Annotated in this window: 105 protein-coding genes, 2 tRNA genes and 1 pseudogene (1 of these 108 running past the window's edge); 80 read left to right on the forward strand and 28 right to left on the reverse strand. The window is 29.1% G+C overall.

Going from position 1 to position 115,343, the window contains the following annotated elements; all coding sequences use genetic code 11:
• Positions 1–271: 271 nt before the first annotated feature.
• The 3 genes from R3342_RS02855 to R3342_RS02865 all read left to right on the forward strand — a co-directional run bounded on the left by R3342_RS02855 (position 272) and on the right by R3342_RS02865 (position 5,044).
• The gene (locus R3342_RS02855) at positions 272–3,076 is read left to right on the forward strand and encodes a TonB-dependent receptor (protein ID WP_318938163.1); all 2,805 of its coding nucleotides are present in this window, start codon (positions 272–274) and stop codon (positions 3,074–3,076) included.
• A gap of 170 nt (positions 3,077–3,246) precedes the next feature.
• On the forward strand, positions 3,247–4,755 hold the full coding sequence (gene atpD / locus R3342_RS02860; RefSeq protein ID WP_318938164.1) for a F0F1 ATP synthase subunit beta: 1,509 nt from the start codon (positions 3,247–3,249) through the stop codon (positions 4,753–4,755).
• Between the two features lie 10 nt (positions 4,756–4,765).
• Positions 4,766–5,044: a F0F1 ATP synthase subunit epsilon gene (locus R3342_RS02865; RefSeq protein WP_318938165.1), complete on the forward strand. Its 279-nt coding sequence runs from the start codon at positions 4,766–4,768 to the stop codon at positions 5,042–5,044.
• 75 nt (positions 5,045–5,119) lie between these two features.
• Here R3342_RS02865 and rseP read toward each other — a convergent pair whose 3' ends face one another.
• On the reverse strand, positions 5,120–6,433 hold the full coding sequence (rseP, locus tag R3342_RS02870) for an RIP metalloprotease RseP (protein WP_318938166.1): 1,314 nt from the start codon (positions 6,431–6,433) through the stop codon (positions 5,120–5,122).
• 158 nt (positions 6,434–6,591) lie between these two features.
• On the opposite strand from rseP, the gene R3342_RS02875 reads away from it, so the two are divergent.
• The 5 genes from R3342_RS02875 to R3342_RS02895 all read left to right on the forward strand — a co-directional run bounded on the left by R3342_RS02875 (position 6,592) and on the right by R3342_RS02895 (position 10,785).
• A complete protein-coding gene (locus R3342_RS02875; RefSeq protein ID WP_318938167.1) occupies positions 6,592–7,263 on the forward strand; it encodes an SCO family protein in 672 nt (223 codons plus the stop codon).
• 76 nt (positions 7,264–7,339) lie between these two features.
• On the forward strand, positions 7,340–7,567 hold the full coding sequence (locus tag R3342_RS02880) for a FeoA family protein (protein ID WP_318938168.1): 228 nt from the start codon (positions 7,340–7,342) through the stop codon (positions 7,565–7,567).
• Positions 7,568–9,679, forward strand: coding sequence for a ferrous iron transport protein B (gene feoB / locus R3342_RS02885; protein WP_318938169.1), 2,112 nt, complete (start codon positions 7,568–7,570; stop codon positions 9,677–9,679).
• Entirely contained in the window at positions 9,679–9,792 is a 114-nt protein-coding gene (locus R3342_RS02890; RefSeq protein ID WP_318938170.1) for a FeoB-associated Cys-rich membrane protein, read from the forward strand. The genes feoB (R3342_RS02885) and R3342_RS02890 overlap by 1 nt, the downstream gene beginning before the upstream one ends.
• A 63-nt stretch (positions 9,793–9,855) precedes the next feature.
• Entirely contained in the window at positions 9,856–10,785 is a 930-nt protein-coding gene (locus tag R3342_RS02895) for a 2-dehydropantoate 2-reductase (protein WP_318938171.1), read from the forward strand.
• On the opposite strand, the gene R3342_RS02900 is transcribed toward R3342_RS02895, so the two are convergent.
• On the reverse strand, positions 10,777–11,691 hold the full coding sequence (locus R3342_RS02900) for a DMT family transporter (RefSeq protein WP_318938172.1): 915 nt from the start codon (positions 11,689–11,691) through the stop codon (positions 10,777–10,779). The two genes, R3342_RS02895 and R3342_RS02900, sit on opposite strands and share 9 nt — an antisense overlap.
• A gap of 61 nt (positions 11,692–11,752) precedes the next feature.
• On the reverse strand, positions 11,753–12,523 hold the full coding sequence (locus R3342_RS02905; protein WP_318938173.1) for a patatin-like phospholipase family protein: 771 nt from the start codon (positions 12,521–12,523) through the stop codon (positions 11,753–11,755).
• 129 nt (positions 12,524–12,652) lie between these two features.
• On the opposite strand from R3342_RS02905, the gene R3342_RS02910 reads away from it, so the two are divergent.
• From R3342_RS02910 to R3342_RS02920, 3 genes are all read left to right on the forward strand, one after another.
• Entirely contained in the window at positions 12,653–15,607 is a 2,955-nt protein-coding gene (locus R3342_RS02910; RefSeq protein ID WP_318938174.1) for a leucine--tRNA ligase, read from the forward strand.
• Between the two features lie 178 nt (positions 15,608–15,785).
• On the forward strand, positions 15,786–17,240 hold the full coding sequence (locus R3342_RS02915) for a sensor histidine kinase (protein WP_318938175.1): 1,455 nt from the start codon (positions 15,786–15,788) through the stop codon (positions 17,238–17,240).
• Between the two features lie 3 nt (positions 17,241–17,243).
• Complete coding sequence (locus R3342_RS02920) at positions 17,244–18,020, forward strand: enoyl-CoA hydratase/isomerase family protein (RefSeq protein ID WP_318938176.1); 777 nt, start codon at positions 17,244–17,246, stop codon at positions 18,018–18,020.
• 27 nt (positions 18,021–18,047) lie between these two features.
• Here the strand turns inward: R3342_RS02920 and R3342_RS02925 are convergent, their stop codons facing one another.
• Together R3342_RS02925 and R3342_RS02930 are read right to left on the reverse strand one after the other, a co-directional pair.
• Complete coding sequence (locus tag R3342_RS02925; RefSeq protein WP_318938177.1) at positions 18,048–18,701, reverse strand: HD domain-containing protein; 654 nt, start codon at positions 18,699–18,701, stop codon at positions 18,048–18,050.
• Between the two features lie 68 nt (positions 18,702–18,769).
• A complete protein-coding gene (locus tag R3342_RS02930) occupies positions 18,770–19,180 on the reverse strand; it encodes a BrxA/BrxB family bacilliredoxin (protein ID WP_318938178.1) in 411 nt (136 codons plus the stop codon).
• A gap of 146 nt (positions 19,181–19,326) precedes the next feature.
• On the opposite strand from R3342_RS02930, the gene R3342_RS02935 reads away from it, so the two are divergent.
• The 11 genes from R3342_RS02935 to R3342_RS02985 all read left to right on the forward strand — a co-directional run bounded on the left by R3342_RS02935 (position 19,327) and on the right by R3342_RS02985 (position 29,166).
• Positions 19,327–20,067 carry a TerB family tellurite resistance protein gene (locus R3342_RS02935; RefSeq protein WP_318938179.1) on the forward strand — a complete coding sequence of 247 codons (741 nt, stop codon included), beginning with the start codon at positions 19,327–19,329 and terminating at the stop codon, positions 20,065–20,067.
• A gap of 221 nt (positions 20,068–20,288) precedes the next feature.
• Positions 20,289–23,696: an isoleucine--tRNA ligase gene (ileS, locus tag R3342_RS02940; RefSeq protein ID WP_318938180.1), complete on the forward strand. Its 3,408-nt coding sequence runs from the start codon at positions 20,289–20,291 to the stop codon at positions 23,694–23,696.
• A 3-nt stretch (positions 23,697–23,699) separates the two neighbouring features.
• Positions 23,700–24,077: a TraR/DksA family transcriptional regulator gene (locus R3342_RS02945; protein WP_318938181.1), complete on the forward strand. Its 378-nt coding sequence runs from the start codon at positions 23,700–23,702 to the stop codon at positions 24,075–24,077.
• A 42-nt stretch (positions 24,078–24,119) separates the two neighbouring features.
• The gene (locus tag R3342_RS02950; RefSeq protein WP_318938182.1) at positions 24,120–24,710 is read left to right on the forward strand and encodes a lipoprotein signal peptidase; all 591 of its coding nucleotides are present in this window, start codon (positions 24,120–24,122) and stop codon (positions 24,708–24,710) included.
• Between the two features lie 90 nt (positions 24,711–24,800).
• Positions 24,801–25,175 (forward strand): thioredoxin family protein, encoded by a 375-nt coding sequence (locus R3342_RS02955; protein WP_318938183.1) that lies wholly within the window; start codon positions 24,801–24,803, stop codon positions 25,173–25,175.
• Between the two features lie 19 nt (positions 25,176–25,194).
• Positions 25,195–26,229, forward strand: a complete 1,035-nt coding sequence (arsB, locus tag R3342_RS02960) for an ACR3 family arsenite efflux transporter (protein WP_318938184.1) — start codon at positions 25,195–25,197, stop codon at positions 26,227–26,229.
• On the forward strand, positions 26,226–26,645 hold the full coding sequence (locus R3342_RS02965) for an arsenate reductase ArsC (RefSeq protein ID WP_318938185.1): 420 nt from the start codon (positions 26,226–26,228) through the stop codon (positions 26,643–26,645). Before arsB ends, R3342_RS02965 begins: the two co-directional genes overlap by 4 nt.
• A gap of 28 nt (positions 26,646–26,673) precedes the next feature.
• Positions 26,674–27,003 carry a metalloregulator ArsR/SmtB family transcription factor gene (locus R3342_RS02970; RefSeq protein ID WP_318938186.1) on the forward strand — a complete coding sequence of 110 codons (330 nt, stop codon included), beginning with the start codon at positions 26,674–26,676 and terminating at the stop codon, positions 27,001–27,003.
• A gap of 29 nt (positions 27,004–27,032) precedes the next feature.
• Positions 27,033–28,010, forward strand: a complete 978-nt coding sequence (locus R3342_RS02975; RefSeq protein WP_318938187.1) for a permease — start codon at positions 27,033–27,035, stop codon at positions 28,008–28,010.
• Between the two features lie 10 nt (positions 28,011–28,020).
• Positions 28,021–28,455 (forward strand): nitrophenyl compound nitroreductase subunit ArsF family protein, encoded by a 435-nt coding sequence (locus R3342_RS02980; RefSeq protein ID WP_318938188.1) that lies wholly within the window; start codon positions 28,021–28,023, stop codon positions 28,453–28,455.
• A complete protein-coding gene (locus tag R3342_RS02985; RefSeq protein ID WP_318938189.1) occupies positions 28,456–29,166 on the forward strand; it encodes an aromatic aminobenezylarsenical efflux permease ArsG family transporter in 711 nt (236 codons plus the stop codon). It abuts the gene before it with no gap.
• A 4-nt stretch (positions 29,167–29,170) separates the two neighbouring features.
• Here R3342_RS02985 and feoB (R3342_RS02990) read toward each other — a convergent pair.
• The 3 genes and pseudogenes from feoB (R3342_RS02990) to R3342_RS03000 form a co-directional block, all read right to left on the reverse strand.
• A pseudogene (gene feoB / locus R3342_RS02990) lies at positions 29,171–31,363 on the reverse strand (ferrous iron transport protein B).
• Positions 31,363–32,334, reverse strand: coding sequence for an iron dependent repressor, metal binding and dimerization domain protein (locus tag R3342_RS02995; protein WP_318938190.1), 972 nt, complete (start codon positions 32,332–32,334; stop codon positions 31,363–31,365). The pseudogene feoB (R3342_RS02990) and the gene R3342_RS02995 overlap by 1 nt, the downstream one beginning before the upstream one ends.
• Before the next feature lie 53 nt (positions 32,335–32,387).
• On the reverse strand, positions 32,388–33,041 hold the full coding sequence (locus R3342_RS03000; RefSeq protein ID WP_318938191.1) for a metal-dependent transcriptional regulator: 654 nt from the start codon (positions 33,039–33,041) through the stop codon (positions 32,388–32,390).
• 130 nt (positions 33,042–33,171) lie between these two features.
• Between R3342_RS03000 and uvrC the strand changes: the two genes are divergently transcribed.
• Together uvrC and R3342_RS03010 are read left to right on the forward strand one after the other, a co-directional pair.
• Positions 33,172–34,962 carry an excinuclease ABC subunit UvrC gene (uvrC, locus tag R3342_RS03005; RefSeq protein ID WP_318938192.1) on the forward strand — a complete coding sequence of 597 codons (1,791 nt, stop codon included), beginning with the start codon at positions 33,172–33,174 and terminating at the stop codon, positions 34,960–34,962.
• Positions 34,959–37,190: a patatin-like phospholipase family protein gene (locus R3342_RS03010; protein ID WP_318938193.1), complete on the forward strand. Its 2,232-nt coding sequence runs from the start codon at positions 34,959–34,961 to the stop codon at positions 37,188–37,190. Before uvrC ends, R3342_RS03010 begins: the two co-directional genes overlap by 4 nt.
• A gap of 51 nt (positions 37,191–37,241) precedes the next feature.
• Here the strand turns inward: R3342_RS03010 and R3342_RS03015 are convergent, their stop codons facing one another.
• Positions 37,242–38,792 carry a ribonuclease E/G gene (locus R3342_RS03015; protein ID WP_318938194.1) on the reverse strand — a complete coding sequence of 517 codons (1,551 nt, stop codon included), beginning with the start codon at positions 38,790–38,792 and terminating at the stop codon, positions 37,242–37,244.
• A gap of 281 nt (positions 38,793–39,073) precedes the next feature.
• Positions 39,074–39,364 carry an HU family DNA-binding protein gene (locus R3342_RS03020; protein ID WP_318938195.1) on the reverse strand — a complete coding sequence of 97 codons (291 nt, stop codon included), beginning with the start codon at positions 39,362–39,364 and terminating at the stop codon, positions 39,074–39,076.
• Between the two features lie 135 nt (positions 39,365–39,499).
• Here R3342_RS03020 and mutY point away from each other — a divergent pair, with 135 nt between their 5' ends.
• The 5 genes from mutY to R3342_RS03045 are packed head-to-tail and all read left to right on the forward strand — an operon-like array spanning position 39,500 to position 43,994.
• Positions 39,500–40,540, forward strand: a complete 1,041-nt coding sequence (gene mutY, locus R3342_RS03025; protein WP_318938864.1) for an A/G-specific adenine glycosylase — start codon at positions 39,500–39,502, stop codon at positions 40,538–40,540.
• A gap of 39 nt (positions 40,541–40,579) precedes the next feature.
• On the forward strand, positions 40,580–41,029 hold the full coding sequence (locus R3342_RS03030; protein ID WP_318938196.1) for a single-stranded DNA-binding protein: 450 nt from the start codon (positions 40,580–40,582) through the stop codon (positions 41,027–41,029).
• A 22-nt stretch (positions 41,030–41,051) separates the two neighbouring features.
• Positions 41,052–42,368, forward strand: coding sequence for a gliding motility-associated protein GldE (locus tag R3342_RS03035; RefSeq protein ID WP_318938197.1), 1,317 nt, complete (start codon positions 41,052–41,054; stop codon positions 42,366–42,368).
• Between the two features lie 5 nt (positions 42,369–42,373).
• Positions 42,374–42,952 carry a gliding motility lipoprotein GldD gene (gene gldD / locus R3342_RS03040; protein ID WP_318938198.1) on the forward strand — a complete coding sequence of 193 codons (579 nt, stop codon included), beginning with the start codon at positions 42,374–42,376 and terminating at the stop codon, positions 42,950–42,952.
• Positions 42,939–43,994: a COX15/CtaA family protein gene (locus R3342_RS03045; RefSeq protein ID WP_318938199.1), complete on the forward strand. Its 1,056-nt coding sequence runs from the start codon at positions 42,939–42,941 to the stop codon at positions 43,992–43,994. Before gldD ends, R3342_RS03045 begins: the two co-directional genes overlap by 14 nt.
• Before the next feature lie 46 nt (positions 43,995–44,040).
• On the opposite strand, the gene R3342_RS03050 is transcribed toward R3342_RS03045, so the two are convergent.
• Both R3342_RS03050 and R3342_RS03055 read right to left on the reverse strand, forming a co-directional pair.
• Positions 44,041–44,319, reverse strand: a complete 279-nt coding sequence (locus R3342_RS03050) for a hypothetical protein (protein WP_318938200.1) — start codon at positions 44,317–44,319, stop codon at positions 44,041–44,043.
• 74 nt (positions 44,320–44,393) lie between these two features.
• The gene (locus R3342_RS03055) at positions 44,394–44,765 is read right to left on the reverse strand and encodes a heavy metal-associated domain-containing protein (RefSeq protein WP_318938201.1); all 372 of its coding nucleotides are present in this window, start codon (positions 44,763–44,765) and stop codon (positions 44,394–44,396) included.
• A gap of 84 nt (positions 44,766–44,849) precedes the next feature.
• Between R3342_RS03055 and R3342_RS03060 the strand changes: the two genes are divergently transcribed.
• A complete protein-coding gene (locus tag R3342_RS03060; protein ID WP_318938202.1) occupies positions 44,850–45,734 on the forward strand; it encodes a DMT family transporter in 885 nt (294 codons plus the stop codon).
• Positions 45,735–45,792: 58 nt separating this feature from the next.
• Here R3342_RS03060 and R3342_RS03065 read toward each other — a convergent pair whose 3' ends face one another.
• Both R3342_RS03065 and R3342_RS03070 read right to left on the reverse strand, forming a co-directional pair.
• Complete coding sequence (locus tag R3342_RS03065; RefSeq protein WP_318938203.1) at positions 45,793–47,847, reverse strand: pitrilysin family protein; 2,055 nt, start codon at positions 47,845–47,847, stop codon at positions 45,793–45,795.
• Positions 47,848–47,858: 11 nt separating this feature from the next.
• Complete coding sequence (locus R3342_RS03070) at positions 47,859–49,178, reverse strand: pitrilysin family protein (protein ID WP_318938204.1); 1,320 nt, start codon at positions 49,176–49,178, stop codon at positions 47,859–47,861.
• A 325-nt stretch (positions 49,179–49,503) separates the two neighbouring features.
• Here R3342_RS03070 and rplU point away from each other — a divergent pair, with 325 nt between their 5' ends.
• The 15 genes from rplU to R3342_RS03145 all read left to right on the forward strand — a co-directional run bounded on the left by rplU (position 49,504) and on the right by R3342_RS03145 (position 62,232).
• A complete protein-coding gene (gene rplU / locus R3342_RS03075; RefSeq protein ID WP_318938205.1) occupies positions 49,504–49,995 on the forward strand; it encodes a 50S ribosomal protein L21 in 492 nt (163 codons plus the stop codon).
• Positions 49,996–50,019: 24 nt separating this feature from the next.
• Positions 50,020–50,280, forward strand: a complete 261-nt coding sequence (gene rpmA, locus R3342_RS03080; protein ID WP_318938206.1) for a 50S ribosomal protein L27 — start codon at positions 50,020–50,022, stop codon at positions 50,278–50,280.
• 81 nt (positions 50,281–50,361) lie between these two features.
• Positions 50,362–51,612, forward strand: coding sequence for a 3-deoxy-D-manno-octulosonic acid transferase (locus R3342_RS03085; RefSeq protein ID WP_318938207.1), 1,251 nt, complete (start codon positions 50,362–50,364; stop codon positions 51,610–51,612).
• Positions 51,593–52,225, forward strand: coding sequence for a Crp/Fnr family transcriptional regulator (locus R3342_RS03090; protein WP_318938208.1), 633 nt, complete (start codon positions 51,593–51,595; stop codon positions 52,223–52,225). The genes R3342_RS03085 and R3342_RS03090 overlap by 20 nt, the downstream gene beginning before the upstream one ends.
• Before the next feature lie 49 nt (positions 52,226–52,274).
• Entirely contained in the window at positions 52,275–52,832 is a 558-nt protein-coding gene (locus tag R3342_RS03095) for a YeeE/YedE family protein (RefSeq protein ID WP_318938209.1), read from the forward strand.
• 11 nt (positions 52,833–52,843) lie between these two features.
• Positions 52,844–53,257 (forward strand): DUF6691 family protein, encoded by a 414-nt coding sequence (locus R3342_RS03100; protein WP_318938210.1) that lies wholly within the window; start codon positions 52,844–52,846, stop codon positions 53,255–53,257.
• Positions 53,258–53,312: 55 nt separating this feature from the next.
• Positions 53,313–53,954 (forward strand): Crp/Fnr family transcriptional regulator, encoded by a 642-nt coding sequence (locus R3342_RS03105; RefSeq protein WP_318938211.1) that lies wholly within the window; start codon positions 53,313–53,315, stop codon positions 53,952–53,954.
• Between the two features lie 126 nt (positions 53,955–54,080).
• Entirely contained in the window at positions 54,081–55,070 is a 990-nt protein-coding gene (gene moaA, locus R3342_RS03110; RefSeq protein ID WP_318938212.1) for a GTP 3',8-cyclase MoaA, read from the forward strand.
• The gene (locus R3342_RS03115; protein WP_318938213.1) at positions 55,070–55,720 is read left to right on the forward strand and encodes a phosphoribosylanthranilate isomerase; all 651 of its coding nucleotides are present in this window, start codon (positions 55,070–55,072) and stop codon (positions 55,718–55,720) included. The genes moaA and R3342_RS03115 overlap by 1 nt, the downstream gene beginning before the upstream one ends.
• Before the next feature lie 18 nt (positions 55,721–55,738).
• The gene (locus R3342_RS03120; RefSeq protein ID WP_318938214.1) at positions 55,739–56,935 is read left to right on the forward strand and encodes a molybdopterin molybdotransferase MoeA; all 1,197 of its coding nucleotides are present in this window, start codon (positions 55,739–55,741) and stop codon (positions 56,933–56,935) included.
• Positions 56,936–56,970: 35 nt separating this feature from the next.
• A complete protein-coding gene (gene moaC, locus R3342_RS03125; protein WP_318938215.1) occupies positions 56,971–57,450 on the forward strand; it encodes a cyclic pyranopterin monophosphate synthase MoaC in 480 nt (159 codons plus the stop codon).
• The gene (locus R3342_RS03130) at positions 57,443–58,555 is read left to right on the forward strand and encodes an NTP transferase domain-containing protein (RefSeq protein WP_318938216.1); all 1,113 of its coding nucleotides are present in this window, start codon (positions 57,443–57,445) and stop codon (positions 58,553–58,555) included. Before moaC ends, R3342_RS03130 begins: the two co-directional genes overlap by 8 nt.
• Positions 58,548–59,396, forward strand: a complete 849-nt coding sequence (locus R3342_RS03135) for a DUF1835 domain-containing protein (RefSeq protein WP_318938217.1) — start codon at positions 58,548–58,550, stop codon at positions 59,394–59,396. Before R3342_RS03130 ends, R3342_RS03135 begins: the two co-directional genes overlap by 8 nt.
• On the forward strand, positions 59,383–60,462 hold the full coding sequence (locus R3342_RS03140; RefSeq protein ID WP_318938218.1) for a HesA/MoeB/ThiF family protein: 1,080 nt from the start codon (positions 59,383–59,385) through the stop codon (positions 60,460–60,462). The genes R3342_RS03135 and R3342_RS03140 overlap by 14 nt, the downstream gene beginning before the upstream one ends.
• On the forward strand, positions 60,463–62,232 hold the full coding sequence (locus tag R3342_RS03145) for a MutS-related protein (protein ID WP_318938219.1): 1,770 nt from the start codon (positions 60,463–60,465) through the stop codon (positions 62,230–62,232).
• On the opposite strand, the gene R3342_RS03150 is transcribed toward R3342_RS03145, so the two are convergent.
• Entirely contained in the window at positions 62,229–62,651 is a 423-nt protein-coding gene (locus R3342_RS03150; protein WP_318938220.1) for a molybdenum cofactor biosynthesis protein MoaE, read from the reverse strand. The two genes, R3342_RS03145 and R3342_RS03150, sit on opposite strands and share 4 nt — an antisense overlap.
• 28 nt (positions 62,652–62,679) lie before the next feature.
• Positions 62,680–62,922, reverse strand: coding sequence for a MoaD/ThiS family protein (locus tag R3342_RS03155; RefSeq protein WP_318938221.1), 243 nt, complete (start codon positions 62,920–62,922; stop codon positions 62,680–62,682).
• 156 nt (positions 62,923–63,078) lie between these two features.
• Between R3342_RS03155 and nrfD the strand changes: the two genes are divergently transcribed.
• From nrfD to queG, 3 genes are read left to right on the forward strand one after another with little or no spacing between them, the layout of a single operon-like run.
• Positions 63,079–64,695, forward strand: coding sequence for an NrfD/PsrC family molybdoenzyme membrane anchor subunit (gene nrfD, locus R3342_RS03160; RefSeq protein ID WP_318938222.1), 1,617 nt, complete (start codon positions 63,079–63,081; stop codon positions 64,693–64,695).
• Positions 64,696–64,711: 16 nt separating this feature from the next.
• The gene (locus tag R3342_RS03165; protein WP_318938223.1) at positions 64,712–67,600 is read left to right on the forward strand and encodes a molybdopterin-dependent oxidoreductase; all 2,889 of its coding nucleotides are present in this window, start codon (positions 64,712–64,714) and stop codon (positions 67,598–67,600) included.
• Positions 67,601–67,645: 45 nt separating this feature from the next.
• Positions 67,646–68,575, forward strand: coding sequence for a tRNA epoxyqueuosine(34) reductase QueG (gene queG, locus R3342_RS03170; protein ID WP_318938224.1), 930 nt, complete (start codon positions 67,646–67,648; stop codon positions 68,573–68,575).
• Here the strand turns inward: queG and R3342_RS03175 are convergent.
• Positions 68,572–69,594: a LacI family DNA-binding transcriptional regulator gene (locus tag R3342_RS03175; RefSeq protein ID WP_318938225.1), complete on the reverse strand. Its 1,023-nt coding sequence runs from the start codon at positions 69,592–69,594 to the stop codon at positions 68,572–68,574. The genes queG and R3342_RS03175 overlap by 4 nt on opposite strands.
• A 160-nt stretch (positions 69,595–69,754) precedes the next feature.
• On the opposite strand from R3342_RS03175, the gene R3342_RS03180 reads away from it, so the two are divergent.
• The 15 genes from R3342_RS03180 (at position 69,755) to R3342_RS03250 (ending at position 93,132) form a co-directional block, all read left to right on the forward strand.
• Positions 69,755–72,388: a TonB-dependent receptor gene (locus tag R3342_RS03180; RefSeq protein WP_318938226.1), complete on the forward strand. Its 2,634-nt coding sequence runs from the start codon at positions 69,755–69,757 to the stop codon at positions 72,386–72,388.
• A 115-nt stretch (positions 72,389–72,503) separates the two neighbouring features.
• Positions 72,504–73,934, forward strand: a complete 1,431-nt coding sequence (gene gtfA / locus R3342_RS03185; protein WP_318938227.1) for a sucrose phosphorylase — start codon at positions 72,504–72,506, stop codon at positions 73,932–73,934.
• 20 nt (positions 73,935–73,954) lie between these two features.
• Positions 73,955–75,337: an MFS transporter gene (locus R3342_RS03190; RefSeq protein WP_318938228.1), complete on the forward strand. Its 1,383-nt coding sequence runs from the start codon at positions 73,955–73,957 to the stop codon at positions 75,335–75,337.
• Positions 75,338–75,363: 26 nt separating this feature from the next.
• Positions 75,364–76,224 carry a carbohydrate kinase gene (locus tag R3342_RS03195; RefSeq protein WP_318938229.1) on the forward strand — a complete coding sequence of 287 codons (861 nt, stop codon included), beginning with the start codon at positions 75,364–75,366 and terminating at the stop codon, positions 76,222–76,224.
• A gap of 136 nt (positions 76,225–76,360) precedes the next feature.
• Positions 76,361–78,637 (forward strand): NADP-dependent malic enzyme, encoded by a 2,277-nt coding sequence (locus R3342_RS03200; RefSeq protein WP_318938230.1) that lies wholly within the window; start codon positions 76,361–76,363, stop codon positions 78,635–78,637.
• Positions 78,638–78,675: 38 nt separating this feature from the next.
• Positions 78,676–79,257 (forward strand): Holliday junction branch migration protein RuvA, encoded by a 582-nt coding sequence (gene ruvA / locus R3342_RS03205; protein ID WP_318938231.1) that lies wholly within the window; start codon positions 78,676–78,678, stop codon positions 79,255–79,257.
• Positions 79,258–79,260: 3 nt separating this feature from the next.
• Entirely contained in the window at positions 79,261–86,313 is a 7,053-nt protein-coding gene (gene sprA / locus R3342_RS03210) for a cell surface protein SprA (RefSeq protein WP_318938232.1), read from the forward strand.
• Between the two features lie 21 nt (positions 86,314–86,334).
• Positions 86,335–86,715 (forward strand): glycine cleavage system protein GcvH, encoded by a 381-nt coding sequence (gene gcvH / locus R3342_RS03215; RefSeq protein WP_318938233.1) that lies wholly within the window; start codon positions 86,335–86,337, stop codon positions 86,713–86,715.
• Positions 86,705–87,064 (forward strand): VanZ family protein, encoded by a 360-nt coding sequence (locus R3342_RS03220; protein ID WP_318938234.1) that lies wholly within the window; start codon positions 86,705–86,707, stop codon positions 87,062–87,064. Before gcvH ends, R3342_RS03220 begins: the two co-directional genes overlap by 11 nt.
• 66 nt (positions 87,065–87,130) lie before the next feature.
• Positions 87,131–87,850 (forward strand): energy transducer TonB, encoded by a 720-nt coding sequence (locus R3342_RS03225; RefSeq protein WP_318938235.1) that lies wholly within the window; start codon positions 87,131–87,133, stop codon positions 87,848–87,850.
• A 164-nt stretch (positions 87,851–88,014) separates the two neighbouring features.
• The gene (locus R3342_RS03230) at positions 88,015–88,734 is read left to right on the forward strand and encodes an energy transducer TonB (RefSeq protein WP_318938236.1); all 720 of its coding nucleotides are present in this window, start codon (positions 88,015–88,017) and stop codon (positions 88,732–88,734) included.
• Positions 88,735–88,907: 173 nt separating this feature from the next.
• The gene (locus tag R3342_RS03235) at positions 88,908–89,642 is read left to right on the forward strand and encodes an energy transducer TonB (RefSeq protein ID WP_318938237.1); all 735 of its coding nucleotides are present in this window, start codon (positions 88,908–88,910) and stop codon (positions 89,640–89,642) included.
• Positions 89,643–89,740: 98 nt separating this feature from the next.
• Complete coding sequence (deoC, locus tag R3342_RS03240) at positions 89,741–90,484, forward strand: deoxyribose-phosphate aldolase (protein WP_318938238.1); 744 nt, start codon at positions 89,741–89,743, stop codon at positions 90,482–90,484.
• A 1-nt stretch (position 90,485) separates the two neighbouring features.
• Positions 90,486–91,061, forward strand: coding sequence for an acyltransferase (locus R3342_RS03245; RefSeq protein WP_318938866.1), 576 nt, complete (start codon positions 90,486–90,488; stop codon positions 91,059–91,061).
• 10 nt (positions 91,062–91,071) lie between these two features.
• The gene (locus R3342_RS03250; RefSeq protein ID WP_318938239.1) at positions 91,072–93,132 is read left to right on the forward strand and encodes a gliding motility protein RemB; all 2,061 of its coding nucleotides are present in this window, start codon (positions 91,072–91,074) and stop codon (positions 93,130–93,132) included.
• A gap of 4 nt (positions 93,133–93,136) precedes the next feature.
• Here the strand turns inward: R3342_RS03250 and R3342_RS03255 are convergent, their stop codons facing one another.
• Genes R3342_RS03255 through R3342_RS03265 form a run of 3 tightly spaced genes read right to left on the reverse strand, consistent with a single transcriptional unit; the run spans position 93,137 to position 94,586 of the window.
• A complete protein-coding gene (locus R3342_RS03255) occupies positions 93,137–93,391 on the reverse strand; it encodes a HypC/HybG/HupF family hydrogenase formation chaperone (RefSeq protein WP_318938240.1) in 255 nt (84 codons plus the stop codon).
• 5 nt (positions 93,392–93,396) lie between these two features.
• A complete protein-coding gene (hypB, locus tag R3342_RS03260; protein WP_318938241.1) occupies positions 93,397–94,212 on the reverse strand; it encodes a hydrogenase nickel incorporation protein HypB in 816 nt (271 codons plus the stop codon).
• An 11-nt stretch (positions 94,213–94,223) separates the two neighbouring features.
• The gene (locus R3342_RS03265) at positions 94,224–94,586 is read right to left on the reverse strand and encodes a hydrogenase maturation nickel metallochaperone HypA (RefSeq protein WP_318938242.1); all 363 of its coding nucleotides are present in this window, start codon (positions 94,584–94,586) and stop codon (positions 94,224–94,226) included.
• 222 nt (positions 94,587–94,808) lie between these two features.
• On the opposite strand from R3342_RS03265, the gene R3342_RS03270 reads away from it, so the two are divergent.
• The 7 genes from R3342_RS03270 (at position 94,809) to hypE (ending at position 103,511) form a co-directional block, all read left to right on the forward strand.
• The gene (locus R3342_RS03270) at positions 94,809–95,933 is read left to right on the forward strand and encodes a hydrogenase small subunit (protein ID WP_318938243.1); all 1,125 of its coding nucleotides are present in this window, start codon (positions 94,809–94,811) and stop codon (positions 95,931–95,933) included.
• A 14-nt stretch (positions 95,934–95,947) separates the two neighbouring features.
• On the forward strand, positions 95,948–97,684 hold the full coding sequence (locus tag R3342_RS03275; protein WP_318938244.1) for a nickel-dependent hydrogenase large subunit: 1,737 nt from the start codon (positions 95,948–95,950) through the stop codon (positions 97,682–97,684).
• Between the two features lie 26 nt (positions 97,685–97,710).
• Complete coding sequence (cybH, locus tag R3342_RS03280; protein ID WP_318938245.1) at positions 97,711–98,484, forward strand: Ni/Fe-hydrogenase, b-type cytochrome subunit; 774 nt, start codon at positions 97,711–97,713, stop codon at positions 98,482–98,484.
• 23 nt (positions 98,485–98,507) lie between these two features.
• Positions 98,508–99,044, forward strand: a complete 537-nt coding sequence (locus R3342_RS03285) for a hydrogenase maturation protease (RefSeq protein ID WP_318938246.1) — start codon at positions 98,508–98,510, stop codon at positions 99,042–99,044.
• Positions 99,045–99,130: 86 nt separating this feature from the next.
• Complete coding sequence (gene hypF, locus R3342_RS03290) at positions 99,131–101,386, forward strand: carbamoyltransferase HypF (RefSeq protein ID WP_318938247.1); 2,256 nt, start codon at positions 99,131–99,133, stop codon at positions 101,384–101,386.
• 3 nt (positions 101,387–101,389) lie between these two features.
• The gene (gene hypD / locus R3342_RS03295; RefSeq protein WP_318938248.1) at positions 101,390–102,472 is read left to right on the forward strand and encodes a hydrogenase formation protein HypD; all 1,083 of its coding nucleotides are present in this window, start codon (positions 101,390–101,392) and stop codon (positions 102,470–102,472) included.
• A 10-nt stretch (positions 102,473–102,482) separates the two neighbouring features.
• Positions 102,483–103,511 carry a hydrogenase expression/formation protein HypE gene (hypE, locus tag R3342_RS03300; protein WP_318938249.1) on the forward strand — a complete coding sequence of 343 codons (1,029 nt, stop codon included), beginning with the start codon at positions 102,483–102,485 and terminating at the stop codon, positions 103,509–103,511.
• Here the strand turns inward: hypE and R3342_RS03305 are convergent.
• The 3 genes from R3342_RS03305 to R3342_RS03315 all read right to left on the reverse strand — a co-directional run bounded on the left by R3342_RS03305 (position 103,508) and on the right by R3342_RS03315 (position 104,556).
• Positions 103,508–104,215 carry a sulfite exporter TauE/SafE family protein gene (locus R3342_RS03305; RefSeq protein WP_318938250.1) on the reverse strand — a complete coding sequence of 236 codons (708 nt, stop codon included), beginning with the start codon at positions 104,213–104,215 and terminating at the stop codon, positions 103,508–103,510. The genes hypE and R3342_RS03305 overlap by 4 nt on opposite strands.
• A gap of 160 nt (positions 104,216–104,375) precedes the next feature.
• Positions 104,376–104,461 (reverse strand) — tRNA-Leu (locus R3342_RS03310).
• 23 nt (positions 104,462–104,484) lie between these two features.
• Positions 104,485–104,556, reverse strand: a tRNA-Gly gene (locus R3342_RS03315).
• A 179-nt stretch (positions 104,557–104,735) separates the two neighbouring features.
• Here R3342_RS03315 and cyoE point away from each other — a divergent pair.
• From cyoE to tsaB, 10 genes are all read left to right on the forward strand, one after another.
• Complete coding sequence (gene cyoE, locus R3342_RS03320; protein WP_318938251.1) at positions 104,736–105,641, forward strand: heme o synthase; 906 nt, start codon at positions 104,736–104,738, stop codon at positions 105,639–105,641.
• A gap of 4 nt (positions 105,642–105,645) precedes the next feature.
• On the forward strand, positions 105,646–106,227 hold the full coding sequence (locus tag R3342_RS03325; RefSeq protein WP_318938252.1) for a heme-copper oxidase subunit III: 582 nt from the start codon (positions 105,646–105,648) through the stop codon (positions 106,225–106,227).
• Positions 106,228–106,285: 58 nt separating this feature from the next.
• Positions 106,286–107,266 carry a cytochrome c oxidase subunit 3 gene (locus R3342_RS03330; protein ID WP_318938253.1) on the forward strand — a complete coding sequence of 327 codons (981 nt, stop codon included), beginning with the start codon at positions 106,286–106,288 and terminating at the stop codon, positions 107,264–107,266.
• 13 nt (positions 107,267–107,279) lie between these two features.
• Positions 107,280–107,633, forward strand: a complete 354-nt coding sequence (locus tag R3342_RS03335) for a cytochrome C oxidase subunit IV family protein (RefSeq protein ID WP_318938254.1) — start codon at positions 107,280–107,282, stop codon at positions 107,631–107,633.
• 63 nt (positions 107,634–107,696) lie between these two features.
• Positions 107,697–108,338, forward strand: coding sequence for a hypothetical protein (locus tag R3342_RS03340; protein WP_318938255.1), 642 nt, complete (start codon positions 107,697–107,699; stop codon positions 108,336–108,338).
• Positions 108,338–108,964, forward strand: coding sequence for an SCO family protein (locus R3342_RS03345; protein ID WP_318938256.1), 627 nt, complete (start codon positions 108,338–108,340; stop codon positions 108,962–108,964). The genes R3342_RS03340 and R3342_RS03345 overlap by 1 nt, the downstream gene beginning before the upstream one ends.
• Positions 108,964–109,485: a DUF420 domain-containing protein gene (locus tag R3342_RS03350; protein WP_318938257.1), complete on the forward strand. Its 522-nt coding sequence runs from the start codon at positions 108,964–108,966 to the stop codon at positions 109,483–109,485. Before R3342_RS03345 ends, R3342_RS03350 begins: the two co-directional genes overlap by 1 nt.
• Positions 109,485–109,694: a hypothetical protein gene (locus tag R3342_RS03355; RefSeq protein ID WP_318938258.1), complete on the forward strand. Its 210-nt coding sequence runs from the start codon at positions 109,485–109,487 to the stop codon at positions 109,692–109,694. Before R3342_RS03350 ends, R3342_RS03355 begins: the two co-directional genes overlap by 1 nt.
• 87 nt (positions 109,695–109,781) lie before the next feature.
• Positions 109,782–111,152 carry a TolC family protein gene (locus tag R3342_RS03360; RefSeq protein ID WP_318938259.1) on the forward strand — a complete coding sequence of 457 codons (1,371 nt, stop codon included), beginning with the start codon at positions 109,782–109,784 and terminating at the stop codon, positions 111,150–111,152.
• A gap of 102 nt (positions 111,153–111,254) precedes the next feature.
• The gene (tsaB, locus tag R3342_RS03365) at positions 111,255–111,929 is read left to right on the forward strand and encodes a tRNA (adenosine(37)-N6)-threonylcarbamoyltransferase complex dimerization subunit type 1 TsaB (RefSeq protein ID WP_318938260.1); all 675 of its coding nucleotides are present in this window, start codon (positions 111,255–111,257) and stop codon (positions 111,927–111,929) included.
• A gap of 9 nt (positions 111,930–111,938) precedes the next feature.
• Here the strand turns inward: tsaB and R3342_RS03370 are convergent, their stop codons facing one another.
• The 5 genes from R3342_RS03370 to R3342_RS03390 form a co-directional block, all read right to left on the reverse strand.
• The gene (locus tag R3342_RS03370) at positions 111,939–112,673 is read right to left on the reverse strand and encodes a hypothetical protein (RefSeq protein WP_318938261.1); all 735 of its coding nucleotides are present in this window, start codon (positions 112,671–112,673) and stop codon (positions 111,939–111,941) included.
• 357 nt (positions 112,674–113,030) lie between these two features.
• Positions 113,031–113,726: a hypothetical protein gene (locus tag R3342_RS03375; RefSeq protein ID WP_318938262.1), complete on the reverse strand. Its 696-nt coding sequence runs from the start codon at positions 113,724–113,726 to the stop codon at positions 113,031–113,033.
• 111 nt (positions 113,727–113,837) lie between these two features.
• Positions 113,838–114,644, reverse strand: a complete 807-nt coding sequence (locus R3342_RS03380; RefSeq protein WP_318938263.1) for a mechanosensitive ion channel family protein — start codon at positions 114,642–114,644, stop codon at positions 113,838–113,840.
• Between the two features lie 4 nt (positions 114,645–114,648).
• Entirely contained in the window at positions 114,649–115,011 is a 363-nt protein-coding gene (locus R3342_RS03385) for a DUF1304 domain-containing protein (RefSeq protein WP_318938264.1), read from the reverse strand.
• A 2-nt stretch (positions 115,012–115,013) separates the two neighbouring features.
• A protein-coding gene (locus R3342_RS03390) for a thioredoxin domain-containing protein (protein ID WP_318938265.1) crosses the window boundary here: on the reverse strand, positions 115,014–115,343 show its final stretch. The gene runs 1,722 nt beyond the window's last position; the window shows 330 of its 2,052 coding nt (coding positions 1,723–2,052); the start codon falls outside the window, past its right edge; it ends in the stop codon at positions 115,014–115,016.

Consider the following 115,343-nt stretch of genomic DNA (forward strand, 5'->3'; position numbering starts at 1 on the left):
AGTGATTAGTGCAGACCAATCTGAAAGTACATTTCCTACGCCAACACTAAATCCAACTACTGATTATTATTGGAAAATTGTAGTTAAAGATAACCATGGTGGACAAACTATTGGCCAAATTTGGAATTTTAAAACGGATTAATTAGTCTTTTGAGTAATTGATAATATTTAAGCGAAAAATTTACTTTTTCGCTTTTTTTTACACTTTTATTTGATAATTAGAAAAAAATTGTAATTTGCAAGAATGTTAATCAATACTATTTAAGATATTATGAAAAAATTATTAAGCGTTGTATTTGCACTTTCTATTGGCTCTGTAATGATGGCTCAAACCACTATTACAGGTACGGTAAAAGATGCAAAAGCGGATCAGCCAATTCCAGGGGCTAACATTAAAGTTGTAGGTTTGCCAATTGGTACTACTGCTGATTTTGATGGGAATTTCACGTTAAAAGTGAGTGAAAATCCCCCTTTTGTTTTAGAAGTTACTTTAATGGGATATTCTACTAAAAAAGTTGAGATTACACAATTAAATCAACAAGTAGATGTTAAATTATCAGAGGAAGCAACAGCATTAGATGAGGTTGTTGTATCAGCGTCCAGAACACCAGAACGTGTTTTAGAATCGCCAGTTACTATAGAGCATATGGATGTTAGAGCTATAAGAAATACATCTTCTCCAACTTTTTATGATGGATTAGAGAACTTAAAAGGAGTTGATGTAAATACAAGTAGTTTAACTTTTAAATCTATTAATACGCGTGGTTTTGCAACATTTGCTAATTCAAGATTTATGCAGTTAGTAGATGGAATGGATAATTCTTCACCTGCATTAAATTTCAATTTAGGGAATTTATTAGGTATGTCAGAGTTAGATGTAAATTCTGTAGAATTATTACCAGGAGCTTCTTCTGCATTATACGGTGCAAATGCATTTAATGGTATTTTATTTATGACTAGTAAAAATCCATTTGATTCTCCAGGAGTAAGTACATATGTTAAAACAGGACTAACTTCACAAAAGGCTGCTGGAGATAGAAATTATGTTGATGCAGGAATCAGAATGGCATATAAGTTTAGTGATAAATTTGCAGCAAAAGCTAATTTTTCCTTTTTAAAAGGAACTGAATGGTATGCAACAGATTATAGAGATTATAATAATCCTGGCTTAACTAGAAATGACCCAGCATATGATGGATTAAATATTTATGGTGATGAAGTTTCAACTACTTTAGATTTTGAACAAATAGCTTTAGATAATGGAGTTCCTTCTTCAATTGCATCTATGATGGGATCTTCTACGGTTTCCAGAACAGGTTATAAAGAAGTGGATTTAATGGATTATGTAGCTCAAAGTGTTAAAGCAAGTTTTGCACTACACTACAGACCATTTGATAATAATATTGAATTTATATACAATGCTAAATTTGGTAAAGGAAGTACTATTTATCAAGGAGCAAATAGATATAGTATAAAAAACTTTTTCTTACAACAACATAAATTTGAAGTAAGAGGAGATGATTTTTTTGCTAGAATATATACAACATCTGAAGACGCAGGAAACTCTTATGATAGCCGATTTGCAGCAATAAACTTAAATAGAAGCTGGAAGTCAGATACACAATGGTTTACTGAATATGCAGGGGCTTATGTAAATACATTTGTTGGAACAATTTTAGGTGGAGGTACTCCAGATCCAAGTGCTATTGCTCAACAAGCAAGAGCTTATGCTCAAACAGGAGCTTTAGTTCCTGGAACAGTAGCATTTAAAAATGCTTTCGATGCAGTAATTTCTGATCCAAATTTAAATACTGGAGCTAAGTTTGTAGATAATACTAAAATTTATCACGCAGACGTTAATTATAACTTCCAAAGTTTAATTGATTTTGCTGATATTCAAGTAGGAGGATCTTGGAGAGAATACTCTTTAAATTCACAAGGAACTATTTTTACAGACTATGATGGAGCAATTAATTACAACGAATATGGTGCATATATGCAAGTTCAAAAGAAATTTGTAGACGATAGATTAAAGTTTACAGGATCTATACGTTATGATAAAGCCAAAAATTTTGATGGAAATTATTCTCCAAGAGTATCTCTTTCTTATTCATTAGGAGAAAATAAAACTAGAAACTTAAGAGCATCTTTTCAAACAGGATTTAGAAATCCTACCACTCAAGATCAATATATTGGGTTAGATGCTGGTAGAGCAATTTTAGTTGGTTCAGCGCCAGATAATTTAGACAGATATTTATCTGCTCCTTTTTCAGTAAGTCCTGTAGGTCAATCTTTAGGAGTGCCAAGCACGGTTCAAATATCTGGTAGAGCAGCTTATGATAATTCATTTACTTTAGAATCAGTGTTAGCAGGAGCTCCTGTAAAATCTAATATTGCATTAATAAAACCAGAAAAAATATCAGCTTTTGAAGTTGGATATAGAGCAGGTTTTGGTAGTTTTATGTTAGATGCTAGTGCTTATTATAATGAATATAAAGATTTTATTGGTGTAAAAACGGTAATTGTACCTTATTATGGTCAGGCTAATTTCTCAGATTTTGACCCAAATACAATGCCAGCTCCACCAGCAGCTATTGCTTTAAGTCAAGGAGATTATAAACCATTTCAAGTATATACAAATTCACCAGCAGATATAACTTCTTATGGAGCTACTATTGGAGTTGCATCAAAAGTTTTTGATCATTTTAAATTTGGAATTAATTATACTTTGGCTAAGTTTGATTTCAATCAAAGTAGTGATCCGGATTACGAAGCAAGTTTTAATACTCCTGAACATAAAGTAAAAGTATCTTTTGGTAGTAATGATTTATTTGAAAATCTTGGATTTAAAATAGATTATAGATGGAGTGATAAATATTTATGGGAATCTACTTTTGCTGATGGTATGATTGCGCCTCGTAATGTTGTAGATGCACAAATAAACTATACTGTACCAAGTATTAAATCTGTATTTAAAATTGGCGGAGCTAATATAGCAGGTAAAGAATATGTTAGTGCTCCAGGTGTTGGACAAGTTGGTTCACAATATTATGTATCTTGGACTATTAACCCATAAGATAACGTAAAATATAAATTAATAAAGAAAGACTCTAAATTTTAGAGTCTTTCTTTATTAAAAAATAGAAAGTTTTTTTTTAATAATAGAATCAAAAAACTATATTTGCACGATAAAATACAAGACTACCTAAATAAGGTTAAATATCTAAATAATAAATAGTTAAAGTAATGGCAAAAGTTACAGGTAAAGTTGCACAGATTATCGGTCCAGTTATTGATGTTGAATTTAAGTCAGAATCAGAACTACCTAGAATTTACGATTCATTGGAAATTACAAGAGAAGACGGTTCTATTTTAGTATTAGAAGTTCAACAACATGTTGGAGAAGATACAGTACGTACCATTGCAATGGATTCAACCGATGGACTAAGTAGAGGTTATGAAGTTGTTGCAACAGGAAATGAAATTAAAATGCCAATTGGCAACGAAATTTATGGAAGATTGTTTAATGTAATTGGAGATTCTATTGATGGACTAGGAGACCTTCCTAAAACTGGAGATAACGGATTACCAATTCACAGACAATCCCCAAAATTCGAAGAATTGTCAACTTCAACTGAAGTATTATTTACAGGTATTAAAGTTGTAGATTTAATTGAGCCTTACGCTAAAGGTGGTAAAATTGGTTTATTTGGAGGAGCAGGTGTTGGTAAAACAGTATTAATCCAAGAATTAATTAATAATATCGCAAAAGGTCACGGTGGTTTATCGGTTTTTGCTGGTGTAGGTGAAAGAACTCGCGAAGGAAATGACTTATTAAGAGAAATGCTAGAATCAGGTATTATTAAATATGGTGATGATTTTATGCATTCTATGGAAGAAGGCGGATGGGATTTATCTAAAGTAGATAAAGCTGGAATGAAAGATTCAAAAGCAACTTTTGTTTTTGGACAAATGAACGAACCTCCTGGAGCTCGTGCTCGTGTAGCATTATCTGGGTTAACTATTGCTGAATATTTCCGTGATGGAGCAGGTGAAGGTCAAGGAAAAGATGTATTATTTTTCGTAGATAATATTTTCCGATTTACACAAGCAGGTTCAGAAGTATCAGCTTTATTAGGACGTATGCCTTCAGCGGTTGGTTATCAACCAACTTTAGCAACTGAAATGGGAGCAATGCAAGAACGTATTACTTCTACTAAAAACGGTTCTATTACATCTGTACAAGCGGTATACGTACCTGCGGATGATTTAACAGATCCAGCTCCTGCAACAACATTCTCTCACTTAGATGCAACTACAGTATTGTCTCGTAAAATTGCTGAGTTGGGTATTTATCCAGCGGTAGACCCATTAGATTCTACTTCTAGAATTCTATCTCCTGAAATTTTAGGTGAAGAGCATTATAATTGCGCTACAAGAGTTAAAGAGTTATTACAACGATATAAAGAATTACAAGATATTATTGCTATTTTAGGAATGGAAGAGCTTTCAGAAGAAGATAAATTAGCAGTTCATAGAGCGCGTAGAGTGCAACGATTTTTATCACAACCATTCCATGTTGCAGAACAATTTACAGGTATTCCAGGAGTTTTAGTGGATATTAAAGATACCATTAAAGGTTTTAATATGATTATGGATGGTGAATTAGATAAATATCCTGAAGCAGCATTTAACCTTAGAGGTTCTATTCAAGATGCTATTGATGCAGGTGAAAAAATGTTAGCAGAAGCTTAAAAAAACACATATGATTTTAGAAATAGTTTCACCAGAAGCAACCTTATTAACCTCGGAAGTAGATATTGTATCTGTTCCAGGTATTAATGGAGAATTTCAAATGTTAAATAACCACGCTCCAATTGTTTCTTTATTGGTTGAAGGTAAAGTTAAGTTTAAAGGAGCTAATATTACTTTGGTTAAAGAATTTGAATCTAAATTCACAATTTCTAAAGATGAATATTCTTTACCAATTAATAGTGGTACTATTGAAATGAAAGAAAATAAAGTTATTATTTTAGCCGATTAAGGTTGAATTAATTTTATAAACAAAAAAAATCCTCAGAATTTTCTGAGGATTTTTTTTGTTATACTATCTATTTTATTAAGAGAACAGTTTTACAATATCATTTCCATTTGCTAATAACAATAGCGCAATTAAAATAATAAAACCTGTAATTTGAGCGTATTCTAAAAACTTATCATTTGGTTTACGTCCTGATATCATTTCATATAAAGTAAACATTACATGGCCTCCATCTAAAGCAGGAATAGGAAGTAGATTCATAAAACCTAGCATTATTGATAAAAAGGCTGTTATACTCCAAAACGCTTGCCAACTCCAAGTGGAAGGGAAAATATTACCAATAGCAATAAAACCACCAATACTAGTTGCTCCTTTTTTGGTGAAAACATATTTAAATTGAGTAATATAATCACGTAAAGTCCAAATTGCTAAAGAGTTTCCTTTAGGAATACTTTCTAAAAAAGAATACTTTTTATGTTGAATAGTAAGAACGTCTTTTTTGCTAGGGGCTACACCAATTTTATGCTCTGAATCAGGTTTGATATTAACTTGTTGTTGGGAGCCATTTCGCTCAAAAGTTAAAGATATTTTATCCGTTACGCTTGCTATTTTTTTTGTAAAATCATTCCAAAATTGAATAGGTTCATTGTTAACAGCTATAATTTTATCATTTTTCAAAATTCCTGCTTTTTCAGCTGGAGAATTTGGAATAACAGTATCTATAACTGCCGGAATTCTAACTTCAAAAGGAGTCATTACTCCTTTTTGCCACATTATTTCTCCAATATTTTCAGGAATTTGTATGGTTTCTGTTTTTCCATTTTGATGTAAAACTTCTAAGGAAGTTAAACCTCTTAAAAATAAAAATTTGTTAACGTCAGTAACATCTACGGGTTCTTTACCATTAAATTTTAAAATTTTATCTCCATCTTTAAAACCATAATCTTTAAATACTTGGTTAACTGCAAATCCTTGTTTTACATCTAAAGGTTTTATAAAATTAACGCCCCAAACATAGGTAATCATAATGTAAATTAATATACCTAATATAAAATTCATTATTACACCACCAAGCATAATAATTAAACGTTGCCAAGCTGGTTTTGATCTAAATTCCCACGGTTGTGCCGGTTGCTTCATTTGTTCGGTATCCATACTTTCATCAATCATTCCGGAAATTTTCACATAACCACCTAACGGAATCCATCCAATACCATAAACGGTTTCTCCAACTTTCTTTTTAAACAAAGAGAATTTATAATCAAAAAATAAATAAAATTTTTCTACTCTTGTTTTAAACAGTTTTGCAGGGATAAAATGCCCTAATTCGTGTAAAACAATTAAAAATGATAAACTTAATATAAATTGTGTTGCTTTTATTATTACTTCCATGTATGTTTTTTAAAAACTATAAATCGCACAAATGTACTGTTTTAAATACATTTGTAAAAATAGATAAATTAAGTAATTTGTTTATTTAACAAAGTTTTAAAATAGTTACGTATCATATTTATAATTTCTTTTAAATTTGTGGTTTAATTAAATAAATTATGGATTTAAAATTTTTTAAAAAGTCACTTCCAACATTAGCATTAATGGCGGTTTTATCCGTAGGAATGATTTATGCAATATATGTGATTTTAACACCTAAAAAAAAGTTACCAGTTTATAACCCAGCAGATGTAAATCCAAGATTAGTAGATGAAAGTTTATTGCACGTTCGTCATAATCATAAAATTGCAGATTTTAAACTGATCAATCAAAATGGAGATACGATAACACAAAAAGATTATGAAAATAAAATTTATGTGGCCGATTTCTTTTTTACTCGCTGTCAAACTATTTGTCCAATAATGACAAATAATATGGGGAAATTACAAGATGTATTTTTAAAGGATGATAATGTGAAATTTTTATCGTTATCGGTTACTCCAGTGATAGATAGTGTTTCGGTTTTAAAAGATTATGCAATTGAAAAAGGAGTAATAGATTCAAAATGGAATATTACTACAGGAAGTAAAAAAGAGATTTATAATTTAGCAAGAAAAAGTTATTTTGTTGTAACTGACCAAGGAGATGGTGGATTACAAGATTTTATTCATACCGAAAATTTTGTATTAGTGGATAAAAACAAGCAGATTAGAGGCTTTTATGATGGTACAGATTTAAAAGATATGGATAGATTAATTTCAGATATTAAATTGCTTGAAGGAAATAAATAATTTTACTGACAATTATCATTGTTTAGAATCATTCTAATTTAGTATATTTGCTCATTATTTATAATCATTCTTAATAATGGGCGATACAATTGCAAACTTAAAAATAGGAGAACACGGAATTATTGAAAATTTCTCTTTAGATTTAATTCCTTTAAAATTACTTGAAATGGGTTGTTTACCAGGTCAAGTAGTTAAATTATTGCAGGTAGCACCATTTAAAGACCCGCTTTATATAAAAGTAAATGGCAGTCACTTGGCCATTAGAATTGAAACTGCTAAAAAAATTAATATCATTAAGTTGTAAATGAAAAAAAATAAAGTAGTTAAACTAGCTTTAGTTGGCAATCCAAACACAGGAAAAACTTCTTTATTTAATCAACTAACAGGGTTAAATCAAAAGGTTGGAAATTACCCTGGTATTACAGTAGATAAAAAACAAGGAAAATGTAAAATTTCAGAAGAACTTACTGCTGAAGTAACCGATTTACCAGGAACTTATAGTATTAATCCATCAACTTTAGATGAAACTATTGTTTTAGAAACATTACTAAATGAAAAAAATTCTTCATTTCCAGATTTAGTAATTGTAGTTGCTGAGGTTGAAAACTTAAAACGCAACTTATTACTTTTTTCACAAATTAAAGATTTACAAATTCCTACTCTATTGGTTATAAATATGAAAGACCAAATGGAGCGTAAAGGCATTACTATTGATGTTTTGGCACTAAAAAAGGAGTTAAAATCAGAAGTTATTTTAGTTAGCGCTAGAAAAAAAATAGGAATTGAAGATCTTAAACAAGAAATATTAAATTATAAAAAATGGGATACTAATCCTATTGCAAATATTTCAGATAAAATTGATGCTGATTTTTTTAAAGAAGTAAAAAAAACCTTTACGGATTTTTCTTTATATAAATCTTGGTTACTAATTACACAACAGGAATATTGTGACTTTTTAAGCAATGAAGAACAAAATAAATTAAGAATTTTTACCGAACGTAAAGAACAAATAAAAAAATACCAGCATAAAGAAACTATTTACAGATATCAAAAAATAAATGAAATTTTAAAAAAAACGTATTTAGTAGATAAGTCTAAAGCTACTGATTTACGTAGTAAATTAGATAGAATACTAACACATAAAATATTTGGTTATGTTATTTTTGCTTTAGTTTTATTTCTTATTTTTCAATCTATTTTTGAGTGGGCAACAGTTCCAATGGATCTTATAGACGGTTTTTTTGCAAATTTAAGAGTGTTAGCTAAAAATAACTTACCAACAGGTATGCTTACCAATTTAATTGCAGAAGGAATTATACCTGGTATAGGAGGTGTTTTAATATTTATCCCTCAAATAACCATTTTATTTATTTTTATTTCCATTTTAGAAGAAACAGGTTATATGAGCCGTGTAGTTTTTTTAATGGATAAAATTATGCGAAGATTCGGAATGGGAGGAAAAAGTATTATTCCATTAATTTCAGGAACAGCTTGTGCTATTCCAGCTATAATGGCATCAAGAAATATTAGTAGTTGGAGAGAAAGATTAATTACAATATTAGTAGTTCCATTTACAACCTGTTCAGCTCGTTTACCAGTTTATGCCATATTAATTTCAATAATAATTCCACAAAAAAAGATATTAGGAATATTTAATTTACAAGGATTAACTTTAATGGGATTGTATTTGTTAGGTTTTGGAGCTGCAATTTTATCCGCAGTTTTATTAAACTACATCTTAAAAGTTAAGCATAAAAGTTTGTTTGCAATTGAAATGCCTAATTATAAGTTGCCATCTATTAAAAATATATTTTATACCGTAGTTGAAAAGGTAAAAGCTTTTATAACAGGAGCAGGAAGCATTATTTTAGCAATATCCGTTGTTTTATGGTTTTTAGCTTCAAATGGCGGAAGTAATTTTAAAAATGCTGATGAAATTATTTCAAAACAAACTCAGAATCAAACCATTTCAAAAGAAGAAATACATAAAAAAATAGCTTCTTATAAATTAGAGAATTCTTATATTGGTATAATGGGTAAAACTATTGAACCAGTAATAAAACCAATGGGATACGATTGGAAAATTGGGATTGCACTAATTAGTTCATTTGCGGCTCGTGAAGTTTTTGTTGGCGCTTTAGCTACTATATATAATGTGGAGAGCGATAATGATAACACCTCAACCATTAAACAGCGGATGAGTAGCGAAATTAATCCAGCAACAGGAGAAAAACGATTTAATTTTGCTACAGGAATGTCTTTATTACTATTCTATGCTTTTGCTATGCAATGTATGGGAACGTTAGCAATTGTAAAAAGAGAAACTAAAAGCTGGAAATGGCCAATTTTACAATTAACAGGCATGGGATTGTTAGCTTATATTGTCTCTGTTATAACCTTTACATTTTTAAATTAATGCAAGAAATTTTAACATATATTGTTTTAGTAATTGCTGTGGCTTTTTTAATTCGTAAATTCTTTTTTAAACCTAAGAAAAAAGGAAATTGCGGTCCTGATTGTAATTGTTAGCTCTACAAAAAAATATCTTTTTTAATTAAAATCTATTTCCATATTTTTGATAAAAAGAAGGATATGAATATTGTTGTTATTGGCGCTGGTGGAGTAGGTGGTTATTTTGGTGCTAAATTAGCTAAATCAGGTAATAATGTTACGTTTATTGCTAGAGGAAAACATTTAAAAGCAATACAAAAAAACGGACTTCAAATAAAAAGTATTTATGGTGATTTTACAGTTTTTCCAAATGCTACAGATTCTTTAAAAGAAATAACAATAAAACCAGATTTAGTTGTTTTAGGTGTAAAATCTTGGCAAATTATAGAGGTTGCTCAACAATTAAAATCAATTGTTTCTAAAAATACATTAGTACTTCCATTGCAAAATGGTGCAGATAACGCTGATAAATTATTAACTGTTTTAAATACTGAAAATGTATTAGCTGGTTTATGTAGAATAGTTAGTAAAATTGAAGCTCCTGGAATTATTAATCACTTTGCATTTGAACCAGAAATTATTTTTGGAGAGTTAAACAATGAAAAATCATCACGAATTAAAACTATAAAAAAGCTGTTTGATGCTGCCGATTTTAAAAATAAAATTTCAGAAAATATACAATTGGATATTTGGAAAAAGTTTTTGTTTATAACAACCTATAGTGGAATTGGAGCTTTAACAAGAACTGTGGTGGGATTATTTAAAAAAGACAGTTTTATACAAAATGTGATGTTAAAAACGGCTAATGAAATAGTGCAAATTGCTCAAAAAAAAGGAATATCATTAACTCAAGAAGATGTTAGCAAAACAATGAGTGTTATTAATGCATTAGATTACAATACTACAGCATCCATGCAACGAGACATTATGGAAGGAAAGCCCAGTGAGTTAGAAAATTTTAATGGCTATATTGTTAAACAAGGTGAAATATTAGATATTAAAACACCAATAAATTCATTTATTTATCACACTTTATTGCCACAAGAAAAGATGGCTCGAAATTTAAGCTAATTTTTTTCTAGGTTTTTTGCTTATCATATAAACTCCAACTACAACCATTAAACAGCTTATTATTTTTATTAAATTAATATCTTGTGAATATTCATTGTACCCTAAAACAAAAGCATAAAGACTTACCATTATAAAACTTACTACAGGTTGTAAATAAATATAGCTTCCACTTATAGAAGGCGATACTTTACTAAGTGCATAAATATTAAATAAATATGCTAAAAAAGTAGTTCCAAGCACTACAAAAGCAACTGCTAAATATGTGTTTAAAGTAAAGGCTTCAAAATTTGTAGTTGTAATATCTTGTATGCCAAATGGGAACATAAAAATAAAACCAAATAAGAAAGCCCAGCTAATAATAGTTATTGGATTGTATTTTTTCATTAAAGGTTTTACCAAAACCATATATAATGCATAAGAACAGGCATTTAGTAATACATAGATATTTCCTAAAACTGAACTAGTTCCTTCGGCTTTTTTGCCATACCAAATTAAAAGTATAGCTCCAATAGCTCCAATGGTAATTCCAATAAGTTTATTTGTTGTAATTTTTTCTTTTAAAAGGAAAGCACTAAATATTAAAACCATTACAGGAACCGCAGTAATTATAATAGAAGCATCAATAGGAGAGGTTAAATTAAGCCCGTGGAAAAATAATAGTTGATTTGAAGCTACACCTAATAATCCGCAAAGAATTAACAAAGGAAAATCTTTTTTATCAACTTTTTCTTTAATAAATGATTTTATAATCCAAAATAATAAACTAGCTCCAAGAATTCTTAAAAAAACAAATGCTGAAGGTCCAATTTTATTGGGCATTACTCCTTTTGCTATAATATGATTAGCACCATAAATAACATTAGCTCCAAGTAAAGCCAAGTGTGCTTTATAATTATTTTTACTCAACTGATTTAAGTTTGATTGAATTGCGAAAATACAAATTCTACCTATACAAAAAAGATTTAATTTAATTCATTGAATTTATAATAGTAGCAACTTCTTTTTGAGCATATTCATATCCTATTTTATAGGCTTTTTCAATAGCTTTTGAATCTAAAACACCAACGCTATTAATTTCAGGAGGAGAAAAAACGTACTTACAAAGTTTAAATTTCTTAATATTATTAGCGTCTAAACCAACATGGTAAACACGGTGCAATATTTTTAGTGTTGAATTTATTTCAGATTTTTCTACTGAAGAAACAGGATTTACAAAGCTCCCAAAAATAGTGGAACATTCTTTTTTTAAAGGTTCTATTGGGAAATTATTTAAAACGCCACCATCACAATAAATATTATTATTAATTTCTACGGGAGAAAAAATTAAAGGTAGTGCTGATGAAGCAATTAATGGTTTAATTAGTTGTCCTTTATTAAAATAATCTAATTTTCCTTCTAATAAATTGGTTGCAGTAACGGTTAAAGGGTATTTTAAACTTTCAAAAGAATCTTCTGGGAAAAACTTTTTAAAAAAGGCAACATATTTATCACTATCCATAATTCCAGGTTTATGCCTTGCATATAAAGATAGTTTTAACAGTGGAGTTTCATGAAAAAAAGTTAGCATTTCTTCAAGAGGATACCCAGCAGCATAAAGTGCAGCAACTAATGCTCCTCCACTTGTTCCAGAAACTTGAGTAGGCACTATATTGTTTTCTAATAAAACTTTAATAAAACCAATATGTGCAATTGCTCTAACTCCTCCGCCTGAAAGCACTAATCCAATTTTTTTAGCCATTTTTTTGTAGAATAAAGTTCAGGAATTAATCAAATTTACAAATAAAATTGAATTCTGACTTAAAAAAATATACTTTATAGTTTTATAGAATAAGTGTAACTTTGCGCTTTTAAAAATAGAGCTTAACTAATGGAATATAATTTTAGAAAAATAGAGGCAGATTGGCAAAAGTATTGGGCAGAAAACCAAACTTTTAAAGCAGAAAATAAATCCGATAAACCAAAGTTTTATGTGTTAGATATGTTTCCTTATCCTTCTGGAGCAGGATTGCATGTTGGACATCCATTAGGTTATATAGCATCAGATATTTATGCAAGATATAAAAGACATAAAGGATTTAATGTAATGCATCCTCAAGGGTATGACTCTTTTGGTTTGCCAGCAGAACAATATGCTATCCAAACAGGACAGCATCCTGCTATTACTACCGAAACAAATATTGCTACTTACAGAAAGCAATTAGATAAAATAGGTTTTTCTTTTGATTGGTCTAGAGAGGTTCGAACTTCTGACCCAAATTATTATAAATGGACACAATGGATTTTTATACAATTATTCGAATCGTATTATTGTAAAGATGCAGATCAAGCTCGTCCAATTTCAGAATTGATAGCAATTTTTAATGCAGAAGGAAATACAAAAATAAATGCTGCTTGTGATGATAATATTGAAAGTTTTACAGCAGAAGATTGGAAAAATTATTCTGAAGAGGTAAAGCAACATATTTTATTAAAATACAGATTAACATTTTTATCTGAAACCGAGGTTAATTGGTGTCCTGCTTTAGGAACTGTTTTGGCAAATGATGAAATTGTAAACGGTGTTTCGGAACGTGGAGGACATCAGGTTATACGTAAAAAAATGAAACAATGGAGTATGCGAATTACCGCATATGCACAACGTTTGTTAGATGGTTTAGACAAAATTGATTGGCCACAACCACTTAAAGATTCTCAAACTTATTGGATTGGACGTTCGGAAGGTGCTATGGTAACATTTAATGTTGATGGATTTGAAGAAGATAAAATAGATGTATTTACTACTCGTCCTGATACTATTTTTGGGGTAAGCTTTATGACTTTAGCTCCAGAGCATGAATTAGTTTCAAAAATAACTTCAGCAGAACAGAAAGATAAAGTTGAAGCATATATTAAAGCAACAGCTAAACGTAGTGAATTAGATAGAATGGCAGATGTTAAAACCATTTCTGGAGTTTTTACAGGAGCTTATGCTTTACATCCATTTACAGGCAATAAAATTCCTATTTGGATTGGCGATTATGTATTGGCAAGCTATGGAACAGGTGCAGTAATGGCAGTTCCTTGCGGAGATGAACGCGATTATGCTTTTGCGAAACATTTTGGATTAAAAATTCCAAATATTTTTGAAAATGTGGATATTTCTGAAACTGCATATACAGAAAAAGAAGGTGTTAATATTGCTAATTCAGATTTCTTAAATGGATTATCTTATAAAAAAGCAATGAAACGAATTATTTTTGAAATTGAACAAAAAGGGTTTGGTTTCGGAAAAATTAATTATCGTTTGCGTGATGCAGTTTTTAGCCGTCAACGTTATTGGGGAGAACCTTTTCCAGTGTATTACAAAAATGGATTGCCACAAATGATTGAGGCAAAGTTTTTACCAATTGTTTTACCCGAAGTAGAAAAATATTTACCTACTGAAGATGGAAAACCACCACTAGGAAATGCAACAGTTTGGGCTTGGGATACTAAAACTAATACAGTTGTTGCTAATAAATTAATTAACAATAAAACAGTATTCCCTTTAGAACTTAATACTATGCCAGGTTGGGCGGGAAGTTCGTCATATTTTAATCGATATATGGATGCTAATAACCCTGATGAATTTGTTAGTAAAGAAGCAGTAAATTATTGGCAAGATGTAGATTTATATATTGGAGGAAGCGAACATGCAACAGGCCATTTATTATATTCTCGTTTCTGGCAAAAATTCTTGTTTGATAGAGGTATTTTACCTGTAGATGAATATGCAAAGAAACTAATTAATCAAGGTATGATTACAGGTACAAGTGCATTTGCTTACAGATGGGAATACAATAACCATGAAGATGAAAAAACAAAAAAAATCATTTTTGTGAGTAAACCTAGAATGGATAAAATCATTAAAGAAAGAAGCACCATTGAAAAAGAAGGGAAAAATGTTAAAATTGATCCAACAGATTTATTACGAGAAGCAGAATTAACAAAAGCTTCTGAAAATAATCAATGGTCAAATTTTACACCTATTCATGTAGATGTGTCTTTAGTTAATGCTTCTGATGAATTAGATATTGAAGGATTTAAAAAATGGAGACCAGAATTCAAGGACGCTGAATTTGTTTTAGAAGACGGCAAATATATTGTTGGTCGTGAAGTAGAAAAAATGTCCAAATCTAAATACAATGTAGTAAATCCAGATGCTATTTGTGAAGAGTATGGAGCAGATAGTTTGCGTTTGTTTGAAATGTTTTTAGGTCCATTAGAACAATCAAAACCATGGAAAACTTCAGGGATTTCAGGAGTTTATAGTTTCTTAAAAAAACTTTGGAAATTATATATTGTTAATGGTGAATTTTCTGTGTCAGATGAAAAGCCTACAAAAGAAGAGTTAAAAACATTACATAAAACCATAAAAAAAGTAGAAGAAGATATTGATAACTTTTCATTCAATACATCAGTTTCTACATTTATGATTGCAGTAAATGAATTAACTGCTTTAAAGTGTAATAAAAGAGCAATATTAGAGCCTTTGGCAATTATAATTGAGCCATATGCGCCACACATAGCTGAAGAATTGTGGAAAAATTTAGGACATACTACGTCTATTTCAAAAGTTGATTTTCCAGAATTTAATGCAGCATATTTGGTAGAAAGTAGTAAAGAATATCCAATTTCATTTAATGGTAAAATGCGATTTAAAATAAAATTGCCAATGGATATGAGTAAAGAAGAAATTGAAAAAGCAGTAATGTCGCATGAAAAAACACAAGCTCAATTACAAGGCAGAACTCCTAAAAAAATAATAGTTGTGCCAGGTAAAATTGTAAATATTGTAGGTTAAACTAATATTCAAAATAATTAGAACTAAAAAGCAACTTTAAATAAAAGTTGCTTTTTAGTTTATAAGATATAACTCTTCAAATTAAATTATAAAATACTTAAAGTTTTGTGAGTTTTTTTGGCATGCTTATTGTTTCGTAAACATTTAATAATTACTTATATTTACTTTAAATTTAACCATGAAAATTAAGCAGCTTTCATTACGTATTCGTATTTTTTTATCCATGATATTTTTGGTGTTGTTGGCTTCTGTATTAATTGCAACGGTTACTATTTTTCAATACAAAGAACAAACAGATGAATATAATATTGGCAGGTTAGCGCGTAAAGAAGCGTCTGTAAAATCTGCTATAAATTATTGGTTAAACAGTGGAAATACATTTCCTTTAGAATCGAAATATTTGCAATATATTTTTAAGGATAAAATTTACGAAATAGCAAATATTGAAAATTTAGAAATTAATATTTACGCTTTAGATGGTAAACTTGCCAAAAGTTCACATTCTGGTTTTGTAAAAAGTGATGCTCCCACAATATTGTCCGATACCATTCTAAAAGAAATAGAATCTGCATATAACCATCACCTAGTACAAACTACAGTGGTTAAAAATATTAGTTTACAATCCTCATACACCTATTTAACGGATGCAAAGTTTAAGCCAATAGGTATTTTAAACTTACAATATGCTCAGGATAACTCAGCTCAGGATAAAGATTTAGAAGAGTTTTTAATGCGTTTAGCTTTTGTTTATTTGCTAATGTTTGCTTTAGCAATTTTATTAGCCTATTTTATTTCAAGCTATATAACTAGGAATCTTAAAGCAATTACAATTAAAATGAGGCAAACTAAATTAAATAAGCGTAATGAAAAAATTATACTGAAAAATCCTAGTGGGGAAATTTTTACTTTAGTAAATGCGTATAATTCTATGGTAGATGAATTGGAAGAAAGTGCTGTAAAATTAGCGCAAGGAGAAAGAGAACAAGCTTGGCGAGAAATGGCAAAACAAGTGGCGCACGAAATTAAAAATCCGCTAACCCCAATGCGTCTTACTGTTCAAAGTTTCCAACGAAAATTTAATCCTGAAGATCCTCAAATTCAGAATAAAGTAAATGAATTTAGTAAAACTCTAATTCAACAAATAGATACTATGAGTTCTATTGCTTCGGCTTTTTCTAATTTCGCTAAAATGCCTACACAAAACAGAGAAGAGTTAAATGTGGTAGAAGTAGTAAAACATGCTTTAGATATTTTTACAGAAGATTATATAAATTTCTTTCCTGAAAAAGATTGTGTTAAAGCAAAACTAGATAAAACACAGCTTATTAGGATAGTTACAAATTTGGTAAAAAATGCCACACAAGCTTTAGCGGAAATCGAAGTTAAAAAAATTGAAGTTACAGTTAGTGAGACGGAAAATGAAGTAGTTATAAAAGTTGCAGATAATGGACAAGGAATTTTAGAAGAAGATAAAGCAAAAGTTTTTGAACCTAAATTCACCACAAAATCAAGTGGAATGGGGTTAGGATTACCAATGGTTAAAAATATTGTGGAGACCTACGGAGGGACTATCACTTTAACCTCTAAATTAAATAAAGGAACTGTTTTTGAAATTATATTACCTAAAAAATAACATATGAATTACAATAATGTATTAGTTGAAACTAAAGAAAATTATGCCATTGTTACGGTTAATAGACCAACAAAATTAAATGCACTAAACAAAGAAACTATTAGTGAATTGCATCAAGTATTTTTTAGTTTAGAAAAGGACAAGCAAATAAAAGCAATCATTATTACGGGAAGTGGAGAAAAAGCATTTGTTGCCGGAGCAGATATTTCAGAATTTGCAAATTTTAATGAGTTACAAGGTTCGGAATTGGCTAGAAAAGGGCAAGAATTATTATTCGATTTCATTCAAAATTTAACAACTCCAGTTATTGCAGCAGTTAATGGTTTTGCTTTAGGAGGAGGATTAGAGCTAGCAATGGCTTCACATTTTAGAGTAGCAAGTTTAAATGCAAAAATGGGTTTGCCTGAAGTTAGTTTAGGAGTTATTCCAGGATATGGAGGAACACAAAGATTACCTCAGTTAGTAGGTAAAGGTAAAGCCATGGAAATGATAATGACTGCAGGAATGATTTCTGCTGTTGAAGCTAAAGAATGGGGATTAGTAAATTATGCTGTTGAACTAGATGAGTTATTACCATTATGCGAAAAATTAGTATCTAAAATATTAAGAAATTCTTCAACTGCTATTGCAGGAGCTATAAAATCAGTAAATGCAAATTTTGAAACAAGCGTAAACGGATTTAATGTAGAAATTGAGCAATTTGGAAAAGCATTTGCAACCTATGATTTTAAAGAAGGAACAACTGCATTTTTAGAAAAACGCAAACCTAATTTTGAATAGAACGTGAAATTGGGATTAAGTTGTTTTTTACTTTTTACCATTCCATTCATCATAAAATTGTTGAAGAAAAACTTCCATATATGTATGTCTTTTTTCAGCAATTTTTTTACCCGTTATCGTATTCATTCTATCTTTTAAAAGCAATAATTTTTCATAAAAATGATTAATTGTTGGGGCTTTAGAGTTTTTATATTCCTCTTTAGTTTGATTTAATTTTGGAGGAATTTTGGGATCATATAAAGTTCTGTTTTTAAAACCACCATAATTAAAGCAACGAGCAATTCCAATAGCTCCAATAGCATCTAATCTATCTGCGTCTTGAACAACTTCAAGTTCTGGAGAAGTAAATTTTTGTTTAAAATTTCCACCTTTGAAAGAAATATTGGTGATAATATTTTCAACATGTACAATAATTGAGTTTGCTACATTTTGACTTTCTAAAAATTCTCGAGCAATTTTTGGACCAACAGTTTCATCCCCATTATTAAATTTTGAATCAGCAATGTCATGTAATAATGCGCCTAACTCAACAATAAATATATCTACATTTTCACTTTTGGCTATTAATTTTGCATTATTCCAAACTCTTAAAATATGAAACCAATCATGTCCGCCTTCAGCATTTTTTAAAGTTTGCTGAACAAAAATTTTGGTGTTTAAAATTACAGTTTCTTTATTCATTATTTAAAAATAAAAAAATCCGCATTAATTTAAAGCGGACTTTTATAATTATTTTAGAATATTATTAATTAGCAGAATTCATCGTAAGCAGCTGCTAAATTAGCTGCAATAATTTCAGCTGGTCTTCCTTCAATATGATGACGTTCTAACATATGAACTAATTCTCCATCTTTAAATAAAGCTATTGCAGGTGATGATGGTGGAAAAGGAATCATATTTTCTCGTGCAGTTGCAGTTGCTTCAGCATCTACTCCTGCAAAAACAGTTACCAATTGGTTTGGTTTTTTATCAAATTGTAAAGAGGTAATTGCACCTGGGCGAGCAGAACCTGCTGCACAACCACAAACGGAGTTTACCATTACCAAAGTTGTTCCTTCTTTTTGTAGCGCATTAGTTACTTCTTCAGAAGTGTGTAATGAAATAAAACCAGCATTTTCTAGTTCCTCTTGCATTGGTTTTACTAATTCTGGTGGGTACATATTTTTTATTTTTTTAGTTATACATTATAAAGTGCAAATATAATGGTTTTTAGCTCTAAAAAATTATAAATATTTTAACGCTAAAAATAATAGACAATTTTATGAAGAAAAGTATAAAATGTATATTTGCGCCGTAAAAAATATATATGGGGAATTTTTTAAAGTGGATTGGTGCTGGGTTAGGATTTTCATTAGGAGGGCCAATTGGGAGTATTTTAGGATATGCTGTAGGGAGTTTTATAAGCGGATTTTCTAAAGAAGATATAGAAAATGCAAAACGATTTAGTGCTGGCAGTGTAAATACACAATCAGGCGATTTTGAAATTAGTTTACTTATTTTATCTGCCTTGGTTATCAAAGCAGATGGAAAAGTTAATGAAGCTGAATTGGTATATGTTCGAAACCATTTTAAAAGAATGTATGGTGAAGAACGTGCAAATAATGCGTTTAAATTATTTAAAGGATTTATTAAAAGTAATCAAATTTCTACTCGTCAGGTTTGTATACAAATTAGGCAAAATATAACCCATGCATCTCGTTTGCAATTGATTCATTTTTTATTTGGTATTGCTAAAGCAGATGGTTTTGTAACGGAAGCGGAAGTAGATGTTATTAAAACGATAGCAGGCTATTTAGGAGTTAGTCAATACGATTTTGAATCTATAAAAGCTATGTTTTATAATAGTTCAGATAGCTCTTATAGAATATTAGGAATTGAAAAAACCGCAACAGATATAGAAGTTAAAAAAGCCTATAGAAAAATGGCTAAAAAATACCATCCTGATAAACTACAGCATTTAGGAGATCAGCTTAAAAAAGGAGCTGAAGAAAAATTTAAAGAAGTACAAAAAGCATACGATAACATTCAGAAAGAAAGGGGTTTATAGATTTATTTGTTAATATGAAATTTAATTAAATAATAGTCATTCTACTAGTTTTAGTATTAGCAAAATTATAAATTATATTTCTTCCTTAAACTTTGATTAAAATAGTTCAACATTAAATCAAATTAAATTAAAGATTTAGTTGTTTTATTTCGTTGTTTTATATACGGTTATTTTCAATAAAATATGTAATTTCGCAAACTAATTGAATTATAGTAGCAAAAATGAGTAAAAAATTTAGAGAATATAATGGGTTGAACCTCACTAAAGTAGCAGAAGAAACTTTAGCGTTTTGGGAAGAAGAGCATATTTTCGAAAAAAGTATTAATACCCGCGATGAAAATAAACCATATGTGTTTTTTGAAGGACCTCCTTCGGCAAATGGTTTACCAGGTATTCATCATGTTATGGCTAGAGCTATAAAAGATATTTTTTGCCGCTATAAAACTTTAAAAGGATTTCAGGTTAAACGTAAAGCAGGATGGGATACGCATGGTTTACCTGTGGAATTAGGTGTTGAAAAAGAATTAGGAATTACCAAGGAAGATATTGGTAAAAAAATTACGGTTGAAGAATATAACGAAGCTTGTAAAAAAGCGGTTATGCGTTATACAGATATTTGGGAAGAATTAACACGCCGAATGGGACATTGGGTTGATATGCACGATCCTTATGTAACATACAAACCAAAATATATGGAAACGGTTTGGTGGTTATTGGCTCAGTTATACAAAAAAGGATTAATTTATAAAGGCTATACAATTCAACCATATTCCCCAAAAGCAGGAACTGGATTAAGCTCTCACGAATTAAATCAGCCAGGAACTTATCAAGATGTTACGGATACTACAGTTGTTGCTCAGTTTAAAGCAATAAAAAGCACATTACCAAATATCTTAAAAGAAGTTGAAGGAGATATTTATTTTTTAGCTTGGACAACTACTCCTTGGACATTACCATCAAATACAGCTTTAACGGTTGGTAAAAAAATTGATTATGTTTTAGTAAAATCGTTTAATCAATACACATTTAAACCAATCTGTGTAATTTTAGCTAAAAGTTTAGTTAGTAAACAATTCTCAAAGAAATTCTTTGCTGTTGAAAACGAAAGTGATTTGGCGACATACAAAAATGATGATAAAAAGATTCCATTTTTTGTAGCAAAAGAATTTAAAGGAGCGGATATAGTAGAGTCAAAATATGAACAATTAATGCCTTATGCATTACCATATCAAAACCCTGAAAATGCTTTTAGAGTTATTGCAGGCGATTTTGTAACTACTGAAGATGGTACAGGTATTGTACATACAGCACCTACTTTTGGAGCAGATGATGCTATGGTTGCAAAACAAGCTAAACCAGAAGTTCCACCAATGTTAGTTTTGGATGATAATGAAAACCCTGTTCCGTTGGTTAATTTACAAGGGAAATTTATTAAGCATATGAAAGAATATGCAGGTAAATATGTGAAAAATGAATATTATGTAGATGAACCTGCACCAGAAAGATCTTTAGATGTTGAAATTGCAATTCAGTTAAAAGAAGAAAATAAAGCTTTTAATGTTGAAAAATATAGACATAGTTATCCACATTGTTGGAGAACAGATAAACCGATATTATATTACCCATTAGATTCTTGGTTTATAAAAGTTACCGATAAACGTGATCGCATGTTTGAGTTGAATGAAACAATTAACTGGAAACCTAAATCAACAGGTGAAGGTCGTTTTGGAAATTGGCTAAAAAATGCAAACGATTGGAACTTGTCTCGTTCTCGTTATTGGGGAATTCCTTTACCAATTTGGAGAACCGAAGACGGAACTGAAGAAATTATAATTGGTTCAGTTGAAGAACTTAAAAATGAAATGAAAAAATCTGTAGAAGCTGGTTTTATGAAAACCGATGCTTTTGCTGATTTTGAAGTAGGAAACATGACAGAAGAAAATTATGATAAAATTGATTTACATAAAAATGTAGTGGATGCAATTACTTTAGTTTCTTCTTCTGGAAAACCTATGAAAAGAGAATCAGATCTAATTGATGTTTGGTTTGATTCAGGTTCCATGCCTTATGCTCAGTGGCATTATCCTTTTGAAAACAAGGAATTAATTGACGAGAAAAAATTCTATCCTGCAGATTTTATTGCTGAAGGAGTTGACCAAACTCGTGGTTGGTTTTACACATTACATGCTATTGGAACTATGGTTTTTGACTCTGTTGCCTACAAAAATGTTGTGTCTAACGGATTAGTGCTAGATAAAGTTGGCAAAAAAATGTCAAAACGTTTAGGAAACGCTGTTGATCCTTTTGAAACTATGGATAAATTTGGTCCAGATGCTACACGTTGGTACATGATATCTAATGCAAATCCTTGGGATAATTTAAAATTTGATATAGAAGGAATTGATGAAGTTCGTAGAAAATTCTTTGGAACACTTTATAACACGTATTCATTCTTCTCACTATATGCTAACTTAGATAATTTCACTTATTCTGAAGAAGAAATTGCAATAGAAAAGAGACCTGAAATTGATCGTTGGATTTTATCCGAATTAAATACTTTAGTTAAAAAAGTAGAAAAATTTTATGAAGATTACGAACCAACAAAAGCAACAAGAGCAATTCAAAATTTTGTAACCGAAAATTTAAGTAATTGGTTTGTTCGTTTAAGTAGAAGACGTTTTTGGAAAGGTGAATATGAAACAGATAAAATTTCTGCTTATCAAACTTTATATACTACTATGCTAACGGTGGCAAAACTAGGTTCGCCAGTGGCACCATTTTTTATGGATAACTTATATAAAGATTTAATTAAGGTTACAGGTAAAGAAAAATTTGAATCTGTGCACTTAGCAGATTTTCCAACTTATAATAAAGAATTGGTAGATAGAGATTTAGAACATAAAATGCAACAAGCTCAAAAAATATCTTCTATGGTTTTATCACTTCGAAAAAAGGAAATGATAAAAGTTCGTCAACCGTTACAACGAATTATGATACCCGTGTTAGATGAAAACGATAGAAAGGAAATTTTAGCTGTTGAAAACTTAATAAAATCAGAAGTAAATATCAAAGAAATTGAACTAATTGATGACGCTTCTGGAATATTAGTTAAAACAATAAAGCCTAATTTTAAAGTGCTTGGACCAAAGTTTGGGAAAGACATGAAATTTGTATCTCAAGCAATTCAAAATTTAACACAAGAAGACATAGCTATTGTTGAAAAACAAGGTAACATTTCGTTAAACGTAAATGAAAATGTTGTAAATTTAACACTTAATGAAGTTGAAATTACCTCTCAAGATATAGAAGGGTGGCTAGTAGCTAATCAAGGAGGTTTAACCGTAGCTTTAGATGTTACTATTACTGATGAATTACGTAATGAGGGAAACGCGAGAGAATTAGTTAATAGAGTTCAAAATTTAAGAAAAGAAACAGGTTTAGATGTAACAGACAAAATACAGTTAGTTATTCAAAGAAATGATATATTAGAGCAATCTATTAAAGCAAATGAACAATATATAAAAAATGAAACGTTAACTAGTAAATTAGTGTTTACTGAAACTTTGGAAAAAGGTGTTGAAATCACCTTTGATAATATTAAAACTAAAATTTTAATTGAAAAAGTATAGATTATGAATGAAAATACAAGATATTCCGACAAAGATTTGGCAGAATTTAAAGAAATAATTTTAAATAAAATTAAAAATGCTGAAGAAGACTTAGCTCTTTTGAAAAGCTCATTTAAAAACGATAGTAATAACGGTACAGATGATACTTCACCAACATTTAAAGCTTTTGAAGAAGGATCTGAAACTATGTCAAAAGAAGCAAATGTGCAATTAGCTATTCGTCAAGAAAAGTTTATTAGAGATTTAAAAAATGCATTACTTCGTATTGAAAATAAAACCTATGGTGTTTGCCGTGTAACAGGTAAATTAATTCAAAAAGAACGCTTAAAGTTAGTGCCACATGCAACCTTAAGTATTGAAGCAAAAAACATGCAAAATTAATAACAAAGTTCCCGAAAGGGAACTTTATTTTAGGAGTACCAATTGAAAAAGGCAGTAAGTATTATTCTAATAATTTTACTAATTGATCAAATTAGTAAAATTTATATCAAAACACATTTTTTATACGGAGAAGAAGTAGTTATTTTTAACTGGTTCAGAATTCATTTCATTGAAAATAATGGAATGGCTTGGGGAGCTGAATTTGGAGGCAAAGCAGGAAAACTTTTTTTAACCATTTTCAGGTTGTTTGCTATAGTTGGAATAGGTTATTGGCTTTTTAAATCCATTAAAAATAATGCTCCAAAATTATTAATTATTGCAGTTTCTTTAATTTTTGCAGGAGCTTTAGGTAATATAATTGACTCTGTATTTTATGGACTTATATTTAATACTCCACACCATGCAACAGCAACTTTATTTTCTAATGAACCTTATGGAAAATTGTTTTTTGGAAAAGTTGTAGATATGTTTTATTTCCCAATATGGGAAGGAAATTTACCATCTTGGCTTCCTATTTATGGAGGAAAACCTTTCACCTTTTTTAATGCAATTTTTAATGTAGCCGATACCGCAATTTCTACAGGTGTTGGAATTTTAATTGTATTTAACAAAAAAGTTTTTTCAAAAAAATAAAAAATCATTTTAGATGAAATATTTCTTTATTTAAATATTAATCGTAAATTTGCGATAAACATTTAATAATTTGAAATAATAATAAATAAAATGAAAACAATAAAAATATTAGGAACAGGTTGTCCAAATTGCAAACGAACTGAAGGTATTATAGAAGCTGTTATAACTCAATTAAATTTAGATTTTAAAATAGAAAAAGTGGAAGATATTCAAGAAATCATGAAATATGATGTAATGAGTACACCAGCCATTGTTATTGATGAAACGGTTGTTTTAAAAGGACGAGTACCTAGTTTGTCTGAAGCAAAAGAATTATTGGAAAATGCAAATACTTCTTGTTGTAGTTCAAATAGTGGTAGCTCTTGTTGTGGAGGAGGACATCATGAACATGGAGAAAGCTGCAATTCTGAATCAGAAGGTAAAGAAGAAACATGTTGTGGAGGAACCGAAAGTAACTGCTGTTAAAAATAAATTTAGCTAACTAATGAGGCCCAGATTAAAATTACTTGATCGTTTTTTAACGCTATGGATATTTTTAGCTATGATAATTGGTGTAGGCATTGGTTATTTTTCCCCCAATATAGCTAATTTCAGTAATTCATTATCCGTTGGAACAACAAATATTCCGTTGGCAATTGGTTTAATTTTAATGATGTATCCTCCGTTAGCAAAAGTTGATTACCAATTATTGCCTCAAGCATTTAAAGACACAAAATTGATGTCGCTTTCTTTGCTGTTAAATTGGGTTGTTGGGCCAATTTTTATGTTTCTACTCGCAATTATATTTCTACATAATCATCCTGGTTATATGACTGGACTTATTTTGATAGGACTAGCGCGATGCATAGCTATGGTAATAGTATGGAACGATTTAGCTGGAGGTAACAGAGAATATGGAGCAACACTTGTTGCGTTAAATAGTGTTTTTCAGGTAATAACATATAGCTTTTACGCTTGGTTGTTTATTGGTGTACTTCCAAAGTATTTTGGATTAAAAGGTTATGATGTAAATATTTCAATTTATGAAGTGGCAAAAAGCGTACTTATTTATTTAGGAATTCCTTTTTTAGCAGGGTTTTTAAGCAGAAAATATTTAATAGCTTTCAAAGGTAAAAATTGGTACAATCGTAAATTTATTCCTTTTATTTCACCAATTACGCTTATTGCATTATTAGCTACAATAGTTTTGATGTTTAGCTTAAAGGGTGACCAAATTTTACAATTACCATTCGATGTGCTTTTAATTGCTGTACCGCTAATTATTTATTTTGTTGTGATGTTTTTTACTAGTTTCTTTATTGGAAAATCAATAAAAGTACCTTATGATAAAAACACGTCAGTTGCATTTACAGCTACAGGAAATAATTTTGAACTAGCAATTGCAGTAGCTATAGCCGTTTTCGGATTAAATTCACCACAAGCTTTTACAGGGGTTATTGGTCCACTTATTGAAGTTCCAGCATTAATTTTATTGGTAAATGTATCGCTATTTTTTAAAAAGAAATACTATATAAAATGACAAAAATTCTAATTCTTTGTACTGGAAACTCTTGTCGAAGTCAAATGGCAGAAGGTTTTTTGAAATCGTTTGACAAAAGTTTGATAGTTTATTCTGCTGGTACAGCCCCCGCGTTTGAAGTACATCCTTTAGCTATTGAAGTAATGAAAGAAGTAAATATTGATATTTCTAAAAACCTCCCAAAATCAGTAAATGAATTTCTAAATAGTTCGTTTGATTATGTAATAACTGTATGTGGAGGAGCAAAAGAAAGTTGTCCGGCATTTATAGGAAATGTTAAAAGCAGATTGCATATTGGTTTTGATGATCCTGCCGAAGTTAAAGGTACTCAAGATGAAATTATTGGTGAATTTAGAAGAATACGCGATGAAATTAAAACAGGCTTTTATAATTTTTATTTAAAAAATCTTATTTAATTAATTCGTTTTTAAAAACTCAGAAAGCATGAAAAGAAGTTTAAATGAAATTAACTATATGGATGATACACAAGAATTGGCACGTTTTGCTAAAGCTTTAGGACATCCAACTCGCATAGCAATATTAAAGCGTTTAGAAAGTGAATCGTGTTGTTTTACAGGTGATTTGGTGGACGAATTTCCACTAGCACAATCTACAATCTCTCAACATTTAAAAGAATTAAAAAATGCAGGATTAATACAAGGAGAACTTAATCCTCCAAAAATTAAATATTGTATACATCAACAAAATTGGCAACGAGCTAAATTACTGTTTAATAATTTTTTTAGTAATACAAATGTTCCAACTAAATGTTGATATAAATAATAAATTAAACAAAAAAAGTAATGTTTGATTGGATTCAAAAATTAGCAGATTGGATAGTATTTGATTTACTTCACTTAATAAAAGGAAATCATTTAGCAGAAGCGTTAAATTTTTTCATTTACGATGCTGTAAAAATAGTATTATTACTTTTTGTGGTTATATTTTTTATGGGAATTGTAAACAGCTACTTTCCTATTGAAAAAGTTAGAAATTATCTTTCTCGAAATAAACTTTTTGGGTTAGAGTATTTAATGGCAAGTTTATTTGGTGTTGTAACTCCTTTTTGTTCTTGTTCATCTATACCTCTATTTATAGGCTTTGTTAGAGGAGGAATTCCATTAGGAGTCACCTTTGCTTTTTTAATTACTTCACCACTTGTAAATGAAGTTGCTATCGGTCTTTTTGTTGGGCTTTTTGGATTAAAAATTACCTTAATTTATGTTATTAGTGGAGTTTTACTTGGGGTAATTAGTGGTTTAATACTAAGCAGATTTAAATTAGAACGATTTTTAACTCCTTGGGTAAAAGATGTATTAGCCAATGCAGAAAGAGAAGAAAAAGTATTTGAAGCTGAAAAAACACCATTTAAAAAAAGACTACCAATTATTTGGAACGAAGTTGTCAAAATTTTAAAAGGAATTATAATTTATGTATTAGTTGGTATTGCAATTGGTGGAATTATGCACGGTTATATTCCTGAAGGGTTTTTTGAACAATATATGAGTAAAGATAACTTTTTTGCAGTTCCTTTGGCTACAATTTTAGCGGTACCAATGTATTCTAATGCATCAGGAATTTTACCAGTAGTTCAGGTATTAGTTTCAAAAGGAATTCCTTTAGGAACAGCTATTGCTTTTATGATGGGAGTTGTTGGTTTGTCATTACCAGAAGCTATGTTGCTTAAAAAAGTAATGACTTTTAAATTAATCGGAATATTTTTTGGAGTAGTAACACTTTGTATTATTATTTCAGGCTATTTATTTAATATAATCTTATAAAATTTTAAAAATGAAGTATTTATCAATTATTGCACTAAGCTTAATTTTATTTTCTTGTAACGGAAAAGTAAAAACAAATCAATCAAAAGCTACTTCGCAAAAAGAAGCAAACAAAATAGAAGTTATTGATTTTCATTCTACTCATAGATGTATGACTTGTAAAGCTATCGAAGCAAATACAAAATATACATTAAAAACTTATTTTGCTAATGAAATAAGCAATGGAAAAATCACATTTCAATTAGTAAATGTTGATGATGAAAAAAATTATAAAATGGCAGAACAATTTGAAGCTACAGGAACAGCTTTATTTTTAAATGTAATAATTAATGGCGTTGAAAAACATATTGATTTAACAGATTTTGCCTTTATGAAAGGAATGGAAAAAGAAGCTTTTGCAGAGGAATTAAAATCAAAATTAGAAGCAGAGTTAAAAAATATTTAAATGGAGTATTTACAAGCGTTACTTGAAAATTACAATATTCCAATTTTATCTGCCTTTGTATTAGGATTAATGACGTCTATTAGCCCTTGTCCTTTAGCAACAAATATTACGGCAACTGCTTTTATATCTAAAAATATTTCTAATAAAAAATTAGTTTTTTTAAGTGGGTTGCTATACTCATTAGGAAGAGCTTTTAGCTATACATTTATTGGACTAATCTTGTTTTTTGGCGCAAGTAAATTTCATATTGCACGTTTTTTTAATCAAAATGGGGAAAGATATTTAGGACCTTTATTAATTATAGTTGGTTTAATAATGTTAAATGTGATTAAACTAAATTTTTTAGGAAAATCTAGTTTTATACAAAAATTAGCCGATAAATTTAAAGATAAAGGTTTATTAGGCTCTTTTTTTATAGGTGTTATTTTTGCCTTAGCATTTTGTCCTTATAGCGGAGCATTGTATTTTGGAATGTTAATTCCAATGACAATTTCAAACGCAGAAGGTTTGTACTTACCAATTATTTTTGCTTTTGGTACAGGTTTACCAGTTGTATTATTTACATACTTACTTGCTTTTGCAGCAGGGAGCGTTGGTGTTTTTTATACTAAAATAACCAAAATTGAAAAAGTAATGAGAACTGTAGCAGGGATTGTTTTTATTCTTACAGGTTTATATTATGTGCTTATTTTCACCAAAATAATTCAATAATAATTTAAAATAATATTCTCCAAATTTGTGCAACTAAAAAAGTAACTATAAGACCTAAAATAACAGGGAAAATAGTAGCAACTGTTGTCCATTTTAAACTTTTAGTTTCCTTATAAATTGTGTAAATAGTTGTACTACATGGATTATGTAATAAACTGAATAACATTAAATTAACTGCGGTTAACAATGTCCATCCTCCTGCTTTTAATATACTTGCGGTTGCATTAGCAGAATCTAATTCAAACATAACACCTGCTCCATGTCCGCCGGAAATTCCAGTAACTAAAACTGTTAGCATTAATATAGTAGGTATAACTATTTCATTAGCAGGAATTGCAACAATGTATGCTAATAAAATAACTCCATTTAACCCCAATAAAAAACCAAATCCATCTAATGAATTTATTATCCAAGCTGCAATACTTTCGTTACCTATATATATGTTTGAAATTAACCAAATTACAGCTCCTGCAGGAGCAGCAAAAACTATTGCTCTCCATAATACAATTATAGTTCTGTCAATTAATGAGGTATAGATTGTTTGCCAAAATCTAGGGGGTCTATATGGAGGCAATTCTAAATTAAAGGTAGAAACCTCACCTTTTAAAACTGTTTTTGATAATGCCCAAGATGAAAAAAACATAAAAAATATTCCTAATAAAGCAATTCCAATAACCGCTGCTAAAGAAGCAAATCCAGATAAATAACTTGGTACTACAGCGCCAACAAAAATAGTTGCAATTAATATTTGAGTAGGCCATCTTCCATTACATAAAGAAAAATTATTAGTAATTATAGCTATTAAACGTTCTCTAGGGCTATCAATAATTCTTGTAGCTACAACTCCGGCGGCATTACATCCAAATCCCATACTCATAGTTAAGGCCTGTTTACCATGCGCTCCAGATTTTTTAAATAAATAATCTAAATTAAAAGCAACTCTTGGTAAGTATCCAAAATCTTCTAACAATGTAAAAAGAGGAAAAAATATAGCCATTGGAGGTAACATTACCGAAATAACCCAAGCAACAGATAAATAAACGCCATCAATTAAAAAACCGCTTAACCACCAAGGAGCTCCTAAGCTATTTGCAAGATTTTTTAAAAAAGGATGAAAATTATCTAATAAAACATTTGAAATAAGTGATGATGGATAGTTAGCTCCAGTAATTGTTAACCAAAGTACTACAGCTAAAATTAGAAACATAATTGGGAAACCCCAAGTTTTACTGGTAACAATTTTATCTATTTTAGAAACCAGCCTAAGTTTGGTTTTTGAATTATCTTTTGTAACAGAATTACTAACCAAATCAGCAGCATCAGCATAAATCCCTTCTGCTAAATTATCATGAAAATCATCTCCAATTTCCCAACGAAGTTCTTTTGAAAGATCTAAAATGGTATCTATATTCTTTTTATTCATACTGTTGTTTTATACAAATTCACCTGTTTTAAGAGCATTTATTATTTGTTTATCTCCTTCTAATAATCGAAAAGCTATCCATCTACTATTTGGAATGTTAGGATATTCTTTCTCAATTTTTAAACTTAATTTTTTTACGGCATCGTTAATATTTTTTGGAATATTTTTAATTCGGTGAGGCTTACATTGAATTTTATTGTTTGCAATTTCACTTATAGTTTGAATTAATTCTGGAATTCCTTTATTAAACCTTGCGCTTGTTGGAACTACTGGAATTCCTAAATCTCTAGCCAAGGCTCTAGTATTAATTTCAATATTATTTCGTTTGGCTTCATCCATTAAATTTAAACATAAAACTGCTTTATCTGTTATTTCTAATATTTGTAATACCAAGTTTAAATTTCGTTCTAATCTGCTTGCATCTACCACAATTATAGTTACAGAAGGTTTTCCAAAAAGAATAAAATTACGAGCTACTTCTTCATCTTCTGAAGTAGATAATAGTGAATAGGTTCCAGGTAAATCAACTAATTTAAATTTTTGATTGTTGTATTGAAATCCACCTTCGGCACGAACTACTGTTTTTCCTGGCCAGTTTCCTGTGTGTTGTTTTAAACCTGTTAAAGCGTTAAAAACAGTGCTTTTACCGGTATTTGGATTTCCAGCTAAAGCTATAACATAATCAAAATCATTAGTATTTACTCCTAACTTTTTCAATCCATTAGGATTAAATTGAGGACAAGTTTCGCATACACTTTTTACTTTAGAATCCATTAGTTTGTTTTTTTAATTAAAATGTTAGAGGCTTGGTTATTTCGTAAAGCAATTGTGGTTCCTTTTATTAAGTAGGCAGTAGGTTCTTTTAAAGGATTTAATAAATCTATACTTACTTTTGCGCCTTTTACAAACCCTAAATCTAATAATCTTCGTCTATTTTCTCCTCTGCTTTCTTTTGAAAGACCAATTATGGTAGCCGTTTCATTTTCTTTTAAACTTGTAAGTCGTACTAATTTTTTTTCATCAATATCATGTTTTTCAACTACAGCAATGGTTAAATTTTCGGCAACTTTTGGAGATAATTTAAATTCTTCTCCTTCCGCATAAAAAGTAATTCGAGTGTCATTGTTTTCTAATACTTTAATGTGAGAACCAATATGGATATTTTCTGCTAAAATTTGTTTATAAGCTACTTCAGGTTCATCTTCAATATGGACAATTTTTCCAACGGTGTAAACCGGTAAACTGGAAAGAGGAACCCCATCTAATATAGCCATTTTACCTGTTTGAGAAGGAATTGGATCTCCGTGTGGATCAAATTTAGGTTCTCCTAATTCAGTTGCTAGTAAATCAGCTTCTTCTGAACTTAATTGATGTTCTTTTTGTTCGGCTCTTTCATGCCACTCTAATTTGTTGTAACCTGTTTTTTCTGCTAAAAATTTCTCCCATAATCTATGAACTCTAATAATTCGTAAAGCATATTCTCTTCCATTATCTGTTAGTGATATCTTTTCATTTTCAACTTTAATAAGATTATTTAAAACCATATTTTCAATACTATTTTGAACAGCTACTGTTTTAAATTTTAGTTGAGAAGGAATTTCGCTTATTGTTAATGTATTTCCATCATTTTCAGAATGAAAAAGTAATTTTAAAATATCTTCTATAATTATTTTTTCATTGGAAATGTAATTATTTTTAATAATCCAAAACCAACCTTTTGTGGGCCTAAATAATAGGTATGCCAACAATATAATTGTTGTAAAAATTAATAAAGCGTAAAGAGGATTATAAGTTTGCATTAGTTTTTAAGATATAGGTTTTTAGCTACGTTTTCAGATATAATTAATACTTGGTTATTATAGGATATTTTAAAAGAATTGTCAAAAGGCTCCTTATCAAGTACTTTAATTTTTGTGCCTATTTCTAATTTATTTTTACTTAAATATTTTAGAAATTTATCAGAGGAATCTTTAACATGCATAAAAACTCCTTCCTCGTTAATTGTAAGTTGAGATAACTTAATCATTTTAACGGCTCTAATTTTTCCATTTTTAGTTGGAATTGGATCTCCGTGAGGATCAAGAGCCGGAAAATTTAAAAAAGAATCTAAATTATTAATCAACTTTTCCGATTTAATATGTTCTAATTCTTCGGCTAAATCGTGTACTTCATCCCATTTAAAATTTAGTTTCTCAACTAAAAACACTTCCCATAAACGATGATTTCTAATAATAGAAATGGCAATTTGTTCTCCTTTTTCAGTTAAAGTAACGCCATAATATTTTTTATAATTGATAAGGTTTTTTATTGCTAATTTTTTAAGCATATCCGTAACAGAAGAAGCTTTTGTATTTAAAGCTTTAGCAATTGAATTTGTTGAAGCTCCTTTTTCATGAACCAAGCTAAATTTATAAATTGCTTTTAAATAATTTTCTTCTGTAAATGAATTCATAAACCAAATATTTAGGCAAATCTATATATAATTTTTAGATTAATCTAAAAAAATAAGTTAAACTTGTAGAATGTTATTTGTTTTCAACCAAAAATAAATCTTACTTTTAAACTTTAAATTTACGAGCTAATTGGACCTTAAATTACAAATACAAACTCTTCCTAATCAACCAGGTGTTTATCAATATTATGATAAAAATGAAGTGATTTTATATGTTGGTAAAGCAAAAAATTTAAAAAAAAGAGTTTCTTCCTATTTTACTAAAAACCATGAAAATGGAAAAACCAGAGTTCTAGTAAAAAAAATAGCTAACATAAAACACATTGTAGTTAATTCTGAAACCGATGCGCTTTTACTTGAAAATAATTTAATTAAAAAGTATAAACCTCGTTATAATGTTTTGCTAAAAGATGATAAAACATATCCTTGGATTTGTATAAAAAAAGAAAAATTTCCACGTATATTTTTAACTAGAAATGTTGTTAAAGATGGTTCGGAGTATTTTGGTCCATATACATCTGTTAGAACAGCACGGGCATTATTAGATTTAATAAACGAACTTTATTCTTTACGAACTTGTAATTATTATTTAAGTAAAAAAAACATTGAATCTCGGAAATATAAAGTTTGTTTAGATTATCATATTGGAAACTGTAAAGGGCCATGCGAAGGATTGCAAAAAGAACAAGATTATAAAAATGATATTGATGCGATACGAAATATTATAAAAGGAAATTTTAAACAAGCCATTTTGCTATTTAAGGATTTGATGCATCAATTTGCTGAGAATATGGAATTTGAGGAAGCACAAAAAATAAAGGATAAAATAGATTTACTTGCAAATTATCAGGCAAAATCTACCGTAGTAAATCCGTCCATTACCAATGTGGACGTTTTTTCGCTTATTTCAGACGAGAGTTTTGCATATGCAAACTTTTTTAAAATAGTAAACGGAGCTATTATTCAATCGCATACAACAGAAATTAAAAAGAAATTAAACGAAACAGATAAAAAATTATTAGAGCTTTTTATTATAGAAATACAAACCCGATTTAACTCACAATCAAAAGAAATTTATGTTCCGTTTGAGGTGGATTTAGGAGAGAATATAAAAGTAACTATTCCTAAATTAGGAGATAAAAAAAGAATTGTAGAGTTAAGCATACGAAATGCAAAATATTATAGACAAGAGCGGTTTAAACAAATAAAAATTGTTGATCCAGATAGGCATGTAAATCGTATTATGGCTCAAATGAAAAAAGATTTAAAACTTTCTAGTGAACCTCGCCACATTGAATGTTTTGATAATTCAAACATCCAAGGAACCAATCCGGTTGCTGCTTGTGTAGTTTTTAAAAACGGAAAACCAAGCAAAAAAGATTATCGTCATTTTAATATAAAAACTGTAGTTGGACCTGATGATTTTGCCTCTATGGAAGAAGTGGTTTTTAGACGTTATAAACGTTTAAAAGAAGAAGATCAACCTTTGCCACAGCTTATAGTTATTGATGGAGGTAAAGGACAATTATCTTCTGCTGTAAAAAGCTTAGATGTTTTAGGATTACGTAATAAAATTGCTATAATAGGAATTGCAAAAAGATTAGAAGAAATTTATTATCCAAAAGATCCTATTCCGTTATATTTAGATAAAACTTCTGAAAGTTTAAAAATAATTCAACGACTGAGAGATGAAGCGCATCGGTTTGGAATTACACACCATAGAAATAAACGAAGTAAAGCTGCTTTAACCAATGAATTAGATCAAATTTCTGGTATCGGAAAGCAAACTGTTGTATCTTTAATGAAACATTTTAAATCTGTTAAAAGAATTAAACAAGCGTCATTTACCGAAATCGAAAAAATAGTTGGTAAAAATCGTGCTCAAAAAATAATAGAATATTATCAAAAAAGGAAAACATGAAAAAGCTTATAATTTTTCTTTTACTAATTTCTAGTTTTTCTTTGTTTTCGCAAAATGAACCAAAGAAAGAAAATATAAAAGTAGGCTTAGTTTTAAGTGGAGGTGGGGCAAAAGGGTTTGCTCATGTTGCTGCCATTAAGGTTTTGGAGGAAGCAGGTGTTAGAATTGATTATATTGGAGGAACTAGTATGGGAGCGATTGTTGGTGGTTTGTATGCAGCTGGTTATAATGCAAAACAATTAGATTCCATTTTAAGATCAATAAATTATCAACAAATTCTTTCAGGTGATTTACCTCGTAAATCAAAACCATTTTATGAAAAGGAAAATGGTGAAAAATACGTTTTAATACTGCCGATAAAAAAGAGAAAAGTTGGAATTCCGGCAGCTTTGTCTGGCGGACAAAATTTACTTAATTTACTTACCAAATTAACCCAGCAGGTCAATAATATTAACGATTTTAATAAACTACCAATTCCGTTTTTATGTATAGCTACTAATTTAGAAAATGGAAACGAGGAAATTTTGAGAAAGGGTTTTTTACCTTTAGCAATGAAAGCAAGTGGATCTTTTCCAACTTTGTTATCTCCAGTGGAAATTAATGGAAAGCTTTTAACCGATGGAGGAATTGTAAATAATTTTCCTGCAAAAGAAGTTAAAAGTATGGGAGCAGATGTTTTAATTGGAGTGGACACACAAAATGGTTTAGATAAAAAAGAAAATTTAGATTCTGCCATAAAAATTTTAAATCAAATTGTTGGATTTCAAATTAATAAAAATGATGAAGGAGAGCATAATTATGTTGATGTATTAATAAAACCAAATGTTAAAGATTTTAATGTAGTTTCATTTGATAAAATAGATGAAATTATGAAAAAAGGAGATAGTGCTGCAAGAGGAAAAATGGAAGAATTAAAAGCTATTGCTAAACGGCAAATCCAAAAACCGAAGCCAACACTTAAAAATAATTTTAAACGAAAATTTGTTATTAAAAAAATTGAAGTAACAGGCAATAAAAATTATACAAGAGCATATATGCTTGGAAAATTAAATATAAAAAGGCAAGATTCTACTAACTATGAAAAATTAGAAAGTTGCATTAATAATATTACCGCAACGGGTAATTTTGAATCTATTCAATATAATTTATTAAAAGATGGTGATGGAGAAACAGTACAATTTAAAGTTAAAGAAAACGAAATTGCTAACTATCTTAAATTAGGTATTCATTATGATGATTTATATAAAACAGGCGTTTTAGTAAATATAACATCTAAGCATGTACTTAATAAAAATGATGTGCTATCCACAGATATTATTTTGGGCGATAATTTAAGGTATAACTTAAATTATTTTATTGACAATGGATTTTATTGGAGTTTTGGAGTTAGGTCAAGATATAATAATTTTCAAGCAGATGTAAATTTTAATGAAGCTAATGTGAACAAAATTAGCTTAAATTATGAAGATTTTACAAACCAAATTTATGTGCAAACAGTTTTTAATAGAAAGTTTGCAATTGAAATGGGTGCTGAGCATAAAAATATAAAAGCATATACTGAAACTATTGCTGCGTTAGATACTATTTCCTCAAATGTAAGTAGAGGATATTTTGAAAAATCAGATTATTTAAATTTAATTGCCTCTATTAAAATAGATACTTATGATAAAAAATATTTTCAAAAAAAAGGGTTTTATTTAAATGCTGATTTTAGGTGGCATTTAACTTCATCGGATTATCATAGCGATTTTGAATTAGAACATTTTAAGTTTAAACCTTTTTCTCAGTTAAAAGGGAAAATAGGTTTAGCTCATACTTTTTTCAATAAATTAACCACACATATTATTTCTGAAGCAGGTATCACAATAGGAGAAAATGAGAATAGAGTTTTAGATTATAATTTAGGAGGTTATGGAGAAAATTTTATAAATAAATTTGTTCCATTCTATGGATATGATTTTGCAGAACTTAATGGAAATTCGTTTTTAAAATCAGGTTTAACGCTTAGGTATGAATTTTTACCTAAAAACTATTTAATGACTACCGCAAACTATGCACGAGTTGAAAAAGATATATTTAATGGAGGAAGATTGTTTGAAAACACCAAATCTGGTTATATGATTGGTTATGGGTTAGACACTTTTTTAGGCCCAATAGAAATAAATTACGCTTGGTCTCCAGATCATAAAGAAAAGTATTGGTATTTTAACGTTGGGTACTGGTTTTAAAAAAAGCCCTGCAATTAATTGCAGGACTATTTTTTTTGATATTGTAATGCCTTATTTAAGTATTTTACCTTTATTATCAGTAAAATCAAATCTCAAATATTGGTAAGCATCTCTTGGTAAAATTTTAATCCACTTTTTATATTTGGTAAACCATTTTTGTTGTATTGATGGCAACCCTTTTGTTAAATAAGCAGCAATAAAAGGATGTGTATTTAAAACTATCTTTTTATACTTTTTATTATGAATTAGCTTATCTAATTCTGCTGAAATTGTGTTAATTAACACAATTGGAGCTTCAACTTCTCCATTTCCACTAGGATTTGGTTCAGATGTTTTAATTACCATTTCAGGTCTAACTCGTTGTCTGGTAATTTGTACTAAGCCAAATTTACTTGGCGGTAATATTTTATGTTTTGTTTTATCAAATGCCATTTCTGCTTTTAAATGTTCAAACAATTTTTGTCTGTTTTCCGCAGTTTGCATATCAATAAAATCTACTACAATAATTCCTCCCATATCTCTTAACTGTAATTGGCGAGCAATTTCTGAAGCAGCAATTAAATTAACTTCTAAAGCAGTATCTTCTTGAGATGATGTTTTATTTGAGCGATTTCCGCTATTTACATCAATTACATGAAGTGCTTCTGTATGTTCTATAACTAAATAAGCGCCTTTACTCATGGAAACAGTTTTTCCAAAAGAAGTTTTAATTTGACGTTCAATGCCAAATTTTTCAAAAATAGGAACTTGTGATTTATATAAACTTACAATTCCTTCTTTAGTTGGCGCAATTTCTTGCAAATATTCCTTTATTTCTAAAAATAAAGTTTCATCATTTGCTACTATATTAGTAAAGGAATCATTAAAAACATCTCTTAAAATTGAAGAGGCTCTATTTAATTCACTTAAAACTTTTACAGGAGTTTGATCTGCTTTTATAGATCTAATTTTTTTACACATTACAATCCAACGATCTAAGGAGTTTTGTATGTCTTTATCTAGTTCTGCTACTTTTTTGTTTTCGGCAACAGTTCTAATAATAACTCCAAAACCTTTGGGCTTAATGCTTGTAATTAATCTTTTTAAACGTTCTTTTTCTTCTATGTTTATTATTTTCTGTGATACAGAAACTCTGTTTGAAAAAGGAACTAATACCATAAATCTACCAGCTATAGATATCTCAGAACTTAAACGAGGTCCTTTGGTTGAAATAGGTTCTTTAACAATTTGTACTAATGTTTTTTGACCTGATTTTAGTACATCAGCGATACTTCCATTTTTGTCAATATCGTTTTCTAATTTAAAATTTTTTAAAGTGTAATCTTTAATTTTACCTGTGCTAACACCTTTTATAAATTTATTAAGTGATAGTAATTGTGCACCTAAATCATGATAATGTAAAAACCCATCTTTTGCGTAACCTACGTTAACAAATGAAGCGTTTAAACCTGAAAGTACTTTTCCAATTTTAGCGATAAAAATATCGCCTACTGAAAATTTATTTTCGTTTGATTCTGTATTAAGTGCTGTTAATTTACCGTCTTTTAATAAGGCGAAATCAATATCAGAGGAATTTGATCTAATTATTAATTCTGTTTTCACTCTGTATTGTTTTTGTGTTCAAATTTTTAGTTTGAACTATTTATAAATAATTTTTTAACAGGATTTTTTTAATACCCAACAATAATTACAAATTTAGTATGTAATTATCTATTTCAATGAACTTTTAAAATGAAAGAAAAAGTAAGCATTGCTTACTTTTTCTTTTTGTGCCTATTAGCTCTAGCTCTTTTTTTACGTTTGTGAGTAGAGATTTTAGTTCTCTTTCTTTTTTTACCACTTGGCATAATAAAATGTTATTTTACGTTAATAATATTGTTGTCTTATTGAACTTCAACGTTGCTTTTAACACCTTCAACAAAAACTTTTGCAGGTTTAAAAGCAGGTATATTGTGAGCAGGAATTTTTATAGTAGTATTTTTTGAAATATTTCTACCTGTTTTTTCAGCTCTTGTTTTAATAATAAAACTACCAAAACCTCTTAAATAAACATTGTCTCCCTTTTCTAAAGAACTTTTAACCTCTTCCATAAATGCTTCAACTGTAGCTAAAACATCCGCTTTTTCAATCCCAGATTTGTCTGAAATACTCGATACGATTTCTGCTTTCGTCATTTCTTATATAAATTATATATTGTTATACTAAAATTAAGACGGCAAATATAGGATATATAAATCGAATTTAAAAAGTTAATTCATTAAAATTTAATTGATTAAAACTTGTAATATTGCAAAATACTAATAATAATGATGAATTTTTCTAATTCTTTAATACACTGGTACTTAGCTAACAAAAGAGATTTGCCCTGGCGAAATACTAAAAATCCGTACAATATTTGGTTGTCAGAAATAATTTTGCAACAAACAAAAGTTAACCAAGGATTACCCTATTATTTTAAGTTTATACAAGAATTTCCAACAATTTTTGATTTAGCAAAAGCGCCCGAAGAAAAGGTTTTAAAATTATGGCAAGGTTTAGGATATTATTCCAGAGCTAGAAATTTACATTTTTCTGCACAATATATAGTTAATGAATTAAATGGTGAATTTCCGGTTACTTATAATGAGTTGATAAAACTAAAAGGTGTTGGAGATTATACTGCATCAGCAATAGCATCTATATGTAATAATGAAAAAACAGCTGTAGTAGATGGAAATGTTTATCGTTTATTAGCTCGTTATTTTGGGGTTTTTATAGCAATTAATTCCTCTAAAGGGATTAAAGAATTTAAATTACTTGCTCAAGACCTTATAGATTCTGAAAACCCCGGCACTTTTAACCAAGCAGTTATGGAGTTTGGTGCAACAGTTTGTACACCAAAAAAACCGAAATGTAGTAATTGTATATTAAAGGATAGTTGTTTTGCATTATCAAAAAATGAAGTAGATAAATTACCTGTTAAAGAGAAAAAAATAATAATTAAAACAAGATATTTTAATTATTTAGTTTTTAAGACTTCAACAAATAAAACTATATTAGAGCAACGAACAAATGGAATTTGGAAAAATTTATATCAATTCCCACTAATAGAAACTAAAGAAGAAATTGACGAAAACAAACTAATAAACCATAAGGAATTTTTAAAAATTTGTAATTCAGAAAACCATACAATTAAGTTGTTTAATGATACAGTAAAACCACACAAATTATCGCATCAGCATATTTATGCAAAATTTTGGATTGTAAAAACTAACGACTCTAATAAAATTTCTTATTCGTGGGAAACAATTAAAAAATATCCTGTACCTTTATTAATTGATAATTTTATCAATGAATTTATTAACTTTTAAAAAAATTAGTACTTTTGAGTACTATTTAAAAACTAAAAAATGGCTGGTACAATCAATAAAGTAATTTTAATAGGGCATTTAGGAGATGAAGTAAAAATGCACTATTTTGAAGGAGGAAGTTCTATAGGAAGGTTTCCTTTAGCCACTAATGAAACCTATACTAACAAACAAACAGGAGAGAAAGTTACCACTACCGAATGGCATAATATTGTAGTTAGAAATAAACTTGCTGAAATTTGTGAAAAATACTTAAAAAAAGGAGATAAAGTATATTGTGAAGGACGTATTAAAACACGTCAATGGCAAGCAGAAGATGGTTCGAAAAGATATACTACAGAAATTCATGTAGTTGATATGACATTTTTAACTACTAAAAATGATTTAAATGCTCCAATGTCTGAAACTCAAACAAAAAATACTGAAACTTTAAAGTCTGAACCTCCTGTAAATAATTCTGATTCTAATAATGATGATGATTTACCATTTTAAGTTTAATTAAAGACCTATAAATTTGGATTCTGAACCCGCATTTTTAGATTTTTTTTCCACATTAAATATAAATTATTGGCTTATAGCAAGTATACTAATTCTATTAGTGCTTTTATTGCTATCGGCATTAATTTCAGGAGCTGAAGTTGCTTTTTTTTCCTTGTCACAATCGGATTTAAATAAAGCTTCAGAATCTAAATCATCTGCCGAAAATACTGTCGCAAATTTGTTGCGTAAACCAAAAAAATTACTAGCAACTATTTTAATTTTAAATAATTTTATAAACATTTTAATTGTTTTAATTTTTGCGTACGTTGGTAATATTTTGTTTTCAGGCATTAATTCCGAAATAGTTAAATTTTTAGTTGAAGTAGTTTTAGTAACTTTTTTAATTTTATTGTTTGGGGAGGTTTTGCCTAAAATTTATGCAACAAGAAAATCGCTTAAATTTGCCATATTTATGGCGATTCCGCTTAAAGTTTTAAATTCTATATTAAGCGTAGTAAGCTTGCCTTTAATGGGATTAACATCAATAGTTGAAAATAGATTAGGAAATAAAAAATCAAATTTATCTGTCGAAAATTTATCACAAGCATTAGAAATTACCACTATAGAAAACACTACCAAAAACGATCAAAAAATTTTACAAGGTATTGTAAGTTTTGGAAATACTGAAACTAATCAGATTATGACGCCTCGTATAGATATTTTTGCTTTAAAAAATGATGAAAAGTACGAAGATGTTTTAGATAAAATTGTTAAAAAAGGATTTTCCAGAAATCCAGTTTATGAGGATAGTGTAGATGAAATTATAGGTATTTTATACACAAAAGATTTATTACCACATTTAAATAAGAAAAATTTTAATTGGCAAAGCTTGTTAAGAGAGCCTTATTTTATTCCTGAAAATAAAAAACTAGATGATTTATTAAAAGAATTTCAAGAAAAGAAAAATCATTTGGCAATTGTAGTTGATGAATACGGAGGAACAAGTGGTATAATTACCTTAGAAGATGTAATTGAGGAAATAGTTGGAGACATAAGTGATGAATTTGATGATGAGGATTTATCGTACTCCAAGCTTGATGCAAATAATTATTTATTTGAAGGAAAAACCAATTTAAAAGATTTTTATAAAATTATTGAATTTGAAGATCCATCAAATATTGAAGAAAACAAAGGAGAATCAGAAACAATTGCTGGTTTTATATTAGAAATTCATGGAAAATTTCCTAAAAAAAATGAAATCATAAAATTTAATCAATTTAGTTTCAAAATAGAATCCATGGATAACAAAAGAATTAAACAAGTTAAAGTAACTATTAATAATCCAAATTAATTTTAATGAAGAATTTAATAAGTAAGCTAATTTTATTCTTAATAATAGACTTTTTAGGTTCTTGTAATAACACTACAACATTACCAAAGCCAAAAGCTTATCTAAATTTACAATATCCAGCAGCAACCTATCATAAAATAAAGAATAATTGTCCGTATGAGTTTGAAATTTCGAACAATGTAAAACTTACAGAAAAGGATAATTGCTGGGCAACTATTCAATATCCAAAATTAAAAGCAACACTATATATTACTTATCGTAAAGCGGATAATAATAATTTGAATGATATATTAAATGAAGTTGTAAAATTTACATTTAAACATGCTAAAAAAGCCGATGCAATTAATGATGTAACTTATGAAGATTACAATAATAAAGTGTTTGCTAAATTATATAATGTAGAAGGAAATGTAGCGTCAAACCTTCAGTTTAGCGCAACAGATAGTGTTAAAAACGTATTAGAAGGCGCTTTGTATTTTTATACAAGGCCCAATTATGATTCTATTTTACCTGCTATAAAATATATTGAAAAAGATGTTACCCATTTAATAGAAACTTTAAGGTGGAAAAATGAAAAAAAATAATTATAAATACACAAAAACAATTAGAATTTGGTTAATTATTGGCTTGGTAATGTTAGTAGGTCAAGTTATTTTAGGAGGTATAACTAGATTAACAGGGTCAGGTTTGTCTATAACTAAATGGGATGTTATAACAGGAGTTATTCCGCCTTTAAATCATTCTGAATGGGTTCATGAGTTTGAACTTTATAAACAAACCCCACAATTTCATAAATTAAATTCATCCTTTACTTTGCAGAATTTTAAATTTATTTATTTCTGGGAGTATTTTCATCGTCTTTGGGTGCGTACTTTAGGGTTTATATTTTTAATTCCATTTTTAATTTTTGTATTTAAAAAACAGATAAATTCTTATTTAATAAAACGATTAGCTGTGGTTATTTTACTAACTATTTTAACAGCTTCAGCAGGTTGGATTATGGTACTAAGTGGCTTTGTAAACAGGCCTTGGGTAAATGCTTATAAACTAACTTTACATTTTATATTAGCCATATTTGTTATAACTGCTATGATAAAAACCATTGCAGATGTTTATAATTTTGGACTTGATAAAAAAATAAAGCAACATAAATTTGTTACTATTGTTTTGGGAGTAGCTTTTTTACAAATGATTTTTGCAGGATTAATGTCAGGTATGAAAGCAGGATTATATTATCCTTCTTGGCCAGATATGAATGGTGAGTTTATTCCCGCAGTTTTAAAAAGTTCAGCTAACTGGAATTTTGGAAACATGATTAATTATGATAGCTATTTATTTGCGCCTGCACTAATACAATTTACGCATCGTTTTTTAGCATATTTATTGGTTACGCTAACCATTATACTATTTTTTAAATTAAAAGATGTAGTGAGTAATGATCAAAAAAAATGGATACAATTTCCACTAGTATTGGTGTTAGTTCAACTTACTTTAGGAATATTAACGGTTCTAAATGTAAAAGGTGAAATTCCACTAGTTTTAGGAGTAAGTCATCAACTTGTTGGATTATTGTTTTTTATGAGTTTACTTTTCTTATTCTTTAATACAAGAAAATTTAAAGCATAAAAAAAGCCTCAATTATAATTGAGGCTTTTTATTTTTTTAAAGGGAATTAGTTTTTAACAGCATCTTTTACTGCTTCAACACCTTCTTTAACGTCTTTTTTAACTTCTTCTGAAGTTTCTTTTACTTTGGTAGCAACGCTATCCACTTTTTTTGAAGCGTCATCAACAGCATCTTTTACAGAATTTGAAGTACTATCAACGGCTTCTTTTACTGTTTCAACATTAGTTTTAACAGCATCTTTCACGTCGCTTTTTTTCACGTCTTTACATGATATAGCAATAATACTTACTAAAGCAACTGCTAATAAAAATTTAATTTGTTTCATTTGGATAAATTTGATTGATTTTTATTTATAACAAATTAACAATAAATTTATTGCAGAAAAAATAATTTAGTTAATTATTTTTTTATAATTGATTCTATATCAGTGGTTTTGGTAGCTTTATATAAATCACCACCTGCAATTCCATTTATTTTTTGAACAATGTCGTTTTTACTTAATTTATTAGAATCGTAAGTGAAAATTCCTTTTTTAGCGTCAAAATTTACCTTAGCATAAGTTACGCCATCTACTTTTGATAATTTAGATTGAATTGTACGTGCACAACCAATTTCACAAGTCATACCTTCAATATTTACTTCAATACTTTTTAAATTAGCAGCAACTTGTTCTTTTTTAGTGCTAACTTTTTCCTTGTTTAAGGACTCTTTTTTGTTTCCGCATGAAACAATAAAAAAAGTTAGAAGTAATAATGTGATTATTTTTTTCATGATGTTTTTATATTGATTTTTTTGCGAATGTATAAACTTATACTTTCTATTCCGAATTTTTATCCGAATTTTGCATTTTTTAAGATGAAAATAGTAGAGAATAACTTAAAGTGGGTTTATTTAATTGTACTTTCCTTAATTTGGGGGAGTTCTTTTATTTTAATGAAAAAAGCGTTGTTGGGTTTAACACCTATGCAAGTTGGAGCTTTTAGAATTATTATAACTGCAATTTTTTTAATGGCAATTGGGTTTAAAAGAATATTAAACCTAACAAAAAGGCAATGGTATTATTTACTTTTAAATGCATTATTGGGGACATTTTTCCCTGTTTTTTTATTCGCTTATGGAATTGATAAAATAGATAGTTCTATAGCTTCAATTTTAAATTCATTTACACCGTTAAATACATTAATTTTTGGAGCATTATTTTTTGGCATTGGATTTACTAAGCGCCAAGCTATTGGTGTTTTTACTGGTTTAGCAGGTACAATATTATTAATTTTAAAAGGAGCAGAGTTACATCCAAATCAAAATTATTTTTATGCTATTTTAATATTAATTGCCTCTGTTGGTTATGCATTGAACGTAAATATATTAAAGAAATATTTACAGGATGTAGATGCAATTGCAATTGCTGTAGCAAATTTTGTTTTAATGATTATTCCAGCATTTATTATTTTGTGGAATACTCAGTTTTTTGAAACTTTTCAGCCAACACATACAAATGTAATGGCAATGGTTTATATGGTTATTTTATCGGTTTTAGGCACTGCATTGGCTAAAATTATGTTTAACAAATTAGTACAAATTACTACACCAATATTTTCTTCCTCTGTTACTTATATAATACCAATAGTAGCCATAACTTGGGGAATTTTGGATGGTGAAAAAATATCTTTCATTCAATTTATTGCAGGATTGGTTATTTTATTTGGGGTTTATTTAGTAAATAGAAATAAATCTAAATAAAAAATGCCCCTTAAAAAGAGGCATTTAATAATAATAATAATAATATATATTTTAAATATTATTGAAAGTCAGCATCAGTAACGCCTTCATCAATTTTAGCATTTATTAATTTAAAAGTAACGTTTTGTGGCCCTACTTTTGCAGTTTTAACACCAGCAAATTTAACACCATTAAAGTCTTTATAATCACTAAAATTAGCTGCTTGGGTTTGTGTTCTTCCTCCCATAGTAACTGTTTGAGATTCTCTAACTTTTAGACCAGTTTTTACATCAAAATAGATAGAAGTAGAAACCACATCGCCTTTAGTAGTAATTACGTACGCGTCTTTACCATCAATAGGTTCTATGCCAGTTAATTTAGAATTTTCATTTTGTAATAAACCTAACTCTAAAAAAGTTCCTAAATTACTAGTCATATCTTTTGCCATTGCTTCAGGAAGAGGTTGTTTATTCATAGTTACTCCATCTTTGGTCATAATAATTTTTGCAACAACATTTCCGCCCATACTAGTTTCGTTAGCATATTTATCTGCAGTTCTTTTTTCAGTACTTTGAACTGTGTTTCCCATTGCAGTTGCTTCATAAGTAACTAAGGTAGATTTTATGTTTTTAATTTTATCTACTCCACCAATAGCATTAAAATAATGATCTAATACGGTTTGTTTTGTTACTCCTGCAGGGATAGGTTTTGAAAGATCTGGTTTGCTAGTTTTATTAGCTTCCTTATCAAAATAGTTTATTTTATAAGGTAATTTCTCTAAGTTTGGAAGTACATCTAAAGCTTTTCCAACAACAATTATTCTAGCATGATCTGCACTAAAATATTTTTGTGCAACTCGTTGAATATCATCTACAGTAACTTTATTAATATTTTGTAGATATGATTCATAAAAATTATCAGGTAAATTATTTCTTCTAATATTTAAAGCGTATCTTGCTATAGTAGCTGGTTTTTCAACATTTCTCACAAAGCTTCCTGTATAAGCAGCTTTAGCAATTCTAAGTTCATCATCCGTTACTTTAGTATTTCTAATTTTATTAATTTCTTTTACAAATTCAACTGCGGCACTATCAGAAACCATATTTCTAACTTGTGCAGATGCAGAAAATAAAGCAGAAGTTTTTTCATCACTTGATATGCTTGAATATGCACCATAAGTATAACCTTTGTCTTCACGTAAATTTAAAAATAGACGACCTTCGCCACCACCACCAAGAATGTAGTTTGCTAGTTTTACAGCAAAATAATCTGGACTACTCATTTTTAAGTTTGCAGAGTTAACAACTGCTATATTTGACTGAACAGCATTTGGCATGTTTACAAAATCTATTTCAGTTTTTGGAACATTATTAACTGCTGGTACATTATAAGCTGGAAGTGTTCCTTTTTTCCAATCAGAAAAATATTTTTTTACTAATTTTTTAACGTCTTTAAAATTAACATCCCCAACAATTACTAAATATGCGTTGTTTGGTTTAAAATAAGTATTGTAGAAATTTTTAACATCGTTTAAATTTACATTTTTTACAGATTTTGGTGTTGAAAATTCTCCATAAGGATGATTTTTACCATAAGCTAAAGCGCTTTCTACTCTGTTTGCAATGTTACTTACACTTTTTTCACCACTTTTTAAATTTTCAATTAATTTAGCGGATTCTTTATCAAATTCTTCTTGTGTAAAAATAGGATGTAAAGCTGCATCAGCCATTAATTCTAATACTCGTGGAAAATATTTTGATAAAGATCTCATACTAGCACTTTGGCTAGAAAAATTAATGTTAGCACCTAAATAATCAACTTCTTCATTAAATGCATCTTTATTAATTTTATTGGTTCCAGTTCCTAATAAGCTACCAGTTAAGTTACTAACTCCAGCTTTATCGCCTTCAAAAATTAAATTGTTATTAATAGTTAAAGTAGCAGAAACTCTAGGAAGCACATGGTTTTCTACAATTAATACTTTTAAACCATTTTTTAATTCAAAAGTTTCAGGTTTGCCAATATTTATTTTTGGGGCAGGTCCTGGTTTTGGTTGTATGGTTCTGTCTATTTGAGCAGATACAGAAAATGTTATTAAAAATAAGGTAATAACGGTTACTATTTTGTTTTTCATAATTGGTATTTTTATTCTTTATCTTTTTTTGGTAAATAATCTAATACTAATCGTTGATTAGGATTTAAATATTTTTTAGCAACTTCTCTAATTTCTTCTCTTGTAACAGAGTTGTATATATTAATTTCGGTATTTATTAAATTAGCATCTCCATAAAGTAAATAATATCTAGCCAAAGAGTTTGCAATTCCTTCTACACTTGCGTTAGAGTTTACAAAGTTATTTTCGAATTTGTTTCTTAATTTTTGAAGTTCTTTTTCGGAAATTAAATTGGTTTGTAGTTTTACAATTTCTTTGTTTATGTCGTTTGTTAATTCATCTAAAGAGGTTTTTCCTAATGGAAGAGCTAGTACAATATAAGCACCATAATCTTCTAAAGAATAATTAAATGCAGCAATTTGAAGTGCTTTTTTATCATCATTAACTAATTTTTTATATAATCTTGAACTTTTTCCTCCGCTTAAAATATCTGAAATCATATCTAAAACTCTAGCATCTCTTGTGGTCATTGCAGGAGTTCTATACACGGTAAAAACAGCAGGTATTTGTATGTTTGGATCGTAAAAAGTAGTTTTAATTTCTTTAGTTATAGGTTCTTCTTTAATAGAAGGATGTGTAACTTTTTTACCTGAAGGAATAGGTTCAAAATACTCTTTAATTAGTTTTTTTGTAGAAGCAAGTTCAAAATCACCAGAAACAACTAATACAGCATTATTAGGGATGTAATATTTTTTGTTAAAAGCTCTAAATTCTTCTAAAGTAGCAGCATCTAAATCAGCCATAGCACCAATTGTTGTCCAACGGTAAGGATGTTTTTTAAATAAGTTTTTGAAAACTTGTGAAGTCCATTGTCCATAAGGAGAATTGTCAACTCGTAATCTTTTTTCTTCTTTAACAACTTCATTTTGAGTGTCAACTCCTATTTGGTTGATGATAGGATGCATCATTCGTTCAGATTCCATCCATAATCCTAATTTTAAATTGTTTGATGGAAAAACTTCGTAGTAATACGTTCTGTCTTGTGTAGTGTTTGCATTATTTGTTCCACCATTAGCAGAAACAATTTTAAACCAATCTCCTCTTTTTATATTTTTTGTTCCTTCAAATAAAAGGTGTTCAAAAAAATGTGCAAATCCTGTTCTGCCAACAACTTCGTCTTTAGAACCAACATGGTACATTACAGAGGTAGTTACTACAGGGGCTGTATTGTCTTGATGTAAAATTACATGCAAACCATTACTTAAATTGTATTCTTCAAAATCTACTTTTTGGGCAAAAGCACTCAAGCTTAAAAGTAGACTTAAAATACTTAAAAAAAATGTTTTTCTCATAGTTAATTATGTTAGGTTAAATATTATTGCGTATAAGACGCTTTTATTGATTATGTGTTACAACTTTGAAAATGAAATTACAATATTAATTGGAGCAAAATAGATTTCATAGCAATAAACGTTTCAAATTTATTAAACTTTTAACAAAGAATGTGAGGTTTTATAATATTTAACTAATTATTAGTATATTAAATAGTTAACCTGTTTAAAATAGTATGTTTATAAGTGTAATTTTGTTTTGCTAAACAAAGAAAAAAACTTATATTTGCACCCGCCTTAATTAAAAGGTTAGTAAATTATTAATAAAGCGAATAAAACAAGACTTATGTACGCAATTGTAGAGATAGCAGGGCAGCAGTTTAAAGTAGCAAAAGACCAAAAAGTTTTTGTACATCGTTTACAAGAAGAAGAAGGAGCAAAAGTTTCTTTTGATAAAGTTCTTCTTTTAGATAACGAAGGTGCAGTAACAGTTGGCGCCCCAGCTATAGAAGGAGCCGAAGTAACGGCTAAAATTTTAGGTCACTTAAAAGGTGATAAAGTAATCGTTTTTAAAAAGAAACGAAGAAAAGGATACAGAGTAAAAAATGGTCACAGACAATCTTTTACTGAAATCCAAATTCAAAGTATTGCTGCAAGCGGTGCTAAGAAAAAAGCAACAAAAAAAGAAGAGCCAAAAGCAGAAACTGTTGAAAAAACAAGTTCTGATGATTTAGGATCAAAAACAGTTGCAGAATTAAAAGCTTTAGCAAAAGAAAAAGGTATTTCAGGATACACTTCTTTAAAGAAAAGCGAATTAATTGAAGTGTTAAAAAAATAAAGTACAATTTAAAACCATAATATCATGGCACATAAAAAAGGAGTAGGAAGTTCGAAGAACGGTAGAGAATCAGAATCTAAACGACTTGGAGTTAAAATATTTGGTGGTCAAGCTGCAATTGCAGGTAATATTATTGTACGCCAAAGAGGAACACAACATCATCCAGGAGATAATGTATATATGGGTAAAGACCATACTTTACATGCAAAAGTTGATGGGTTGGTTAAATTCCAAAAAAGAAAAGACGATAAATCATTTGTTTCTATTGAGCCTTTTGATGCTTAATAAATAAATATGATAATTTTTAAACTCCTAAACTTAAATGTTTAGGAGTTTTTTATTGGCTATTTTGTACCTTTGTTCTCCATGTACTTTTTATATAATATAGCAGTTACCATTGTTCAGTTTTTATTGAAAATTATAGCTATTTTCAATAGTAAAATAAGTCTTTTTGTAAATGGAAGAAAAGAAACTCTTTTAAAGCTAAAACAAGCAATTTCTAAAAATGATAATGTTTTTTGGTTTCACTGTGCTTCATTAGGAGAATTTGAACAAGGCAGACCAATTATTGAACGAATTAAAATAGAAAACCCAAAACTAAAAATTGTTGTCACTTTTTTCTCTCCATCAGGTTATGAAGTTAGAAAAAATTATAAAATTGCAGATGTTGTTTGTTACTTGCCTTTAGATACCAAAAAAAACGTTCAATTATTTTTAGATGCAATTCATCCTGAATTTGCATTTTTTGTTAAATATGAATTTTGGCCAAATTATTTAAAAGAACTTAAAAAGCGAAATATAAAAACCTTATTAATTTCAGGAATTTTTAGAAAAAACCAAATGTTTTTTAAATTTTATGGAAGCTGGATGCGAAAATCTTTAAAAGCATTTACACAGTTTTTTGTTCAAGAAGAAAATTCAAAACGATTATTAAATTCAATAAATTTTAATAATGTTAAGGTAAGCGGAGATACTAGATTTGATAGAGTTTTTGAAATCACCAATCAAAATAACGAACTTAAATTTATAAATGAATTTAAAAACGACAGTAAAGTTTTAGTTGCAGGAAGCACTTGGAAAGATGATGAAATAATGTTGGTAAATTACATAAATAAAGAAGCATTAAATAATGAAAAATTTATTATTGCTCCACATAACATACATTCACAAGATATTCAGAAATTAAAAAATGAAATAAAAAAGCCAGTTGTTTTATACTCAGAAATGAAGGGAGAAAACTTACAGAATTTTCAAGTTTTTATTGTAGATACCATAGGTATTTTAACTAAAATTTATAGTTATGCAACTGTTGCATATGTAGGTGGAGGGTTTACAAAAACAGGGGTTCATAATGTTTTAGAACCAGCTACTTTTGGAGTTCCAATAATAATAGGTCCTAATTTTAATAAGTTTAAAGAAGCAGTTGAATTAGTTGAAAGTAAATCTTGTTTTGTAGCAAATAATTCTGAAAAATTATCCTTACATTTAAAAAAAATATTTTTGCAAAATGAAATAAGAGAATTAGCAGGAAATACTGCTAAAAAATATGTAGAAGAAAGAACAGGAGCCACGGCCAAAATATTAAAATATTTAAAAGATGAGGGAAAAGTTAAATAACTATTTTTCGTTTGTATTTGAAGACGAATTAATTGAAGAAATTGTACAGGTAGGAACATACAAAAAACTACGAGAAAACGAATTATTAGTTGATTTAGGTGATAAAATGGTTGGAGTACCATTATTATTAGATGGCGCTATAAAAATTGTCAGAGAAGACAAAAATGGCGACGAGATATTGTTGTATTTTTTAGAAAGAGGAGATACTTGCGCTAGTTCATTTTCTAGTGCACTATCACATAAAAAGTGTGGAATTAGAGCAATAGCCGAGAAAGAATCCGAAATTATATTTTTACCAGTAGCAAAGCTAGATGAATGGTTAGTTAAATATAAATCATGGAGAAATTTTGTTATTGATAGCTACAATGTTAGATTAAATGAAATGATGGAAACTATAGATACGTTGGCATTTATGAAAATGGATGAACGTCTTTATAAGTATCTAATGGATAGAGCTCAAATAATGAGAGATACTTCCTTAACTACAACTCATCAAGACATTGCATACGATTTACATACTTCTAGAGTGGTAATTTCCAGATTGTTAAAACAATTGGAAAATGAAGGAAAAATAAAATTGCATCGAAATAAAATTGAAATATTAGAATTTTAGTTATAAATTACTCCCATATTTTTATAATTTACTAACTAAATAATATCATATGGATTTTATTCTACAACCTTGGGCGTGGTATGTTGCAGGGCCAATTATAGCCTTTGTAATGTTTTTGCTTTTTTATTTTGGTGAACGATTTGGAGTGTCTTCAAATTTAGAAACCTTTTGCGCCATAGGAGGTGCAGGAAAAATTACCGATTATTTTAAAATTGATTGGAAACAGAACAAATGGAATTTAATGTTTGTTGCAGGTGCAATTACAGGAGGTTTTATTGCTTCAAATTGGCTAACAGTAAGTGATGCTGTTGCTATAAATCCACAAACAGTTAAAGACTTAGCAGCTATTGGAATTAAAAATGCAGGATCAACTTACTTACCGGATGAAATTTTTAGTATAGATACGATGCTTACTTTAAAAGGATTTTTAACATTACTTATTGCAGGTTTAATGGTTGGTTTTGGAGCTCGTTGGGCTGGAGGATGTACATCTGGGCATGCAATTGTTGGATTGAGTAATTTAGAAATACCTTCGGTAATTTCAGTAATAGGTTTTTTTATTGGAGGTTTAATTATGACTTGGTTTATTTTACCAATGCTATTTTAAATATATAGAATATGAAATACATTAAATTTTTTTTAGTAGGGATTCTTTTTGGAATAGTAATGAGCAAAGCAGAAATAATTTCATGGTATAGAATTTATGAAATGTTTAAATTTCAATCATTTCATATGTATGGAATAATTGGTTCGGCAGTTGCTATCGGTATAGTAAGTATGTTTTTATTTCGTAAAAAAGTTGTTAAAACTTTTAAAGGCGAGGAAATTCATGTGCGCCCTAAAAAAAGAGGATTATATAGGAATTTATTAGGAGGAACTCTTTTTGGTTTAGGTTGGGCTCTTGCAGGAGCTTGTCCAGGTCCAATGTTTGTTCTTGTTGGTAAAGGCGTGGTTTCTATTTTGGTGGTAATTTTAGGCGCAACCATTGGCGCATTTTTATACGGTTTGCTTAAAGATAGAATTCCGCATTAAATCAAATCTACTTTTGTAATTTTTTTATCAAAAGTTTGTCTAAATTTGTAATAATATGAAGTTAGACAAAATTTTAAATAGTAATTTTTATAATCAATTTGAAAATAAATTGCTGGATGAACTTTCGTCTATTGGAATATTAAAAAAAGCGGAGCCCGATAAAATTTTAGTTGAAATTCGAAGGGAAATTAATTTTATTCCCATAATTATTTCTGGCATTGTAAAAGTTAAACGACGTGATGGAAAAGGGAACGGAATTTTTATACACTTTTTAGGAGAAAATCAAACTAGTGCAATAACTCTAACATATGCTTTAGAAAATAAAATTAGCGAAATTCGATTAGAAGCGATGACTAAAGTTACTTATATTTCTATTCCAGCAAAAGTAGTAAACACATGGTTTCATAAATATGAATCTTGGCGTGCATATTATTTACAATTAAATCATCTGCAAACTTCACGTTTAATAGAAACAATAAACAACCTTGCTTTTACAAGTTTAGATGAAAGAATTGTAAAATATTTAAAACACATTATAGAATATACAAAAATCAAAACAATTAAAATCAAGCATTTTGATATAGCTCGCGATTTAAAAGTTACCAGAGAAGCTATCTCTAGAACTCTTAAAAAATTAGAAACACAAGGAGTTGTTAAGCTTTATAGAAATAAAATAGATTATTTAGGGCAACTGTAAGCCTAGATAATTTTGCTTTTTTTTAATGATTTTTGTTACAAATTAAAACTTGATAAAATTGTATCTTTGCAATTCATTTTTAAATGACCTTTTAGTAGTTTTAAAAAGCGGTAAAATAGTATAATAATGCAGAAATTAACGGATAAGTTTGGAAGAAGAATATCGTATTTACGTTTAGCAATTACAGATAGATGTAATTTACGATGTCAGTATTGTATGCCCGCTAAAGGTATTGATATTGTGGATAGAAAGGAGTTGCTTTCCTATAAAGAAATGTATCGAATTATTCGAGTATTATCTGAATTAGGCGTTAATAAAGTTAGACTAACTGGAGGCGAACCTTTTGTTCGAAAAGATTTTGTAAATTTTTTAGAATCTTTATCCTTTAATGATAAATTAAATGAAATTAATATTACTACTAATGGAGCATTAATTTCAAAATACATACCAAAACTAGAAACGTTTAATATAAACGCTGTTAATTTAAGCATAGATAGTTTGCAGAAAGATAAATTTGCAAAAATTACAAGAAGAGATGTTTTTGATAATGTATACGCAACTTTTTTAGATTTAGAAAAAAGTAAGCTAAAATTAAAACTTAATGTAGTGGTACAATCAGGTTTTAATACAGATGAAATTATTGATTTTATTGAACTTACCAAAGATAAAGATATTGCTGTTAGATTTATCGAAGAAATGCCTTTTAATGGAAAAGGTCAACGAAAAATGGATGAAGACTGGAACTTTAAAAATATTTATAGTTTTATAGAAAACCATTATAAAACAATAAATAAAGTTAGTTCTAAAAAGTCATCTACTTCCATAAATTATCGTATTCCAAATTATAAAGGAACTTTTGGAATAATACCAGCATTTACAAGAACTATTTGTGGCGATTGTAATAGAATTAGAATAACAGCAACTGGATTATTTAAAAACTGTTTGTTTGATGGAGGTGTTTTTAATGTAAGAGATTTTATTAGAAATGGAGCAACAGATGATGAACTGAAAGAATTATTTATTAATACTGTTCATCATAAACCTGAAAACGGATTTGTTGCGGAAGCTGCACGAGACAATAATGTATCCGAAAGTATGTCAACAATTGGAGGATAATGAAAAAAACAAAAATTTGTTGTATAAGTAGCATTAAAGAAGCTGAGTTAGCTATCAAATTTGGTGCTTCAGCAATAGGTTTAGTTGGAGAAATGCCGAGTGGCCCAGGAGTTATTTCAGACGATTTAATTGCCGAAATAGCAAATATAATTCCTAAAAATATAGACACTTTTTTATTAACGAGTAAAACCAAAGTTTCAGAAATTATAAAGCATTATAATAAAGTAAAAACTACTACTATTCAATTAGTGGATGAACTAACAGAAGGTACTCATTATCAATTAAAAAAAGCATTACCTAATGTAAAAGTTGTACAAGTTTTACATGTTATTGATCAACAATCAGTTGTTGAGGCAATAAAATTAGCGCCAAATGTAGATGCTATTTTATTAGATAGTGGCAACCCTAATTTAAAGATAAAAGAATTAGGAGGAACAGGTAGAGTTCATAATTGGGAATTAAGTAAAAAAATTGTTGAAAAAGTAAAAATACCTGTTTTTTTGGCAGGAGGAATTTCAAAAAATAATGTATTAGACGCAATAGAAATGGTAAATCCATATGGATTAGATTTATGTAGTAGCGTTAGAACTAATGGGAATTTAGACGAAATAAAACTAATGGAGTTTTTTGAAGTAATTAAAAATAAATAGAATTAAAAAATATAAATAATGAGCCTAACAACAGTAAAAGATGCTTTAGATATTATTTTAAACAATACACAAGATTTTGGAACCGAAATAATTGATTTTGAAAAATCTTTAGGGCGTGTTTTAAAAGAAAATATAGTTGCAGATAGAGATTTTCCGCCATTTAATCGTGTAAGTATGGACGGAATTGCTATAAATTCTGAGGCATTTAAAAATGGACAAACCTGTTTTAAAATTGAAGGAATTCAAGCTGCAGGAGATGCTCAGAAAACTCTAAAAGATTCTAATAATTGTTTAGAAGCAATGACTGGTGCAGTTTTGCCAAAAAATACAGATGCTGTTGTACAATACGAGTTATTAAAAATTGAAAATGGAATAGCTACGTTACAAACGGATGCTATTAAAGATTTTCAAAACATTCATAAAAAAGGACTAGATAGAAAACAAGGAGATATTTTAATCAAGCAAAACACTAAAATATCTGCAGCTGAAATTGGTGTTTTTGCAACTGTTGGTAAAACTCAGGTTAAAGTAGCTAAACAACCTAAAGTAATGATTATTTCTACTGGAAATGAATTGGTTGAGGTTGCTGAAAAACCAGCAGATTTTCAAATTAGAAGAAGTAATGTTTTTACTTTAGTAGCTCATTTAAACAATTTAAATATAGATGCAAAAACTGCTCATATTCAAGATGATAAAGAAATATTAATCCAAAAAATTGAAACTTATTTAAATGAATTTGATGTGTTGCTTTTTAGTGGAGCGGTGTCTAAAGGTAAACTAGATTTTATTCCTGAGGTTTTAAATAATTTAGGAGTAAAAAAATTATTTCACAGAGTTAAACAGCGTCCAGGAAAACCTTTTTGGTTTGGTAAAAAAGGAACCAAAACTGTGTTTGCATTTCCGGGAAATCCAGTTTCCACTTATGTAAGCTGTTTAAAATATTTTTATCCTTGGCATCAAAAATCGGTTGGTTTAAATTTAGAAAATGAAAATAAAGCTATTTTAGCAGAAGATTTTTATTTTAAACCAGATTTGACCTATTTTTTACAAGTTACTTTAAAGAATATTGAAGGAAAATTAATGGCAATTCCAGTTTCTGGAAAAGGTTCAGGAGATTTGGCTAATTTAGTAGATGCAGATGCTTTTTTGGAATTGCCAGATGATAAAAGTAATTTTACAAAAGGAGAAATTTTTCCGATTATAACGTATAGATAGAATTTCTTTATTGCTTATAAAGAGAAGTTTTTATTATGAAAAAAGAATTTACGCACATAAACGAAGAAAATAACCCAAAAATGGTAAATGTTGGGGATAAAAAAATCACAAAACGAAAAGCAACGGCAAAAGCTACCATGTTTTTAGGAAGTGAAATTATTTCTCATTTTAAAAGTGAAGATATAATTACCAAAAAGGGACCAGTTTTTCAAACAGCTATTATTTCAGGAATTCAGGCAGTTAAAAAAACATCAGAACTTATTCCAATGTGCCACCCTTTATTAATTAATGGAACTGATATTGATATTCAAATTATTGATAGCGAGCATATTGAAATTATTTGTGAAGTTTCTATTGAAGGGAAAACAGGCGTTGAAATGGAAGCCTTGACAGGTGCAAATATTGCTGCTTTAACGGTATACGATATGTGTAAAGCAATATCACAAAAAATGGTAATTAAAGAAGTTAAATTGATGAAAAAATCAGGAGGTAAAAGCGATATAAATAATGAGTAAACATCAAAAACATGCAAAATTAGTTTTGCGTAATAACGATAATTTTGCACCAAACGAAATTGCAATTGTTGGAACAAAATGTAATGAAGTTTCAAAATTAGTAAATGAAATTTCAGAACAATTATCAAAATACAAATTAGCTTATTTTGATGCTTCACACGCAAAAGACGAAAGCAAACAAATAGTTGAAAAATTTACGTTTAGTCCAAATGGAAATGTAGCCATAAATGGCATTGGAAATATTAATAAATTCAATCAAAGAATTCAATTTTCGCAATACGATTTTCTGTTTATCAATGGAAATCATTATCAGGCAGCTAAACAAATTTTAGTTTTAGATAATGAAAAAGAAGCTTCTGTTTTAAAACGAATAGATCAGTTAACCAATGTGCAGTTTGTAGTTAAACTTACGGAAGATGCTAAGTATTTTGATTTCTTATTAGATAAAAATCCGTTAATTAAAAATTTAAAATGTTATGCTATTTCTGAAATAGATAAAATTACCAATCATATAGAAAGTTTAATTCAGGAAAAAATAGCACCTATTCAAGGTCTAGTGCTTGCTGGAGGCAAAAGTACACGAATGGGAACCGACAAAGGAACTCTTAATTTTTATGGTAAAAATCAAAGAGATGTTGCTATTGATTTGCTAGAAAAAAATCATCTTAAAACTTATTTATCTGTTAGAGAAGAACAAGAAATTATCATTGAAAACAAAGTAATTGACAAATTTATAGGATTAGGCCCTTTTGGAGCAATTTGTTCGGCTTTTCAATCCAATCCAAATGTGGCTTGGTTGGTTTTAGCAACAGATTTACCTTTTGTAAATGATGCATTAATACAAAAATTATTAAAACATAGAAATCCATCAAAAGCAGCAACTACAATTAAAGGAAAAGGAAAAGAGTTCCCAGAACCATTAATTACCATTTGGGAGCCAAAAAGTTATACATTATTGCTTAATTATTTAGCTCAAGGATATTCTTGTCCGCGAAAAGCTTTAATAAATGCAGATACGGAAATAATTGAAGTGGATGATGATTTAATTAGAAACATAAATACTCCAGAAGAATTTAAAGCAGCTCATAAGGAAATCAATGAATAAAATTATTCACGTACTTAATGGAGATAGTACGGCTAAAATATTTGATGAGGTTAAATTAACAGGCAAAGTAATTGTATTTAATGAAATGCTTTGTGAAGGATTTTTAAAAGAAGATGTTGGTAGCGATTCTTTTTTTAAAAGCAGATATGAATTTTTTGAAAAAGAATTTCAAACAGATAAACTAACCTATTTTGATAAATCAATCAAACCTTTGGTTCAGCTAGAAGATGGAAGCTCTTATGACGAAGTTGTTTTATGGTTTGAATACGATTTGTTTTGTCAAATAAATATGCTTGCAGTTTGCACGTATTTGCTAAAAAATTATAGAAAAGATAATCGATATTTTTTAGTGTGTGTTGGTAATAAAAAAGGAGAAAAAAGCTTACAGACTTTATCGGATTATTCTTCAGATGAATATTTAGAATTGTATGCTAACAAAGTAAAACTAACCAGAAACGATTTAGTATTTACAAATGAATGTTGGAATGTTTTTGTAAGAAATAATAAAGACGAAATAGCTAAATTTAATTTTAATAAATCTAGTAAATTTCCTTATTTACAAGAAGCTTTAAAACAGCATTTAGAACGCTTTCCTAAAAAAAATGGATTAAATCAAATTGAAAATAAAATAATTGATATTATAAATTCAGGGAATTTTACATCCAATGAAATTCTAAAAAAATTGTTAGATTGGCAACGTAGTAAAACCGTTTATGGATTCGGTGATTTACAGTATTTAAAATATCTTAATAAGTTAAAAAACTATTATATTATTAAAGATGAGAAATACTATTTAAACGAAACAGGTTTTAATAAATTAAACCACAATGAATTTGAATAAAGAAAGTTATTTTCAAAGGCAAACAACTTTATCTGAAATAGGAGAAAAAGGACAAGTACTTTTACAAAAAGCAAAAGTTTTAGTTGTTGGTTGTGGAGGATTAGGAAGTCCAATTGCAATTTATCTTGCAACTAGTGGAATTGGAGAGCTTCATTTAGTGGATTTTGATACGGTTTCGGTTTCAAATTTACATCGACAAGTTTTTTATAAAGTAAAAGATGTTGGGCAACCAAAAGCTGAAATTTTAGCAGAAGCAATAAAAGAAAGAGCCCCTTTCACAAAGGTTACTTATACCAATACATCTGTTGAAAAAGATACTATTTTAAATTTGGTTTCTAAATACGATGTAATTGTTGAAGCAACCGATAATTTACCAATAAAATATTTAATAAATGACGCTTGTGTTTTAACTAAAAAACCTGTGGTTTACGGCTCATTATACAAGTTCGACGGTTATGTAGCTACTTTTAATGTGAAAGATAATCAAGGGAATTATTCATGTAATTTACGAGATGCTTTTCCTAAAATAACTACTGAAATTCCAAATTGTGAAGAAGCTGGCACTTTAAATCCTATTGTTGGTATTATTGCACTTATGCAAGTAAATGAAGTTATAAAATTAATTACTAAAAAGGGTAATTTACTGGTAAATCAATTGCTTATTTATAATGCGCTTGAAAACTCTCAATTCAAATTAAAATTAAAGAAAAATAACACATTAAATATTTCTGAAATCTTTAAGGAATCAGATTATTTAGAAGAGTATTGTGAATCACAAGACGAAAATTTAACCATTTCAGTAGAAGATTTTAAAAGGAAAATGACTAATAATAATATTCAAATTATTAGTATTTTAAATCACACAGATTTTAAATTACCTTTTAAAGTTCATCAAAATATTCCATATAAAAATTTTGATGTAGAAAAATTTATTCCAAATTTTGATAAGGAATATATTATTGTTTGTAAAAAGGGAATTACAAGTTATGATATTGCATTAAGATTAAAAGAAAAATATCCAAAACTATCCGTTTTAAGTTTATCCGGAGGTACAACAAATTATTAAATGCAAAATCCAATAGAGTTTTATACCGCACAAAAATTAGTATTTGAGAAAAAATTAGCTGATTTAAAACAGCAATTAGCAATATCAAGCACACTACGGATAGTTGTTTTTTTAGGCATTATTTATGGTAACTATTTCTTTTTTAGAAATATTCAAATGATGGTTTTAATTTCAATAATAGGAATAGCATTATTCTTTTTTTTAATTTTAAGACACACCAAATTACAGTATAAAAGCAATTTTAATGCTGCTTTACTTGAAATAAATAACACAGAAATTAACGTTTTAAATGGAGATTATTTATCCTTAGATCAAGGAACCGAGTTCACAGATCATTTACATTTTTATAGTTATGATATCGATTTGTTTGGAAAAGGATCATTTTTTCAATATTGTAATAGAACTGCTACTAGCGAAGGGAAAAAGAAGTTAGCCAATTACTTAACAGAAAATAATATTTCTGGTATTAAGAAGAAGCAAGAAGGAATAATTGAATTGAGTAAAAAAGTAAGTTGGAGGCAGCAATTTTCAGCATTAGCCAGTTTAGTTAAAGTTGAATATCCAGTAGAAAACTTGATGGATTGGTTTCGTAATTACAAATTGGTTTTTCCTAAATATGTTGCTGTTTTACCAACTATATTTTCGTTAGTTTCATTCATTCTAATTATACTAACCAGTTTTCAAATTATCCCTTCTAAAATTTTACTGTTATGGTTTTTATTTGGTTTAGGAATTGTGGGATCATTTTATAAAAAGGTAAACATATTGTATAAATACGCCAGCAATGCCAAAGATACTTTTCAACAATATTATAAATTGTTAAATGAAATAGAAACTACTTCATTTTCTTCAGAAATTTTAAAAGAAAAACAACAAGAAATTCAAACTGAAGTAGAAAAAGCATCTAAAATTGTTGCTAAATTTTCAAAATTATTAGATGCATTAGATCAGCGCAATAATTTAATTGTGGGGCCTTTGGTAAATGGATTTTTATTGTGGGATTTACAGCAAAGTTATAAAATTGAAAAATGGATAAATAGCTACCATGAGAAAGTTGATGCTTGGTTTAAAGTAATCACTTTTTTTGATGCACAAAATTCGTTGGCTAATTTTGTTTTTAATCATCCAACATATGTTTTTCCTGAAATTAATTCCAACAAAAAAGGAATTGAGTCTAAAAAATTGGGTCATGTTTTAATTAAAGATACTAGTAGAATATCTAATGATTTTAAAATTGAAAATCATCAATTTTTTGTTATTACAGGTGCAAATATGGCTGGTAAAAGTACTTTTTTAAGAACTGTTTCTATGGCAATTGTTATGGCAAATGTTGGTTTGCCTGTTTGCGCAGACAAATTTAAATATGCTCCAATAAAATTAATTACTAGCATGCGTTCTTTAGATTCTTTGGTAGATAATGAATCTTATTTCTTTTCGGAATTAAAACGATTGAAATTTATTGTGGATAAAATTGAAAACGAAGATTATTTTATTGTGTTAGATGAAATACTGAAGGGCACTAATAGTACGGATAAAGCAATTGGTTCTAAAAAATTTGTACAAAAGTTGGTTGAATCTAAATCTACTGGAATTATTGCTACACATGATTTAAGTTTGTGTGAAATTGAAAATGAATTACCAGAAGTTAAAAATTATTATTTTGATGCTGAGATTATCAATGATGAATTAAATTTTGATTACAAATTAAAAAGAGGTATTTGTAAAAATATGAATGCTTCTTTTTTATTAGCAAAAATGAAAATTGTTTAAGGATGTGAATTTACCCAAACTTCACCATCATCAAAATGTTCTTTTTTCCAAATAGGAACGGTTTCTTTTAAAGTATCAATAGCATATTCACAAGCATCAAAAGCTGCTTTTCTGTGAGCCGATGAAACTGCAATAATTACAGGAATATCGCCAATTTGTAATTCTCCAATTGCATGATGAATAGCAATTTTAAAAACTGAAAATTTTTTCAAAGCCTTTTCTGCAATTTTCTCCATTTCTTTTATTGCCATTGGTTCGTAAGCACTAAAATCTAATAAATTAACAGTTTTGTTTTTTGTTGAATTTCGGACAGTACCAATAAAAGTTACAATTCCGCCACAAGAAGGGTCATCTACAAAATCATAACAATCCTGTAAGTTGAGTTTTTTATTGGTAATTTTTATTGAAATTTTATCCACAAATAATAAATTTAAGATTTAGTAATTTTTATCCACCACTAACTGGAGGAATTATAGCAACTTCATCATTGTTTTGTAAAATTAATTCATCAGTTGCATATTCTTCATTAACTGCAATTGCAAAATCGTTTATATTTTTTAATACTTTATAATCGTTCACTAATTGTTCTTTAAACTTTTGAATACTAATAGGTTTATGAATAGTATAGTCAAAACTATTACTTCCAACTAAATCTGCAGTAATTCCAAAAAATAATAGATGTATTGTCATTAAAAATGTATAAATTTATGCAAAGATAAACCAATTTTCAGAAAATGAGACCGCTATTATTTATATTAATTCTAAATAATATCTAATGTGATTTTAATCACAAAGCTAATAATATCAATAAGTATTTTTGTTCAATTCTAACTTTTAAAATAAACTATGAAGTACGGTTTTATAATTGATAATCGAAAATGTATTGGTTGTCATGCTTGTACTACAGCCTGTAAATCAGAACACGATGTGGCTGTTGGAGTAAACAGAACGTATGTTAAGCAAATAGAGAAAGGAGAATTTCCAGACACAAGACGAATATTTTCAGTAATGCGTTGTAATCATTGTACTGATGCGCCTTGTGTTGAAATTTGCCCTGTAGAAGCTTTATATACTCGTGAAGATGGTATTGTAGATTTTGATAATAACAGGTGTATTGGTTGTAAATCGTGTATGCAAGCTTGCCCTTACGATGCCTTATATATTGATCCAGATAATAATACTGCAGCTAAATGTAATTATTGTTCTCATCGAATTGAAGTTGGTAGAGAACCAGCTTGTGTTACGGTTTGTCCAGAACACGCAATTATTGCAGGAGATATGGAAAACCCAACAACAGAAATCTCTCAATTACTTGCTCGTCAAGCTGTAAAAGTGAGAAAGCCTGAAAAAGGAACAAATCCTAATTTATTTTATATTGATGGAGATGACGCTTCATTGGTTCCTGAAGCTACAGATAAATCAGGGCCAAGTTTATGGAATTCACAAGCACGTGGTGTTGGACATTTTGCAAAGTCAGCTGAAAAAATGATGCATACCAATGGTGATGTAGATTTGTTACAAATGACTATTGATAATGATATTCAAGCAGCATATCAAAAAAAGGAAACAGAAAATCCAAATTATATAGATGTATTAACGGGTAAAGCTCGTAGAGTTTATGATACACCAGATAAAGGTATTTTATGGGGTTGGGAAGTTTCCACATATGTGTTTACTAAAGCTATTGCAGCAGGAGCATTTTTAATTCCATTTTTAGCTATTATGTTAGGTTATGAAGTTTCTACAACTGCAAAATTATGGTCAGCAGGAATTTCTTTAACATTTTTAGCTTTAACAGGATTGTTCTTGGTAATGGATTTGGATAGACCAGATAGATTCTTGAACGTTTTATTACGTCCTCAATGGAATTCTTGGTTAGTAAAAGGTGGTTATACTATCACTGTTTTTGGACTATTAGTAACTGTTTGGGGAGCAATGTCTTTCTTTAATATCAAACAAGGAGAAACTATATTGTTATGGGTAACTGCAATTTTTGCAATATTGCTAGCAATTTATACAGCATTCTTATTTGCACAAGCAAAAGGGCGTGATTTTTGGCAAAGTCCAACTTTACCATTACATATGTTAGTACACAGTGTTATGGCAGGTACAGCAATTTTTGTAATTACATCTTTAATATTTGGTAATGAAAGCTGGATGAGTATTCTAAAAAACACTATGATAATTGCATTGGTAGTTAACTTATTTACATTGGTAACCGAATTAACTATAACACATCCAACAACAGCAGCTAAAACTGTGGTTAAAATGATAACAAAAGGAAGATATAAAAATCTATTTTGGATGATTACGGTATTAATAGGAAACTTAATTCCATTGGCGTTAATGTTTTTTGGTACAGGAGAATTAGTACTAGTTGCCTCAGCAATATGTGTATTAATAGGAATTTTAATTACTGAGAAAATCTGGGTGGAAGCTCCACAAAGAATTCCGCTAGCATAACTTAAAATAAAAAATCATGGGATATAAAAAACCATCGTTTATAGAAAATATGGCAGAAAAATTAGGAATAATTCCTAATTTACATAAAGAAGGATATCAAAAATTTGATGGAGATATGCGTCATTTTACAGACGAAGAGGTAGCTCAATTATATGAGAATTTTCCTCCTCCAGAAAAATGGGATAATTGGGTGGAATATAACCCAAAAGTATGGCCAAAAAAGGAGAAAAAAACCTATCAAATTGTACCTACAACTTGTTTTAACTGCGAAAGTGCTTGTGGTTTAACTGCTTTTATTGATAAAGAAACACAACAGGTTAAAAAGTTTGAAGGAAATCCATATCATCCAGGAAGTAGAGGTAGAAATTGCGCAAAAGGACCAGCAACGATTAATCAAATTACAGATCCTGATAGAATTTTATTCCCACTAAAACGTAAAGGAAAAAGAGGAGAAGGAGAATGGGAACGTATTTCATGGGATGAAGCATTAGATACTATTGCAGCAAGAATAAGAAAAGCAATTAAAGAAGATCGAAGAAATGAAATTGCCTATCATGTTGGTCGTCCAGGACATGAAAAATTTATGAATTGGATTTTGCAAGGTTGGGGAATAGATGGACATAACTCGCATACAAATATATGTTCTTCTGGTGCACGTTTTGGATATAATTTATGGTATGGTTATGATAGGCCGTCGCCTGATCATAGTAACGCAAAATTTATTTTACTGGTTTCAGCTCATTTAGAATCTGGCCATTATTTTAATCCACATGCACAACGTATTATTGAAGGTAAAATGAAAGGTGCTAAATTAGCAACAATGGATCCTCGTTTATCCAATACAGCAAGTATGTCTGATTATTGGTTGCCAAGTTATCCAGGTACAGAAGCAGCGGTTTTATTAGCTATGGCTTTAATTATCTTACAAAAAGGATTATATAACAGAGATTATTTAGAAAACTGGACTAATTGGCAAGAGTATTTAGAAGCCAAGCACAGCGATAAGGAAGTAACTTTTGAGAATTATATAGCAGCCATGATTGAGGAGTATAAAGAATTTACTCCTGAATATGCAGAAAAAGAATCTGGAGTAAAAGCAAAAGATATTATTGAAATTGCACAACTTATTGGTGAAGCAGGTGAACGATTTGCATCTCATAATTGGCGAGCTGCAGGAGCATCCAATTTAGGTGGTTGGGCAGTTGCTCGTTGTTTACACTTTTTATCTGTTTTAACTGGCGCTGTTGGAGCAAAAGGAGGAACTTCACCAAATTCTTGGAATAAATTTAGCCCAACGCAACCTAATGCACCAAAAGCTCAAAAAGTTTGGAATGAATTACATTTTCCTAAAGAATATCCATTAGCATTTTTTGAAATGAGCCAATTGTTACCTCATTTCTTAAAAGAAGGAAGAGGTAAAATGGATGTGTATTTTTCAAGAGTATTTAATCCAGTTTGGACGTATCCTGATGGATTTACTTGGATGGAAATGTTCTTAGATGAATCTAAGTTCGGTTTACATACTGCTTTAACACCAACTTGGAATGAAACAGCTTTTCATGCAGATTTTGTATTGCCAATGGGGTTAGCATCTGAACGCCATGATATAAATAGTTATGCAACACACGGAGGAACTTGGGTTGCGTTTCGTCAGCCAGTATTACGTGAAGCTGCTCGAAGAAACGGAAAGCCTGTTGAATTTACATACCAAGCAAATCCAGGAGAAGTTTGGGAAGAAGATGAATTTTGGATTGAATTAAGTTGGCGTATTGACCCAGACGGAAGTATGGGCATTCGTAAACATTTTGAGTCGCCATATCGTCCAGGAGAAAAAATTACTATTGATGAATATTATCAATATATTTTTGAACGAGTTAAAGGACTGCCTGAAGCAGCTAAAAAGGAAGGAATAACAGAGTTGCAATACATGCAAAAATATGGGGCTTTTGAAATTGAAAAAGGAGAATCCTATAAATTAAATGAAAAACCTTTAACGGAAGAGCAGTTGAAAGGCACTGAAATTAACCCAAAAAACAATGTAATTTCCAAAAACGGAAAAGATATTGGAGTTATGGTTAATGGAAAAGCCGTAGTCGGATTTCCTACACCTTCGCGAAAAAATGAATTTTATTCGCAAACCATGGTGGATTGGAAATGGCCAGAATACTCTACTCCAGCATATATAAAAAGTCATATTCATAATGAAGTATTAGATAAAACTAAAGGAGAGTATGTTTTAGTTCCTACTTTTAGATTACCAACATTAATACATTCTCGTTCAGGAAATGCGAAATGGCTGGTAGAAATTTCCAATCGAAATCCAATTTGGATGCATCCAGATGATGCGGCTAAATGGGGATTTAAAACGGGAGATTTGGTAAAAATGAATACGGATATAGGTTATTTTATAGATAAAGTTTGGGTAACCCAAAGTATGAAACCAGGCGTAGTAGCTTGTTCGCATCATATTGGGCGTTGGAGAAGACCACAAGATAAAATAGGAAACCGTTGGGCAACAAATACGGTTAATATTGAAGGTGATGGTAATGGCGGTTGGAAAATGAACACAATTTCAGGAATTAAACCTTTTGAATCTGAGGATAAAGATTCTAAAAGAATTTTTTGGAAAGATGGAGGAGTACACCAAAACATTACCCATGCAGTTCATCCTGATCCAATTAGTGGAATGCATTGTTGGCATCAAAGAGTTCGTATTGAAAAACCTTCCGAAGGAGAAAATTATGGTGATATTTTTGTAGATACTAATAAATCTCACGAAGTGTATAAAGAATGGTTAAGTTGGACACGTCCAGCTCCAGGACCAAACGGAGAACGAAGGCCTCTTTGGTTTAAACGAGCTTTTAAACCAGATGAATCCACATATTATATCGATAAGAAAAAATAGTAATAATAAAAATCCCGCAATTGCGGGATTTTTTTAGTTTTGTATATGTTGAATAATTTTAAAACATATACCCATTTAATTAAGCAAGAAGCAAAACGATTAGGTTTTGAAAGTTGTGGTATTGCTAAAGCCGATTTTTTAGAAGAAGAAGTAACTAATTTAGAACAATGGCTTAAAAACGGCTACCACGGCAATATGCAATACATGGAAAACTATTTTGATAAGCGTTTAGATCCTCGTTTATTGGTAGATGGCGCAAAATCGGTAATAAGTTTGTCTTTTAACTATTTCCCAGAACAATCTCAAAAAGAAGATACCTTTAAAATTGCTAAATATGCTTATGGTGAAGATTATCATCATGTTTTAAAATCGAAATTAAAAGAACTTATATTTTTTGTTCAAAATACAATTGGAGAAGTAAATGGTAGAGCTTTTGTAGATTCTGCTCCAGTTTTAGAACGCGCTTGGGCTCAAAAAAGTGGTTTAGGATGGAGAGGTAAAAATTCATTATTACTTCAAAAAAATAAAGGTTCTTTTTTCTTTTTAGCGGAATTAATTATTGATACGGAATTAACTTATGATAATCCTTTTGTAACGGATCATTGTGGTAATTGTACAAAGTGTATTGATGCTTGTCCAACAGAAGCCATATTACCAAATAATACAATTGATGGAAGTAAGTGTATTTCGTATTTTACCATTGAGTTAAAAGATGAATTACCAAAATCAGTAAAAGGAAAATTTGAAGATTGGATTTTTGGCTGTGATATTTGTCAAGATGTTTGTCCTTGGAACCGATTTTCAAAACCACATTCCGAAGAAAAATTTAATCCACATCAAGATTTATTAGGAATGACCAAAAAAGATTGGCAGGAAATTACGGAAGACGTTTTTAAAAAGGTTTTTAAAAAATCAGCAGTAAAAAGGACTAAGTTTAACGGATTAGTAAGAAATATTAAGTTTATAAAAAACTAAATTGAAGTTGAATTACGTTGGATAACTTTTGTGGGTAAAACAATTGTTTTATGTTTAATGAGCTTATTTTTTTTGGAGGCTTTAATTTCTTTGAGCAATAATTTTAAGGCAGACTTACCCATTTTATAACCAGGCTGGTCTACTGTGGTAAGTGAAGGTGTAATTACAGAAGCCATAAACCAGTTGCTAAATCCAATAATAGATATTTGTTCAGGAATTTTAACATCAACTTCTTTAAAATAGGTTATAGCTCCAATAGCAACAAGATCGGTAATTGCAAATATCCCATCAACATCTATATTTTCGGTATGAATTTTTTTTGCAAATTTATATCCTTCTTCAAAAGTTACATTTTCACAAGTATAAACTAATGATTTATCAAAAGTTAGGTTATTATCACTCAAAGCTTTTTTATATCCTAAAAAACGATCAATAGAATTCTGAGGGTTTAAAGGGCCTCTAAAATGAGCAATTTTTTTACATCCAGAATTTATTAAATGTGAAACGGCAGAGTAAGCAGCTTCTCTATCATCAATAATTACTTTTGAACAATCAATAAGTTTATTAATTTTATCAAATAGTACTAATGGAGTTTTATGGTCTATAATTTTTTGTAAATAGCTTAAATTCTTGGTGTTATTAGATAAAGAAATTAAAATTCCATCAACTCTTTTTCCTAACAATAAATCTATTTGTTTTTGTTCTAATTCTTCAGATTCGTTTGATTGTAGTGTAATTACTAAATATCCTTCTTTTTCAGCTTTCTCTATAATTCCATTAATAACACTTGAAAAAAAATGATGAACAATTTCAGGGATAATTAATCCAATAATTTTTGATTCTTTAGTTCTAAGATTTACAGCGAAAGAATTTGGTTTAAAATGAAGTTTATCCGCTAATTCAATAACCGCCTTTTTAGTTTTAGGGCTAACATCAGGATAATCTTTTAAGGCTTTTGAAACCGTAGTAATTGAAATTCCTAATGTTGAAGCTATTTGTTTTAGTGTAACTTCTTTCATTTAACAAATGTATAAAAAACTTTAAAATACAAATCGAAAACGTTTTCGTGAAAATCGAAAACGTTTTCGATAGTAATATTATAATTCTGTAATTTAATAATAAATACATTTGAGTAGTAAGTATAAAATCAAAATGTTAAATCAAAACAAGCTAATCATTATGAAAAAAACCTTTTTAATTAAAAGTAAGTATTTATATATACTTTTCTTATTAATAACTAATTTGACGATTGCTCAAGAAGTGAGTATTTCGGGAACGATAAAAGATGCTTTTGGGGAATCTATGCCAGGGGTAAATGTACTTTTAAAAGGAACTGATGTTGGTACAATATCAGATATTGATGGTAAATACACCTTACAAGTTTCTCAAAAAGGAGATTTTAATGTGGAGTTTTCATATGTTGGATTTAAAACAGTTGTAAAAGCTGTTACAATTAATAATGATAATTTAACAGTAGATGCTGTTTTAAAAGAAGACGTATTGTCTTTAGATGATGTTGTTATTACTGGGGTAGTAAATCCTAGATCAAAAATTGAATCTAGTGTGTCAGTAACTACTATGAAACCTAAATTAATTACTGAATCTGCGCCAAGATCTACTGCTGAAATTTTTAGAACTATACCAGGTATTCGATCTGAATCATCAGGAGGTGAAGGAAATGCTAATATAGCAGTTAGAGGAGTTCCAATTTCGTCTGGAGGTTCAAAATATGTGCAATTACAAGAAGATGGTTTACCGGTATTATTGTTTGGAGATATTTCTTTTGCTACAGCCGATATTTTTACTCGTTTTGATGCTAATATAGCAAGAATAGAGGCTATAAAAGGAGGCTCAGCATCAACATTATCCTCTAATTCACCAGGAGCGATTATAAATTTAATTAGTAAAACAGGTAAAACTGAAGGAGGTTCTATAGGTACATCATTTGGATTAGATTATAACTCTTTTAGGACAGATTTTGAATATGGAACACCTATTGGCAAATCTTTGTACTTACATATGGGAGGTTTTTATAGAGCTGGAGAAGGAGTTAGAGAGCCTGGATTTACAGCAAATAATGGAGGCCAATTTAAATTTAACATCACCAAAGAATTCGAAAAAGGCTATGTTAGAGTATATGCAAAATATTTAAATGACAGGGCTGCAGCATATATGCCAATGCCTATAAAAGTTACAGGAACTAACAGTAACCCAAATTGGAGTAATGCTCCAAATTTTGATGCAACATCTGGAGCACTTCAAACACCTTTTTTAACTCAAAACTTAGGGTTAGGTCCTGATGGCCAATTGCGTAGATCATATATTGCAGATGGTATGCATCCTATTTCTACTTCTTTAGGTGTAGAAACATCATTTGAATTATTAGATGGATGGAAAATTAAAAATAATGGAAGATTTTCTTTCAATAAAGGAGGTTTTATATCTCCATTTCCAGCAGAAGTTGCAACAGCATCCACCATATTAACGGAAGGAGCATCAAGCGGTTGGAATTCTTTAGTGTATGCTAATGATGGTTCTCCAGTAGTAGGAAGTGATTTAGTTGCAAGAATTCATATGTTTGATACACAATTAAACAATTTTAATAATTTTATGGATGACCTTAGATTAACTAAATCTTTTGATAATGTTGATATTACTTTAGGCTATTTTAAATCAGTTCAAAATGTATCCATGTCTTGGTTATGGAATTCATATTTACAAGAAGTTAACGATAAAAATGCGCGATTAATAAATGTGATGGATGCTGCAAATAATTCGTTAAGCGAAAATGGTTTGTATGCTTATGGAGTGCCTTATTGGGGAAATTGTTGTACACGAAACTATGATACGCAATACAACGTTTCAGCACCATATGTAGATATATCAATTGATACTTCTGATAAATTTGTTATTGATGGTAGTTTAAGATATGATAAAGGACTTGTAGATGGATCTTTTGCAGGAACCGTTCAAACTTCAGTTGATGTAAATAATGATGGTTCTATATCAGCGCCTGAACAATCTGTATCAGCTATAGATAATGCAAATGCTACACCTGTTAATTATGATTACGATTATGTATCTTATTCTTTAGGGGTTAATTATAAATTAAAAGATAATGAAGCTGTTTTTGCAAGATATAGTAGAGGTGCTTCTGCAAAGGCAGATCGTATTTTATTTGCTGGACTTAATTATTTAGATGGAAGTAAAATAAACGCTTTAGATTTTATAAATCAAGCTGAATTAGGTTATAAAAGCGGGTTTGAGCATGGGTCATTATATGCAACTGCATTTTACGCCAAAACTATAGAGCAAGGAGGTTTTGAAGCTACTTCAAATAGTATTATTAATAACAATTATAAATCATTTGGTGTTGAACTTGAAGGAACATATAATTTTAGTAACTTTAATGTAAGAGGAGGTTTAACCTATACAAATGCAGAAATTAATTCTGGAGATAATAAAGGAAATACACCTAGACGACAACCAGATTTAATGTATAATATCATCCCTACATATAATTTTGGAAGTGAAAAACAAAATGCTATAGGATTAAGTTTTATAGGACAAACTAAAGCATATACTCAAGATTCTAACGAGTTAGTAATGCCAGGTTTTGTAATTGTTAATGGCTTTTTTAATGTAGGAATAACTAAAAATTTAAACGCCAATATTGCTGCTAATAATATTTTTGACACTTTAGGTATTACAGAAGCAGAAGAAGGTAGTATAATTGATAACCAAGTAAATTATGTTAGAGGAAGACCATTACCAGGAAGATCGCTTTCTCTTTCGCTGCTATATAAATTTTAAAATTTGAATTTAATTTAAAAACAATGAAAACGACTTTTTTAATAACTGATTTTGTTAAGAATCCGTTTTCATTGTTTTGTTCGTATTACAAAACTAAACTAGAAAATACTAATACATGAAAAATCAAATTCAATTAATTACTTATATTGATAGATTAGGATGTAAAAATATAGATGAACTAAATAGTCTATTTAAAAATGAATTTAAAGGATTATTTGGAGGGATTCATTTATTGCCTTTCTTTTATCCAATAGATGGAGAAGATGCAGGTTTTGACCCAATAGATCATCAATTAATAGACCCAAGATTTGGGGATTGGAATGATCTAAATAAATTAAGTAAAGAAGTAGATATAATGGCTGATGTTATTGTAAATCATATTTCGGCAAAATCACATCAATTTAAAGATTATATTGATAAAGGGAACAAATCAAAATATGCTTCTATGTTTTTAAGTTTTGATAAAGTTTTCCCCGATGGAGCTTTAGAAAATGATTTGTTAACTATTTCTAGACCAAGATTAGGTTTTCCTTTTACACTATTTAAATTAGGAGATGGAACTCATAAATTAATTTGGACAACCTTTACAAGTAATCAAATTGATATCGATATAACTAGCAAAATAGCAACAAAATATTTAGATGATATTTTAACAACATTTCAAAAAGCAGGTGTAAAAATGGTTCGTTTAGATGCAGCTGGTTATGCTGTTAAGAAAAAAGGAACTTCATGTTTTATGATTGATGAAACCTTTGATTTTATATCACAATTAACTCAAAAAGCTAAGCAAAAAAATATTGAGGTTTTGGTTGAAATACATTCGTATTACAAAACACAAATTGCTATTGCTAAAAAAGTGGATTATGTATATGATTTTGCACTCCCTGTATTAATTTTTGACACGTTATTTAATAAAAAAACAAATAATTTAAAAAAATGGTTGAAAATTAGACCAAGTAATGCAATTACGGTACTCGATACTCATGATGGAATAGGAATTATTGATGTAGCTTCTGAAAACAAAGCGCCTGGCTTGATAGATAATGAAACATTAAATCAAATTATAAATCAAATTCATGTAAATAGTGAAAATAATAGTTTAAAATCTACAGGAACAGCAGCTTCTAACCTCGATTTATATCAAGTAAACTGTACATATTTTGATGCGTTAGGTAAAGATATAAACGCTTATTTAATAGCGAGAGCTATACAATTTTTTATTCCAGGTATACCACAAGTATATTATGTTGGTTTGTTTGCTGGCGGTAACGATATGGAGTTACTAGAAAAAACAAATGTAGGAAGAGATATTAATAGACATTATTTTAGCAAAAATGAAATTAATATACAATTGAAAACGCCGTACTTTAAAAAACTTAAAGAATTAATATTGTTACGAAATAATCATAATGCATTTAATGGAGAATTTCATTTGTTAGAAACAGAAGAAAACATTTTACATATAAAATGGATTACAAATAATGATTGGGCTGAACTAATTATTGATTTGTTAGAAATGAAAATGCAAGTTAAATTTTCAGAATAATAAACAAGATTAAATTAATTATGAAATTCAATAAACCACGATTAAGTTTTTGGAATATTTGGAATATGAATTTTGGATTTTTTGGAATTCAATTCAGTTTTGGGCTTCAACAAACTAATATGAGCGCTATTTATAAATATTTAGGAGCTCATGAAGCTGATTTGCCATTATTGTGGTTAGCGGGCCCTGTAACAGGTCTTTTAGTACAGCCTATTATTGGAGCTTTAAGTGATGGGACTTGGTCTCTAAAATTTGGAAGAAGAAAACCATATTTTCTATTAGGAGCTGTATTAGCAAGTATAGCTTTAATATTAATGCCTTTCTCCAGATCTTTATGGATGGCAGCTGGTTTATTATGGATTTTGGACGCTTCCAATAATATTGCATTAGAACCTTATCGTGCATTTGTTTCCGATAAATTACCCGAAGAACAACATTCTTTAGGATTTTTAATGCAAAGTTTTTTTACAGGGCTAGGTATTACATTGGCTAATTTTACGCCTGCTATTCTTATTGGTTTTGGTTTTTTTGCATTAACAGATACTTTTGAAAATGGAATACCCATTTCTACATATTGGGCATTTTTCATTGGTGCAGTTGCCTCTATTGGAACGGTATTGTTTTCAGTTTTTACCACTAAAGAATATCCACCTACTGAAGAAGAATTGATAAAACTAAATGAAGAAAAAAGTAAAGGAAATGTTATTATTAGAACCATAAAAGATATTGCTTTAGCTATTAAAGAAATGCCTTTGCAAATGAAACAACTTATACCAGTAATGTTTTTTTCTTGGTATGCCATGTTTTGTTACTGGATGTTTATAACTTCTGCATTATCTTTAAATCTTTTTAATACACTTAATGAAAATTCTGTTGGATTTAAAACAGCCCAAATTTTAACAGGGCAGGTTAATGGAACTTATAATATAGTTTGTTTTATGGTTGCCTTTGCGTTAGTACCATTAGCTAGAAAAATTGGAGCAAAAGGTGTTCACTTTGTAAGTTTATTAATAGGAGGTATAAGTGTTTTTTGTATTCCATTTTTAAGTAATGTTGATGTGCTTTTTACCATTCCAAATTTTTTTGAGGGTGGAAATATTGAAATTCCAACATTGTATTTGTTTACTTTTGGTCTTGGAGTTACTTGGGCCTCAATGATGTCTATGCCATATCAATTATTAGCAGGTTCTGTACCAAAAGAAAGGACAGGTGTTTATATGGGGATTTTTAATATGTTTATTGTAATTCCTATGATTATTCAAATATTTTCAGTTGAATTTTTTGTATATAATTTAGTAGGAAACAATCCTATAAATATTATAAAATTAGCAGGTATATTTTTAGTGTTAGCAGGTGTTTTTACCTTGTTTATCAAAATAAAACCCCATGAAGTTCAAGTGTAATATATATTGTAAATAATTGTTTTTTAATGAAAAATAAAACTTTTACTGTAGTTGGTATTGGAGAATTATTGTGGGATGTTTTGCCTAATGGTAAAGAATTAGGAGGGGCGCCAGCAAATTTTTGTTATCATGCAAGTTACTTTGGTGCAAATTCATTTTTAATTAGTGCTGTAGGAGATGATCTTTACGGAAATGAAATTATATCAATCTTAAAAAAAAGAAATACAAATTATGCAATAAACATTGTAAAATATCCAACAGGAATAGTTTCGGTAAAACTTAAAAAAGGAATCCCAACGTATAAAATTCATGAAAATGTAGCTTGGGATTTTATCCAACTTAAAAATGAAGCAATTCCCGCTTTAAAAAATGCAGATGCAATTTGCTATGGAACACTTTCGCAAAGGTCTAAAACCTCTTTAAAAACTGTTCAAAAAGCAATAAGTTTAGTTCCCAAAACAGCACTTAAAGTTTTTGATATTAACTTAAGAGCATCCTATTACACAAAAGAAATAATAGAAGACACTTTAAAATGTTCAAATGTTTTAAAATTAAATGATGAAGAGTTAATTGTTTTAACTAAAATGTTTGATTTAAAAGAAGATCAAGAAGAATCGTGCAAACAGCTTTTAAATAGATTTGGTTTAAAATTAGTAGCATTAACTAACGGCTCTAAAGGGAGTATACTTTTCACAGAAAATGAAATTTCTAAATGTTCAGTGCCAAAAATTAAAGTTATAGATACTATTGGTGCTGGCGATTCGTTTACAGCGGCATTGATAATGGGAATTTTAAATAAAAAAACTTTAAAAGAAACACACGAAACAGCAGTAAAGCATGCTGCTAAAATTTGTTCAGGTAAAGGAGCTACACCAGTTATAACTTAATACTTCTGAATATAAGATAATTTCAATAAAAAATAATATGTTTTTTAGGTTACAAAACAAATAATTAAGACCTATAATTCTTAATTAATCGTTTAAATCTATCTATCTTTGTATGAAGATTTCAAATAGAAAAAGTATGAGTAATTCTAAAAAACGAAGCGAAGCTTTATTATATCATGAAAAGCCTACGCCAGGAAAAATTCAAGTTGTACCTACTAAAAAATATGCTACTCAAAGAGATTTATCTTTAGCATATTCTCCTGGAGTAGCAGAACCTTGTTTGGAAATTGAAAAAAATCCAGATGATGTTTATAGATACACCGCTAAAGGTAATTTAGTTGCGGTAATTTCAAATGGGACAGCAGTTTTAGGGTTGGGAGATATTGGAGCTATGGCAGGAAAACCTGTTATGGAAGGTAAAGGATTGTTATTCAAAATATTTGCAGATATCGATGTTTTTGATATTGAAGTTGATACCAAAGACGTAGATAAATTTGTGGAAACAGTTAAAAATATTTCTCCAACATTTGGTGGTATAAATTTAGAAGATATAAAAGCACCGGAAGCTTTTGAAATAGAAAGAAGACTAAAAGAAGAGTTAGACATTCCTGTAATGCATGACGATCAACATGGTACTGCTATTATTTCTGCAGCAGCATTAAAAAACGCTATTGAAATTGCAGAAAAAGATATTTCAAAAGTAAAAATAGTAGTTAGTGGAGCAGGAGCAGCAGCAATTTCTTGCTCACGTTTATATTTAGCGTTAGGAGCTAAAAGAGAAAACTTAATAATGTGTGACAGCAAAGGAGTTATTAGGAAAGATAACGAAAATTTATCTTCTCAAAAAGCAGAATTTGCTACAGATAAAAATATAAAAACGCTTGAAGATGCAATGATCGGAGCAGATGTTTTTATAGGACTTTCAATAGGTAATTTGGTAAAGCCAAAAATGTTACTTTCGATGGCTAAAAACCCAATAGTTTTTGCTTTAGCAAATCCAAATCCTGAAATAGATTACAATTTAGCTGTAAAAACTAGAAAAGATGTTATTATGGCAACGGGACGTTCAGATTATCCTAATCAAGTTAATAATGTATTAGGATTTCCTTATATTTTTAGAGGTGCTTTAGATGTTAGATCCACTAAAATTAATGAAGAAATGAAGTTGGCAGCAGTTCATGCTTTAGCAAATTTAGCTAAAGAACCTGTGCCTGAACAAGTAAATATTACATACGGAGAAACTAGTATTCAGTTCGGAAAAGATTATATTATACCAAAACCTTTTGATCAAAGATTGATAACTGAAATCCCACCAGCTGTTGCAAAAGCAGCTATGGAATCAGGTGTAGCAAAAGAACCTATAAAAGATTGGGATGCTTACAGAGATAATTTAGCGGAACGTTTAGGAACTGGAAGTAAGCTTATGAGAATGATAATGAGTAAAGCCAAAACAGATCCAAAAACTATTGTTTTTGCTGAAGCAGATCATTTAGATGTGTTAAAAGCAGCTCAAATTGTTCATGATGAAGGAATTGGAAAACCAATTTTATTAGGTAACAAAGAAATTATTGAAGAATTAATGAAAGAAATTAATTTTGATGTTGATTTACCTATTATTGATCCAAAATCAGATGAAGAAATTGAAAGAAGAAGTAGATATGCTTATGACTATTGGAAGAAAAGACAACGTAACGGAATTACATTATTAGCTTCAGAAAAATTAATGCGCGAACGTAATTATTTTGCTGCAATGATGATTAATGAAAAAGAAGCAGATGCTTTAGTTACGGGTTATACTAGAAGTTATCCTTCTGTAGTAAAACCAATGATTGAACTTATTGGAAAACAAAGAGGGGTTAACAGAATATCAGCAACTAATATTATGTTAACTAAAAGAGGACCAATATTCTTTTCAGACACAGCTATAAATATAAATCCAACTGCAGAAGAGTTAGCTAATATTACTTATATGACAAGTGTAGCTATTAAAATGTTTGGATTTGATCCGCAAATAGCAATGTTGTCGTTTTCAAATTTTGGATCTTCAGATTCTGATTTAGCAGAAAAAGTTTCAAAAGCAGTTCAAATAATGCATAAAAAACATCCAAGCATAAATGTTGATGGAGAAATCCAAGCCGATTTTGCATTAAATCCTAAAATGTTAAAAGAAAAATTCCCTTTTTCAAAATTAAATGGTAAAAAGGTAAATGGATTAGTTTTTCCTAATTTAGAATCCGCCAATATAGCTTATAAATTAATGAAAGAATTTAATGAAGCGGATTCTGTTGGGCCTATAATTATGGGGCTTAAAGAACCTGTTCATATAATACCACTTGGGTCAAGTGTTGATGAAATGGTACACATTGCATGTATAGCTATTGTACAAGCTCAAGAAAAATCTAAAAATAAATAATATTTTATTACATTTGGATTTAATAGAAAAGTTATTATATGATAACTCATATTAGAGGACGTTTAATAGAAAAAAATCCAACCTATGCCATTATTGAAACTAATGGCATAGGTTATTTTTTAAATATATCTTTAAATACTTTTTCCCAAATTACAGATAATGAATCTGTTATTTTATACACTTATTTATCGGTAAAAGAAGACTCACACACATTATTTGGTTTTATTGATAAAACAGAACGAGAAATTTTTAAATTATTAATTTCTGTTTCAGGTGTAGGACCAAGTATTGCCAGAACAATGTTGTCTTCAATGTCAACTGACGAAATTCAACATGCAATAGCATCAGGAAGTGTAGATATTATACAGTCGGTTAAAGGAATTGGAGCTAAAACCGCACAAAGAGTTTTGGTGGATTTAAAAGATAAAATTTCAAAGACTTATATAACTGATGAAGTTTCTGTAGTTCAAAACAATACGAATAAAAATGAAGCGTTATCAGCATTAGAAGTTTTAGGATTTTCTAAAAAACAATCGGAAAAGATTATCGATAAGATTTTAAAAGAAGACAGCACTTTAAGTGTTGCTCAATTAATTAAAAAAGCGCTAAAAATTTTATAAAATTTGGGAAAAACAAAATTTATATTAAATATATATTGGTCATTTCTCTTGCTTGTTTTAACTGCTCAAGGTTTAGAAGCGCAGACAACCCCTCCTGTATTTAAAAATGCGGATACTACAAAAATAGCGCATGATACACTAGCTTTAAAATACCCTTTTAAACATAAAGATGAAGGAGGTTTGTTTTTGTCAGATCCATCCAAAAAAGAAGTTTTTTATGATCCAGAGTTAAAACGCTACGTAATAGTCGAAAAAATAGGAGATTATAATATAAAGTATCCCGTGTATATGTCTCAAGAGGAATACAAAAACTATCGTTTAAAAAAGGATATGTTGGGATATTTCAAAACTAAAATTAGTTCTTTAAATAGTAAAAAGAAAGGAAGTGCTCAGGCTCAAAAAAATTTATTGCCAACGTATTATGTAAACTCAAACTTTTTTCAATCCGTTTTTGGAGGAAACACAATTGAAGTTAATCCGCAAGGTTCGGTATTAGTTAAATTAGGCGGTTTATACCAAAAAGTAGATAATCCACAACTTTCGGAACGAAATAGAAGTAGTTTTACCTTTGATTTTAATCAAGAAATAAATGCCAGTATAATGGCAAAAGTTGGACAAAGATTAAAAATTGGAGCACAATACGATACGCAATCTACTTTTAATTTTCAAAATCAAATAAAATTAGAATATACACCAACGGAAGATGATATTCTTCAAAAAGTAGAAGTAGGTAACGTTAGTATGCCGCTTAAAAACTCTTTAATTGTTGGAGCGCAAAGTTTATTTGGTGTTAAAACACAATTACAGTTTGGTAAAACTACCGTAACAGGTGTTTTTGCTGAACAGAAATCTCAAACACGTTCTGTGGCTGCACAAGGTGGATCTACCATTCAAGAGTTTGAATTAAGAACTACCGATTATGATGATAATCGACATTTCTTTTTAGCGCAGTATTTTAGAGATAATTATGATAATGCATTAAAAGATTATCCATTAATAAATAGTCCAATAAATATTACTAAGGTTGAAGTATGGATTACTAATAGGAACTCAACAACAACAGATGTAAGAAATATTGTTGCATTAGCGGACTTAGGAGAAGGAGATCCAAACAATATTGGTCCAGCAAATGTTACTCCAGTTCCAGGAGAGGTTCTTCCATCAAATGGGGCTAATAATTTATCTTCTATTTTAACTACCACAAATCCTGTAAGGAATATTGCAACAGTTAGTAATGGGCTTTCGCCTTATTCGATGCAGCAAGGTAGAGATTACTCAGTATTAGAAAATGCTATTAAATTAAATCCAGATGAATATACAATAAATCCACAATTAGGATATATTTCGTTGAATAGAAGATTAGCAGATTCAGATGTTTTGGCTGTAGCTTTTGAATATACAGTAAGTGGTGATCCTGAGGTACATCGTGTTGGAGAATTCACTAGTGATGGAATTACAGCTCCTGACAATATTGTAGTAAAATTATTACGAAGCGAAATAATAAGCACACAAATTCCAATGTGGAATTTAATGATGAAAAATGTGTATTCATTACAAACGTATAGAATGAATCCAGATGGATTTAGACTAGAATTATTATATGCTGATGATGCAACAGGAGTGGAAACAAATCGCTTACAAAATGCTCAAACTACGGGTGTTTCAGATAAAACATTATTGAATTTAACAGATGTTGATAAACTTGACCAAAATCAAACCTATACACCAGGAGGTGATGGTTATTTTGATTATGTAGAAGGCGCAACAGTTAATTCAGAAAAAGGATTTATTATTTTTCCTACCGTTGAACCTTTTGGTAAAAATCTACAGACTAAGCTTACAGACCCAGCAGATGATGTTTATGTTTTTAATGAATTATATCAAAATACGCAAACAGCAGTAAAAAATAATTATCAGCAGAAAGATAAATATGTAATTAAAGGATATTTTAAATCTGAAAGTGCAAACGGGATACCATTAGGAGCGTTTAATGTTCCTCAGGGATCTGTTAGAGTTACTACTGGAGGAAGAGAATTAGTTGAGGGTGTAGATTATGTTGTTGATTATCAAATGGGAAGAGTTCAAATTGTAAATCCTAGTTTAGAAGCATCTAATGCACCAATTGAAGTTTCTGTTGAAAACAACGCTACATTTAATTTACAAACTAAACGATTTTTAGGAATCGATATTGAGCATAAGTTTTCTGATAAGTTTATAGCAGGTGTTACCCTTTTAAATTTAAATGAAAAGCCAATTACACAAAAAGCATTATTTGGACAAGAGCCAATAAATAATACTATTTTTGGTCTAAACGCAACTTACGGAACCGAAGTTCCGAAACTAACAAAATGGGTAAATAAATTGCCAAATATAGATACCGATGTTGCTTCAAACTTTTCAATTAGAGGTGATTTTGCATACTTAAAACCAGGTTCTCCAAAACGAATTAGTTTAAATGGAGAAGCAACTTCTTACATTGATGATTTTGAAGGTTCTCAAATTCCACTTGAATTAAAATCTATTTTGCAATGGCAAATGGCAAGTACACCTCAATACCAAACTCAGTTTAATTTAAATGGAGATGCAACCGATTTATCTTATGGATATAAAAGAGCAAAATTGGCTTGGTATGTAATTGATCCATTGTTTTATGGAGGCACATCTTTAAAACCTGGAAATATAGATAATGCAGAATTATCTAGAGATGAGGTTAGAAGAATTCGATATGAAGAATTATTTCCAAACCAAGAACTTGATTTAACACAATCAACTATTGTTAGAACTTTAGATTTAGCCTATTTTCCAAATGAAAGAGGAAGCTATAATTACGATACCAATAATGTTGGTGTAGATGGAAAATTTACGGATCCACAAGATAGATGGGCAGGAATTACAAGAGCTTTAACCACAACAGATTTTGAACAGTCGAATGTAGAATATATTCAATTCTGGTTAATGGATCCTTATGAAAACTATTCTATAACTAATGAAGAAGGATTGCCTGTGGGAGTTAATCCAAATGATCCAGCAAATCAAGTAGGAGATATTTATTTTGATTTAGGAAATATTTCGGAAGATGTTTTAAAAGATGGTAGAAAAATGTATGAAAATGGATTACCAGCAGATCCGTTAAGTACTAATAATACAGCGCCAACTATTTGGGGTAAAATTCCTACGAATCAATCCTTGTTATATGCATTTAGCGATAATGATAATGAACGATTAAACCAAGATGTTGGGTTAGACGGTTTAAATGATGAACAAGAAATTCAGCAATTTGGAACTGCTTTTGGAACTGACCCTTCAAATGATGATTATTCCTATTTTAGAAGTTCAGAATATGATGCTAATAATGCAACCATAATTGAACGTTATAAAAAATATAATAATACTCAAGGAAACTCTCCAACCAATAATTTATCGCCAGAAAATTACCCAACATCAGCAACAACATTTCCTGATACTGAAGATATTAATAAAGACCAAACCATGAATTCGGTAGAAAGTTATTATCAATACAAAGTATCAATGAATAAAAATGATTTGGTAGTTGGTAAAAATAATATTGTTGACGAAAAAAATGTAACTGTAAAATTAGCAGATGGAAGTGAAAGAACATCACGATGGTTACAATTTAGAATTCAGGTAACTACACCAGACGAGGTTATTAATAATATTACCGGATTTAATTCTATTCGTTTTATGCGAATATTTTTAACCAAATTTAAAATGCCAGTAGTTTTACGCTTTGGTGAATTACAATTAGTTAGAGGAGATTGGAGACGATTTACTAAAACACTAAACGAAAATATAGTACCTCCACAACCGTTAACTAATACACAATTACAGGATTTTGAAGTAGGTGTTGTAAATATTCAGGAAAACGAAAATAAAACTCCAATACCATATGTATTACCTCCAGGAATACAACGTGAGATTTTAAGAGGAAGTACTACTTTACAAAAACAAAATGAACAATCCTTAAGTTTAAAAGTTTCCGATTTACAACCTAATGAAACTAGAGCAATTTTTAAAAATGTAAGTGTAGATTTAAGAATGTACAAACATTTAAAATTATTTGTACATGCAGAAGGAGTACAAACAAAACCACAGGTTCAAAATAACGATTTAAAAGCTATTATTAGAATTGGTAGCGATTTAAATGATAACTATTATCAAATTGAAAAAACACTTACCGTTTCAGATTATACCGCTAGTACACCTTTAGAAATTTGGCCTGAAGAAAATAATATTGATGCTTTGCTTGAATATTTTGGAAAACTAAAATTATTACGTTTTGATGCTGGTGTAGCTCCAAATATTTTATATCCTGCAGAAGGAGTTCCATCTCCAATTAGTGGTTTACAAGGTTATGAAATTAGGGTAAAAGGAAACCCAAATTTAGCCAATCTTAAAACCATTATGTTAGGTGTAAAAAACGTTTCTAATAATAATCAATCCGCTGAAATTTGGTTTGACGAAATGCGAGTTTCAGAATTTGATAATCAAGGAGGATGGGCTGCAGTTGTAAACGCTGACGCGAATATTGCAGACTTTGCAGATGTATCTGTAACTGGTAGAATGGAAACAAAAGGATTTGGTAGTATTGAACAACGAGTAAATGAAAGAAGCCAAGAAGATACAAAACTTTACGATATTGTAACTAATGTAAATGTAGGTAAGTTGTTGCCAAAAAAATGGGGCATTCAAGTACCTTTAAATTATAGCATATCGGAACAATTTAAAGATCCAAAGTACGATCCTCAATATCAAGATGTGTTATTTAATGACGCTAAATCAGTTAATCCACAAAGCAAACAATCACGTGATTATACAAAACGGAGAAGTATAAGTTTAATTAATGTTCATAAAGAACGAAATCCATCAAATAATAAAAAAACTCATTTTTATAATATTGAAAATGTAGCAGTTTCATATGCGTATAATGAAACCTATCATCGTAATTATAATATTCAAAAATTTGTAGATCAAAATGTTAGAGCATCTGTAAATTATAATTATAGTTTCGAGCCAAAAAGTTTAGTGCCATTTAAAAATTGGAATTTGTTAAATAATAAATATCTGAAGTTTATTAAAGAATTTAATATCAATTTACTTCCTTCAACAATTTCTGTAAACTCTAATATTATTAGAAGTTATAATGAACAATTATCTAGAAGCTTAATAGTAGGCTTACCACAATTGCCAACTTTAAAACAACGAAGATTTTTATTTGATTGGGATTACACAGTTGGTTATAACTTAACAAAATCGTTACAATTTAATTTTAGAGCTACAAATAATTATGTTTACGATGATTTTTTACCTGTGGATGATGTAAAGATATTTGATAATTTCTTTACAATGGGACGTCCAAATCATTATCACCAATCTTTAACAGGAACCTATAAAGTACCAATTAATAAATTACCTTACTTAAACTTTATTAACGCAGATTATAATTATACAGCTGACTTTGATTGGCAAGCTGCATCAAAATCGTATGTAGAAACAATTGGTAACGTAATTCAAAATGCAAACACAAGTACCATAGGTATGGATTTTGATTTTAATAAATTCTATAAAACTATTGGTTTAACAAAATTGATGAGTGGCAATAAAAAAGCTAAAAGAATAAAAGGAAAAGGAGCCAAACAAAATGTTCCTATTGCAGGAAGAACTATAAAACCGAAAAAGAAAAAAACACTTGGTGGTAAAATTGGTAAAGGGTTTTATGATATACTAACTTCAGTTAAAAAAGCTAGATTTAATTATACTGAAAATAACGGAACATTTTTGCCAGGTTATAAACCAGAAATTGGTTTCTTAGGAAGAAATAATTACGGTGGAAGTTTAGCACCAACTTTTGGATTTGTTTTTGGAAGTCAAATAGATATTAGGCAAAAAGCAGTTGAAAACGGATGGTTGTTATCTCGTGATGTTAATGATCCGTATTACAATAAAACATATAGCAGAACTCATTTTAATAAATTAGATGTATCCTTAAATGTTCGTCCATTTAAAAATTTTGATATAGAATTACAAGGTAATAAGACATATACTAAAAATATGTCTCAACAAATTGATGTAGTAAATAATGCCTTAATTACGGATTCACCTATTACAGAATTTGGCAACTTTAGTATTAGCCATAACATGTTAAAAACAGCTTTTAAAAATAGCGAAGCCACTTTTCAAGAGTTTAAAAACAATCGGTCAATTATTGCACAGCGTTTAGCAGCGGAAACAGGTCAGCCAATTAGTGGTTATGGAGAGACTAGTCAACAAGTTATGTTGCCTGCATTTTTAGCTGCTTATTCAGGACAAAAAGCATCTAAAGTTAAATTATCGCCATTTAGAAATATTCCTATTCCTGGGTGGAATATAACTTACAAAGGCTTTATGAAAATGAAGTGGTTTAAAAAACACTTTAGAAGTTTCTCTATTGCTCACAGTTATAATTCATTATATTCCATTACTAGTTTTAGCAATAATCTAGCTTATAATAATTCCGATCCTTATAGCCAAACGGATATTTCTGGCAACTATTTTAGCAAAACATTATTCACTAATGTAAACTTGTTAGATGAGTTTTCTCCACTAATAAAAGTAGATATGAAAATGAAAAATTTTGTATCTTTGTCCGGTCGAATTAATAAGGATAGAGGGCTTACTTTAAACTTTAATAATAATACGATTACTCAAATAAAAGGTACGGAATATGTACTAGGATTAGGGTATAGAATTAAAGATTTGGCAATGAAGTTTCGATTTGGGGGAGAAGTAACCAAAGTTAAAGGAGATTTGAATTTAAGAGCAGATTTATCATTAAGAGATAATAAAACAGTTATTAAAGCTATAGATGAAGATAATAATCAGGTAACAGGAGGACAACGATTATTATCGTTAAAATTCTTTGCTGATTATGCTTTAAATAAAAACTTAACAGCGTCTTTTTATTTCGATCAAAGTTCATCAAAATATGCAATTTCAACTACTTTCCCAAGGCAATCAATAAGTACTGGGGTAAGTGTTAGATATATTATAGGAAATTAATAAACTTAATAAATAAATAAAATGAATATACCTGCAGATTTAAAATACACTAAAGATCACGAATGGGTTAAAATTGAAGGCGATAAAGCTATTATAGGAATTACACATTTTGCACAAAGCGAATTAGGAGATATCGTATATGTAGATATCGATACTGTTGGAGACGATCTTAACAAAGAAGAAGTATTTGGCTCCGTAGAAGCCGTTAAAACAGTATCTGATTTATTCATGCCAATCTCAGGTGAAGTTTTAGAGTTTAATGAGGCTTTAGAAGACGCACCAGAAACTGTAAATTCTGATCCGTATGGAGAAGGATGGATAATTAAAACAAGCATAAAAGATGCATCTGAATTAGAGAATTTATTATCTTCCGAAGCTTATAAAGACTTAATTGGCGCATAAAACTTTAGTTTATATTTCAATAAGCATAACTTTGTTAGTTGCATTAGCTAGTTTAATGCCAATAAACCAACAAATAACAGTATCTGTACGTTTTTTTGATAAAGGAGTACATGTGTTTATGTATTTTTTATTGAGTTTTAGTTGGTTAAAAACGCTTAATAAAGGAAGATATAATATAAATTACGTTTATAAAATACTTTTGTTAATTATATTATATGGCATAATTATTGAAGTTTTACAAGAAGTTTTAACAGTTAATAGACATGGCGATTTAAAAGATGTGATTGCCAATATTTTAGGGACAGTATTAGCAGGAGTAGTCTATAAGCAGATTAGTAAAAAAAATTAACTTAAAAAAGATACTTGTTTCCTATTTAAAAATTATTAAATTAGCACCCAATTAAATTTTTTAACGATGCAGATTAAAAAGAATCCAAAAGCAAATTTAGAAAACTACAGCAAAGTATTTATGCAGTTAGGTTTGGTTTTAGCTCTTTTAGTGGTTTATTTAGCCATTCAAAATAAGAGTTACGATAGACAAATTGCAGATTTAGGTCCAGTAGTTTTAAATGCAGATGATGAAGAGCAAAACATTGAAATTGAAAAGATTAAACCACCAGAAATTAAAACACCTCCACCACCAACTCCTGACAAAATTGAAGTAGTTGATGACCAAAAAGATGTTGAAGAAACAGTTATTGAGTCTACAGAAGTTAGTGAAGATGACGCTGTAGATGTTCAAGATATCCAAGATGTGTCTGATGATGAAGAAGTGGTTGAAGATGTTCCTTTCGCAATTATTGAAGATGTTCCAGTATATCCAGGATGTAAAGGAGATAAAGCAAAATTAAGAGCTTGTCTACAAGAAAAAATTTCTAAGTTGGTAAATAGAAAATTTAATGCAGATTTAGCTTCAGATTTAGGTTTGTCACCAGGAGTTAAGAGAATTTTTGTAATGTTTAAGATAGATAGGACTGGAAAAGTAGTAGATATTAGGGCTAGAGCTCCTCATAAAAGATTACAAGAGGAAGCAATTAGAGTTATTAAATTAATTCCAAAAATGACACCAGGTAAACAACGAGGTAAACCTGTAGGTGTAAAATATAGCTTACCAATTGCATTTAAAGTAGAATAATACTTTATATTAAAAAATTTAAAAGCTCAACCAATTTGGTTGAGTTTTTTTTTGGCATGTTTTTTGATATTAACATAACATTAACATAATTACTATGAGTTATAAAGTTTGTGAATTCAAATTTTTAAATCATCTATTAAAGTAATATACAAAAATTAAATACTATGAAAACAAAAAAACATCCAAAATCAAATCTAGAAAACTATCGTAGATTATTTGTTCAATTAGGCTTAGTTTTAGCTTTATTTATTTCGTATAGCCTTATTCAAAAAACTTCAACATTTAAAATAAAAAAATCAAATGCATTTGGAAGTACTTTAAAAGATGATTCTGAGCAGCTTAAAGAATATAATATTGAGAAGCTTAAGCTTAAAAATATACCAAAAAAGAAAATTAATATTCCAATAATTTTAAAAATTGACGATAATAAACCAGAAGATAATTTTTTATTTGAGGATATGGATCCAGATGGAGCAGTAGATATAAGCCAGATTAAGGATATCAAAATAGATGAACCAGATAATGACAAGGAAGAATTATTAATTAACGTTGAAGAAGCTCCAATATTCCCGGGATGCAGCGGGACTAATGAAGAAAAAAAAGCTTGTTTTATTAATCAAATTAGAAAATTTGTAAATCAAAACTTTAATTCAAATTTAGCAGAAGAATTAAGTTTATCTAGAGGAACAAAAAGAATATTCACCATTTTTAAGATTGATAAAAACGGTAATGTTGTTGGTATTAGAGCTAGAGCAACTCATAAAAAATTACAAGAAGAAGCTGTTAGAGTTATTAATTTAATTCCAAAAATGGCTCCAGGAAGAAAGAAAGGAAAACCAGTTGTAATAAAATATAGCTTGCCAATTGCCTTTAAAGTAGAATAGAATTAAAACTGGAAACAGATTTTTTTAGTGTAATTATTTTGTTTAAAACATTGTAAATAAACCAAATAAATCGTAAATTTAATCATGTAATTATTATGATGAATTAGTCTCATAATTTCATGCTGTTTTCAGCTTCTTTTAAAATTTATTATTTAAACTAAAACAATTTAGTTATGATAGAAGTTAAAAAAAATCCCAACGCAAAACTATCCAATTATAGTACCATTTTAATTCAAATGGGTTTTGTATTAGCCTTATTTATCGTTTATCAATTTATGATAATTAAGTCATATCCTTCAGAAATAAAAGCAATAGACGGCACATATGTTAATATGGAGGATATGGAAAACACTATAGAAATTAAAACTCCACCACCACCAGTTGAAAAAACAGCACAACCTGTTATGCCAGATAAAATAATAAAGGTAGAAGATCAGGAAGACGTTGTTGAAACTGTTATTGAATCTACGGAATCAGACGAAAATCAAGCTATAATTGTTGATCCAGACAAAGAAATTAATTCAGTAGATGAAGAGGAAGAAATAGTTGAAGATGTTCCTTTTATGATAATTGAAAAAGTTCCTATTTTCCCTGGTTGTAAAGGTAATAATGATGATTTGAGAGCTTGTTTTTCAGCTCAAGTTACAAAGTTTGTGTCCAAAAAATTTAATGCAGAATTAGCTAGTGATATAGGATTAACACCAGGAAGTGTTCAAAAAATATTTGTAGTTTTTAGAATAGATAAAAATGGAGATGTAGCTGATATTAAAGCAAGAGCTCCACATAAAAAATTACAAGAAGAAGTTATACGAGTTGTAAATTTACTTCCAAAAATGACTCCAGGTAAGCAACGAGGTAAATCAGTTGGTGTTAAATATGGTCTGCCAATTGTTTTTAAAGTACAATAAACTTAGAATTAAACACGCTTAGCGTGTTTTTTTTATTAGGTGAATTAAGTATTTATAAACTATCTTTGTTTAATCAATAAAATAAAATTATAAATAAAATGAATATAGGAGACTATTTAGATTCTACCTATTTGAAAACAGCTATACAAGCAGGTATTTCAGAAGAAGAAACTAAACAAAATGTAATAGATTTAATAGATGAAGCTATTGAAAATAATTTTAAATTAGTAATGATAAGGCCGAAGTTTGTAAAATTAGCTTCTAAAATGATAAAAGATGCTAATTCTCAAACAGTAGTAGGTACTGTTTTAGGTTTTCATGAAGGAACTTATGAAACTTCAAAAAAATTAGAAGAAGCAGTCAAAGCAATTGAAGAAGGAGTAGACGAGTTAGATTTTGTAGTAAATTTTGAAGCATTTAAAGAAGGTAAAATTAATTTAGTTAAATCTGAAGTATTTAAAGGAACTAAATTAGGTTTAGATAACAATAAAATAGTTAAATGGATTATTGAAGTTGCTGCATTAACTGAAGAAGAAATTATTGCTATTAGCCAATTAATAAGAGATGTTGTACTAGATAATTTTGGGGAAGAACAAGCACATAATGTATTTGTAAAATCATCTACTGGGTTTTATAAAACGGAAAATGGAAAACCGGCAGGGGCAACATTTGAAGCAATGGAACTTATTGTGAAAAATTCAAAACCTTTACAAGCAAAAGCTGCAGGAGGCGTTAGAAATTATGATGACGCAGTTAAAATGATTAAATTAGGTGTTACTAGAATAGGAACTTCTTCTGCTAAAAAAATTGCTGATGGAGGTAAAACAGATAGCGAATACTAAGATGCCTAATTATTTTTCACACGAAACGGCTATAATAGACGAAAATTGCCAAATAGGTAAAGGAACTAAAATTTGGCATTTTAGTCATATTATGTCTAATTGCAATATTGGTGAAAATTGTAATATTGGACAAAATGTAGTAGTTTCACCAAACGTAGTTTTAGGAAAAAATGTAAAAGTGCAGAATAATGTTTCTATTTATTCAGGTGTTATTTGCGAAGATGATGTTTTTTTAGGTCCATCCATGGTTTTTACCAACGTTATTAACCCTCGAAGTGCTGTAGTTAGACGAGGTGAATACCAACAAACTATAGTTAAAAAAGGAGCAAGTATAGGAGCAAATTCAACCATAGTTTGTGGAAATAATATTGGAGAGTATGCGTTTATTGGAGCAGGAGCTGTTGTAACAAAAGAAGTTAAACCTTATGCATTAGTAGTTGGTAATCCTTCAAAACAAATTGGATGGATGAGTGAATTTGGGCATAGATTAAATTTTAATGAAAACGGATTTGCAACTTGTTCTGAAAGTGGAGAAAAATACCAACTTAAAAATAATAAAGTCGTAAAAATTTCATAATAAAGTGTGTATGAAAAAAACAATATTAATTGTTCTAATCTTAATACTATCCCAATCCGTTTTTTCTCAATCTGAAAAATATCCCATCTTTAAAGCTTGTGATACCACAAATTTATCGGAACAAGATTGTTTTAAAAATCAAGTTAAAGAAGCTGTAATTTCTGAATTTAAAACTCCTGAAATTGTTAAAAAAGATCAATTCAAAGGGAATTTTAATATTGTATTTTTAGTAACTAAAGAAGGGCATTTTAATGTTGTTTATGTAAACACGCCTTATAAAGAAATTAAAGAAGAAGTGGTAAGAGTTTTTAAAACTTTACCAGCAATTAAACCCGCTCAATACAATAATCATGCAATAGAAATGCAGTTTGTGTTTCCTTTAGCAATTCCGTTAAATACAACTTCGGAAGAAAACATTGTAGAAACCAAAACAAATACACCAACTATATTAAAAAAGGAAATTTCTATTCAAAATAAGCCAAAAAAAACATTATATCCAGAGCATAGAAGTGAATTAAATATACCTTTTACTCATACAGAATATAACAAGTACGACTATTATTTAAATCAAGCAAATAATTCACATACTTCTGTTAAGCCATATATTTATTCTGAAGTGGATAAAACAGTTGATTTAGATGCTTTTAAAGATCAGTATTATGAGTATAAAAGTTCTTGGTTTGGCCGAAAACTACTTAATGAGCATATGGCTTTTGTAAAAGGAAAAGATTATTGGTTTACTATAGATCCAGGAATTGATGTTCAAACAGGAAATGATAATAATGGGCCAAAAACATACAATAACACACGATCTATTCATATTAATGGAGCAATAGGCAAAAATTTAAGTTTTTCCACTAGTTTTTATGAAAGCCAAGGGCGATTTGCAGATTATGTAAATCGTTATGCTGAATCTATTAGACCAGATGGTGGAAATCCTGCAATTATCCCAGGAAGAGGAATTGCTAAAGATTTTAAAGGGAATGCATACGATTATCCAGTTGCTGAAGCTTATATTTCATATTCTCCAACCAAACATTTTAATTTTCAATTTGGAAGAGGTAAAAACTTTATTGGTGATGGTTATCGTTCGTTATTTTTATCGGATGTAGCTTCTCCTTATCCATATTTTAAAGTAACAACAACTTTTTGGAAAATAAAATACACTAACTTTTTAATGTGGATGCAAGATGTTCGTCCGGAATTAACGGTAGATGGAGCATATAAACAGAAGTTTATGGCAATGCATTATTTAGATTGGAACGTTACCAATAAACTAAATTTAGGCTTTTTTGAAACCGTAATTTGGGACGATACCAATAATAGAGGATTAGATGTAAATTATTTAAATCCGCTAATATTTTATAATTCTATTGAATTTTCAACAGGTTCACGTGCAGGAAATACATTATTAGGCGCAAGTTTAAAATATAAATTCAAGAATATTGTTTTATACTCTCAATTTTTGTTAGATGATTTTAGAGTTTCTGAAATGACTAAAAATAATGGTTGGTGGGGAAATAAAAACGGTATTCAAATTGGAGTAAAGTATTTTGATGCTTTTAATATTAAAAACTTGTTTTTACAAGCGGAATATAATAGAATTAGACCATATACGTATTCGCATGATGAGTTAAATTATAATTTTGGACATAATAACCAACCGTTAGCTCATTTATGGGGAGCTAACTTTAAAGAAATTATTGGAATTGCTAATTACTCTATAGATAGAATATTTGCTAATGCAAAAATAGTTGTTGGTAAAAAAGGATTCGATTTTAATAATGGAACGGATACTTATAGTTATGGAGGTAATGTATTTGCAGATAATGATAACAGAGTTTCAGATTATGGAAATGAAATTGGACAAGGAAATAAAGCAACTATTTTTATAGGCGATTTTCAAACAGGATATTTAATTAATCCAGCAACTAATTTAAAGTTATTTGTAAACTTTACTTATAGAAATTTTGACATTAATCAGTCAACAGATGCTTTTGAGAAATCAAATTCTACTTGGATTTCTATTGGTTTAAAAACCGATGTTTTTAATTGGTATTTTGATTTTTAATAAATTATTCAGGATTGTCTAAATCATTTAACTCGCCAAGCTGCATCAAAATATCAAAAGTTTTTTTAGCCTCGTCTTCATCAATTACAGATATTGCTGCGCCAACGTGTACCATTACATAATCACCAATATTAGCTTCTGGAACTAGTGTTAAGCTAACTTCCTTTATAATTCCGTCAAATGAAACTTTACCTGTTCTAAAAGTTTTATCTAATTCATTGGTTACTTCTATTAATTTTCCAGGGATAGATAAGCACATAAAATTTATTTTATATTAGTTTGTAGCCAAGAATACCATTTTTCCATACCTTCTCCAGTAGTTGCAGAAACTTCAAAAAACTGCAAATTTGGATTTACTTGTAATGCATAATCTTTTAATTTTTTAACATTTACATTTATATAAGGTAATAAATCAACTTTATTGATTATGCAAATATCAGAAGTATGAAACATGTCAGGATATTTAATAGGTTTATCCTCTCCTTCAGTTACACTTATAATTACTACGCGTTTACTTTCGCCTAAATCAAACATAGATGGGCAAACTAAATTACCCACATTTTCAATCATTAAAACGGAATTGTTTTTTAGCTCTAATTTTTTTACAGCATCGTAAACCATATCACTTTCTAAATGGCAACCTTTACCAGTATTAATTTGAATTACAGGAATTTTTAAAGCATCAATTCTATTTGCATCATTTAAAGTTTGCTGATCTCCTTCAATAACATAAAAAGGAATAGTACTACTTAAATCTGCTAAAGTTTTTTCTAAAATAGAAGTTTTTCCAGAGCCAGGGGAACTCACTAAATTTAATGCGAAAATATTTTTGGCATCAAAATAACCACGATTTCTAGCAGCCATTACTGCATTATTTTGCAAGATATCTTGCTCAATTTCTAAAACTTTATGTTGGTGAGTATGATCATGATCATGTGTATGAGTGTGTTCAGAATGTTCATGACTATGAAAATGAACACCATCATGAGTATGTTCATGAGAATGATTATGAGATTGTTCGCCAGGTTTTGAAATTACAGGACCGTTTGTTTCTGATCCACATCCACAAGTTCCACACATAATATATTGCTTTAAATTACTTCTAATGATTTTACTCTTAATTCTTTTCCTTGAATAATTCCTTTAAAGTTACTATTACATTTTGGACAAGAATCATAAATATTTTCTAAATAAAATTCAGTATTACAATCTGCACAAATTGCAATACCCTTAATTATAGTTATTTCTTTTTCAGCGTTTTCTAAAACACTATCCTTAACTGCAGAATTCCAAACAAAATTTAAAGCATCAATTTCAACTCCAGCTAATTCGCCAATTTCAAGCTCAATTTTAACAATGGTTTTCTCTTCCACTTTAGCTGTTTCATCTTCGGCTATTTTAACAATTCCCATTGCTATAGAAAGTTCATGCATGTTAAATGGTTTATATCTCAAATTTACGAAATTTAATAATGTAAGTTAAGTGTAAATGCTAGTTAGTTGTTTAACTTAGTAACAATTGTTACTGATTTAAGATTAATAGCTCTTATTTTAAATCATTCTAAATTAATAAGTTACCTTAAATGTGTGTATTTATTTTGTAATTTAGTAATGCTTATTTCATAAAAATAACAATAATGAAAGAAAGCAACAGAATCAATTAAAAATTCATAATTTATGTCAACTTCTAATAAAAAAAAGAAAACCTATTATGAAAGCATTATAGAAAAGGGCTATTCTCGTAGGGATTTCATCAAGTTTACCACTTATATGACTGCCTTTATGGGCTTTGAATCGTCAATGGTGGGTCAAGTTGTTAAAGCAATGGAAACCAAAAAGCGAATACCTGTTATTTGGGAACATTTCCAAGAATGTACTGGTTGCTCAGAATCATTTATTCGATCAGACCATCCTTTAGTTGCAGATTTAATTTTAGATAACATATCATTAGATTATACGGATACGTTAATGGCTGCTTCAGGTCATAATGCAGAGGAAGCTAAACAAAAATCCATGAAAGAAAATTATGGAAATTATATTTTAGTTGTTGAAGGAGCTATTCCAACAAAAGATGATGGTGTGTATTGCACTATTGCAGGTAGGACAGCAGTTGAAATTTTGAAAGAATCAGCAGCTGGTGCAGCTGCAATTTTAACTTTTGGAAGTTGTTCTGCATGGGGAGGAATTCAAGCTGCATCCCCAAACCCAACAGGTTCTGTACCAGTTGACGAAATAATAAAAGACAAACCAATTATTAGAGTACCAGGATGTCCACCAATAGGAGAAGTTATGACAGGAGTTGTAATGCATTATGCAACCTTTGGAACACTTCCTGAATTAGATTCTATGGGAAGACCAAAACAATTCTATGGAAAACGAGTACATGATAGTTGTTATAGAAGACCAAATTTTGATGCAGGTTTATACGCAGAAAGTTTTGATAGCCAAGAAGCTAAAGACGGATATTGTTTATATAAATTAGGTTGTAGAGGTCCTGTAACCTATAACGCTTGTGGATTTATGGGTTGGAATAATGGAGTTGGTTTTCCAATTAAATCAGGAAATCCTTGTATAGGATGTAGTGAGCCTGATTTCTGGGATAATTCGCCATTTACGGAAAGATTAGAAAATCTACCAGGTATGGGAATTGAAGCAACTGCAGATACTATCGGAAAAGTAGCAGTAGGAGCTGCAGTAGGAGCCGCAGTTGTACATGCTGTAGCTACTAATTTTGCAAAAAAGAAAGAGTTAAGAGAAGCGGAAGAAGGTGGTGAAGAAAACGAAAAAAATATCAATGAATAAAAAAATAATTTATTATGGCAAATAGAATTGTAATAGATCCAATAACCAGAATAGAAGGACATTTACGTGTTGAAGCTGAAATAAAAGAAGGTAAAGTTGTAGATGCATACGTAGCTTCTACAATGGTTAGAGGGATGGAAAAAATAGTTCAAGGCAGAGACCCAAGAGATGTTTGGGCTTTTGTACAACGTTCTTGTGGAGTGTGTACAACTGTACATGCAATTGCATCTATAAGAAGTGTTGAAAATGCTTTAGATATTGTAATACCACCAAATGCTGAAATAGCAAGAAATATTGTAACCATTTCGCATGCAATGCAGGATCATGTGGTTCATTTTTATCATTTACATGCATTAGATTGGGTAGATGTAACTCAAGTTTTAAATGCAGATCCTAAAGCTACTTCTGAACTGGCTCAAAGTATTTCAAAATGGCCAAACAGTTCACCTGGTTATTTTTCTGATGTAAAAGCAAGAATTAAAAAATTTGTGGAAAGTGGTCAATTAGGAATTTTCGCAAATGGATATTGGGGACATAAAGCAATGAAGTTACCTGCTGAAGTAAATTTATTAGCAGTTGCGCATTATTTAGAAGCATTAGAATGGCAAAAAGAAATAGTAAAAATTCACACTATTTTAGGAGGTAAAAATCCACATCCACATTTCTTGGTAGGAGGAATGGCAAGCGCCATTAATTTAAAAGAAGCAGGTGGTTTAAATGATGAAAAATTAGCATACATCGGTAAGCTTTTAAAAGATGCTCATAAATTTGTTAATGAAGTGTATATTCCAGATTTATTAGCTATTGCATCATTTTATAAAGACTGGGGAGCTATTGGAGGTTCTAAAGCAAACAATTTCTTATCTTATGGTGATTTGCCAATGGATGGTTATAGAAATCCATCTAGTTTTAAATGGCAACCAGGAGTTATTTTAAATGGAGATTTGAGTAAGATACATCCAATAGATTTAACAAAATCAAGTGAAATACAAGAGTTTGTTAATAAATCTTGGTACGATTATCCTCAAGGCAATGATAGAGGATTGCATCCTTGGGATGGAGAAACTAATATTAATTATACCGGACCAAAACCTCCATATGATTATTTAGATGTAGATAATAAATATAGTTTTGTTAAAACTCCTCGTTGGAAAGGACAACCAATGGAAGTTGGTCCATTATCAAGAATGTTAATAGGTTACGCTTCTGGAAATCCAGAATTTAAGAATGTAGTAGATGGTGCTTTGAGTGCATTAAATGTACCAGTTTCAGCTTTATTCTCAACATTGGGTAGAACAGCAGCTAGAGGATTAGAAACTAAATTATTAGCCGATTGGGGTCTTGAATTTTATGATAAATTAATCGCAAATATTAAAAATGGAGATACCAGAATGGCTAATATGGAAAAATGGGATCCAAGCACTTGGCCAAAAGAAGCTAAAGGTGTTGGTTTTATGGAGGCACCAAGAGGAGGTTTAGCGCATTGGATTGTTATTAAAGATAAAAAAACGGATAACTATCAAATGGTAGTTCCAACTACTTGGAATGCATCACCTCGTGATCCAAAAGGACAAATGTCAGCTTATGAATCGGCACTAATTGGAACACCAATTGCAGATCCTAATAATCCTGTAGAAATTTTAAGAACTATCCATTCATTTGATCCTTGTTTGGCATGTGCTGTTCATTTGTATGATGAACATGGAAAACACATTAGCCAAATTCAAATAGGAGGTTCTTGTAGTATATAATTAGTTAACCATTAAAATTCAAAGTAATGGCAGTAACAACATTTAATTTTAAAAGAGTTTATGTTTGGGAAAAACCAGTTAGATTATTTCATTGGATTACGGCTTTTTCAACAACAATTCTAGTAATAACAGGTCTAATTATTGCAGATCCTCCAGCAATTAATGCAAATGTAGAAGCAACTAATTCATTTTGGTTTGGCTATGTTAGAGCAATTCATTTTATAACAGCCTACATTTTAATTGCTAATTTAATTTTTAGAATTTATTGGGCTTTTGCAGGCAATCAATTTGCAAACTGGCGTAATTTTATTCCATATACTAAAAAAGGAGTTGCAAATATTATTCACGTTCTTAAAGTAGATATCTTTTTAATGAAAGACAAAGAACAGAAATTACATAATATTAGCATTGGCCATAATTATTTGGCTGCTTTTTCCTATTTTATTATGACTTTGTTTTTCATTTTACAAGTTATGACGGGTTTAGCTTTAATAGCAGATACATCCACTTGGTTTTTACCTCACATGTTTAAATGGGTTTCAACTATGTTTAACGGTGATATTACTACGCGCTATATCCATCATGTTTTAACTTGGTTATTTATTGCTTTTGTAGTTGTACATGTGTATTTGGTTTTATTCCATGATTATGTAGAAGCAAGAGGAGAAGCTTCTTCAATGATTAGTGGATTCAAGTTTATTCGATCTGAAAGAGTAAAAGAAAAAGAAGCTGATATTATTGATAAAGCCAAAAAACAAATGTGGGAAGGCGTTGAAGAAAAAGATAAAAAGAAAAAATAATCTTTAAACAAATATAGATTTATATGATTTCAGATGATGTAATGGAATTACAAAAGTTGTTCTATCAAACACATGATTATTTAAATAGCGAAAAAAAAGATAGAATTCTTATACTTGGTATTGGAAATTATTTAATGGGTGATGAGGGAGTTGGCGTACATACAATTCATGCGTTAAGCAAAACAAAACTTCCTGATAATGTAGATATTATGGATGGTGGAACTGGTAGTTTTGATTTAATGCCTATTTTATCACAGTATCCATTAGTTATTTTTGTAGATGCTACAATGGACGGAAAACCATCTGGAACAATAGATGTAATTTATCCAAAATTTGCAGCGGATTTTCCTACTGTTTTAAGCGCGCATGATGTAGGTTTAAAAGATATGATTGAAGCATTAGAGTTTCAAAATCAACTACCTAAAATTGTTTTAGTTACCGTTTCAATAAATGAAATGATTCCAATGACAATTACGTTGACAGAAAATGTTCAAAAAAGTATTCCAAATATCGTTTCAAAAATTTTAGATATTACAGCTAAAATAACCATTGAAAATTAATAATAGCCATACTTTTCCTTTAAAATTATCTCTATAATTTATTTAAAAAATTGTAAATTTATAGAGATAATTTTTTTATTAAAAACATGCTTAAAACCTATAAAATTTTACTTTCAGGACAAGTTCAAGGTGTAGGTTTTAGACCATTTGTATTCAAATTAGCAAAAAAACATACTATAAAAGGAACTGTTTCTAACGATGAAAATGGAGTTATTATTTTTGCTTCACAAACCAAAGAATTAGTTGATTTATTTTATAAGGAATTATTAAAAACTCCACCGCCAGTTTCTAATATTATTTCTAGTAAAATAATAGAAATAGAACCTATAAATTTTGAGGTTTTTAAAATTATCCCTTCCACTAAAAAAGGGCAAGTAAATTTACCGTTAACTCCTGATTTTGCTATTTGCGATGATTGTAAAAATGATATTCAAGATTCAAAAAATAGACGTTTTAATTATCCGTTTACAACTTGTGTAAATTGTGGTCCGCGTTGGGCTATAACACAATCCTTTCCTTTTGAAAGAAATCATACTAGTATAAATGAGTATAAAATGTGTAGCGATTGTGAAGATGAATATAAAAATTCGAGTAATAGACGATTTCACTCTCAAACAAATACTTGTAATTTTTGTGGTATAGAATTGTATCTAGAAACTTCAAATTCGCAAAAAATTCCACTAAAACCAGAAGAAATTTTTAAAAAAGTTGCGCTATTTTTAAAACAAGGAAAAATAATAGCAATAAAGAACACAAGTGGTTATTTACTGTGTTGTAATGCTGAAGATGATGAGGTTATTAAAAAATTAAGGAAACTTAAAAATCGACCAAAAAAGCCATTTGCAATATTATATCCTTCGTTAGAAAAATTGCAAAATGAATTAGAGATAAATAAAGAACAGAGAAATTCTTTAACTTCAACTCAGCGACCAATTACAATTATTTCATTACAAAATTGTAAAGGAAATATTGCTTTAAAGGAAGTAGCTCCAGATTTAAATCAGTTAGGAGTTATGTTACCATATACTGGTATTTTGCAACTTTTAGCTAATGAACTAAGTTTTCCAATAGTAGCAACAAGTGGTAATATTCATGGTTCTCCAATTTTAAGTTCTCGAAAAAAAGCTAAAGAAGAATTAAGTCAAATTGCAGATTATTTTTTACACCATAATTTAAAAATAACACAACCTCAAGACGATTCTGTTTTAAAATTTAGTTTTAAGTTTCAAAAACCTATCTTATTTAGACGATCACGTGGTTACGCACCAAATTATTTTAATGCAGCAATAAAATCTTCTAAAAAAGCAATGGCTTTTGGTGCAGATTTAAAAAGTAGCATTACTTTTTATCCTAATCAATACGTATATATAAGTCAATATTTAGGGAATTTAGAAAATTTCGATGTTTATAATCGTTTTTCAGAAATGGTAAATTCGTTTATCAAAATTTTTGAACAAAATCCTCAAGTGGTTTTAGTAGATAAACATCCGTTATATCATAGTACAACATTTGGAAAAGAATTTTCTAAAAAAAACAATGTTCGATTAGTTGAAATACAACATCATAAAGCACATTTTGCTGCAGTTTTAGGAGAACATAATTTGTTTGATAAAAAAGTGTTAGGTGTTGTTTTTGACGGAACGGGTTACGGAGATGATAATGCTATTTGGGGTGGGGAATTTTTTAATTATGAAGCAAATGAAATTAATAGAATTAGTCATTTTGAATATTTTAATTGGTTGTTAGGCGATAAAATGTCTAAAGAACCGCGTATTTCATTATTGTCTTTGGCTACATCAGATATAGATGAAATTTTGGCTTCAAAATTCACTTTAAAAGAATTAAAAACGTATAAAACTTTAAAACAATTAAATAATTTAAAAACTTCATCCGTAGGAAGATTATTTGACGCCGTTGCTTCTATTTTAAATATTACAGACTATAATTCATATGAAGGTGAAGCAGCTATTCTTTTGGAAAATTTAGTAGCTGATTATAATTTGAAATATTGTAAAAGTTATATACATAATTTTGAAAGAGAGATTTCATCCAAAGAAATTATAAATAACATAGCAATAGATATAGAAAAAGGCATAAATAAGCAAAAAATAATAGTCAATTTTATATTCACATTAGCGGATTTAATTATTAAAATAGCTAAAACTAATAATTATAAACATGTTGCTTTTAGCGGAGGTGTTTTTCAAAATTCAACTTTAGTTGATATGATTTTAGAATTAGCATCAGAAGAAATAAAATTGTATTTTCATACAAATTTAGCACCAAATGATGAAAATATATCTTTCGGGCAATTGATGTATTATTTACATATTAAAAACTAAAAAATGAAATATTTATCTGAATATAGAAATTTAGAAGAAACCAAAAAAGTGCTGGATGAAATTCATAAAATTACCACACGTGAATGGAATATTATGGAAATTTGTGGAGGTCAAACTCATGGGTTGGTAAAAAATGGTATTTTAGAATTGTTGCCTGAGAAAATTAGAATGATTCACGGACCAGGTTGTCCAGTTTGCGTTACTCCTTTAAATCTAATTGATAAAGCAATTGAATTACTAGAAAAAGGAGTAATTGTTTGTTCTTTTGGTGATATGATTCGAGTTCCAGGAAGTAAAAAAAGTTTGCTAGAAGCAAAAGCTTTGGGTGGCGATTTACGAGTTTTATATTCACCTTTAGAAGCGGTAACTATTGCTAAAGAAAACCCAACTAAAGAAGTTGTATTTTTTGCGGTTGGTTTTGAAACTACAGCCCCTGCAAATGCCTTATCCGTTTTACATGCAGAAAAAGAAGGTGTTACTAATTATTCAATATTAGCATCTCATGTATTAGTTCCGCCAGCAATGGAAGCTATTTTAGATGATAAATTTTGCACGATTGATGCTTTTTTAGGTGCTGGTCATGTATGCGCTATAATGGGAACGGAGGAATATGAACCTTTAGTAAAAAAATATAAAATTCCTATTGTTATTACTGGTTTTGAACCTCTTGATTTGGTTCAAGGTATTTATATGGCGGTAAAACAATTGGAAGAAAACAGATTTGAATTAGAAAATCAATATGCTAGAGTAGTTAAAAAAGAAGGAAATATTGCCGCTAAAAATGTAATTCAAAAAGTTTTTGAAATAGGAACAAGAGAATGGCGTGGTATTGGCGAAATTCCAAATAGCGGTTACGTTATTAAAGAAGCTTACAAAAAATTTGATGCGGAAATAAAATTTAATATTTCTCATATTAAAGTTCCCGAAAATTCAGCGTGTATTGCAGGCGAAATTTTAAGAGGTATAAAAAAACCACATCAATGTGAGCAATTTGGCAAAACTTGCAATCCTTCTAATCCGTTAGGAGCTCCAATGGTTTCTTCGGAAGGCGCTTGCGCAGCATATTATCATTTTTCAGTAACATAAAATTATTAGAATGAAAGATAAAATAGATATTGGGTTTGAAACTATACATTTAGGACATGGAAGCGGAGGAGAACTAACCAGAAACTTGCTGGATGCTATTATTTTTAAAACTTTTAGCAATCCTTTTTTAGATCAAAAACACGATGGTTCTATAGTTGATTTTAAAGGGAAAATAGCTGTTTCAACAGATAGTTTTGTAATTACTCCAATATTTTTTAAAGGAGGAAACATAGGTAGTTTAGCTGTTCATGGTACTGTAAATGATGTTGCAATGTGTGGGGCAATTCCTAAATATTTATCGTTGGCTTTTATTATTGAAGAAGGTTTAAAAGTTATCGATTTTATAAGTATTGTAAATTCAATTAAAAAAGCTGCAGATGAAAGTGGAGTTCTTATAATTACAGGAGATACTAAAGTTGTAGAAAGAGGAAAAGGAGATAAAATTTTTATTAACACAACTGGTTTTGGAGAAATGCATCCAAAAGCTAATATTTCAGTTTCTAATATTTATGAAGAAGATATTATAATTGTAAATGGATTTATTGCCCAGCATGGAATGGCAATAATGAGTGAAAGAGAGGGATTAGAATTTGAATCGAATATTGATAGTGATTCAACAAATCTAAATTTTTTAGTTAAAGATTTATTAGATGAATTTGGAAAAGATATTAAAATGTTTAGAGATCCTACACGCGGAGGATTAGGTACTGTTTTACACGAAATTGCAAATGATATATCTAAAGGAGTTTATATTAAAGAAGAAGCTATTCCTATAGAAAAACAAGTTGCAGCAGCTTGTGAAATGTTAGGATTAGATCCGCTTTATGTGGCAAATGAAGGTGTTTTTTTAACTGTTGTAAGCAAAAATGTAGCTTCTGATGTACTTCAATTAATGCAAAAACATTCCAAAGGAAAAAATGCAGCCATTATTGGGAGTATAACAAATAATCATCCTAATAAAGTAGTAATGGAAAGTTTAATTGGAGGTAAACGAATTGTTAGCCCTTTAGTTGGAGAACAATTGCCTAGGATTTGTTAATTTACAAAAATCCAATACACACCAATAATAAAGGCAAATAAGCCACTTGCAAATCTAATTCCTTTAAAAAAATTAACATTATGATTGTTACTATTTTTTGAGGCGTGAGAAATATTTCCTATTACAAAAGCATAAGAAATCATTGCTAAAAGAGTTCCAATTCCAAACCCGATAATATATTGGGTAGATTCAAATTTTGTTGTAAATCCTAAAACAGGTAGAAACAATAAAAAATGAGCAATTCCCGCCAAGCCATGAACAAAGCCAAAAGTTAAAGATGCAATATTGTTGTGTTTTAAATTTGTGTGTGTATGATTATGATTAGCTTCAGAAATATGTTGGTGACTATGTTTATGGATAATACTATCATTTTCAGCATGTACATGTGTGTGTGCATGATTTTTTTCTTTTCTAAATAGTTGAACAAAAATCCATATACTTAATCCAATTAATAAAACACCAACAAATTTTTCGCTATGTGCTGAAATTTTTTCAACAGGAATAAATTCTTTGAAGAGTAAAAATAAAACACCAATAGATAGCATTCCTAACAAATGACCAACTCCCCAAAATAATCCAACTTTCCAAGCCTTTTTTTTGCTTTCAATAGCAAAAGGTGTAACAGCAGCTAAATGATCAGGTCCAGAAATTACATGAGCTACAGCAGCTAAAATTCCTGCAAATAAGGGTAAATTAAAGTCCATAAATGTAAAAAATGATGAATATTAAAAATACAATTTTTAATTAAAAAAGACTAAGTTTTATAAGAAATTATGTTATGTTTTTTAGATGACCAATACTTTGTATCTATAAATCTTAAAACTAAAAAAACCTTGAAAATCAAATGATTAACAAGGTTTTTAGTACAGAAGACGGGACTTGAACCCGTACGGGCCTTACAGCCCACTGGATTTTAAGTCCAGCGTGTCTACCAATTCCACCACTTCTGCATTGGTATTTTTATATATTGTAGAGCGAAAGACGGGATTTGAACCCGCGACCCTCACCTTGGCAAGGTGATGCTCTACCCCTGAGCTACTTTCGCAGATCTGTTTTTTTTAAAGAACGAGCATTTATAACCGTAAATGCGAGGGCAAATTTAATACAAATCTGCTAATTGCAAAGATTTTTTTAAATTTATTTTAAAAATTTAGTTAAACAACTTGTTTTAAGGTTGTAAATTTTAAATAATAAAATATATTTGCACAGATTTTAAGTACTGTGATGCAAATATCTTCGAATTCTATACCTGAAAAATTCAATTTTTCAACTGTTTTTTCTGATTTTAAACAGTTAACAAAAGTTGGATTGTCATTAAGTGTTGTTTTTTCTTCAGTAGCTGGGTACTTACTAGCAGTTGATAAAATTGATATTTTAACAATATTAATGTTAGCAATAGGCGGATATTTAATGGTTGGAGCATCAAATGCTTTTAATCAAATTATTGAAAAAGATACGGATGCTTTAATGAAACGAACCAAAAATAGGCCTTTACCTACAGGTAGAATGCACGTTTCTATGGCTATGGTTATTGCTATTTCATTTACTATTTTAGGATTAACAATATTATACAATATAAATCCTAAAAGTGCATTGTTTGGTGCAATTTCTATATTTTTATATACCAGTGTTTACACTCCATTAAAGTCTGTAACACCATTAGCAGTTTTTGTAGGAGCAATTCCAGGAGCAATTCCTTTTATGTTGGGCTGGGTTGCAGCTACTAATCATTTTTCAATAGAACCAGGAACTTTATTTCTGATTCAATTTTTTTGGCAGTTTCCACACTTTTGGGCTATTGCTTGGTTACAATTTGATGAATATAAAAAAGCCGGTTTTAATTTAATGCCAATGGGGCAAAAAAATAAAAAAGCTGTAATTCAGATTATAATTTATACGATTTGTTTAACCTTTGTATCTATAATTCCAGTATTTAAAATAACAGGCAATTTTTATATTTATCCAATTACAGCTGTTATTTTAGTAGCTTTAGGAGGAAAAATGTTGTTTTATGCTATCAAATTGTATAAATTTCAAACGGATAAACATGCTAGACAGTTAATGCTATCTAGTGTTTTATATATTACCTTAATACAAATTATTTACGTAGTAGATAAATTTTTACACTAACTAAATGAAAGAATCAATAGAACAAGAATTAAAAAAATCTCAACGAAAATCAGCAAAGCCAATGCTTTGGATATCGATGATTAGTATGACTATGATGTTTGCTGGGTTAACTAGTGCATACGTAGTAAGTAGGTCTAGGGCTGATTGGGTTTCATTTAATTTGCCAAACGCTTTTAATATTAGTACAACTTTAATTGTGTTAAGTAGCTTTACTTTTTTAATGGCAAAAAGATTTATAAAAAAAGAAAACCAGCAATTAACTACACTATTTTTAATAGCTACTTTGTTATTAGGATTAGGATTTGTTTATTTTCAATTTGATGGTTTTTCGCAACTTTATCAGGAAGGATTATATTTTGCAGGTGACCAAAGTACTGTAAAATCATCATTTATATATGGAATTGCCATTGCCCATTTAGTCCACATTTTTGCGGGGTTAATTGTTTTAATAGTGGTGTTATTTAATCAGCTTTCAAAAAAATATTCTGCCTCAAATTATTTGGGTTTAGAGTTAGGAGCAATCTTCTGGCATTTTGTAGATATCCTTTGGGTTTACTTATTTTTCTTTTTCTATTTTATTAGATAAATAAAAAAATGTATTTTTGGCACAATTATTACTAAAAAAAATCAAAAACTAACTTTATATGGAAGCAACTATTGCTACTAAAACTAATCATTCTACTTGGGACGGAGGGAAAAATAAACCATTAGGAGCAAGTTATGGTAAAATGATGATGTGGTTCTTTATTTTATCAGATGCTTTAACTTTCTCTGCTTTTCTTGGAGCGTATGGTTTAACTAGGTTTAAATTTATTGAATCATGGCCAATAGCCGATGAGGTTTTTACTCACGTACCTTTTATGCATGGTGTTTCTGCACCTATGTATTATGTTGCATTTATGACCTTTATTTTAATTTTCTCCTCTGTAACTATGGTGTTGGCTGTTGATGCAGGTCATCAATTGAAAAAAAATAAAGTAATCTTTTATATGTTTTTAACCATTATTGGAGGTTTAATATTCTTAAGTTCTCAAGCTTGGGAATGGAAACAGTTTATAGGAGGTGAATATGGCGCTTTACAATTAAAAGATGGTAAAATCATTCAGTTTGTAGATAAAACTGGACATCAAATTTCTTTAGAAAGTTTTGCCGCTCATACTAAAACAGAAAGAGTGCGAAGTACAAGATCAAATGGATTATGGTTTGTTAGCGAAAGCTCATTACCACCAGTAACAGTTAGTCAAGTAGTAGCTGGTTTTAAAGCAAACCCTGATATTACTATTAGAACTGAGAAATTAAATTTAGAAACTAAACAAAAAACAATTATTCCTAGAGAAAAAGCAATGGCTTTTTTAAACGAAGCTAAAGCAGTAGTTAAAGGAGCAAACTTAAAAGTGAATGAATATGGTAAAACAGCATTTGCAGATTTCTTTTTCTTTATAACAGGATTTCACGGTTTTCACGTTTTTTCAGGGGTTTTAATTAATATTATTATATTTTTTAATGTTATTATTGGAACATATGAACGAAGAGGACATTACGAAATGGTTGAAAAAGTTGGATTATACTGGCACTTCGTAGATTTAGTTTGGGTATTCGTATTTACATTCTTCTACTTAATTTAATTGAAAACATAAAATGGCACACGCACAAGAACATACATCGCACACAAAATTAATTTGGAAGGTTTTTGCAATTCTTTCCGTAATTACAATAGTTGAAGTTTTTTTAGGTATTGAAAAACCAGATTTTCTTTATCTAACTAATTTTATAGGAACCAATTTATTAAATATAATTTTCATTGTTTTAACTTTAGTTAAAGCTTATTATATTACTTGGTTCTTTATGCATATGGCAGATGAAAAAAAGAACTTAAGAAGAGCTGTTGTTTGGACTGCAGTTTTTTTAATTGCTTATTTAGCTACACTATTGCTAATTGAAGGTGGCTATATACATAGTGTTTTAGGTCCATTAACAAAATGGAACTACTAAATAGAAAATATCTATAGATAAAGGTGGTTTTTAACCGCCTTTTTTTGTTTTTTTGCAGTACGTATGAAAAAATTTTGGGTACTTTTCAGTTTATTTATATTACCTCTGATATTTTATATTTTTTTATCCAAAGGAATTTATAGATATCAAAACTTACCTATTTTAACTAATAAAGTGGTAAACGTTGAGCAATACTCACAAAGTACAACATTTACTAACAAATTATCCGTAGTTTGCTTTCCTGGCGAAAAAAATGATTTATCAAAAGCTAATATTTTTAATTTAAATGAAGTTATTTATAAACGATATAATCAAAAACCATTTTTTCAAATGGTTGCGATTATGCCAATAACAGCAAAAAAAGATTTTGAAAAAGTAAAGGAACAATTAGGTCTGTATACCGATCTTAAAAACTGGCATTTTGTATTTACATCTAAAGATAATATTAAAAAAATATATGATAGCTTTAAAGCTCCAGGTACTTTAGATAAAAATTCACAATCGCCAAATGCTTATATTATTGATAGAAAATTAAGATTGAGAGGTAGAAAAGATGATAAAGATACTGAAGATGGAAAATTATATGGTTATAATATGAAATCTGTAGCTGTTTTAAAAAATAAAATGAAAGATGATATTGATATTATTTACTATCAATATAAAAAATCAGCGGAGAAAGAAAGACGAAACAAAAACAATCACTAATGAAAAAATATTCATATGTTGGCATCGCTTTTATTATATTAATTTTTGGAATTTATGCTGTTCCTAAAATTGTAAATAAATTTAAAAAGCCAAAATTAGCGACTATTACAAAAGTTCCAGATTTTGAATTTATTAATCAAGATGGAAAATTAATTACCAATTCATTTTATAAAAATAAAGTTTATGTAGTAGAATTTTTTTTCACTACATGCCCAACAATTTGCCCAAAAATGAATAAAAACATGGTAACTATTCAAAATAAATTTTATGGAAACCCAAATTTTGGCATTGCTTCATTTAGTATAAATCCAAAACATGATACTCCTAAAATTTTAAAAGAATATGCAAAAGAACATGGGGCAACATTAAAGAATTGGAATTTTTTAACAGGAGATCAAGATAAAATTTATGAATTAGCTAATATTGGGTTTACTTTATATGCAGGAGAAGATAGCCAGGCAGCTGGAGGGTTTGAACATTCAGGTTCATTTGCTATAGTGGATAAAAACGGTAATATTAGATCGAGATATGATGAATATGGAAATCCTATTGCTTTTTATGATGGTTTAGATCCAAAAGAAATTCATAAAATAATAGAAGATGTTAATATATTATTAAATGAATAATGGAAAAAATTTCAAAGAAATATAATACTTGGATTATTATTTTATCTATTGCAATTCCACTAGTTGTAGCTTTACTGTTTAGTGTAAAAATAGACCTTAAATTACCTGTTTTTTTACCTCCAATTTATGCTACAATTAACGCATTTACAGCAGTAATTTTAATAATTGCACTATGGGCAGTAAAATCTAAAAAGATTCGCCTTCACGAAAAATTAATGAAAACAGCAATTGTATTTTCTGTTTTATTTTTATTGTTATATGTGTTGTATCATATGACTTCTAATTCAACAAAATTTGGAGGTGAAGGACCAATAAGAATTGTTTATTTTATATTGTTAATTTCACATATTTTGCTATCTATTGCAGTAATTCCATTTGTTTTAATTACTTACGTTAGAGCAATTACCAATAATATTGAATTACATAAAAAAATAGCTAAATATACTTTCCCTATTTGGTTATATGTTGCAATTTCAGGTGTTTTAGTTTATATTTTAATTTCACCATATTATCACCATTAATGAGAAAGCTTATTTACATATTAGTTTTTTTAAGCTTCCAATTTGCCAATGCGCAATGTGCTATGTGTAGAGCGGTAGTTGAAAGTGGTGATGCTTCTCAGGCCGAAGGATTAAATTCAGGAATACTATATTTAATGGTTTTTCCGTATTTATTGGTTGGGGCATTAGTTTTCTTTTTAATCAAAAGGATACGAAAGCATAAAATTTAACATTTCTATAAGAGGTTTACTGTGTAACAAATGATAAATTTAGTCGTCTTATAACTAAATTTAACCAAAAAAACTGACCTATAGCTGATGAGAACTAAATTTGTAAGTGTTTTAGCATTATTATTTTTAATTAATGTTCATGCACAAAAAAAAATATGGAGCCTACAAGAATGTATAAACTACGCCTTAGATAATAATATCTCTATAAAACAGCAAGAACTTAATAACCAATTAGTTGAAGAAAATATTACAACTGCAGAAGGTAATTTTTATCCTTCCTTAAATGCTTCAGCTTCACAGAATTTTAATTTTGGTTCTTTTATAGATATAAATGGAGGACGAGTTTCAAAAGATTCAAGATCAAATAATTTTAGTTTAAGTACTAGTGTAACTGTGTTTAATGGATTTAGAAATAAATATAATTTATTGCAAGCCAAAAAACAGCTGCAAGCCGCAGGATTTGATTTGCAAGAAAATAAAAACAACATTATGCTGTATGTTGTTAACTCATACTTAAACGTACTTTTAGCTAAAGAAAACATTATTATTGCTCAAGATCAAGTAGATATTAGTAAAAATCAAGTTGAAAAAGCTAAGGATTTAGTTGCTGCTGGATCTAGTGCTAAAGCTGCTTTGTTAGAAGCTGAAGCTAGTAAAGCTAGTAACGATGAAAAACTTACCAATGCTAAAAATAGTTTGGATTTAGCTTTGTTAAGCTTATCTCAACTACTTCAAGTTTCTAATAAAGGTTTTGATGTTGAAGATGTAAAACTAAATATTGATTCTGCATCTTTATTATATAATGATACGGATGCTATTTTTAATAAAGCACAAACTATTTTACCAGAAATAAAAAGTGCAGAATTAGGAGTGGAAAACGCTGCTACAAGCCTTAAAATTGCAAAATCTTGGCAATATCCATCATTGTCTTTTGGAGCAGGAGTAGGGACTGGATATCAACACTATCAAGGAAGTAAAGACGTTCGTACTATTATTGACCCAAATACTAATTTACCGGTTATTGTTCCAAATGGTTTTGGGCAACAATTAAGTGATAATTTAGGTTATAATTTTGGATTTTCTTTAAATATTCCAATTTTTAATGGGTTTCAAACTAAAGTTGGAATAAATAAAGCTAAAATTAATCAGGATAAGGCAAACCTACAATTGCTAGATAAAAAATTGAAATTAAGAGAAAGTATTGAGAGAGCGTATGCAGATGCAAAGGCTTCTTTAAATCAATATATAGCAGCAAAGAAATCATTAGATGCACAAAATGAGTCTTTTAAAAATGCACAAGAAAGTTATAATTCTGGAGTAATGAATTTCTTTGATTTTGACCAAGTTAGAAATCGTCTAGTTAGTGCAAAATCATCTATGATAAATGCAAAATACAACTATGTATTCAGAACTAAATTATTAGAATATTATTACGGCATACCTATTGTAGTTGAATAGGTTTTATTGTAAATACTTTGAAAAACATTCAGCTTTTTGGTTGAATGTTTTTTTATTGAAAACATTTGAAATAAGTATATTTGCATTTTAAATTAATGTAGTTTGGTATATATTTTAAATATTGAAACCGCAACAAAAAATTGTTCCGTAAGCGTTTCAAAAGATGGTAAAGTTATTGCATTACACGAATTAAACGATGGTAAATATTCTCACGCAGAAAAATTGCATGAATTTATTAAAACTGTAATAGAAGAATCGAATATTGAATTTAAAGATTTAAATGCAGTTGCAGTAAGTAAAGGACCAGGATCCTATACAGGTTTACGTATAGGTGTTTCTGCAGCAAAAGGAATTTGTTTTTCTTTAGATATTCCGCTAATTGCAACTAATACACTGCAAACTTTAGCAATGTCTATTACTAATAATGATGGAATTAAAATACCATTATTAGACGCTAGAAGGATGGAAGTTTATAGTGCTGTTTTCTCTAATAAAAACATGGAAATTAGAGAAGTAGAAGCAGAAATTATAGATAAAACCTCTTTTAATGAATATCTAATTGGTGGAAAAGTTTATTTTTTAGGCGATGGAGCTTCTAAATGTAAAGAAATAATTACTCATAAAAATGCTATATTTTTAGAGGATAAATTTCCATCAGCTAATGAAATGGCAAAATTATCAATTGAAAAATATAAAATAAGCGACTTTGAAAATGTCGCTTATTTTGAACCTTTTTATTTGAAAGACTTTTTGATTACAATGCCAAAAAATAAATAAACTTAATTATTATAAAGTATTATAATAATTAAAAATCTTAATTAAATCATTTTCTCTAGTAGGTTTTAATTTTTTTGATTTAATAAATTTTTTTATTTGTTGAGATTTATCCCCGAAAATATTTATAAATAATTTCTTTTTTTTAGGAATTTCTAAAATTTCAGTGTTTAGTTTGTAAAAATAAGAATAACTTTTATTAAATCGAGCAGGATGATCAGTTTCATAAGATGATTTAGCTTTTTTTGCAGGTGTTAAAGTAACAGTATATTTTTTATACAAAGTAGACTTTTTTCTATTTAGTAAAACTTCTAAATAACCTGTTTTGGTTTTATTCTTTGTTGTTTTATAGGTTAATAATTCAAATTTTTTCTTATAAATTGAAATTTTAAAACAATTTAATTTTCTTAAATTAATAAAAGAGTTTTCAGATTTTTGAATTTCAATTATATCTCTAAAGATATTATATCTAATCAAAAATTGATAAATTTTGTTTTCAATAGTGTTAGTTATTCTCCCTATTTCAAATTTTTTACTTTCGAGATATGGACTACCTGTATAATTAGCAAATTCTTTATTTTTAGCATAAGGATTTAAGGTTATATATAAATTTGAAACAGCAGAGCTATAATAATAACTGGAAGGAGTCCATGGAGCAATCCCAGTAGCAACACCATGCCTTCTTGCTTGTCCAAGGGAAATTGAACTAATAAAAATAATAAGGACAAGAGAATATAAATTTTTCATAGCATATTTCTATAGAAATTAGATAATTAAATTTACGCAATTTTTTTAAAGTATATAAATATAAACAAAAAATTAATAATATTAGTTTTATTTATTTAAATAAATAAGTATAAAAAGTCAGATTAAAAAATTTATTTTTTAATCTGATGTGTATTTGGAATTTCAAAATTAGCTTTGTTAAAAGTTAATTTATTTTCTTTATTGTAATTAATAATATTTAGATTTGGCAAAGTTCCATTCGGAATATTATTAATTTATTTTGTTATAAATGCTTGATTTTTTAGTTATACTAATTTTACTTAGCATTTTAATTTAATTACTTACTTTAAATTTTTTAGAAAATAATTGAACCTATCTTTATATAGCATTATAATAATTAAAAATCTTAATTAAATCATTTTCTCTTATAGGCTTTAATTTTTCCTTTTTAATAAAAGATTTTATTTGTTGAGATTTATTCCCGAAAATATTTATAAATAATTTCTTTTTTTTAGGAATTTCTAAAATTTCATTGTTTAGTTTATAAAAATAAGAATAACTTTTATTAAATCGAGCAGGTTTATCTTTTTCAAAAGAGGATTGAGCTTTTTTTGCGGATATTAAAGTAACAGTATATTTTTTATATAATCCAGTGTTTTTACGATTTAGTAAAACTTCTAAATAACCTGTTTTAATTTTACCCTTTATTTTATATGTTAATAACTCAAATTTCTTCTTATAAAGAGAAATTTTAAAATAATTTAATTTATTTAGGTTAACAAAAGAGTTTTCTGATTTTTGAACTTCAATGATGTCTTTATAGATGTTGTATCTAATCAAGAATCGGTAAACTTTATTTTCAGTTGTATTAGTTATTGTTCCTACTTCAAATTTTTTACTTTCGAGATATGGGCTACCTGTATAATTAGCATATTCTTTATTTTTTGCATAAGGGTTTATGGTTATATATAAATTTGAAACTGCAGAATTATAATAATAACTTGATGGTTGTGTTTGCCCTATTGAAACTGAGTAAATAGAAATAAAAAAAAAGAAAGAAAGTATGTTTTTCATAAAAATTAGATTAAGCTTTAAAGATATTGTCAAATATACTTGAGTTTACTTTATAAAACAATATTAACTCGAAGGATGTTTTGTAATTATTGAAATTAAAAAACAAATTAATTATTTTTTAATTTCAACTTGATGTGGGTATGGAATTTCAATACCAGCTTTGTCAAGTGCTAATTTACCTTCTTCCAGAATGTTAAAATAAACTTTCCAGTAGTTTTCTGTTTTAGTCCAAGGGCGAACAGCAAAATTAACGGAGCTATCTGCTAATTCAGAAACGTTTATAGTTGGAGCAGGATTTTTTAAAATATCTGGATTATTTAGTAATACTTGCATTAAAACTTCTTTTGTATGCTTTATGTCTGCATCATAACTAACTCCAAAAGTCAAATCGACACGCAATGTGCCTTCTTCAGTATAATTAATTATATTTCCATTAGATAAAGTTCCGTTTGGAATAATTATTAATCTATTTTGTGGAGAATTTAATTTTGTTACAAATATTTGAATTTCTTTAACTACACCTATTTCGCCTTGAGCTTCTATTAAATCTCCTACTTTAAAAGGCTTAAAAATCATTATTAAAGCTCCTCCAGCAAAATTAGCTAAAGATCCTTGAAGCGCTAATCCAACAGCTAAACCTGCGGCTCCTAATATAGCAATAAATGATGTTGTTTCTACACCAACTTGAGCAATAGCAGTTATAAAAACTAATATTTTTAAAGCCCAGTTTAATAAGTCTCCAAGAAAATTTTGAAGTGTTATATCAACACCTCTTTTTTCCATTAGTTTTTGAGTCAGTTTTACAATTTTTTTAGAAAGCCATAACCCAATTACTAAAATTAAAATAGCAATTATTACATTGGCTGCATTATTTTTAATAAATGTTAAAGCGATGTCTAAATATTTTTGGTAATTCATAATTTTAAAATTTTAATAAAATTAATAATAATCCAATAATTGCTGGTACAGATTGGATAAAAAATAATTTAATTTTCTTTGTTGTATATGCTCCATATAATCCTGCAATTGAAACGCATAATAAAAAGAAAATTGCAATTTTATCGAAATTAGCTTTTTCAATTATAGCCCAAATTAATCCTGCAGCCAAAAAGCCATTGTATAATCCTTGGTTTTTTGCAAGTGTTTTAGAAGTTTTGGCATCTTCAAGTTTTAAACCAAAAGTTTTTAATCCTTTAGGTTTATCCCAATAAAACATTTCTAAAATCATAAAATAAATATGTTCAAAAGCCACTAATGCCACAAAAAATATTGATATATATTTCATAATTAATAGTTTATTTTAATTTGATTCCAAGCTTTGTTTATATCTGTAACGGGTAATTGGCAAGCTCCATCAACACAAATATATATTAAAGTTTTTTTAGTTGCATCTCTTCCTTCCATTAAAGGAATATTACTTTTTGTAATTGTTCCTGCAATTAGCTTATTAGGAATATACTTAGTATTAATTTCTTTTATTTTATTTAAAGCATCACTTCCAGAAACAGCAATTTCATAATAGGAGCCAACATAATTACTAAATAATTCTAACCAATTTGAATAACCACCGCCATAATTTTCAACTTTATCATAGACGTTAGATAACATTTGTTTACT

It is taken from the genome of Lutibacter sp., from assembly GCF_033723435.1.
Classification (GTDB): Bacteria; Bacteroidota; Bacteroidia; order Flavobacteriales; family Flavobacteriaceae; genus Lutibacter.

Excerpts from the sequence above, each read along its gene's own strand:
- R3342_RS02855 (WP_318938163.1), top strand. The coding sequence starts at position 272 with ATGAAAAAATTATTAAGCGTTGTATTTGCACTTTCTATTGGCTCTGTA.
- atpD (WP_318938164.1), top strand. The coding sequence starts at position 3,247 with ATGGCAAAAGTTACAGGTAAAGTTGCACAGATTATCGGTCCAGTTATT.
- R3342_RS02865 (WP_318938165.1), top strand. The coding sequence starts at position 4,766 with ATGATTTTAGAAATAGTTTCACCAGAAGCAACCTTATTAACCTCGGAA.
- rseP (WP_318938166.1), bottom strand. The coding sequence starts at position 6,433 with ATGGAAGTAATAATAAAAGCAACACAATTTATATTAAGTTTATCATTT.
- R3342_RS02875 (WP_318938167.1), top strand. The coding sequence starts at position 6,592 with ATGGATTTAAAATTTTTTAAAAAGTCACTTCCAACATTAGCATTAATG.
- R3342_RS02880 (WP_318938168.1), top strand. The coding sequence starts at position 7,340 with ATGGGCGATACAATTGCAAACTTAAAAATAGGAGAACACGGAATTATT.
- feoB (WP_318938169.1), top strand. The coding sequence starts at position 7,568 with ATGAAAAAAAATAAAGTAGTTAAACTAGCTTTAGTTGGCAATCCAAAC.
- R3342_RS02890 (WP_318938170.1), top strand. The coding sequence starts at position 9,679 with ATGCAAGAAATTTTAACATATATTGTTTTAGTAATTGCTGTGGCTTTT.
- R3342_RS02895 (WP_318938171.1), top strand. The coding sequence starts at position 9,856 with ATGAATATTGTTGTTATTGGCGCTGGTGGAGTAGGTGGTTATTTTGGT.
- R3342_RS02905 (WP_318938173.1), bottom strand. The coding sequence starts at position 12,523 with ATGGCTAAAAAAATTGGATTAGTGCTTTCAGGCGGAGGAGTTAGAGCA.
- R3342_RS02910 (WP_318938174.1), top strand. The coding sequence starts at position 12,653 with ATGGAATATAATTTTAGAAAAATAGAGGCAGATTGGCAAAAGTATTGG.
- R3342_RS02915 (WP_318938175.1), top strand. The coding sequence starts at position 15,786 with ATGAAAATTAAGCAGCTTTCATTACGTATTCGTATTTTTTTATCCATG.
- R3342_RS02920 (WP_318938176.1), top strand. The coding sequence starts at position 17,244 with ATGAATTACAATAATGTATTAGTTGAAACTAAAGAAAATTATGCCATT.
- R3342_RS02925 (WP_318938177.1), bottom strand. The coding sequence starts at position 18,701 with ATGAATAAAGAAACTGTAATTTTAAACACCAAAATTTTTGTTCAGCAA.
- R3342_RS02930 (WP_318938178.1), bottom strand. The coding sequence starts at position 19,180 with ATGTACCCACCAGAATTAGTAAAACCAATGCAAGAGGAACTAGAAAAT.
- R3342_RS02935 (WP_318938179.1), top strand. The coding sequence starts at position 19,327 with ATGGGGAATTTTTTAAAGTGGATTGGTGCTGGGTTAGGATTTTCATTA.
- ileS (WP_318938180.1), top strand. The coding sequence starts at position 20,289 with ATGAGTAAAAAATTTAGAGAATATAATGGGTTGAACCTCACTAAAGTA.
- R3342_RS02945 (WP_318938181.1), top strand. The coding sequence starts at position 23,700 with ATGAATGAAAATACAAGATATTCCGACAAAGATTTGGCAGAATTTAAA.
- R3342_RS02955 (WP_318938183.1), top strand. The coding sequence starts at position 24,801 with ATGAAAACAATAAAAATATTAGGAACAGGTTGTCCAAATTGCAAACGA.
- arsB (WP_318938184.1), top strand. The coding sequence starts at position 25,195 with ATGAGGCCCAGATTAAAATTACTTGATCGTTTTTTAACGCTATGGATA.
- R3342_RS02965 (WP_318938185.1), top strand. The coding sequence starts at position 26,226 with ATGACAAAAATTCTAATTCTTTGTACTGGAAACTCTTGTCGAAGTCAA.
- R3342_RS02970 (WP_318938186.1), top strand. The coding sequence starts at position 26,674 with ATGAAAAGAAGTTTAAATGAAATTAACTATATGGATGATACACAAGAA.
- R3342_RS02975 (WP_318938187.1), top strand. The coding sequence starts at position 27,033 with ATGTTTGATTGGATTCAAAAATTAGCAGATTGGATAGTATTTGATTTA.
- R3342_RS02980 (WP_318938188.1), top strand. The coding sequence starts at position 28,021 with ATGAAGTATTTATCAATTATTGCACTAAGCTTAATTTTATTTTCTTGT.
- R3342_RS02985 (WP_318938189.1), top strand. The coding sequence starts at position 28,456 with ATGGAGTATTTACAAGCGTTACTTGAAAATTACAATATTCCAATTTTA.
- R3342_RS03000 (WP_318938191.1), bottom strand. The coding sequence starts at position 33,041 with ATGAATTCATTTACAGAAGAAAATTATTTAAAAGCAATTTATAAATTT.
- R3342_RS03010 (WP_318938193.1), top strand. The coding sequence starts at position 34,959 with ATGAAAAAGCTTATAATTTTTCTTTTACTAATTTCTAGTTTTTCTTTG.
- R3342_RS03020 (WP_318938195.1), bottom strand. The coding sequence starts at position 39,364 with ATGACGAAAGCAGAAATCGTATCGAGTATTTCAGACAAATCTGGGATT.
- mutY (WP_318938864.1), top strand. The coding sequence starts at position 39,500 with ATGAATTTTTCTAATTCTTTAATACACTGGTACTTAGCTAACAAAAGA.
- R3342_RS03030 (WP_318938196.1), top strand. The coding sequence starts at position 40,580 with ATGGCTGGTACAATCAATAAAGTAATTTTAATAGGGCATTTAGGAGAT.
- gldD (WP_318938198.1), top strand. The coding sequence starts at position 42,374 with ATGAAGAATTTAATAAGTAAGCTAATTTTATTCTTAATAATAGACTTT.
- R3342_RS03045 (WP_318938199.1), top strand. The coding sequence starts at position 42,939 with ATGAAAAAAAATAATTATAAATACACAAAAACAATTAGAATTTGGTTA.
- R3342_RS03050 (WP_318938200.1), bottom strand. The coding sequence starts at position 44,319 with ATGAAACAAATTAAATTTTTATTAGCAGTTGCTTTAGTAAGTATTATT.
- R3342_RS03055 (WP_318938201.1), bottom strand. The coding sequence starts at position 44,765 with ATGAAAAAAATAATCACATTATTACTTCTAACTTTTTTTATTGTTTCA.
- R3342_RS03060 (WP_318938202.1), top strand. The coding sequence starts at position 44,850 with ATGAAAATAGTAGAGAATAACTTAAAGTGGGTTTATTTAATTGTACTT.
- R3342_RS03065 (WP_318938203.1), bottom strand. The coding sequence starts at position 47,847 with ATGAAAAACAAAATAGTAACCGTTATTACCTTATTTTTAATAACATTT.
- R3342_RS03070 (WP_318938204.1), bottom strand. The coding sequence starts at position 49,178 with ATGAGAAAAACATTTTTTTTAAGTATTTTAAGTCTACTTTTAAGCTTG.
- rplU (WP_318938205.1), top strand. The coding sequence starts at position 49,504 with ATGTACGCAATTGTAGAGATAGCAGGGCAGCAGTTTAAAGTAGCAAAA.
- rpmA (WP_318938206.1), top strand. The coding sequence starts at position 50,020 with ATGGCACATAAAAAAGGAGTAGGAAGTTCGAAGAACGGTAGAGAATCA.
- R3342_RS03085 (WP_318938207.1), top strand. The coding sequence starts at position 50,362 with ATGTACTTTTTATATAATATAGCAGTTACCATTGTTCAGTTTTTATTG.
- R3342_RS03090 (WP_318938208.1), top strand. The coding sequence starts at position 51,593 with ATGAGGGAAAAGTTAAATAACTATTTTTCGTTTGTATTTGAAGACGAA.
- R3342_RS03095 (WP_318938209.1), top strand. The coding sequence starts at position 52,275 with ATGGATTTTATTCTACAACCTTGGGCGTGGTATGTTGCAGGGCCAATT.
- R3342_RS03100 (WP_318938210.1), top strand. The coding sequence starts at position 52,844 with ATGAAATACATTAAATTTTTTTTAGTAGGGATTCTTTTTGGAATAGTA.
- R3342_RS03105 (WP_318938211.1), top strand. The coding sequence starts at position 53,313 with ATGAAGTTAGACAAAATTTTAAATAGTAATTTTTATAATCAATTTGAA.
- moaA (WP_318938212.1), top strand. The coding sequence starts at position 54,081 with ATGCAGAAATTAACGGATAAGTTTGGAAGAAGAATATCGTATTTACGT.
- R3342_RS03115 (WP_318938213.1), top strand. The coding sequence starts at position 55,070 with ATGAAAAAAACAAAAATTTGTTGTATAAGTAGCATTAAAGAAGCTGAG.
- R3342_RS03120 (WP_318938214.1), top strand. The coding sequence starts at position 55,739 with ATGAGCCTAACAACAGTAAAAGATGCTTTAGATATTATTTTAAACAAT.
- moaC (WP_318938215.1), top strand. The coding sequence starts at position 56,971 with ATGAAAAAAGAATTTACGCACATAAACGAAGAAAATAACCCAAAAATG.
- R3342_RS03130 (WP_318938216.1), top strand. The coding sequence starts at position 57,443 with ATGAGTAAACATCAAAAACATGCAAAATTAGTTTTGCGTAATAACGAT.
- R3342_RS03135 (WP_318938217.1), top strand. The coding sequence starts at position 58,548 with ATGAATAAAATTATTCACGTACTTAATGGAGATAGTACGGCTAAAATA.
- R3342_RS03140 (WP_318938218.1), top strand. The coding sequence starts at position 59,383 with ATGAATTTGAATAAAGAAAGTTATTTTCAAAGGCAAACAACTTTATCT.
- R3342_RS03145 (WP_318938219.1), top strand. The coding sequence starts at position 60,463 with ATGCAAAATCCAATAGAGTTTTATACCGCACAAAAATTAGTATTTGAG.
- R3342_RS03155 (WP_318938221.1), bottom strand. The coding sequence starts at position 62,922 with ATGACAATACATCTATTATTTTTTGGAATTACTGCAGATTTAGTTGGA.
- nrfD (WP_318938222.1), top strand. The coding sequence starts at position 63,079 with ATGAAGTACGGTTTTATAATTGATAATCGAAAATGTATTGGTTGTCAT.
- R3342_RS03165 (WP_318938223.1), top strand. The coding sequence starts at position 64,712 with ATGGGATATAAAAAACCATCGTTTATAGAAAATATGGCAGAAAAATTA.
- queG (WP_318938224.1), top strand. The coding sequence starts at position 67,646 with ATGTTGAATAATTTTAAAACATATACCCATTTAATTAAGCAAGAAGCA.
- R3342_RS03175 (WP_318938225.1), bottom strand. The coding sequence starts at position 69,594 with ATGAAAGAAGTTACACTAAAACAAATAGCTTCAACATTAGGAATTTCA.
- R3342_RS03180 (WP_318938226.1), top strand. The coding sequence starts at position 69,755 with ATGAAAAAAACCTTTTTAATTAAAAGTAAGTATTTATATATACTTTTC.
- gtfA (WP_318938227.1), top strand. The coding sequence starts at position 72,504 with ATGAAAAATCAAATTCAATTAATTACTTATATTGATAGATTAGGATGT.
- R3342_RS03190 (WP_318938228.1), top strand. The coding sequence starts at position 73,955 with ATGAAATTCAATAAACCACGATTAAGTTTTTGGAATATTTGGAATATG.
- R3342_RS03195 (WP_318938229.1), top strand. The coding sequence starts at position 75,364 with ATGAAAAATAAAACTTTTACTGTAGTTGGTATTGGAGAATTATTGTGG.
- R3342_RS03200 (WP_318938230.1), top strand. The coding sequence starts at position 76,361 with ATGAGTAATTCTAAAAAACGAAGCGAAGCTTTATTATATCATGAAAAG.
- ruvA (WP_318938231.1), top strand. The coding sequence starts at position 78,676 with ATGATAACTCATATTAGAGGACGTTTAATAGAAAAAAATCCAACCTAT.
- gcvH (WP_318938233.1), top strand. The coding sequence starts at position 86,335 with ATGAATATACCTGCAGATTTAAAATACACTAAAGATCACGAATGGGTT.
- R3342_RS03225 (WP_318938235.1), top strand. The coding sequence starts at position 87,131 with ATGCAGATTAAAAAGAATCCAAAAGCAAATTTAGAAAACTACAGCAAA.
- R3342_RS03230 (WP_318938236.1), top strand. The coding sequence starts at position 88,015 with ATGAAAACAAAAAAACATCCAAAATCAAATCTAGAAAACTATCGTAGA.
- R3342_RS03235 (WP_318938237.1), top strand. The coding sequence starts at position 88,908 with ATGATAGAAGTTAAAAAAAATCCCAACGCAAAACTATCCAATTATAGT.
- deoC (WP_318938238.1), top strand. The coding sequence starts at position 89,741 with ATGAATATAGGAGACTATTTAGATTCTACCTATTTGAAAACAGCTATA.
- R3342_RS03245 (WP_318938866.1), top strand. The coding sequence starts at position 90,486 with ATGCCTAATTATTTTTCACACGAAACGGCTATAATAGACGAAAATTGC.
- R3342_RS03250 (WP_318938239.1), top strand. The coding sequence starts at position 91,072 with ATGAAAAAAACAATATTAATTGTTCTAATCTTAATACTATCCCAATCC.
- R3342_RS03255 (WP_318938240.1), bottom strand. The coding sequence starts at position 93,391 with ATGTGCTTATCTATCCCTGGAAAATTAATAGAAGTAACCAATGAATTA.
- hypB (WP_318938241.1), bottom strand. The coding sequence starts at position 94,212 with ATGTGTGGAACTTGTGGATGTGGATCAGAAACAAACGGTCCTGTAATT.
- R3342_RS03270 (WP_318938243.1), top strand. The coding sequence starts at position 94,809 with ATGTCAACTTCTAATAAAAAAAAGAAAACCTATTATGAAAGCATTATA.
- R3342_RS03275 (WP_318938244.1), top strand. The coding sequence starts at position 95,948 with ATGGCAAATAGAATTGTAATAGATCCAATAACCAGAATAGAAGGACAT.
- cybH (WP_318938245.1), top strand. The coding sequence starts at position 97,711 with ATGGCAGTAACAACATTTAATTTTAAAAGAGTTTATGTTTGGGAAAAA.
- R3342_RS03285 (WP_318938246.1), top strand. The coding sequence starts at position 98,508 with ATGATTTCAGATGATGTAATGGAATTACAAAAGTTGTTCTATCAAACA.
- hypF (WP_318938247.1), top strand. The coding sequence starts at position 99,131 with ATGCTTAAAACCTATAAAATTTTACTTTCAGGACAAGTTCAAGGTGTA.
- hypD (WP_318938248.1), top strand. The coding sequence starts at position 101,390 with ATGAAATATTTATCTGAATATAGAAATTTAGAAGAAACCAAAAAAGTG.
- hypE (WP_318938249.1), top strand. The coding sequence starts at position 102,483 with ATGAAAGATAAAATAGATATTGGGTTTGAAACTATACATTTAGGACAT.
- R3342_RS03305 (WP_318938250.1), bottom strand. The coding sequence starts at position 104,215 with ATGGACTTTAATTTACCCTTATTTGCAGGAATTTTAGCTGCTGTAGCT.
- cyoE (WP_318938251.1), top strand. The coding sequence starts at position 104,736 with ATGCAAATATCTTCGAATTCTATACCTGAAAAATTCAATTTTTCAACT.
- R3342_RS03325 (WP_318938252.1), top strand. The coding sequence starts at position 105,646 with ATGAAAGAATCAATAGAACAAGAATTAAAAAAATCTCAACGAAAATCA.
- R3342_RS03330 (WP_318938253.1), top strand. The coding sequence starts at position 106,286 with ATGGAAGCAACTATTGCTACTAAAACTAATCATTCTACTTGGGACGGA.
- R3342_RS03335 (WP_318938254.1), top strand. The coding sequence starts at position 107,280 with ATGGCACACGCACAAGAACATACATCGCACACAAAATTAATTTGGAAG.
- R3342_RS03340 (WP_318938255.1), top strand. The coding sequence starts at position 107,697 with ATGAAAAAATTTTGGGTACTTTTCAGTTTATTTATATTACCTCTGATA.
- R3342_RS03345 (WP_318938256.1), top strand. The coding sequence starts at position 108,338 with ATGAAAAAATATTCATATGTTGGCATCGCTTTTATTATATTAATTTTT.
- R3342_RS03350 (WP_318938257.1), top strand. The coding sequence starts at position 108,964 with ATGGAAAAAATTTCAAAGAAATATAATACTTGGATTATTATTTTATCT.
- R3342_RS03355 (WP_318938258.1), top strand. The coding sequence starts at position 109,485 with ATGAGAAAGCTTATTTACATATTAGTTTTTTTAAGCTTCCAATTTGCC.
- R3342_RS03360 (WP_318938259.1), top strand. The coding sequence starts at position 109,782 with ATGAGAACTAAATTTGTAAGTGTTTTAGCATTATTATTTTTAATTAAT.
- R3342_RS03370 (WP_318938261.1), bottom strand. The coding sequence starts at position 112,673 with ATGAAAAATTTATATTCTCTTGTCCTTATTATTTTTATTAGTTCAATT.
- R3342_RS03375 (WP_318938262.1), bottom strand. The coding sequence starts at position 113,726 with ATGAAAAACATACTTTCTTTCTTTTTTTTTATTTCTATTTACTCAGTT.
- R3342_RS03380 (WP_318938263.1), bottom strand. The coding sequence starts at position 114,644 with ATGAATTACCAAAAATATTTAGACATCGCTTTAACATTTATTAAAAAT.
- R3342_RS03385 (WP_318938264.1), bottom strand. The coding sequence starts at position 115,011 with ATGAAATATATATCAATATTTTTTGTGGCATTAGTGGCTTTTGAACAT.